The sequence below is a fragment of the Methylobacterium aquaticum genome (assembly GCF_016804325.1).
Lineage (GTDB): Bacteria > Pseudomonadota > Alphaproteobacteria > Rhizobiales > Beijerinckiaceae > Methylobacterium > Methylobacterium aquaticum_C.
Genome location: NZ_CP043627.1, coordinates 1,063,437 through 1,178,779, shown reverse-complemented (window position 1 = coordinate 1,178,779; position 115,343 = coordinate 1,063,437). Strand labels below are relative to the sequence as shown.

Sequence of the window (115,343 nt, the reverse complement as noted above, 5' to 3'; positions counted from 1 at the left end):
GTCGCGCTTGAAGCAGACGTCGCCGATCTCGACCGATTCGCCGGCGAGCTTGCGCTTGGTCGAGGTCTCGATGATCGTCGGGCAGGCCCGGCCGCCGAAGAGCAGCGAGGTCGTGTCGCTCTTCGGGTCGCAGCCGATCAGCAGCACCCGCTTGCCCTGCTGCGCCAGCGTGTAGGACAGGTTGGCGAGCGTGAAGCTCTTGCCGATGCCGCCCTTGCCGTAGATCGCGATGATCTGCGTTTCGCGGGTCGCGGTGGTCGGCACCGGGTCCGGCGGGATGGCGGCCTCGGCCCGCAGGATCGAGGCCTGGAGGGCGGCGCCGGTCAGCGAAGCGTTCATGGCTGGGCTCTCCAATCGAGGATCATCTTCAGGCAATCGGGATCGCCGAAGGCTTTGCGGTAGGCGTCAGGCGCATCCGCGGCCGGGCGGCGATGGGTGACGAGGCGGTCGAGGGACAGGGCGCCGGTGCCGGCGAGCGCCGCCACCGCGTCGAGGTCGTGCGGCTGCCACTGCGCCGCGACGCGGAGGCGCGCCTCGCGCAGGAAGGCCGGCGGGAAGGCGAAGGAGAGCGGCGCCTCGTAGAAGCCCGCCAGCACCACCTCGCCGCCGGGCTGGAGCCGGGTGATCAGGGTGTCGAGAAGGCCGGCATCGCCGCTCGCATCGATGATGCGGGCGTATCGGGTGTCGTCCTGGCTCGGGTCGATCACCGGGTAGTCTTCGCTGCCGCGGCGGGCGGGATCGCGCTCCCACACCACCGGATCGAGGCTGGATGCCCGCATCAGGCGGGCGAGGAGCCGGCCGAGCACCCCGTGCCCGACGACGAGCTGACGCCCTTCCGCGGCGCTGCCTCGAAGCGCGTGGCGTGCGGTGGCGGCGAGGGCCAGCAGGATGCCGCGTTCGCCCAGCGACTCGGGAATCGGCCGCAGCCGGTGACCCTTGGAGACGAGGAGCGAGGCCGCGCCGCCGAACAGCCCGCGGACCGGCCCGAAGCAGCGGGCGCCCGGCACGAACACCGTCTCGCCGACGCGGCGGCCGGATTCCGGGCCGGCCTCGACGACGACACCGACCGATTCGTAGCCCGGGACCAGCGGGTAGCCCATGCCGGGGAAGTCCGGCATCCGCCCCGACCAGAGCAGGCGCTCGGTGCCGGTGCTGATGCCGCTCCAGGAGACCTCCACGGTCGCGTCGGTGGGGCCGGGCGCGTCGAGAGCGAGGTCGGCGAGGCCGAGCCGTTCGGGACGGTCGAGGATCACGGCCTGCGCGTGCATGCGGTACGGCCCTCCCCTGTTCGCGAGAACTGCCGTTCTGGGCGGCAATCGTCATCTTAGATGGACGGCTATCCGCGTCAAGTTTACTTTACACTTTTACGGCGGATGGCTCCGAGGGGGCCGTGGCGACGAGCAGGCGGACCAGCATCGGGCGCCGGGTCCGGCACTCGCGCACCCGCGCGAATCCGGCCGCCGCCAGCATCCCGGTGAGTTCGGTCGCGGTTCGCGGCCGGCCGCTGCCCATGGCGAGGAGGTAAAACCCGAAATAGGCGTCGCCGACCGGCTCGGCGCCGGGGGTGCCGGCCATCGGCTCGGCGAGCAGGAGCGTCCCGCCAGGACGGAGCGCCGCGCGGGCTGCCTTCAGGAGAGCGAGGGCAGGCCCGTCGTCGTGGTCGTGGATCACGCGCACCAGCGACACCGCGTCGGCGCCGGGCAGTAGCCCGTCATGGAAGCTGCCTCCGCGGGCGGTCATGCGCCCCGCCAGCCCCTCGGCGGCAAAGCGCCGTTCGGCCCGGGCGGCGACCGGCGGCAGATCGAACAGCGTAACGTGCAGGTGGGGAGCGCTGCGCGCCGCCTCGACCGCGAAGGCGCCCTCCCCGCCGCCGACATCGAGCAGATGCGCGTGAGGATCGAGCGGATACGCCTCGAGGATGTCGCGGGCGACCAGCGCCTGCGAGGCGCCCATCAGGGCGCTGTAGGATTCGACCGAAGCCGCATCGACGCCGGCCGGGTCGTCGGACCCGGCATAGGCCCAGTAGCCCGAGAGCCGGGTCGGTGCGTGCGTGCCGCGGAGCAGCGCCACGGGATCGCGCAGGTCGTCGTAGAGCATGGCATGATGCGCGACCATCGCGGCGACGGAGGGGTTGCCGAGGAGCGCCGCGCCGAGATCGCCGAGGGCGAAGCGCCCGTCGCGCAAATGCGTCAGGAGGCCGAGAGAGGCGGCGGCGCGCAGGAGGCAGAGCGTCCGGTCGGGCGGCAGGTCGAGGCGGCGGGCGAGTTCGTCGGGGGCGAGCGGCCCGTCGGCGAGGATCCGGAACAGGTCGAGGCGCAGGCACGCCGCAAGCACCTGCGCGTAGACGAAGCCGGCGCAGAGATCGAACAGCGCCCGGGCATTGCGCCGGGCGATCGGCCGAGTGAGCGGGAACGCGGCGGCGAAACGCTGGAAGCGCGGGCTGGCGATCAGGCGGTGGCGCCAGGCGAGGAGGCGGTCGCGCCAGAGGGGTGGCGCGACCGAGGTGGCTGGAAGGGCGTGAGGTTCGGGCCTCATGACCCTCCCCCCTCTGCGGGGGAGGGTGCCCGGCGGATGCCGGGCGGGAGAGGGGCAGCGCGACGCTGATCGAGGTGGCGCTCGTCAGAACGGTTCAGTGTTATCCGGAAGCGGCGTCCCCTCTCCCGGCCCGCTCCGCGGGCCACCCTCCCCCGCAGAGGGGGGAGGGTTCGGAGGCGTAGCGCCCCGCATGGCGCGCGAGCCACCCCGGTCATCGCCTCAAGCCACCAGGCTCTGCGCCAGCCGCGCCGGCAGGAACAGCCGGGTCTGGGCCAGGATCTCCTCCCGCAACACCGCGACGCCGGGGCAATCGGGGATCACCGCCATCGCCTCGTGGGCGAGGTCGGAGAGGCGGCGAAGCGCCCCGTCCATGCCGAGCAGGGCCGCCGCGTTCGGCCGCCCGAGGGTCACGTCGCGGCCGACCGGCTTGCCGACCTCCTCCTGCCGGCAGGCGACGTCGCGCAGGTCGTCGGCGACCTGATAGGCCTCGCCGAGATATTCGCCCAGCAGCCGCCAGCCCATCGGCTCGGCCCCGGCGGCGGCGGCGCCCGTCACGGTCGCGGCGGCGAAGAGCGCGCCGGTCTTGGCCTGCTGGTAGACCGAGAGGCCGACCTGCGGCTCGGATTCCCAGGCCTGTCCCGCCACGATGCCGGTGGGCGAGCCCACCGCGCGCGCCACCAGCCCGACAAGCGCTGCGAGGCGCATGGGCCTGCGCGCCGTACCCGGGCCAGGGTCTCGAAGGCCAGCACGATCAGGGCGTCGCCGGTGAGGAGCGCCACCGGCTCGCCATAGGCGACGTGGACCGTCGGCTTCTGGCGCCGCAACGCCGCGTCGTCGAAGCACGGCAGGTCGTCATGGACCAGCGAGGCGCAGTGCAGGAGTTCGATCGCGGCCGCCGCCGCGTCCGCCGTCGCCGGATCGTCGTCGCCGCAGGCCCGCGCCACCGCGAGGCAGAGCCGCGGCCGGATGCGGTGCCCGCCCGGGAACACGGCGTAGCGGATCGCCTCCGCCAGGCGCGGCGGCGCGCCGGGTGCCTCCGCGTAGGACACGGCCACGTCGAGGGCGCGCTCGATGCGCCGGCCGTCATCCATCAGACCATTCGCGAGGCCGTCCGTGAGGAGTTCCATGGCGTCTCTCCCGCGTGTCATTTCGTTTGAACATTTCACAGTGTCAACTTAGATTGACACTGTTGCGGTGGGAGATCAACGGCGTGGCCGACGAACGGGTGGTGGTGATCGGGGCGGGAATCGGCGGGCTCGTCGCCGCGCTGAAGCTCGCCGCCGCCGGACTGCCGGTGACGCTGGTCGAGACAGCCGCGCACCCCGGCGGCAAGATGCGCCGGATCCCGGCCGGGTCGCGGGAGGTCGAGGCCGGTCCCACCGTCTTCACCATGCGCTGGGTCTTCGAGGAGATCTTTTCGGAGTGCGGCGCGGATCTCGGCGCCCGGATCGCCCTCACCCCCGCCGAGATCCTCGCCCGCCACGCCTGGAGCGGGCCTGAGCGCCTCGATCTCTTCGCCGATTCGGAGCGCTCCGCGGCGGCCATCGCCGATTTCGCGGGACCGCGCGAGGCGGAAGGCTTCCGGCGCTTCCGCGCCCGGGCAGGCGAGATCTACCGCACGCTCGAGGAACCGTTCATCCGCGGCCAGCGGCCGGGACCCGCCGACCTCGCGGTCCGGGCCGGTCCGCGGGGCTTGGGTGGGCTGATGCGGATCCAGCCCTTCACCACCCTGTGGTCGGCGCTCGGCGAATACTTTCACGATCCGCGCCTGCGCCAGCTGTTCGGCCGCTACGCCACCTATTGCGGCTCCTCGCCGTTTTCGGCGCCTGCGACCCTGATGCTGGTCGCCCATGTCGAGATGGAGGGCGTCTGGACCGTATCGGGCGGGCTGTCGCGGCTTGCTTCCGCCGTCGCGGCCCTTGCCGCGGAGCGCGGGGCGATCCTGCGCTACGGCACGAAAGCGACCGGCATCGCGGTCGAGGGAGGACGGGTGACCGGCGTCACGCTCGCGACCGGCGAACGGCTGCCGGCGACCCGGGTGGTGGCGAATCCCGACGTGGCGGCCCTCGCCGACGGGATGTTCGGATCGGGCCCTGCCCGGGCGGTCGATCCGGTGCCGGCCCGTGACCGTTCGCTCTCGGCCGTGACCTTCGCGGTGGCGGGCCGGCCGGCCGGGTTCGACCTCGTGCGCCACAACGTCTTCTTCTCGCCCGACTACGCCGCCGAGTTCGCCGACCTCCGCGCTGGCCGCCTGCCGCGCGATCCCACCGTCTATGTCTGCGCGCAGGATCGAGGCGACGACGGCATGCCGTCCGCCGCTCCGGAAGCCCTGCTCTGCCTCGTCAACGCGCCGGCCACCGGCGCCGCCTTGCGCCCTGAGGAGATCGCCCGATGCCACGACACGATGAGCCGGCGGCTCTCCGCCTGCGGCCTGACGATCAGCGAGACGGCGCGGACGGTCACCGGGCCGGCGGAGTTCGAGCGGCTGTTTCCGGCGACGGGCGGGGCGCTCTACGGCCGGGCCTCGCACGGCTGGATGGCGTCGTTCCGCCGTCCGGGGGCGCGCACGCGGCTGCCGGGCCTGTATCTCGCGGGGGCAGCGTCCATCCGGGGCCGGGCGTGCCGATGGCGGCGCAATCGGGCCGGCTGGCAGCCGCGAGCGTGTTGCAGGACCTCGCTTCGATATCCCGGTCGCGCCGGGTGGCTATGCCTGGTGGTACGTCGACGCGGTGAGCGACGACGGCGAGCACGGCCTGACCGTCATCGCGTTCCTGGGCAGTGTCTTCTCGCCCTACTACGCCTGGAGCGGGCGCGGCGACCCGATCAACCATTCCGCCGTCAACGTGGTGCTCTACGGCAAGCCCAAGGCCTGGGCGATGACCGAGCGCAGCCGGCGCCACGTGAGCCGGACCGCGACTTCGCTCGCCATCGGCCCGAGCTCGCTCGACTGGGACGGCACCACCCTGACGATCCGGGTCGACGAGGTGACGACCCCCCTGCCCGTCGGCTCTCCGGCACGATCCGGGTCCGGCCCGGCGGGTTCACGCCCGCCCCCTTCACCCTCGATTCGGACGGGCACCACCGCTGGTGGCCGCTCGCCCCCTCCTCGCGGGTCGAGGTTGCGTTCGACAGGCCCTCGCTGAACTGGAGCGGCCACGCCTATTTCGACACCAACGAGGGCGACGTGCCGCTGGAACACTCGTTCAGGAGCTGGACCTGGTCGCGTTCGACGCTCGAGCACGGCGCGGCGATCCTCTACGACGTCGAGCGGCGCGACGGCAGCCGCCAGGACCTGTCCCTGCGCTTCGACCCCGACGGCACCCCGCGCCCGATCGCGCCACCGATCCCGGCCGTGCTGCCGCGCACGCTCTGGCGCCTGCCGCGCGCCACCCGCAGCGACGACGGCCGGGCAGCCGTGCTGCGACGCTTCGAGGACGCGCCGTTCTACTCGCGCTCGCTGCTCTCGGCGCGGATCTGCGGCGAGGCGGTGCGGCCGGTCCACGAATCGCTCGATCTCGACCGGCTCACCCACCCGCTGGTGCGGTTCATGCTGCCCTTCCGCATGCCCCGCCCGCAAGAAACCAAGTAGTCCTCACTGATCCCCCCTTGGTTTGGCGGACGCCCCTGAGAGCCTGTTTGAGCAGAATTTTCCATAAATGGTTTGAGCAAGGCAGGATCGCCTTATCCTCCAGCCTCATCCTGAGGTGGGAGGATAGATATGCCATGATCCCTTTCAGCTTTGGTCAGATCGTCCCACTCAAACAGGCCTTGATGCAGCCTCAGATTGATTGAGACAGTTTAGCGATTAACCTCAGCGCTGAACCGATGGCGGTTATCCGGGCCGAGAGCACGCGCTGTCTGTCACGGAAGCTGCCAATGCCTGGCCTCGTCGCACGCTTGAGCGTGTCGGAGTTGGAGAAGCGCTTCACGGCCTGCCGTGAGGGGCGCACCGCCCGTCAAATCCAGGCGATCTGGCTCCTGGCCAAAGGCCACAGCTGGCTGACGCTGCGGCGGCCACGGCCTGCAGCGAGGGCTGGGTGCGTCGCCTCTGCGAGCGCTACAACGCCGAGGAACCCGAGGCCCTGGATGACCGGCGTCGCGATGACGGGGCCGCCCCCAGCATCCTGACCCCGGAAGTCCTCGATCGGCTGCGCCAGCACCTGGCCGAGCCACCGGCGGATACAGGCGGGTGGACGAGCGATACCGGCGTCGTCCGTTCGCACACAAACCTCCACTGGATCCCCAAAACCGCCAAGCCAATGCTTAAGGCGAACTCATCAACCGGAGACCGTGTAATCCCTTGGCCGTAACCCCTTGCGCCCTCCGGCCGGGGGACGATGGCCGGAAGGCGCGGCTCTCCGGCGGGAGGGCGCCTGCTACTCAAGGACCCGGTGCGGCTCGACGCGACGCCCACAACGCCCGGGATCCCCGACATGGTGTCTCTCCTCGCCTCTGACCCCGCCGTCTCCATCGTCGTCCCGCTCTACGGAAAGGCGGACGTGATCGGGCAGACCGTCGAGGCGGTGCTCCGGCAGACCTTCGCGGCGTTCGAGCTGATCGTCGTCGACGACGGCTCGCAGGATGGCGGCGGCGAGGTCGTCGCGGCCTTCACCGATCCCCGCATCCGCCTGATCCGCCAGGCCAATGCCGGCAGCGCCGCGGCGCGCAACCGGGGCGTCGCCGCGGCGCGCGCCGACTGGATCGCCTTCCTCGACGCCGACGACCTCTGGGCTGGGCGGCACCTCGAGAACCTCCTGGCGGCGGCCTCGAAGGGGGATGCGGTCGCGGTCTTCGCCAACCACCTGCTCGCCAGCCGCGCCGCGCCGGTGATGAAGGCCGACATCCCCGACCAGCGGGTCGACGACGTGTTCGCGTTCCTGCTCGCGACCTACCCCTACGCCGTGCATTCCAGCAGCGTGCTGGTGGCGCGCAGCGCCCTGATCCGCGCCGGGCTCTTCCCGGTCGGCGCCGTGATGGGCGAGGACACCGACACCTGGTGCCGCCTCGCCTTCGAGGGGCCGTTCCGCTACGTCGCCGAGCCGACCGCCGTCTACCGCGACGGCCACCCGACCAGCGTGCTCGCCCACCAGTCGCGCCGGCGCCCGCTGCCGCCGCCCTTCGACCGGACGCTCACCGCCCGCCTGCGCCACGGCACGGTGCCGCCCCACCTCGTCCGCTCCGCCGGCCGCTACCGCAACTTCCTGATGCTCGAATACGCCCGCCAGCTCCTCGACATCGGCGAGGCGGACGCCGCGCGCGACATCTTGCGCCGGCATTGCCGCCTCGCCGACGATCCCATGCGCTACGCCAGGCGCTTCCTGCGGACGTGGGGGTTCGGGCACCGGCTGTATGCGCTGTCGCGGCCGTGGGTGCCGACGCGATGAAGACGCTTGCTTGATGGGGCAGAGCAGGATGATCGCTCCGCTCATCCCCGTACAGGGTCATTTCGGAGCCGCGCAGCGGAGCCCGGGATCCGGAACCGCGGATGGGACAGGATCAAGCGAGGAGCGTCCCGCTTCGTTCTCCAAAACCGGAATTCATGGATTCCGGGCTCCGCTGCGCGGCCCCGGAATGACGTCGAGGGAATGGAAGGCCGCTCCGCCGACGCCGGATGCCCCCCGCCCGCCCGAAAAATTCCTGTTAGCGCAACCAACCTGTCCCAATTGACGGACAGCAACCTGTCTGCATAATCGGACAGGTGAGCGCCGGCGGACGACCGCGGGCGGCTCCGGGCAGCTTCGAAGCAAGCCGCGAGCCAAGGACGGCCCCGTGACCTCCGCCATCGAACCGCACAAGGCGCGCCGGCTCTACCTGCTGCTGCGCGATCAGATCACCAGCGGGAGGCTGCCGCCCGGCGCGCGGTTGCCGGGCGAGCCGGCGCTCGCCACCGAGCACGGCCTGGCGCGGGTCACCGTGCGGCGCGCCCTCGACCTGCTCGCCGGCGAGGGGCTGGTGCGGCGCAGGCCCGGCTCGGGCACCTTCGTGCAGGGGCCGGCCGGCCCCGGCCGGTGGTCGGCGACCTGCCGAACCTGCTCTCGGGCCTGATCGCCATGGGGCGGGCCACCGGCGTGCGGCTCCTGTCCTTCGAGTATGTCGCAGCACCCGCCGCCATCGCCGAGGCGCTGCTGCTGGAGCCCGGCGAGCGGGTGCAGCGCTCGGTGCGCGTGCGCCTGATCGACGGCCAGCCCTTCTCCTACCTCACCACCCATGTCCCCGAGCGGGTCGGCCTGTCCTATTCGGAAGCCGATCTCGCGGCGACGCCGCTCCTCGAGCTGATGGAGCGCTCCGGCGTCACCGCCGACCGGGCGACGCAGGCGATCGGTGCGACGCTCGCCGGCCCCGAAGTGGCAGCCGCCCTCGACCTCGAAGTCGGTTCGGCCCTGATCGACCTGACCCGCGTGGTGTTCGATCCCGACGGCCGCGGCGTCGAGCACCTGCACGCGCTCTACCGGCCGGACCGCTACGCCTTCCAGATGGACCTGCAGCGCACGGGTGATGCCGGCGAGCGGCGCTGGACGCCCGCGGCGACCCGCCCGGCCAAGCCCGAGACCCGTCGTTCTTACCCCAGGAGGCCCGCCCCGTGACCTCGATCCTCGTTCCGTCCCGCCGCGCCGTCCTGCGTACCGGCCTCGCCGCGACCTCCGTGATGGCGATGCCGGCGATCCTGCGGGCGCAGGGCGCGGCCGTGAAGCTCGGCATCATCCAGCCGGTGACCGGCGCGCTCGCCAACGATGGCGACCTCGGCAAGCTCGGCGCGGAGCTCGCCGTGCAGGACATCAACGCCGCCGGGGGCCTCAAGGCGCTGGGCGGCGCCAAGCTCGAGATCGTCTTCGCAGACAGCCGGTCGAGCCCGGAAGTGGCGGCGCAGGAGACCGAGCGCCTGAACGGCGAGGGCGTGGCGGCGATCGTCGGGGGCTTCGCCAGCGGGCTCTGCGCCACCGCGAGCCAGGCCGCCTCGCGCTACGACCTGCCCTACCTGATCGATGTCGGCGTCGCCGACCAGCTGACCCAGCGCGGCCTCAAGAACACGTTCCGGTTCTCGCCGAGCTTCGGCATGGTGACGAAGAGCGCGCTGGAACGCCTCGTCGCCCTCAACGACGCCGCCGGCAAGCCGGCCCGCACCGTCGTGATCGTCCACGAGGACGGGTTGTTCGGCTCCGGCCTCGCCAAGCTCCTCCAGGCCGAATTGCCGAAGCTCGGCTTCGAGATCCTGGAGACCGTGTCGCACCCGACCCCGGCCCGCGACATGGCCAACGTCGTCCTGCGCATCCGCTCGCTCCAGCCCGACCTCGTCATCCCGTCGAACTATTACGGCGAGTTCGTGCTGCTCGCCCGCACGATGCTCCAGCAGCGGGTCCGGCCAAAGGGCATCTACGCGATCCTCGGCGGCGGCGCCTCGTCCTTACGCTTCGTCAAGGAATTCCCGCAGGCGGCCGAGGGCGTGATGGATTGCAACCACTGGCCCGATCCGAAGAACCCGCTGACCGCCGAACTGCGCAAGCGCACCGAGGCCGCGGGACGAGCCTTCGCCTACAACGTGCCGATGAACTACTCCGCCGTGCGGCTGATGGCCGAGGCGATCGAGAAGGCCGGCGCGCCCGACCGGCTCAAGATCATCGAGGCGCTTTCCACCCAGAGCTTCGCCAGCGGCGTGATGCCCTACGGCCAGTCGAAGTTCGCGGGCGGCCAGAACACCTCGGCGCTGCCGCTCAACACCCAGGTCCAGGGCGGCGACGTCAAGGTGATCGCACCGCCCGCCTTCGCCGAGGCGAAGGCGAACTTCCCGTTCAAGGCGTGACGATGTACGCGCCCCAGATCCTGATCGAGGCAGCCCTCAACGGCCTGATGACGGGGGCAGTCTACGCCCTCATCGCCCTCGGGCTGACCCTGGTCTACGGGGTCCTGCACATCATCAACTTCGCGCACGGGGCGCTGCTCACCGTCGCGATGTTCGCGGTCTGGGGCGCCTTCGCGCTGGTCCACGTCGATCCCTACCTCGCGATGGTCGGGATCGTGCCGCTGATGTTCGGCCTCGGCTACGGCCTGCAGCGCTTCGTCATCGGCCCGGCGAGCCACGGCAACGACAACAACGTGCTCCTCGTGACGCTCGGCCTGTCGATCGTGCTGGAGAACGGGCTGCTCGCCCTGTTCCGCTCCGATACCCGCGCCCTCGATTCCGATGCCGCCCTCCAGGTGATCGAGCTCGGCCCGCTCCTGCTCTCGACGCCGCGGGTGATCGGCTTCGTCGCCGCCATCGCGGTGACCGGCCTGCTCTGGCTCCTCCTCAACCGTTCTGACACCGGCCGGGCGATCCGGGCGGTGGCGCGGGAGAAGCTCGGCGCCCGCCTCGTCGGCATCGAGGTCGACCACGTCTACGCCGTCACCTTCGGGATCGGCTGCGCGTGCCTCGCCGTCGCCGCCTGCCTGTTGATGCCGACCTACTACGTCAACCCGCGCTCCGGCGCCGCCTTCGTGCTCGTCGCCTTCACCATCGTGGTGCTCGGCGGCATGGGATCGATCGCCGGCGCCCTCGTCGGCGGCCTGATCATCGGGGTGGTCGAGAGCTTTTCCGGCCTGCTGCTCGGCGACAGCCTGGGTCAGATCGGCATCTTCCTGATCTTCATCCTGGTGCTGCTGGTGCGTCCGACCGGCCTGTTCGGAGCCCGCGCATGAGCGCCCGCGACCTCGCGCCCGTCCTCCTCGTCCTCGGCGTGCTCGCCGCCCTGCCCTTCCTCGGGCTGTCGGGCAGCCTCCTCAACTTCCTCGTCACCACGCTCATCATCGCGCTCGCGGGATTGGGCTGGAACGTGCTCGGCGGCTTCGGCGGCCAGTATTCCTTCGGTCACGCCGCCTTCTTCGGCACCGGGGCCTACGCCACCGCGATCCTCCAGATGAAGCTCGGCTGGAACGCCTGGTCGGCGCTCGGGGCGGGAATCGGCCTCGGGGCGCTGGTCGGCCTCGCCATCGGGTTCCTGAGTTTCCGGGCGGGCCTGCGCGGCTCCTACTTCGCCCTCGTGACGCTTGCCTTCGCGGAAGTGTTCCGCATCCTGGCCAACGCCGCCGACTTCACCGGGGGCGCCGCCGGGCTGCTCCTGCCCCTGCGGCCGGGCCTCGCCACCCTGCAATTCGCCGACCGGCGGCTCTTCGTCCTCCTGGTCGTCGCCTTCGTCGGCGTGGCGCTGCTCGCCTCGCGCTGGCTCGAGCGCTCGCGCTTCGGCGCCCACCTGATTGCGGTGCGCGAGAACGAGGAGGCGGCCCGCGCGCTCGGGGTCGATGCCCTCTCGGTGAAGCTGCGCGCCATCGCGCTCTCGGCGGCGATCACCGCGGCGGCCGGCGGCCTCTACGTGCAGTACTTCCTCTACCTCGATGCCGGGGTGGCCTACGGCACCTGGATCTCCGTCGAGGCGCTGCTGGCGCCGATCGTCGGCGGCATCGGCACCGCCTTCGGGCCGCTCGTGGGTGCGCTTGCGCTGCAAGGCCTCGGCGAACTCACCAAGCATCTGGCCGGCGGCGTTCCGGGGGTCGATCTCGTGGTGTTCGGCGCCTGCCTCATCGCCGTCATCGCCTTCGCGCCGCAGGGGCTGCTCGGCCTGCGCCGCCGCAAGCGCAAGGCGCGCGCCGTCCCGGTGGGAGCCTGATCCATGCTCGCCGTCGATTCCCTCACCAAGCGCTTCCAGGGCCTCGTCGCGGTCGACCGCGCGTCGCTCACCGTGCCGGCGGGCTCGATCACCGGGCTCATCGGGCCGAACGGCGCCGGCAAGACCACCCTGTTCGGGATGATCTCCGGCTTCCTCACCCCCAGCGAAGGCCGGGTGACGTTCGAGGGCGAGGACGTGACGATGGTGGCGCCGCACCTGCGGGCCCGCCGCGGCATCGCCCGCACCTTCCAGATCGTCCAGCCCTTCGCCGGGTTGACGGTCGCCGAGAACATCGCGGTCGGCGCCTACCTGCGCCATCCGCGCCGGGCGGATGCGGTAGCGAAGGCCCGCGAGGTCGGGACGCGGGTGGGTCTCGGCGACCAGCTCGACAAGCCGGCCGCCGACCTCACCGTCGCCGGGCGCAAGCGCCTGGAGGTGGCCCGGGCGCTGGCCACCGAGCCGCGGCTCCTCCTCCTCGACGAGGTGCTGGCGGGCCTGAACCCGTCGGAAATCCGCGACATCCTCCCCGTCGTGCGCGCCATCCGCGACGACGGCGTCACCATCCTGATGATCGAGCACATCATGCAGGCGGTGATGACCCTGTGCGAGGAGGTTTTCGTCCTCGCGCAGGGCCGGATGATCGCGTCCGGCCCGCCGCGGCAGGTCTGCGCCGACCCGCAGGTGATCGAGGCCTATCTCGGCAAGGGCGCGGCCGCCCGGATGAAGGCCGAAGATTCCGTCAAGGGCGAGGCGGTCGATGCTTAAGATCGAAGGCCTTCGCGCCGGCTACGGCGCCACCGAGGTCCTGCGCGGCCTCGACCTCACGGTGAAGCCCGGCGAGATCGTCGCGGTGCTCGGCGCCAACGGCGTCGGCAAGACGACGCTGAACAAGGTCCTGTCCGGGGTGGTCTCGGCGCGGGCCGGAAACATCCGCTTCGACGGCCGGGCCATCACCCGGGCCTCGGCCTCTGCCATCGTCGAGGCCGGGCTGATCCACGTCCCGGAAGGCCGCAAGATCTTCCCGAACCTCAGCGTGCGCGAGAACCTGGTGCTCGGCAGCTATCGCCGCGGCCGGGCGCGGCGGGGGGAGAACATCGAGCGGGTCTTCGCCACCTTCCCGCGCCTGCGCGAGCGGGCGGCCCAGGCCGCCGGCACCCTCTCAGGGGGAGAGCAGCAGATGCTCGCCATCGGCCGCGGCCTGATGGCCGAGCCGCGGCTCCTCATCCTCGACGAGCCCTCCCTCGGGCTCTCGCCGCTCCTCGTCGAGGAGATGTTCACGCTCGTCCGTACCCTCAACCAGGAAGGACTGCCGATCATGCTGGTGGAGCAGAACGTGGTGCAGTCGCTCGATCTCGCGACCCGCGCCTACATCCTGGAGAACGGCACCGTCGCGCTCTCGGGCGACGCCGCGACGCTCGCCGCCGACCCGGCCCTGCGCCGCACCTATCTGGGGCTGTAGGATGGGCATCGTCACCCCCGGCATCGCCCCGGCGACCACGCTGCTCGCCGAGCCCGCCCCCGCCTGGCTCGGGCAATGGACGAGTTTCGCGGCCGGTCTCGTCCCCGCCGATATTCCGGAGCCGGCGCTCGACCGCGCCCGCCTGGTCCTCCTCGACTCGCTCGGCGTCATCGCCGCCGGGATGCGCGAGCCGGAATGCCGGGCGCTCGCCAAGCGCCTCGCCGCCCGCCGCCCAGGTCCCGCTCCGGCGATCGGCAGCGGCCTGTCCCTCGATCCGCGCGACGCGGCCCTGGTCAACGGTGCCGCCGGTACGACGCTGGAACTCGACGAGGGCAACCAGTACGCCCGCGGCCATCCCGGCATCCACGTCGTGCCCGCGGCCCTCGCCGCCGCGCAGGAGACGCAATCCTCCGGTGCCGACCTGATCGCCGCGCTGGTCCTCGGCTACGAGATCGGCGCGCGGATCGGCATCGCCTCGAAACTACGCGTGACGATGCACCCGCACGGCACCTGGGGCACGGTCGGGGCGGCGCTCGCCGTCGCCAAGCTCCATCGTGCCGATGCCGCGATGATCGGCCGGGCGATCGGCCTCGCCTCGTCGCTGGGGTTGAGCACCAGCCGGCGCACGATGCTGGAGGGGGCGACGGTGCGCAACACCTATGCCGGCCTCTCCAACCAGCTCGGGCTCACCGCCTGGGACCTCGCCGAGAGCGGCTTTCTCCCCGAGCGCGACGGCATCGGGACGGTCTATGGCGGCATCCTCGCCGACGACTTCTCCGCCGCCGCGATGGTGGAGGATCTGGGGACCCGCTGGGAGATCGCCCGCAACTACTTCAAGCGTCACGCCGCCTGCCGCTACACCCACGGCGCCCTCGACGCCCTGGCGCAGATCCGCGCCGAGGCCGGCCCGATCGACCCGGATTCCGTGCGCTCGGTCGAGGTCGCGACCTATGTCTGGGCGGCGCAGCTCGACCATCCGGCGCCCGAGACGATGCTGGCGGCGAAGTTCTCCCTGCCCTTCGCCCTCGCGGCAGCCATCGTGCGGGGCGAGGCCGATACCGACGCCTTCCGGGACGAGGCGCGCGCCGACCGCCGCATCCTGTCGCTGGCCCGCCGGGTGATGGTGCAGGAGGACCCGACCATGACGGCGCAGCTGCCGTCCTTGCGTCCGGCCAAGGTCACGCTGACGCTGGCCGACGGCCGCAAGCTCTCGGCCAAGGCGCTCACCAACCGCGGCGACACCGAGGATCCGTATTCGGCCGACGATGTCCGGGAGAAGTTCCGGGCGCTCGCCGGGCCGGTCTGGGGGGCGGAGCGATGCGAGGACGTCATCCGCGCGGTCGCCGGGATCGAGACGGCGGAGGGGGTCGGGAAGCTGCTGGCGTTGGTGGCGTGAGCCTCCCGCCTCACTTCCCGACAGTAACCACCGACATCACACCCACCACGTCATTCCGGGGCCGCGCAGCGGAGCCCGGAATCCAGAACCACAGGTAGTCGCGAGGAGAGCGGATCGTCTCCGCTTCATTCTGCAAGATCCGCGGTTCTGGATCCCGGGCTCCGCTACGCGGCCCCGGGATGACGCGGAGATCATTCATCGATCGGGCGCCTCGACAACAAGAGAGAGCCTGCTGGCAACAAGACAGTACCGGGAAGACTTAACCTCATGTCCCTGAAGTCCCGCCTCGCCGAGGACCGCGTCCTCGTCGCTCCGGGCGTCTACGACGCCCTCACGGCCTCGCTCGCCACGGATGCGGGCTTCGAGGCCCTGTACCTCTCGGGCGCGGCCATCGCCTATACGCGGCTGGGCCGGCCCGATATCGGCCTCGTCTCGATGACCGAGGTCGCCGAGACCATCACCCTGGTGCGCGACCGGGTGGCGACGCCCCTCGTGGTCGATGCCGACAACGGCTACGGCAACGCGCTCAACGTCGAGCGCACCGTGCGGCTGTTCGAGCGCGCCGGCGCCAGCGCGATCCAGCTCGAGGACCAGAGCTACCCCAAGCGCTGCGGCCACCTCCAGGACAAGACGCTGATCGGCCAGGGCGACATGGTCGGCAAGATCAAGGCGGCGCTCGACGCCCGCGTGAGCGCCGAGACCCTGATCGTCGCCCGCACCGATGCGGTGGCGGTCGAGGGCTTCGAGCGCGCCATCGAGCGGGCCCGGGCCTATGCCGAGGCCGGAGCCGACGTTCTGTTCGTCGAGGCGCCGCGCTCGGCCAACCAGTTGGCGGAGGTCACGAAGGCGCTCGGGCACAGCCGGCCGCTTCTGGCCAACATGGTCGAGGGCGGCGACACGCCGCTGGCCTCGGCCGCCGATCTCGGGGCTTTGGGCTTTCGCCTGGTGATCTTCCCCGGCGGCATCGTCCGGGCGCTCGCCCGCACCGCCCAGGCCTATTACGGCTCGCTCGCCAAGGCCGGCACCAACACGCCGTTCGCCGACCGGATGTTCGATTTCGGCGAGCTGAACGCCTTGATCGGCACGCCCGAGATGCTGGCCCGCGGCCGCGCTTACGAGGGAGCGGGACAATGACCTCGATCGATCCCGTCACCCTGGCGGTGCTGAAGGGCCGCCTCGAGCAGATCGCCGACGAGATGGACGCGACGCTCTACCGCTCGGCCTTCAACCCGATCATCGCCGAGGCCCGCGACGCCTGCCACGGCCTCTACCACGCCACCACCGGCGACACCCTGGTCCAGGGCACCAAGGGCCTGCCGATCTTCGTCGGCGCCATGGCCTTCGCGGTGAAGGCGGTCATCGCCAAGGTCGAGCGCGAGGGGGGCTTGCAGCCCGGCGACACCTTCCTGTTCAACGATCCCTATAGCGGCGGCACCCACCTCAACGACTTCCGCCTCGTCCGCCCGGTCTTCCGGGACGGCACATTGTTCTGCTGGCTCGCCTCGGTCGGCCACTGGCTCGACATCGGCGGCAACGTGCCGGGCGGCTACAACCCGAAGGCGACCGAGAGCTTCCAGGAGGGCGTGCGCTTCCCGCCGGTGAAGCTGTTCTCGGCCGGGCGCCTGAACCAGGACATCGTCGACATCCTGGCCGCCAATACCCGCGTCCCGACCTCGAACTGGGGCGACCTCAACGGCCAGCTCAACGCCCTCGATCTCGGCGAGCGCCGCTTCACCGCGCTCCTCGACGAGTACGGCGACGCCACGGTCGATGCCGCCTTCGCGGCCTTCTCCGACCGGGCCGAGGCCCTGATGCGCGCCGCGATCCGGGCGCTGCCGGACGGCCGCTACGGCTTCTCGGACGTGCTCGACAACGACGGCATCACCGACGAGCCCCTGACCATCGCCCTCGACCTGACCATCGCGGGCGACGCGATGACGCTCGACTTCTCGCGCTCCTCGGCCCCGGCGCAGGGGCCGATCAACATCTCGCACGCCACCACGGTGGCGGCCTGCTACGTCGCCCTCAAGCACGTCTTCACCGAGGTCCCGGCCAATGCCGGCTGCCTGCGGCCGATCACCTTCACGGTGCCGGAGACGACCCTGCTGGGTGCCGGCGCACCGAAGCCGATGGCGGGCTACACCGAGACGATCCTGCGGCTGATCGGCGTGGTGCTGGGTGCGCTCGCCGAGGCCGATCCGGAGCGCGCGACCGCCGCGCCCTTCGGCACCATCAACGCGCTCTCGCTCGCCGGCCACCGGGCCGACGGCTCGCGCTGGGTGATGTTCTCGTTCTTCGGCGGGGGCCTCGGCGGCAATCCCGAGAGCGACGGTCTCAGCCACGCCAACAACCCGATCTCGACCGCGACGATCCCCCCGGTCGAGATCCTGGAGGCGGCCTATCCGGTGGTATTCACCCGATGGGGTCTGCGGCCGGACAGCGCCGGGGCCGGCGCCCATCGCGGCGGCTTGGGCGCGGTCTACGAGATCGAGACCCTGACCGATGCCGACGTGTTCCTCCTCGGCGAGCGCGGCAAGGTGGCGCCGTTCGGCGTCAAGGGCGGGCATTCCGCGGCGCTCAACCGCTTCGGCTGGCAGACGCCAGACGGCTGGGCGAGCCCGCCGATGGTCTCGAAGGTCACGGATGTCCGCATCAGGGCCGGCGAGCGGGTGCGGCTCGAGACCCCCGGCGGCGGCGGCTTCGGCCACCCGGCCGAGCGGAACCGCGACGCCCTGAAGCGCGACCTGCGCCTCGGCTACGTGACCAGAGAGGCGGCCGCCCGCGACTACGCCCTGACGACCGGAGACGACCAATGACCCCCCGCGCCATCGTCGGCGTCGATGTCGGCGGCACCTTCACCGACCTGTTCTATTACGACGAGGCCGCCGGCCGCTTCCAGACCGGCAAGGTCCCGTCGAACCGCGGCGACGAGGCGGTGGGCTTCCTCGCCGGCCTGAAAGGGTTCGGCCCGGTCGCCGGCCTCGCCTCGATCGTCCACGGGACGACGGTGGGCACCAACGCGCTGCTGGAGCGCAAGGGCGCCCGAATCGGCCTCATCACCACCCGCGGCTTTCGCGACGTGCTGGAGATGCGCCGCCGCGACCGGCGCCATACCTGGGGCCTGTGGGGCGACTTCGTCCCCGTGGTCGACCGCGATCTCAGGCTGGAAGTCGACGAGCGGACGCTCGCCGACGGCACGATCCGTGAGGCGGTGAACCCGGACCAGGTGGCGGAGGCCGCCCGCGCCCTTCTCGCCAACGGCGCCGAGGCCCTGGCGATCTGCTTCGTCAACGCCTACGCCAACCCGGAGAACGAGCGGGCGGCCATGGAAGCGGCCGCCGCCGTGTGGCCGAACGCCAATGTCGAGCGCTCGTCCGGCATCCTGCCGGAGATCCGCGAGTTCGAGCGCACCTCGACGACCGTGCTCAACGCCTATCTCCAGCCGGTGGTCGGCAGCTATCTCGGCAAGCTCGACCGGGCGCTGGAATCCGAGGGGTTCGAGGGCCGCTTCCACATCGTCCAGTCCAACGGCGGCGTGATGTCGACCGCCACCGCCCGGCGGCTTCCCGTCCGCACCGCCCTGTCGGGTCCGGCGGCCGGCGTCATCGCGGCCGCCGCCATCGCCAAGGAGGCCGGTTTCCCGAACGTGATCACGGGCGATCTCGGCGGCACCTCCTTCGACGTGTCGCTGGTGGTCGAGGGCGAGACGGCCTTGGCCGCCCAGACGACGATCGATTTCGGCCTCGTCATCCGCACGCCGATGATCGAGATCAGCACGATCGGCGCCGGCGGCGGCTCGATCGCCCATGTCGATGCCGGCGGCCTGCTCCAGGTCGGGCCGGAGAGCGCCGGCTCGCGGCCCGGCCCGGTCTGCTACGGCCAGGGCAACACCCGCCCGACGCTCACCGACGCCAACGTGGTGCTCGGCCGCATCAACGCCGAGCGGCCGATCGGCGGGGCGCTGAAGCGCCTCGACGTCGAGGCGGCCAAGGCCGCGATCCACGAGCATGTCGCAGCCCCGCTCGGCCTCGACGTGATGGCGGCGGCCGAAGCCATCGTGCGCGTCGCCGACGGCAAGATGGCCGGCGCGATCCGCCTCGTCTCGATCGAGCGCGGCCACGATCCGCAGAAGTTCGCAGCGGTGCCGTTCGGCGGCGGCGGTGCGCTCCATGTCGGCGCGCTGATCAAGGATGTGGGCCTGCGCGGCGCGCTCGTGCCGCGCTATCCGGGCGTCACCTCGGCGCTCGGCTGCGTCATCGCCGATATCCGCCACGACCATGTCCAGACCCTCAACCTGTCGCTGTCGAACCTCGACGCCGCCGCCCTCGACCGGCGGATGGTGGCGGAAGCCGACGCTGCCCGCGAGGTCGTCGAGGCCGCCGGCCTCACCGTCTCGCGGATCGACACGGTGTTCGAGCTCGACATGCACTATGTCGGCCAGACCCATACCGTCGCGGTGGCGCTGCCGGTGACGGTGAAGGACGGCACCACCGGCATCACCCCGGCGATCATCCAGCAGGCGTTCGAGGCGGCCTACCGCACCTCGTTCAGCCGCCTGCTGCCGGGGTTGGGCACCCGGATCGTCAACCTGCGCACCGCCGCGATCGGCCGGCGGCCGCATTTCGACCTCGCCGCCCTCGCGCCGGGGGCGGACGCCTCCCTGGAGACCGCCCGCACCGGCAGCCGGCCGGTCTGGTTTGCCGGCGCCTGGCACGAGGCGGCGGTCTACGCCCGGCTCGCGCTGCCGGTCGGCGCCGAGATCCCCGGCCCGGCGATCCTGGAGCAGCCCGACGCCACCACCGTGGTCGATCCCGACCTGACGGCCCGGGTCGACCGGCTCGGCAACGTGGTCGTCACCCGCACGGGAGCCCCCGCATGAGCCAAGTTCGCATGAGCCATGCCCCGATCCCGATGGAGCGCACGGCGCTGCTGATCTGCGATCTCCAGAACGACTTCCTGCACCCGGACGGCGCCTATGGCCGGGCCGGGCAGTCCGCGCCCGAGATCGCCGCGGTGCCGGCCACCGTTCGGCCGCTCGCCGAGCTGATCCGGGCGCGCGGCGGGTTCATCGTCTCGACCCACTTCACCCTGGTGCCGGGCAAGGGCGGCGAGCCGATGATCTCGCCCCACCTGCGCGAATTGCGGCCGTTCCTGAAGCGGGGCGACTTCTTGCCCGGCGACTGGGGCCACGCGCTGGTGGACGAACTCCAGCCGGCGGACCTCACGGTCGAGAAGGTCGCCTACTCGGCCTTCTACATGACCCGGCTCGAATGGGTCCTGCGCAAGGCGGGGATCGAGCGGCTGCTGGTCTCGGGCATCGTCACCAATGGCGGCGTCGCCTCGACGGTGCGCGACGCCCATGTCCGCGATTTCTCGGTGACCGTGCTGTCGGATGCCTGCGCGGCCTTCTCGCCCGCCGTGCACCGGACCGCGATCGACGCGCTGAAACCCGTCTGCCGCGTTGCCGCGGTCGCGGAGATCCTGGCAGAGATTTCGGCGGAGCTGCCCGCATGAGGGTCGAATCCGCCAAGGGAGTCGCCTTCGACATCGAGGTCCCGGTCGCGGTGATCGGGGCCGGTGCCGCCGGGCTGGTGGCGGCGCTGGCCGCGCACGAGGCCGGGGCCGAGGTGCTGGTGATCGAGCGCGATCCCGTGCCCCGCGGCTCCACCGCCCTCTCGGCCGGGCTGATCCCGGCCCCCGGCACCCGCTGGCAGCGCGAGGCCGGCCTGGAGGACAGCCCGACCTTGTTTGCCGCCGACATCATGGCGAAGGCCAAGGACGAGCCCGATCCGGCCCTCGTCGCGCGCCTCGCCGGCAGCGTCGGCCCGGCGCTCGAATGGCTCGCGGACAGCCACGGCCTGCCCTTCTCGGTCATCACCGACTTCCGCTATCCGGGCCATTCGGCGAACCGCATGCACGGCCTGCCGAGCCGGTCGGGGGAGGAACTGGTCGATCGGCTCGCACGCGCCGTCGAGGAAACGGGTATCCCGATCCTGTGCGAGGCCGTCGTCGAGACGCTGTACCGGGAGGGCGACGCGATCCGGGGCTTCAGCCTCATGCGCCCCGACGGCTCGCGCGAGCGCGTCGCCTGTGGAGCCCTGGTGCTCGCCTGCAACGGCTATGGCGGCAACAAGGCCCTGGTGGCGCAGCACGTGCCGGACCTCGCCGGCGCCCTCTATTTCGGCCACGAGGGCAACCAGGGCGACGCACTGCTCTGGGGCGAGGCCCTGGGGGCGGCGACCCGCCACCTCTCGGGCCACCAGGGCCACGGCTCGGTGGCGCATCCGCATGGCATCCTGATCACCTGGGCCACGGTCACCGAGGGCGGGTTCCAGGTGAACCTGGAGGGGCGCCGGTTCTCGAACGAGAGCAAGGGCTATTCCGAGCAGGCGGCGGAAGTGCTGCGCCAGCCCGACGGCCTCGCCGTCACGGTGTTCGACGAACGCATCGCGGCGATCGCCCGCCAGTTCGAGGATTTCCGCCGGGCCGAGGCCGCCGGGGCGATCGTCGCGGCGGACACGATCGCCGAGCTCGCGGCGCGGCTGCACCTGCCGGAGGCGGCGCTGGAGGCCACGCTCGCCGAGGTCGAGGCGCTGAAGCGCGAGGGGGGACGGGACGGGTTCGGGCGCTCCTTCGCGGGCGTGCCGGCGCTGACCGCTCCCTACCGGGCGGTCCGGGTGACCGGGGCGCTGTTCCATACGCAAGGCGGCCTCGTGGTCGATCACGACGCGCGGGTGCTGACGCAAGACGGCGCGCCGATCCCGAACCTGTTCGCGGCGGGGGGCGCCGCCTGTGGCGTTTCGGGGACGGGGCCCGGGGGGTATCTCTCGGGCAACGGGCTCTTGGCCGCCGTGGCGCTCGGGCGCATCGCGGGCCAAGCGGCGGGGGCGATGGGGGTTTGTTAGATCACAGCGCCTCACCATCTCCCGGACCTGTGCGATGAATCGCAACGACTGTTCTACCCACCGCGTCATCCTGGGGCCGCGAAGCGGAACCCGGGATCCATAGCCGCCGACGGTGCCGGACGAGACTGTCGGTGTCCCGCTTCATCCTGCCCCGTCGGCGGTTATGGATCCCGGGTTCTCGCCTGCGGCGAGCCCCAGGATGACGATGGAGGATCAAAGCACGGTCGAACGCGTCGAACAGGCTCTTGATCATGCCCTGTCACACCCCCTCCCTTCTTCGGAACTTCGTCCACTTCGCTGTGGTCATCCGGGAAAGCGGCGAGGGCTTCGTCATTCTCGACAACAACAACACGGCGGAGGACGCCCGATGACCCCGCAACCCCGCACCCTCCTCGACAAGGTCTGGGACGCCCACGTCATGGCGACCCGCCCCGACGGGCAGGCGCTCCTCGCCATCGACCGGCACCTGCTCCATGAGGGTTCGTTCCACGCCTTCGGCATGCTCGACCATGCCGGCCGGCCGATCCGGCGGCCGGAGCTGACCTTCGCGGTCGCCGACCACTACGTCCCGTCCCGCGACCGCCAGGGGCCGATCCCGGACCCCGAGATCGCCAACATGGTCTCGACGCTCGCCGCCAATGCGGGCAAGCACAACATCCGGCATTTCGGCCTCGACGACCGGGCGCAAGGGATCGTCCACGTTCTCGCGCCGGAGCAGGGCCTGACGCTGCCGGGCCTCACGGTCGTCTGCGGCGATTCCCACACCTCGACCCACGGCGCCTTCGGGGCGCTCGGCTTCGGCATCGGCGCGACGGAGGTGGCGCACGTTCTGGCGACGCAAGCGCTCTGGCAGCGCCGGCCCAAGACCCTGCGGGTCGGCATCGACGGCGTGCTCGGCCCCACGTCACCGCCAAGGACGTGATCCTGGCGATCATCGCGGTGATCGGAGCCGGCGGCGCCGTCGGGCACGTGCTCGAATATGCCGGCAGCGCGATCCGTGGCCTGTCGATGGAGGGGCGGCTCACCATCTGCAACATGTCGATCGAGGCCGGCGCCCGAGCCGGGATGATCGCCCCCGACGACACCACCTTCGCCTTTCTCGAAGGCCGGACCTACGCGCCGAAGGGCGCCCTGTTCGACCGGGCGGTCGCGGCCTGGCGAGACCTGCCGAGCGACGACGGTGCCCGGTTCGACCGCGAGGTGACGCTGGATGCGAGCACCATCGCCCCGACCGTCACCTGGGGTACCAGCCCCGAGACCGCGCTTCCCGTCACCGCCGCGGTGCCGGATCCGGGCGCGGAAGCCGATCCGACCAAGGCCGGGCAGATGCGGACGATGCTCGACTATATGGGCCTCACCCCCGGCACGCCGCTCGAATCGGTCGCGATCGACCGGGTGTTCATCGGCTCCTGCACCAATTCCCGCATCGAGGACCTGCGCGCCGCGGCCGGCGTGCTGCGCGGCCAGACGGCGCGGGTGCCCGGCCTCGTCGTGCCGGGCTCCGGCCCGGTGCGGCGCCAGGCCGAAGCGGAAGGGCTCGACCAGGTGTTTCGCGCGGCCGGCCTCGAATGGGGCGAGCCGGGCTGCTCGATGTGCGTCGGCATCAACGGCGACCTCGTGCCGGCGGGCGAGCGCTGCGCCTCGACCACCAACCGCAACTTCCCGGGCCGCCAGGGCCCGAATGCCCGCACCCACCTGATGAGCCCGGCCATGGCGGCGGCGGCCGCCGTCACCGGCCGCCTCACCGACATCCGCCGCCTCGGGAGAAGCTGACATGCAGCCCTTCACGACCCTCCAGGCCGTCGCGGTGCCCCTCGATGTCGCCAACATCGACACCGACCAGATCCTGCCCGCCCGCTTCCTGAAGAAGCCGCGCAGCGCCGGCTACGGCAACTTCCTGTTTCACGACGAGCGCCGCCGCGGCGAGGCCGCCGCCCTCGACGCCCCCCCTACGCCGGCGCCGGCATCCTGGTGACCGACCGCAACTTCGGCTGCGGCTCGTCGCGGGAGGGCGCGGTCTACGCGCTCGTCGATGGCGGCCTCCGCTGCGTGATCGCCCCGAGCTTCGGCGACATCTTCGCGTCGAACGCCGCCAAGAACGGGCTGCTCACCGTGACCCTGCCCGAGGAGGCGGTGGCGGCCCTGCGCGGGCGGCTCAAGGCGGAACCCGGCGCCACCGTCACGGTCGACCTGCCGGCCCAGACCGTAACCGACCCGGACGGCCGAGCGATTCCCTTCGAGATCGACCCGTTCAAGAAGCGCTGCCTCGTCGAGGGGCTCGACGACGTGGCGCTGACGCTCGAGCACGCCGAGGCCATCGCGGCCTACGAGGCCCGCGTGAGAGCGGAGGCGCCGTGGCGGGTGCCGGCCAATGCGGGGTGAGACGGGCGGCGGCAGCCATGCACCCACGCGATGGCTCGCCGCCCGCCTTCCCAGGTCTCCGATCAACCGCTTGTGATCTAACAAGCTCCCGCTACACTCTCCCTCCGAGCCGCGACGCCATCAATCAAACAGCGGCCGGAAGAGGGAACGTCATGCTGGAATGCGCATCCGTCGCCAGGCGGCGGCTCGTCCGCGCGTTGCTTGGCTCAACGATTCTGTTGGCCGCCAATGCCTCGCTCTCGACGGTTCAGGCCGCGGACCCGATCCGCATCGCGGTGATCGCGGAGGCGCAGGCCATCGCCGGGGCGTCGATTCCCCAGGCCGCGCAGCTCGCCGCCGACGAGATCAACGCCAAGGGCGGGATGGACGGGCGCAAGATCGAGATCATCGCTTACGACAACAAGAGCTCGGCCGCCGACTCGGTCCGCGCCTTCCAGCGCGCGGCGAGCGAGGACAAGGCCCACGCGGTCATCGCCAGCTACATCAGCGAGGTGGTGCTGGCACTCCAGCCCTGGTCGGCCCGGCTGAAGCTGCCCTTCATCACCCCCGGCGCCGCCTCGAACGAGATCCCGCTCAACGTCCACAAGGACTACGCCCGCAACAAGTACTCCTTCCACGGCTACCTGACCTCGAAGGCGCAGTCGCAGGCGGTCTGCGACGCCGCCAAGGCGATCCTGGTCGAGGGCCGGCAGATGAAAACCGCCGTGATCATGAGCGAGGATGCTGCGTGGACGAAGCCCCTGGACGAGGGCTACAAGGAGTGCCTGCCGAAGGTCGGGCTGAAGGTGCTCGACCATATCCGGTTCTCGCCGAGCACCACCGACTTCAATCCGATCTTCAGCCGCATCGAGGGCGCCAAGCCCGACGTGATCGTCACCGGCATCTCGCATGTCGGCGTGCAGCCGACGGTGCAGTGGCGCAGCCAGCAGGTGCCGATCCCGATGATCGGCATCGCCTCGCAGGCGACGAACTCGACCTTCTGGAAAGAGACGAACGGCGCCACCGAGGGCGTGCTGTTCGAGATGTTCGCCGCCCCCGGCACCACCGTCACGCCGAAGACCGCGCCGTTTGCCGAAGCCTTCAAGGCCAAGTACGGCAGCTATCCGGGATATGCCGGCTACACGGCCTATGACGAGGTCTACTACATCGCCGATGCGGTGAAGCGGGCCGGCTCGACCGATCCCGACAAGCTCGTCGACGCGCTCGAGAAGACCGACTGGGAAGGCACCCTCGGGCGCATCCAGTTCTACGGCAAGGACGACGAGTTCACCCACTCGATCAAGTACGGCCCCGGCCTCGTGTCGGGCATGATGATGCAGTGGCAGGACGGCAAGCAGCTGGCGATCTGGCCTCCGACCGTGGCCAACGGGAAGATCACGTTCCCGAGCTTCGTCAAGGCCGGGACGGCGGCGAACTAAACGCCCCCATTGATCGACCCTGATCCAGCCGACGCGGGATCCCCTCTCCCGTTTGGGAGAGGGGTAGGGGTGAGGGTGATACGGTTCTGAGTTCGGCACTCAGCCTAGAGCGGCCAGCACGACGCTCAGCGTTTCACACTGAAGCGTGTCACCCTCACCCCCAACCCCTCTCCCAAACGGGAGAGGGGAGATCTTGCGCGCGCCTCGCCCCCTCCTCTTCCCCGCGAGCCCCATGACCGCGATCCAGATCCTCATCGACGGCTTCGCCATCTCGGCGCTCTACGCGCTCGGCGCCACCGGCTTCACCCTCATCTTCGGCGTCTCGGGCGTGCTCAACCTCTCGCACGGGGCGCTGATGGTCACCGCCGCGGTGGTGGCCTGGGCGGCGTCGAGCGAGTTCGGCCTCGGCTCCTATGCCGGTGCGGCGACCGGCATCGTCGTCTGCACAGCTCTCACGCTGGCCACCTACGGCGTCGTCGTGCGTCCCATCGACAAGTCCCGGGCGATCCCGCCGGAGGAGAAGGAGATCTTCATCCTCACCGGCACGCTGCTCTGGGGCATCATGATCCAGGAGTTCATCGCCTACCTGTTCACCAGCAACGCCAAGACGGTGATGCCGATCGTCGAGGGCGTGGTGACCATCGCGGGCGTGCGCACGCCGTGGAACCAGGTCTTCACGGCGGTGGTGTGCTGGGCGACGATCGGGCTGTTGTGGCTGCTGGTGAACCGCACCCGCACCGGCAAGGTGCTGCTGGCCGCCTCGATGAATCCCCGCGGCGTCACCCTCCTCGGGTTCGAACTGTCGAAGATCTACGTCGCGATCTGGCTCATCTACGGCGTGCTCGCCGGCATCGCGGGCGTGCTGCTCGGCCAGTTCCTCGGCGTGTCGAGCTACAGCGTCGGCCCGCTCACCGCCAGCGCCTTCTCGATCGTGGTGCTGGGCGGCTTGGGCAGCGTCTCGGGCTCGCTGATCGCGGCCTACGTCGTCGGCTATCTCGAGACGCTCACCGCCTACCTCGTCTCCCCGGCCTACCGGACCATCCCCGCGCTGCTGCTGCTCGTCGCCGTGATGTATGTCCGCCCGCAGGGCCTGCTCGGGCGCCGCTGACGCCCGGCTCTCTCTTATCGGATACAGGCCCCATGCTCGCCAAGACCGTTCGCAATCCCCTGTTCTGGCTCTGCCTGATCGGCCTCGCGCTCGCCAGCGTGCTGCCGCTCTGGGTCTCGGGCTACATCCTCGGGCTCCTGACCGTCGCATACTATTTCGGCGTGTTCTCGATGGCCTGGGACCTGCTCTTCGGCTTTGCCGGCGAGGTCAATTTCGGGCCGACCTTCCTGATCGGTCTGGGCGCCTACACCGCCGGCATCCTCAACGGCCACGGCGTCGGCATCCCCTTGTGCCTTCTGGCCGGCACGGTCGCGGCGGTGATCGGCGGCCTCGTCCTGGCGCTGCCGGCGCTAAGGGTGCGGGGGCCGTATTTCGGCCTCACCACCGTCGTGGCGGTGCTGATCCTGCAAAACCTGATCGTGGTCTTCGCCGACACCACCGGCGGCGAGATCGGCCTGACGGTGCCGGACGTCATCAGCATCGACGCGGCCACCAATTACTGGATCGCGCTCGGCTTCATGGGGGTGAGCGGGCTGATCCTCTACGCCATCGCGGTCTCGCCGGTCGGGCTGATCCTCCAGGCGAGCGGGCAGGACCCGGTCGAGGCGGGCGCCTTGGGCTTCAACGTCGCCAAGCACAAGCTCGCGGCATTCTGCGTCAGCGCGGTGTTCTCCGGTCTCGCCGGTGCGCTGTTCGTCTTCTACATGGGCACCGCCTCGGTCGGCACGCTGGTCGACGTCTCGGTCGGCGTCCAGGTCATCATCGGGGCGGTGCTCGGCGGGCGGCGCACCATCGTCGGCGGCGTGCTCGGCGCGGTGTTCCTGATCGCCGCCGGCGAGATCCTGCGGCCGCTCGGCTCGCTCTCGACCTTCGTGGTCTCGGCCGCGGCGCTGGCGGTGATCCTGTTCGTGCCCTCGGGCCTCCTCGGCCTCCTCACCCGGCAAGGCCAGCGCGCCTGATGCCCCGCCCCTCCTCTGGTCTCCGACAAGGGTTGCGTTCATGAGTGCGGCCGGCCTCGCCTCCTCCCCCCTGCCCTCCGCCGAGCCCGATACCGCCCCGCCGCTCCTCGCGGTCGAGGGCCTGACCAAGCGCTATGGCGGCCTCGTCGCGGCGAAATCGATCGGCTTTACCGTGCGGGCCGGCGAGATCGTCGGGCTGATCGGGCCGAACGGCTCGGGCAAGTCCACGGTGATGAAGCTCATCATGGGGCTGGAGCGCCCGAATGCCGGCAGCATCAAGCTCGCCGGCACCGAGATCGCCGGCTGGCCGTCGCACAAGGTGGCGCGGGCCGGCATCGGCCTCGTTTTCCAGCATTCGCGGCCGCTGCACCGGCAGACCGTGCTGGAGAACATCAAGCTCGCGCTCCTGCCCGACAGTCTGATCCGGCTCTTCGCCGATCCGGGCGTCGAGACGCGCGCCCGGGCCATCGCCGAGCGGGTGGGTCTGGGGAGCGTCATGGACCGCCGCCCCGGCACCCTGCCCTTTGCGGATCTCCGCCGGATGGAGCTCGCCAAGGCGATCGCCCGCGATCCCCAGGTGGTGCTGGTCGACGAGCCCTTTGCCGGCCTCACCTCCGGCGAGGTGGCGGATTTCTCCGCCCTGATCCGCGGCTTTCGCGACGAGGGCAAGGCGGTGCTCCTCGTCGACCACAACGTGAAGAGTGTGTCGGCCCTCGTCGACCGTGTCTTCGCGATGTATCTCGGCGAGCGCGTCGCCGAGGGCACGGCCGCCGAGGTGATGCGCAACGAGACCGTGCGCCGGGTCTATCTCGGCGGCAGCATCGAGACGGCGGCGCGGCCCGAGGCCCGCTTCTCCGGTCGGCCCCTGCTCCAGGTCGAGGGGCTCGACGTGCTCTACGGCAAGGCGCAGGCCCTGCGCGGGGTGAGCCTCCACGTCCACGAGGGCGAGTTCGTCTCGGTGGTGGGCCTCAACGGCGCCGGCAAGACGACGTTGTTCAACGCCATCTCCGGCCTCGTCCCGCATGCCGGGCAGATCGGCTTCGCGGGCGAGCCGCTGGCGAGGCGCACGCCCGCGAGCATCGCGCGGAACGGCATCGTCCAGGTGCCGGAATCCCGAGAATTGTTCGGCGAGATGAGCGTGCGCGAAAACCTCGATCTCGGCGGCCAGCACCTGCCGAAGGCCGAGAGCGCGCGCCAGCTCGACTGGCTGTTCGAGCTGTTTCCGATCCTGAAAAGCCGCGGCGGCCAGATGGCCCGCACGCTCTCAGGGGGAGAGCAGCAGATGCTCACCATCGCCCGCGCCCTGATGATGAAGCCGCGCCTCCTGATCCTCGACGAGCCGACGCTCGGCCTCGCCCCGGTGATCCTCGAACAGCTCTCCAAGGCCCTGGAGCGCCTGCGCCAGACCACGCCGATCACGGTGCTGCTCGGCGAGCAGAACGTCACCTTCGCGCTGCCCCATGCCGACCGGGTCTACGTGCTGGAGCATGCCCGCATCGTCTGGGAGGGCCCGCCCGACCGCTTCGCGGCGGAGGCCGGCAGCGGCTATCTCTAGGGACCGATACTCCACGATCACCTGAAGCGCGGCAGGAGACGACAGGCTTCGAGAAACCCGGGAACCCTTGACTCGGGTTAAGGCGGCCGGAGACGAGGGGACGTAATGAGGCAGGACAGCCACCCCAGGAGAGAGCGGCATGTCCTGCTACTACTTTCACTTCCAGGTCGGCAGCCGTCTCATCCGGGACACGCGCGGCGTCGAACTCGAGGAGCCGCACGAGATCATCACCTGCTCGGCCCATATCGCCGGGCTTTTGAAGCGCCGCGCCTGCCGCGAGCCCGAGTGGAAGGAGGCGATCATCCATGTCGAGGACAAGGAACGCCGCTTCAGCCTCTTCCTGCCGATCGCCCGGTTCGCGGAGGCGATTCCGAGACTGCAGGCGTAGGGTTGATCGAAAATCTGCTTTCGGTCCGATGGACCGCTCAACGCGATCAGAAAACATCCCCCACCATCAACCTCATCCTGAGGTGTTAGTCGATCGAAGATCGACTAACCTCGAAGGAGGCCTCCAGACATCGGTGCGGCATCTGGAGCCCTCCTTCGAGGCTCCTTGCAGTCGCACCTCAGGATGAGGTCGTGGATAGGACGAGATCGTTCTACGCGCCGGCATCGAAAGACCGGCAGCGACACCTTCTACGCCGCCTTGATCTCCATGACGAATTCACCGATCTCCCGATCCAGGATGGCGGCCTGACGCGCCAGGTCCTGGGCGGCGCGCAGCACCTGGTCGGCGGTGCCGCCGGTGCGGTCGGCGCCCTGCTGTACCGCATCGATGTGGCCCGAGACGACCTGCGTGCTGTGGGCGGCGTGCTGGACGTTGCGGGCGATCTCGCCGGTGGCGGCGCTCTGGCGCTCCATCGCGCCGGCGACGCCGGTGGCGATGGCGTTCATGTCGCGGATCGTGCCGCCGATCGCCTCGATCGCCTGCACCGCCTGGACGGTCTGGGCCTGGATGCTGCCGATCTGGCCGGCGATCTCGTCGGTCGCCCTCGCCGTCCGGGTGGCGAGATCCTTGACTTCCGCCGCCACCACCGCGAAGCCGCGGCCGGCTTCGCCGGCGCGCGCCGCCTCGATCGTGGCGTTCAAGGCCAGCAGGTTGGTCCGCCCGGCGATGCTGGTGATGAGCTGGACCACGTCGCCGATCTGCTGCGCGCCGGCGGCGAGCGCCCGGATCGTCGCCTCGGTGCGCGCGGCCTCCGCGTCGGCCCGGCCGGCGATGACCGAGGAATGGGCGACCTGCCGGGTGATCTCCTCGATGCTGGCGGAGAGTTCGTCCGTGGCGTTCGCGACGCCGCCGACATTGGCGGAGGTCTGGCTTGCCGCCTCCGCGACGCCCGCCGACAAGCTGGAAGATTCGGCGGCCGAGGTCGAGAGGTTGTGCGCGGCCCCTCCATCTGGCCCGCCGCCGCGGTCAGGGACGCAATCAGCGCCGAGACCTTGCCCTCGAAGCCCCGGGTCAGGGTCTCAAGATGGCGCGCCCGCGCCATCTTGGCGTCGGTTTCCCGGCGCTGGATCGCGTCGCGGGACTCGGAATCGACCAGTCCGTCGCGAAAGAGCGCCACGGTGCGGGCCATCGCGCCGATCTCGTCGGTCCGGCCGGTATCCGGCAGGGCGATCGCCCGGGCGCCGCCGCCCAACGCCGCCATGGCGCCCGACAGGCGCTGGAGCGGCGCGGTGATCGAGCGGGCGAGCAGCAGCGAGATCACGATTCCGAGGAGCACGATGCCGGCCGCCTTGGCGAGGAACGCGGTCGTCCCCTCCTTGACGCTGCGGGCGAAGTCCTGCTCCGCCTCCACCCCGTCGCGGGCCATCACCGCCAGCAGGGATTCGGAGGCCTTCATCGACTCGTCCCGGGCGACGCGGGAGAGCTTCAGGTGCCGGCTCCACTCGGCCGACAGCTCGGAGGCCCGGTCGAGCGCCCCGCGCCAGGCGGTCAGCTTCGCCGCGAGATCGGAATTGGCCGGCAGCTTGGCCTGGCTCGCCGCCGCGAACTGGCTCGCGGCCGCGATGGTCTTGGCCTCCCCCGTCACCTTCAGCTGCACCGTCTGGTCGCGGGCGGACTGGAATGCGTCCGCGGCGGCGTTCAGCATCCGGGCCTGATCGAGATCGCCGGCCTCGTAGGCGCGGCTGCGCCGCTGCGCCAGGCCCGCGGCGATCTGCTCGCCGGCCTGGTCGATGTCCTGGCGCAGGAGGGCCGTTTCCTCCCCCTTGATCCGGGCCATGATGACGTATTCGTCGCCGTAGGTCCGCAGGGCCCTGGCGATCACGGCGCTGGTCGCGAGCTCGTCGCCCGACAATCCGACCGCGGGTCCGCGTTCGATCAGGCCGACGGATTTGTCGAGAAGGTCGCGCGCGGCCTTGAGCACCGCCGGATCGAAGCGCTGGAGCCAGCGGCTCAGTTCGAAGCGCGCCTGCAGCATCGCCATGTCGATGGAGCGGACATGCTCGGCCTTGGCGCGGTTCTGCTGGTAGTCGGCGAAGTCCGAACTCACCTGCGTCACCAGCAGGTAGCCCGACACCGCGACGCCGACGGTGGTTGCCAGCACCACGCCGAAGCCCGCGAAGATTCGTGCCTTGATCGACAGCCGCGCCAGGCGCCCGCCCTTGACCCACGTCCGCATCACGCCCGCCATTCCGCCCACGGCTCACCGTGCCGGCAAGATTGGGGCTCGTCCGCTAAAACACGATTAAGACGAGCGTTTTTTCCTGTTCGAGTCGGCTGATGCCCGGAGGAAAGCCCGAACCGGCAATGAGACGACGGGAAGGTGACGGCGCTCCCGGAGCAGGATCAAGCGCAGTTCGACCGCGGATGAAGCATCCGGCGTGGATGGCGCGACACGCCGCTCGCCGTCGCCGGGCCGGCAAAATTCCATCTCGTCGCGGCATCATGGAAAATCATCTTTGCAACCCGTCAGCCGTAGGCCGCCAGCGCCCGGGTGTGGCCGGGCTCGGCCACCGGGATGCCGGAATCGGTGTATTCGTTGAGCTTGTTGCGCAGGGTGCGGATCGAGATGCCGAGGATCTTGGCGGCGTGGGTGCGGTTGCCGAGGCAATGGTCGAGGGTGTCGAGGATCAGGTCGCGCTCGACTTCCGCCAGCGAGCGGCCGACGAAGCCCCGCGTCGCCGCCTCGGCGGCCTGGACCGCGCGGGCGACGGGGCTGGCGGCGACGGCCAGCGCGTCCCCCTCCGGCGAGCGGATCGCGTCGGCGTCGATCTCCGGGCCGCTCGCCAGCAGCACCGCCCGGTGGAGGGTGTTCTCCAGCTCGCGGACGTTGCCGGGCCAGGGGCTCTGCATGACGAGGCGGCGCGCCTCGGCCGAGAGCGGCCGGGGCGGCACGCCGTTGGCCTCGGCGTATTTGCGCGCGAAGTGGCCGGCGAGCTCGAGGATGTCCGAGGGGCGGTCGCGCAGGGGCGGCAGGCGCAGGTTCACCACGTTGAGGCGGTAGAGCAGGTCCTCGCGGAACGTCCCTTTGCGCGCCTCCTCGGCGAGGTTGCGGTTCGAGGTGGCGAGCACCCGGATGTCGACCTTCACCGGCTGGGTGCCGCCGACCCGGTCGATCACCCGCTCCTGGAGCGCCCGCAGGAGCTTGGCCTGGAGCCGGACGTCCATCTCGGAAATTTCGTCGAGGAGCAGCGTGCCGCCATTGGCCTCCTCGAACCGGCCGATGCGCCGGGCCACCGCCCCGGTGAAGGCGCCCTTCTCGTGGCCGAACAGCTCGGATTCGAGCAGCGCGTCGGGAATCGCCGCGCAGTTCACGCTGACGAAGGGCTTTTGCACCCGGTTGGAGCGGGTGTGGAGGTAGCGCGCCAGCACCTCCTTGCCGGTGCCGCTCTCGCCGGTGATCAGCACCGAGGCGTCGGAGCGCGCCACCTGCTCGGCGAGCTTGACCACCCGCTCCATCGCCGGATCGCGCCAGACGAAGGAGCGGGCATCCGCCGTCACCGCCTCCAGCACCGCCGCGATCAGCTCGGGATCGGGCGGCAGCGGGATGTATTCCTTGGCCCCCGCCTGGATCGCCGCCACCGCCGCCTTGGCGTCGGTCCCGGTGCCGCAGGCGACGACCGGCGTGCGGATGCGCTCGTCGGACAACGCCGTCACCAGGGACCGGATCGGCAGGGCCACGTCGACCATGACGAGGTCGGCGCCCTTGGCCCTGAGCGCGTTGAGCCCCTGCTCGATGCCGTCGGCCTGGGTCACGGCCGCGCCGCGGCTCATGGCGATCCGGGAGGCGGTGACGAGTTCGCCGCTGAGGCGTCCGATGATCAAGAGCCGCATGGCGGGCACTCCGTTGGGCGGGTCGGCGGGGTGGCGAGGGTGGGGTTCAGCCGTCGGCCTTGACGATCTCGGTCATCGTCACGCCGAGGCGCTCCTCCACCAGCACCACCTCGCCGCGGGCGACGAGGCGGTTGTTGACGAAGATGTCGATCGCCTCGCCGACCTTGCGGTCGAGCTCCAGCACCGTGCCGGGACCGAGGCGCAGGAGGTCGCCGATCGGCATCCGCGACGAGCCGAGCACCGCCGAGACCATCACCGGCACGTCGAAGACCTGTTCGAGGTCGGCGGCCGACTTGGCGGCCATCGGCGCATCGCGCATCGCGCCGACCGTCGCCGCGTCGAAGGCGAGGTCCGCTTCGCTGAGCTGCGGCAGGCCGAGATCGTTGTCGGAGGACATTCGCGTACCTCGTTGAGAGAAAAGGTCGGAAGGAAGCGTCAGGCGGTCGGCAGGGCGGCGGTCAGCGCCGCCTCGATGGCCGCGCGCTCGCGCACCACGCCGCCATCGGCCCATTCGATGCGGGCATCCCCGGCGCCATGCCGGGATCGCCGAGAACGATCAGGCGGCCCTCGTAGCCGCGCTCGCGGGCAAGCCGGGCGACCTGGGCCTGCGTCTCGTCGACGAGGGCGTCGTGGACCCGGATCGCCAGGTGCGGCACGCCGCGCAGGTGCTGGAGCGCGCGGCCCGCGGCCTCCGTGATCGCCGCCACCGGATGGTGGTCGAGGGCGGCCCCGGCGATCTTGCGCCCGAGCGCCACGGCGAAGTCGAGGGCCTGGGCCTCCCGCTCGGCATCGCGCTCGTCGGCGCCGGCGATCATGCCGGCGGCGGCGGCGGCGACACGGTTGAGGGCGTCGGCGAGGCGTGCCTGGACCTGCGCCTCGGCCTGGGCGCGGCCCTCCTGCAGGCCGCGGGCATAGGCCTCGGCCTCCGCCGCCTCCCGGGCGGCCTCCCGCGCCGCCGCCTCGGCCCGCGCCTGCGCCTGCGCCAGGGCGTCGGCGGCCGGAGCCTCGTCTCGCGCGGGCGCGGCGACGGGGCTGCGGAAGTCGGTATCGAACAGGAAGCGCCGGATCTGCGCCATCAGGCTGTGTCCCTCGGGGCGGGCTCGAACGTGTCGCGGGGCTGCGTCGTGCGGGCGGGCATCAATAGACCAGCTCTTCCTCGGCGCTGTTCTTGGCGATCATGATCTCGCCCTTCTCGGCCAGTTCCTTGGCGAGGTCGGTCATCTTCGACTGGGCCTCGTCGACCTCCTTGAGGCGGATCGGCCCGAGCGACTCGATGTCGTTCTGCATGTTCCTGGACGAGCGGCTCGACATGTTGGCGAAGAAGAAGTTCCGGACCGGGTCCGACGCGCCCTTGAGCGCGCGGGCCAGCACGTCGCGGTCGACGCTGCGCATCAGGGTCTGGACGCTGCCGGCATCGAGCTTCATCAGGTCGTCGAAGGTGAACATGAGCTGGCGGATCTTCTTCGCCGAGCCGCGGTTCGACTGGTCGAGGGCGGTGAGGAACCGGATCTCGGTCTGCCGGTCGAAGGCGTTGAACACGTCGGCGAGCAATTCGTGGGCGTCGCGCCGCGTGGTCTGGGCGATGGTCGAGACGAACTCGACCCGCAGGATCTCCTCGATGTGGCGCAGGGCCTCCTTCTGCACCGTCTCCATCCGGAGCATCCGGTTGAGGACGTCGATGGCGAAGTCCTCCGGCAGGATGGTCAGGACCTTGGCGGCGTAGTCCGAGCGCACCCGCGACAGGATCACCGCGACGGTCTGCGGGTATTCGTTGCGCAGGAACGAGGCCAGGATCTCGGGGTCGATCTGGGTCAGGCTGGCCCAGACCCGGCGGGTCGAGGCGCCCTTCACCTCGGCCATGATCACCGCGACCTGCTCGGGCGGGAAGATCTTGAGCAGCAGCGACTCAGTGCGCTCGAAGCTCGAGGTGATGCCGCCGCTGGCCGAGAGCCGGGACACGAAGTCGATGATCAGGGCCTCGACCGCCTCCGCCTCGAGCGAGCCGAGCTGGACCATGGCGTGCGAGACCTTCTTGACCTCGTCCTCCTCCAGCATCCGCCAGATCGGGGCGCCCTCCTCCTCGCCGAGCAGCAGCAGGAGGGCGGCGGCACGGTGGGTCCCGGGCATCTCGGCGAAGGTCAGGCCCGCGATCGTGGAGCGGGATGCCGGCATCGGGGTCACGGCCATGGCGTCGGCTTCTCTCGGGCGGAACGGAGTGCGGGAGACGTGTCTTGGTCTTGGGGGCGTTCGGCGGGCCGAAGCCTCGGCGGTCGTTAATCCGGCAGCGTCGGCGGTCGTTGATCCGGTAGCGTCAGCGGTCGTTGATCCAGGTGCGCAGCACCTCGACCGTCTCGGTCGGGTTCGACTTCACGATGTCGACGACGCGCTCGATCGTCTCGGCCTGGATCTTGCCGTTGATCTTGGCGAACTCGACGACGCGCCGGGCCTGGCTCTCGGGCAGGGCGAGTTCGGCCGGAGCGGCGCCCGCCAGCGCGCCCTCCACCGCCATCACCAGGCCGGGATGATCGGAGGCGAGGATCGAGATCGGGGCCTGCGCCGGATCCTCGGAGGCGACGACCTTCTGCACCAGCGGGCGGACCACCGTCATCAGCACCACGAGGCCGAGGAGGAAGAGCACCGACATCTCGGCGATGCGCAGCACGTCCTCCTTGGTCGGCTGGAGGAGCGAGGCCAGCAGACCCTGCTCCTGGAACTCGGGCACCGCCGGGGTGTCGGCAAAGCGCAGGTTCACCACCTCGACCTGGTCGCCCCGGGCCCGGTCGTAGCCGACCGCGGTGCGCACCAGCGCGGTGATGCGCTCCAGTTCCGGCGCCGGCCGCGGCGCGTAGGCCGGCTTGCCGTCCGGGCCCGCCGCGTAGGTGCCGTCAATCAGCACCGCCACCGACAGGCGCCGGATCCGGCCGCCCTCGTTCACCTCGGTGCGGGTGACGCGGGAGATCTCGTAGTTGGTGGTCTCCTCGTTCTTGTTCGAGGCCTCGCGCGGACCCTGGTTCTGCTGGGCCTGGTTCGCGCCGGGCAGTTCGTTGCCGACGGTGACGCCGTTCTCGCTGCTCTGCGACTGCGAGTTCTCGCTGCGGGTCTGGGTCGAGCGCACCACCCGGCTCTCGGGATCGAAGGTCTCCGACCGGCTCTCGATCCGGTTGGGGTCGAGCTCGGCCGTGACCTGGACCCGGGCCCGGCCCGACCCGACGATGCCGGCGACGATCTCCTCGACCTGGGCCCGCAGGCGCCGCTCCATGGTGGTCTGGCGCTCGTCGAGGCCGACGCCGTTCTGGGCTTCCGCCCCGCGGGCGCCGTCGGCGAGGAGCCGCCCGCGCTCGTCGACGATCGAGATGCGTTCGGGCTTCAGCCCCTCGACCGCCGAGGCGACGAGGTGGCGCACCGCCCGGACCTGGCCCGGATCGAGATCACCCGACAGCTTCACCACGATCGCGGCGCTCGGCGCCTCGCGGTCGCGGGAAAACAGCCGCTTCTCGGGCAGGACCAGGTGGACGCGGGCCGCCTGGACCCGGCCGATCGCCCGGATCGAGCGGGCGAGCTCACCTTCGAGCGCCCGCAGGTGGTTGACGTTCTGGACGAAGCTCGTCGACGAGAAGGCGTCGCCCTTGTCGAAGATCTCGTAGCCGACGCCGCCGGCGCTCGGCAGGCCCTTGGCGGCGAGATCCATGCGCAGGCGGGCGAGTTCGGCCCGGGGCGCCAGCACGGTCTGGCCGGCATCGCCCCTCGTCTCGTAGCGGATGCCCTTGGCCTCGAGGTCGCGCACGACCGCGCCGGCATCCTGCACCGACAGTTCGGTGTAGAGCACGCCCATCTCGGGCCGCGAGACCCGCAGGATGACGAAAGCGAAGAAACCGATGAGCGCGAGGGTCACCGCCCCCATCGCGGCGAGCCGCGCGGGCCCCAGCTTCGCCACCAGATCGAGGACCGGCTTCACGACCATGCACCCGCCAACCGGAGCCACCGCGGCCCCAGGGCAAAAATTGCCGAGTCGTGGTTATGACTTGGTTAACAGCGCGCAAGAAGGCGCGCGCAGACCCGGGACACCGCCGGCTTCGGGGCGAGGCGTAGGGTTCCGGGATGGGGGCATCCCCGCCGGGCAGGCAGCGGATCACGAGGGTGCCGCGGGATTTCCCCTCTCCCCGTCAGATCCCGGGCTTGCCCGGGATCTGCAAGCGACGGACGAAGTCGGGCAAGCCCGACTTCTTGTTGCGGGGAGAGGGCTGCGTCTCCGTTCAGGAGACGCAGCGAGCGGAGGCGAAGCCGAAGCGAGGGTCAAGGAGTCCCGACGAGTGAGGCTCCTCCGGGAAAACCCCCTCAACCCTCGCGCTTCGCGCTCCTTTCGTCCCCGACAAGGGGGACGAAAGCCTCTCCCCGCCCGCGGGAGAGGAGAAATCCGGCGCTTTTCCGTCTACCCGGGCACTTCTCTCGATCAGTCAGATCGACGCCCCGCCAGCATCCTCACTGACGGTAATGCTGGATCCGGGTCGTGCGCAGGCCGGCGAGCCCGTGCTGCTCGATCGAATACTGCCAGCTCAGGAATTCCTCGGTGGTCAGCGTGTAACGCTGGCACGCTTCCTCGAGGCTCAGCAGCCCGCCGCGGACGGCGGCCACCACCTCGGCCTTGCGCCGGATCACCCATCGGCGGGTATCGGTCGGCGGAAGGTCCGCGATCGTCAGCGGACTTCCGTCTGGCCCGATGACGTACTTCACCCTCGGGCGATGCGGTTCGGTCATGATACGCTCTACACTCGACTGACCTGTCGAGACCGAAGCTACGCATCCGCGCTTAAGATTGGTTGAATCATTTCCCTCGCATGTGATTCGTAATCCACAGCAATCCACCGAATCATTGGCCGCTGGTTCCACCGATCGCCTCGACGCTGCTGAGGGCCACGGTGCGGTCGCCGATGGTCAGGACCGGTTCGGCACCGGAGACGTCCACGCTGGTGATCGCCCCGGTGATCTTGGTGTCGACGGCGACGCTCGAGCCGGTGGCGTCGAGGGCCTGCACCTTCAAGGTGTATTTTCCGTCCGGGGCGAGCTGCCCGGTGGAGGCGCGCCCGTCCCAGGTGAAGCTCTGGCTGCCGGCGGGCAACGCCTTGGTCTGGGTGGCGACCACGTTGCCCTTGGCATCGGTGATGGTCATCACCGCCTTGGCGGCGGCCCGGGCCGGGTTGAGAGTCCAGGTGGCAGTGCCTTTGGCCAGCGGCGACGTGGCCCCGTCCGCCGTCACGGTCTTGCCGATCAGCCCGGAGGCCGTCGCCGCGGCGGACGCCTTGCTGGCGGTGATCAGGTTGCCGAGCTGGTCGTTGGTCTTGAGCTGCTGCTCGACCGAGGCGAACTGCACCAGCTGCTGGGTGAACTGGTTGGTGTCGAGGGGGTCGAGCGGGTTCTGGTTCTGCAGCTGCGTCGTCAGCAGGGTCAGGAACTGGTTGAAGTTCCCGGCGATCGTGCTGGCGTCGCTCTTGGGCGTGGTGCCGGTCGGGTTGGAGAGGCTGGACAGGCTGCTGATGCCGGCGGTCATCGGGACCTCGCAAGTTCGTTCGTCATCGGGGCGTCGCTAGATCCTGAGGTCGAGGCCGAGGCGCTGGCCGAGGTTGCGCAAGGGTGAGGCGGCCTGGGCCTCCTCCGCCGGGGCGGCCGCGCGGTCCTGCCCCTGCGGGCGACCGGCCTGGTCGCGCTGCGGGTTCTGGCCACCGCCGTCGCGCAGGGAGAAGGTGAGGCCGGTCGTGCCGGGATCGAGCCCGGCTTGCGTGAGCGCCTGCTGCAGGCTGGACGCGTCGCGCTGGAGCAGCGCCAGGGTCTCGGGCCGCTCCACCACGAGATGCGCCTTCACGGTGCCGTGCTGGCGGGCGATGTCGAGGCTGACGTCGATGCGGCCGAGCTCGTAGGGATCGAGGCGGATCTCGAAGCGGTTCGAGCCCGTAAGCGCCCGAATCCCGATGGTGATCGGCACCGCGCTCAAAGGCGCCTGCACCGAGACGGCCGGGCGGGTCTCGGCGGCGGCCGGCGCCGCGACCTCGCCCGCCTTCGCCTGCGGCGTGGACAAGGATGGGTCGGGCGCCGCGATGCCGTCGGGCGAGGGGACGGGTCCGCCCGGCGGCGGCTGGTCCGTGCCATCGCCCGCCTTCGCGGCCTCGGCCAGCAGGGCGGCGATGCGCGGATCGGCCGGAGTCGTCGTCTCGACCGCGGCGCCGGACCCGGTCGAGGCCGCCTTCGCGGCGGCGCCCGCACCGGCCGCGGGCGCCGTCGCGACCGGGGCGGCCGGCAAAGCCGGGATCGGCGTCGCGGCGGTGCCCGCGGCCTCACCCGTATCGCCCTCGGCCTCGGTATCGTCGCCGGGAGCGGCCTCGGTGGTCTCGTCGTCGGAGGTGGTTGCCCGGGCCGCTTCGGCCTGTGCCGCATCGGGCGCCGCCACGGCGGGCTTCGCGGCGGTCGCGGCCGACGATGTCGCGGCGGCGTGCTTCCTCACCCGGTCGTCGGCCACGGCGTCCTTCGTGGCCCGGTCCTTCGTGGCACGGTCCTTCGTCGCCTTCTCCTTGGCGGTCCTGTCCCGGTCGATCGAGTCCTGGCGGCCGGCGGCCGTCCCGGCGGCGTCCTCGGCCCGCTCCCGGCGGGATCGGGCCTCGGACGTGGCGTCGGCCCGCTTCGCGTCGGCGTGTCGCGTCTCGGTGGGCGTGGTCTCGATGCGGGACCGCGACGAATCCACCTCCCGCTTGGGCGAGCGCATGATCCGGTCGGCCTCCCGCTCGCTCACGCGGAACGGTTCGTGCGCGACGGCCTTCGCCGTCCGGGCCGGCTCGCGCCCCGCACTCCATCCCCCCTCGCCCGCTCCGCTGATCTGCATCGGCGACCTCCTGGGTCCCGGCAGAGCAAGCCGCCTGCCAGTCGGGCGCGCGTCGTAAGATATTGATTTGATGCGATAATCATAGGGGCGCCGATGGCACCGGCGGGCCGCCCGGTCGGAATCTGCCGGGAACCCGGCAAGAACTTCCCTGCGGGTCGCGCGCCCTCGCGCCCTGGCAGAATGCCGGTCGGATCGCTATAGACTCCGCCAGCGGCCGCGATCTGCTTGCCGGAGCCGCCCCGAGACACCCCTCGCACGGTCATGAACTCGCTCGATCTGCACAAGGCCCCGGAAGACACCCGCGTCGTGGTGGCGATGTCCGGGGGCGTCGATTCCTCGGTCGTCGCCGCGCTCCTGAAGCGCGAGGGCTACGACGTGGTCGGAATCACGCTGCAGCTCTACGACCACGGCGCGGCCACCCATCGCCGCGGCGCCTGCTGCGCCGGCCAGGACATCCACGATGCCCGCCGCGCCGCCGAGACCATCGGCATCCCGCATTACGTCCTCGACTACGAGGACCGGTTCCGCGAGGCGGTGATCGATCGCTTCGCCGACAGCTATCTCCAGGGCGAGACGCCGATCCCCTGCGTCGAGTGCAACCGCTCGATCAAGTTCCGCGACCTCCTCACCACCGCCCAGGACCTCGGCGCCGACGTGCTGGCGACCGGCCACTACGTCGCGAGCCGGGCGCTGCCGGGCGGCGGCCGGGCGCTCCACCGCGCCCTCGATCCGGCCCGGGACCAGAGCTACTTCCTGTACGCGACCACGAGCCGGCAGCTCGACCTCCTGCGCTTTCCGCTGGGCGAGCGGCCGAAGGACGAGACCCGCGCGCTCGCCAAGGAGTTCGGCCTGTCGGTCGCCGACAAGCCGGACAGCCAGGACATCTGCTTCGTGCCGCAGGGGCGCTACCAGGACGTGATCGCCCGGCTGCGGCCCGACGCGGTGCGGCCGGGCGAGATCGTCCATCTCGACGGGCGGCGGCTCGGCCACCATGACGGCATCATCGGCTTCACGGTCGGCCAGCGCCGCGGCCTCAACGTGGCGGCGGGCGAGCCGCTCTACGTCGTGCGCCTGGAGCCCGGCGAGGCCCGGGTCGTGGTCGGCCCGCGTGAGGCCCTCGCCACCTCGGTGATCCGGCTGGCCGATCCGAACTGGCTCGGCGATGCGCCGCTCACCGCCTCCCGCGACCTGCCCGTGGCGGTCCGCGTGCGCTCGACCCGCGAGCCGCGCCCCGCCACCCTGACCTGGAACCCGGACACGGCGTCGGCCGAGGTGACGCTGGCGACCCCCGAGGACGGGGTGTCGCCGGGCCAGGCCTGCGTCATCTACGCCGATGACGGGCTGAGGGCGCGGGTCCTGGGCGGCGGCACCATCCGGCGGGTCGAGGCGGACCGCCTGGCGGCGGCCTGATTCGACGCGGGATGATGCGGTTTTTCAAAAGATTTCCAGCGGAAATCGTAGCACACACGCGCGCATCGACGCCCGCGCGACGATCGAACTCGGAGAGAAGACGGACATGCTGAGCGAGCCGCGAGAGGCGGGGCCCACCACCGCCTTGATGCGCAAGGCCTATGCGCGCTGGGCGCCGGTCTACGACGTGGTCTACGACAAGCTCACCGAGCCGGCGGCGCGGGACGCGGTCGAGGCGGCGCTCGCCGGCGGGCGGCGGATCCTGGAGGCCGGCGTCGGCACCGGCCTGTCCCTCGGCTACTATCCGAAGGATGCCGAGGTCTACGGCGTCGACCTGTCCGAGGACATGCTGAAACGGGCCAACCGCAAGGTGGCACGGCGCGGGCTCACCCACGTCAAGGGCCTCCAGGTCATGGATGTCTGCCGCCTCGGCTACGCCGACGCGAGCTTCGACGCGGTGGTGGCGCAGTTCCTCATCACCCTGGTACCCGACCCGAAGGCGCGCTGGACGAGTTCCTGCGGGTGACGAGGCCCGGCGGCATGATCGTGCTCGCCAACCATTTCGGCCAGGACCGCGGCACCGTGGCCAAGGTCGAGGAGATCGTCGCGCCGCTCTGCGAGAAGATCGGCTGGAGCTCGGCCTTCAAGGCCGCCCGGATCGAGGCCTGGACGAGGAGCCGCGGCGTGACCTTCCTGGGCGTGCGCCCGACCTTCCCGGGCGGGTTCTTCAAGATCCTGCGCATGCAGAAGCCCGGGTGAGCGCGCCGACCCGGCCGGACGGGTCCCCGTCCGGCAAGGCCCCTCCCCCTCGGAAGCCGGCCCGGAGGCCGTGGCGGCCCCGGCCTGGCGCGGCTGGCTGCGGGTGCTGCCGCTCGTCGCCCTGGTGGCCCTGTCGCTCGGGTTGCTCATCGGCGGCATCACCCGCTGGTTCAGCCTCGACCAGCTCCTCGCCTCCCGGGCCTATGCCAAGGCCTGGGTCGCCGAGGGGTTCTGGCGCGCCTATGCCTGCGCGTATCTCGCCTATGTCGGTACCGTGATCGTGTCGCTGCCGGTCTCGGTGATTATGACGACCCTGTGCGGCTTCCTGTTCGGGCCGGTCGCCGGCGCGCTGGTGTCGATCTCGGCCGCCACCACCGGCGCCGTCGTGGTGTTCTCGATCGGCCGCACCGCGGCGGGCGAGGTGCTGCTGCGCCGCGCCGGCTCGCGGCTCGGGCGCCTCGCCGAGGGCTTTCGCCGCGACGCCTTCTCGTACGTGATGGTCCTGCGGCTGCTGCCGGTCTTCCCGTTCTGGATGACCAACCTGGCGCCCGCGATCTTCGGCGTGCGGCTGCGCACCTTCGCGCTCGCCACCCTCATCGGCATCAGCCCCGGCGCCTTCATCTACGCCTCGGCGGGTGCGGGGGTGGAGACCGTCGTGGCGGCCCACCAGGCGGCGAAGGAAGCCTGCCTCGTGGCCGGCGGCATCGCCTGCGACGCCGCCCTGTCGCTGCGGGCGATCGTCACGCCGCAGCTCGTCGCCACCCTGCTCGGCCTCGGCGCCCTGGCGCTGCTGCCGGTGGCCTGGCGGCGCTGGCGCGGCCATCCCGGCTGAATCCCGACGCGATACGATCACGCGCAATTCGTTGGTCGGCGTCTGGATTTTTCCAGGTTCGGGAATAGCTTTCCCCGTTCTCCCCACGGGACGGGGAACGAGGCCGGCGAGCGGGCGAGTGATCCGTCGGCCGGGATGCCGTAGCATCGCCGGACAAGCAAGGATGTCGATACCGTGCAGTGGGCCGATGACGCGGCGAGCCAGGGTGGCCTCCGGCGTCTCGCCGGCCGGGTCGGGCTGTCCGGTCGCCTGCTCCTGCTCACGGTGGTGTTCGTCCTCATCGCCGAGGTGCTGATCTACGTCCCCAGCGTCGCGAGCTACCGGCGCTCCTGGCTCTCCGACCGGGTCGCCGCCGCCCAGGTCGCCGCCCTGGTCCTCGACGCCGCACCCCAGCAGCGGGTCTCGGACGACCTTGCCAAGCGCCTCCTGATGGGCGTCGGCGCGCAAGCCATCGCGCTGAAGGCCGGGGGGCGCGCCGCCTCCTCAACCTCACGCCGATGCCGCCGGAGGTGGGCGAGACCGTCGACCTGCGCGATTCCGGCTGGATCGACAGCATCGGCGGCGCCTGGCGCACCCTGACGCGGACGAACCCGCTGCCGCTGCGGGTGGTCGGCCACGGCATGGACGGGGTCGATTTCGTCGAGCTGGTCCTCGATCCCGCGCCCTTGCGCCGGGCGATGATCGCCTTCTCGGGACGCATCCTCGTCGCCTCGCTGGTGATCTCCGGCATCACTGCCGGCCTCGTCTTCCTGGTGCTGCAACTTTCGATCGTGCGGCCGGTACGGCGGCTGGCCCGCAACATCGCGACCTTCGCGGAGGACCCGGAGGACCTGTCGCGGCGGATCGCCCCGTCCTGGCGCAGCGACGAGATCGGCGCCGCCGAGACGGCGCTCGCCCGGATGGAGACCATCCTGTCGGACGAGCTGCGCCAGAAGCGGCGCCTGGCCGATCTCGGCCTCTCGGTGAGCAAGATCAACCACGAACTGAGAAATCTCCTCACCACCGCCCAGCTTCTCGTCGACCGGCTGGAGCACGTCGCCGATCCGGGCGTGCAGCGCGTGGCGCCCCGCCTCGTCGCGACCCTTGGCCGGGCGATCCGCTACTGCGAGGCGACGCTGGCCTATGGCCGCGCCGCCGAGCGCCCGCCCGAGCGCAGGGTGATGCCGCTGCGGCCGATCCTGCGCGACGCCCTCGACCTCGCCGGGCTGGCGCCGGGGGCCGCCGTCACCATCGAGGACCGCACGCCGGAGGACCTGATCGTCGATGCCGATCCCGACCAGCTGTCGCGGGTGCTGGTCAACCTGGTGCGCAACGCCGTGCAGGCGATCGGGCTCGCCGGTGCCAGCGGGGGCGCGCCGTGCGTGACGATCGAGGCGGAGCGCGTGGCCGCCACCGTCACGATCCTCGTCACCGACAACGGCCCCGGCCTGCCCGAGCGGGCCCGGGCCCACCTGTTCGAGGCGTTCCAGGGCGCGGGCCGCTCCGGTGGCACGGGATTGGGCCTCGCCATCGCGGCCGAGCTGGTGCGGCTCAACGGCGGGAGCTTGAGCCTCGACGAGACCCCCGCCGGCGCGCGGTTCCGGATCACCCTGCCCGACCGGGAGGGCTGAGCGGGACGGTTGCCAACCGGGCCGGTACGGCCGCATCGTCGCGTCATGTCCCTGCGCGTCCCCCTCTCCGCCGTGCGCTCCTTCGAGGCGGCGGCGCGCCGCCGCTCCTTCAAGGATGCGGCGGCGGAGCTGAACCTGACCGCGAGCGCCGTCAGCCACGCCATCCGCAAGATGGAGGCCTCGCTCGGCGTCACCCTGTTCGAGCGCCAGGGCCAGGGCGTGGTGCCGACCGCCGCCGGCGAGGCGTTGCTGGAACATGTGAGCCGCGCCTTCGACGAATTGCATCGCGGCCTCGATCTCGTGGCGGCCCGGGGTCCGCAACTCCTGCGCCTGCACTGCGCGCCGAGCCTCGCCGCGCAATGGCTGACGCCGCGCCTCGCCCGCTTCCTCGCCGCCCATCCGGGCTTCGAGGTGCGGCTTGCCGCCGGCATGGACTATGCCCGCTTCGTCGGCGACGAGTTCGATGCCGACCTCGTCTACGGTCCGCCCCGGGGCGAGGGCCTGGTGACCGTGCCGCTCTGCACCGAGACGGTGACGCCGCTCTGCGACCCCGCGCGCGCCGCCCGCATCCGCACGCCGGACGACCTCCTCGACCAGGTGCTGATCCAGAGCGACAACAAGCAGGTACGCTGGCCGCTCTGGTTCGCCCGCAACGGATTGCCGGCGCCCCGACCCTTAGGCGTCCGCTTCGACCGCAGCTTCCTCGCCATCGCGGCCGCCGCGGACGGGCTCGGGGTGGCGCTCGAATCGACCCTGCTCGCCGAGCGCGAGATCGCCAGCGGCCGCCTCGTTGCGCCGTTGCGGGGCATCGCGCAGGACATCACCTATGTCGGCCACCACCTCGTCTACCCGGCGACCACGCGGCGGCGCGCCCCGTTGCGGGTCTTCGCCCACTGGCTGGCGCAGGAGATGAACCTGGTGCTGCCGGAGGATCTGGCGTGAGGTGCAGGAATCGACTGCCCCACTCGCGACCTCATCCTGAGGGGTCAGTCGATCGAAGATCGGCCGACCTCGAAGGAGGGGTCCAGGGATCGCCGAGACTTCCGGAGTGCTCCTTCGAGGCTCCCTGACGGCCGCACCTCAGGATGAGGTGGCGGGTGGGAGAAGGAGGGGCATGCTGGCACGCCCAACCCCCGCCAGATGAATCCCATTCACCTCCACCTGCAATTTCTGCGTTTGCCCCGCCCCCTGCCCCGGGCACTCTGCCGGCAACGAAACGAGGGAGGAACCGTCGAGGACGGGCGGCGGAGCGGGGGTGGGACCCTGCCGCCGATGTCACTCCCTCGTGCCCGAACGAGACAGGGAGGACGACATGCTGCTGACCGACAAGGTGTGCCTGATCACCGGCGCCGCATCGTTGCGGGGCATCGGCCGCGCCACCGCGAAGCTGTTTGCGAGCCACGGCGCCAAGGTGGTGATCCTCGATCTCGATGCCGGCCAGGCCGAGGAGGCCGCCCGGGCGATCGGCGAGGGCCATCTCGGCCTCGCCTGCAACGTCACCGACAAGGCCGCCTGCCAAGCCGCCGCCGACGAGGTGGTTGCCCGCTTCGGTCGCATCGACGTGCTGATCAACAATGCCGGCATCACCCAGCCGCTGAAGTTCATGGAGATCGAGCCCGGCAATTACGACGCGGTGCTCGACGTGAACCTGCGCGGTACGCTCTACATGAGCCAGGCGGTCGTGCCGCAGATGCGCCGGCAGCAATCCGGCTCGATCGTCTGCATGTCGTCGGTCTCGGCGCAGCGCGGCGGCGGCATCTTCGGCGGACCGCATTACAGCGCGGCCAAGGGCGGCGTGCTGGGCCTCGGCAAGGCCATGGCCCGCGAGCTGGGTCCCGACACGGTGCGGGTCAACAGCATCACCCCCGGCCTGATCCAGACCGACATCACCGGCGGCAAGCTGACCGACGAGCTGAAGGTCGAGATCGCCAAGGGCATCCCGCTCGGCCGCCTCGGCGTCGCCGACGACGTCGCCAATGCCTGCCTGTTCCTGGCCTCCGACCTCTCCTCCTACATCACCGGCGCCGTCATCGACGTGAACGGCGGCATGCTCATCCACTAAGCGAGGCGACCATGCCCCCGATCGAACCCGGGCAGAATAGCCCGTCGCTGGCCGAGCGCGCCTACCGCATCCGCCGCAACGCCCTGCTGATGGGCGAGGTCCAGGGCCAGGGCTACATCGCCCAGGCTCTCGGCATCGCCGACGTGCTGGCGGTGTCGTACTTCCACGCCATGCGCTACCGGCCGGACGATCCGGAATGGGAGGGGCGCGACCGCTTCCTGCTCTCGATCGGCCACTACGCCATCGCGCTCTATGCCGCGCTCCTCGAGGCCGGGATCCTGCCCGAGGACGAGCTGACGAGCTACGGCGCCGACGACAGCCGCCTGCCGATGTCCGGCATGGCGGCCTACACCCCCGGCATGGAGATCACCGGCGGCTCGCTCGGCCAGGGCCTCGGCCTCGCGGTCGGCTTCTGCTTGGGGCTCAAGCGCAAGACGTCGGACTCTTTCGTCTATTGCCTGATCTCCGACGGCGAGCTCGGCGAGGGCTCCATCTGGGAGGGCGCCTGGTCGGCGAGCCACTGGAAGCTCGACAACCTGATCGCCATCGTCGACGTCAACAACCAGCAGGCCGACGGCCCGGCCTCGCAGGTTACCGGCTTCGAGCCGGCGGCGTCGCGCTTTGAGGCGTTCGGCTGGCACGTCCAGCGGGTCGACGGCAACGACATCGACGCCCTGGTCCAGGCCTTCGATGCGGCCAAGGCCTGCGCCGAACAGAAGCCCCGCATCATCATCTGCGACACCAAGATGGCGAAGGGCATCCCGTTCCTGGAGGCGCGCGAGCGCAACCACTTCCTGCGGGTGGAGCCGCAGGAATGGCAGGACGCGATCAAGATCCTGGATGCCGGGAGGCCCGCATGAAACGCTCGAAATACACGCGCCCGGCCTGGCTCTCCGAGGCCAATACGGGTGAGCGCCTGACCACCTCGGCGATGATCGCCTCGCTCGCCGGCCCCGACCAGCGCACCGCGCCGGCCCCGTTCGGCCACGCGCTGGCCAAGCTCGCCGAGGAGCGGCCGGAGATCGTCGGGCTCACCGCCGATCTCGGCAAGTACACCGACCTGCACATCTTCGCCCAGAAGCACCCCGAGCGCTTCTACCAGATGGGCATGGCCGAGCAGCTCCTGATCAGCGCCGCCGCCGGCATGGCGCGCGAGGGCTTCCAGCCCTTCGCCACCACCTACGCGGTGTTCGCGGCGCGCCGCGCCTACGACTTCATCTGCATGGCGATCGCGGAGGAGAATCTTAACGTCAAGATCGTCTGCGCCCTGCCCGGCCTGACCACCGGCTACGGCCCGAGCCACCAGGCGACGGAAGACATCGCGATCTTCCGCGGCCTGCCCAACATGACGATCCTCGACCCCTGCGACGCGCACGAGATCGCGCAGGCCGTGCCGGCCATCGCCGATCACAAGGGGCCGGTCTACATGCGGCTCCTGCGCGGCAACGTGCCCCTGGTGCTCGACGAGTACGGCTACACGTTCGAACTCGGGAAAGCCAAGACGATCCGGGACGGCAACGACGTCCTGATCATCTCGACCGGCCTGATGACCATGCGGGCCCTCGAGGCGGCGGATGCGCTGAGGGACGACAAGATCGACGTCTCGGTGCTGCACGTGCCCACGATCAAGCCGCTCGACACGCAGACCATCCTGCGCGAGGCCGGCAAGGGCGGGCGGCTGGTGGTGGTGGCCGAGAACCACACGGTCGTCGGCGGCCTCGGCGAGGCAGTGGCGGGGCTCTTGATGCGCACCGGCACGGTGCCGAAGGCCTTCCGCCAGGTAGGCCTGCCGGACGAGTTCCTGGATGCCGGCGCCCTGCCGACCCTCCACGACCGCTACGGCATCTCGACCGGCGCCATGGTGCGGAGCATCCGCGAATGGCTGTAGGCACTGCGCATCCCGTCGCCTTCGTGGGCTTAGGCTCGATGGGCCTGCCGATGGCCCGCAACCTCGTGCGGCACGGCTTTCCCGTGCGCGGCTTCGACGTGCGGGCGGAGGGGCGCAGCGCCTTCGCGCAGTCCGGCGGCACCCCCGCCGAGACGATCGCGGCGGCGGCGGACGGCGCCGGGACGCTGGTGCTGATGGTGGTCAACGCCGACCAGGCGGAGGCCATCCTGTTCGGGGCGGGCGCTCTGGAGCATCTGGCCCCGGATGCCGTGATCGTCCTGATGGCGACCTGCCCGCCGGCTTCGGTGGCGGCTCTCGCCAAGCGCGTGACCGCGACCGGCCGGGCCTTCGTCGACGCTCCCGTCTCCGGCGGGGTCGTCGGCGCCGAGGCCGGGACGCTGACGATCATGGCGGCGGCCCCCGCCGCCGTGATCGCGCAGGCGAGGCCGCTGCTGGAGGCGATGGGCGACAAGGTGTTCCATGTCGGGCCCGAGCCCGGCCAGGGCGCCACCATGAAGGCGGTCAACCAGCTCCTCTGCGGGGTCAACCTCGCGGCGGCGGCGGAAGCCCTGTCGCTGGCGGCCAAGGTCGGCATCGACGGCGCGACGGCGCTGGAGATCGTCTCGGGCTCGTCCGCGTCGAGCTGGATGCTGCGCGACCGCGGGCCCCGGATGCTGGAGGAGACCCCGCGGGTCACCAGCGCCGTCGACATCTTCGTCAAGGACCTCGGCATCGTGCTGGAAGCCGGGCGCAGCGAGAAGGCGGCCCTGCCGCTGGCCGCCCTGGCGCATCAGCTCTTCCTCGCGGCATCGGGCCGTGGGGCGGGCGCCGAGGACGACAGCCAGGTAATCGGGTCGTACCGGGCGCTCAACGGAATGCAGTCGTTCAAGCACACGACCTGAGCGCTGCAATGTTTTTCGCAGCGCGTCGCGCGCATCCCCTCTCCCCGCGGGCGGGGAGAGGGCTTCGATGACCTTGCCGTCATCGAAGCGAGGCGGCAGCCGATGGTGAGGGGGTGCCTCCGGACGAGACTCTTCCGGAAACACCCCCTCACCCTCGCTCCGGCGATGCCTCCGCTTCTTTCGCCCCCGACAAGGGGGCGAAAGCCTCTCCCCGCCCGCGGGGAGAGGGTAACACCCGCGCTTCACTCGGAATCCTGTAGCGACAGCTGCAGACGCAACCATCACATCCAGAGGCCGGCCCAACCGGCCCAGTTCCCCCCCATCCCAGAGGAAACCCCCATGAGCCACACCGTCTCCCGTCGTACGCTGCTTGCCGGTGCCGCCGCCTTCCCCCTGGCCACGGTCTTCACCCGGCCGGTTCGCGCTGCCGAGTTCGAGTACAAGCTCGCCACCGGCCAGGACCCGACCCACCCGGTCAACATCCGCGCGCAGGAAGCGCTGAACCGCATCCGCGAGGCCTCGAACGGCCGGCTCGACATCAAGCTGTTCCCGGCCAACCAGCTCGGCTCCGACACCGACCTGCTGTCGCAGGTGCGCAACGGCAGCGTCGAGTTCTTCAACCTCTCGACCTCGATCCTCTCGACCTTCGTGCCCGCCGCCGCGCTCCCCAATACCGGCTTCGCGTTCAAGGACTACGGGGATGTCTGGAAGGCGATGGACGGCGGCCTCGGGACATATATCCGCGAGCAGATCGCCAAGACCCCGATCCAGACCGTCTCCAAGGTGTGGGACAACGGCTTCCGCCAGATCACCTCGTCGACCCGCGAGATCAAGGCGCCGGAGGACCTGAAGGGCTTCAAGATCCGCGTGCCCCCGTCGCCGATGCTGACCTCGCTGTTCAAGGCGTTCGAGGCCGGCGCAGCGCCGCTCAACTTCAACGAGCTGTACTCGGCGCTGCAGACCAAGATCTTCGAGGGCCAGGAGAACCCGCTGGCGATCATCGCCACGACCCGGCTCTACGAGGTGCAGAAGACCTGCAGCCTGACCGGCCACGTCTGGGACGGCTACTGGATCCTCGGCAACAAGAAGGCCGTCCAGCGCCTGCCCGAGGACCTGCGCGCCCTCGTGACCCGCGAGCTAGACCGCTCGGGCGACGACGAGCGCGCTGACATCGTCAAGCTCAACGACTCCCTGGTGAAGGACCTCGGATCCAAGGGAATCACCTTCATCGACGTCGACCGCCAGAAATTTCGCGATGCGCTCGGCCGCACGACCTTCTACAAGGACTGGAAGAGCAAGTACGGCGACGCGGCCTGGGAGCACCTCGAGGCCGTCTCCGGCAAACTGGCCTGAGGGAGGCTGAGAGATGCATGTCGACATCGCGACGGAGACGCCGGCCTTGCCGGCGGCCTCCGCCAACCGCGCCTGGGCGCGCACGCTCGACAACGCCCTCGGCCCGCTGATCGAGATCCCGGCCGCCCTGCTGGTGGTGGCCGAGGTGGTGGTGCTGCTCGCCGGCGTCGTCAGCCGCTACGTCTTCCACGCGCCGATCGTGTGGTCGGACGAGCTGGCCTCGATCCTGTTCCTCTGGCTCGCGATGCTGGGCTCGGTGGTGGCGTATCGCCGGGCCGAGCACATGCGGATGACGGCTTTGGTCAGCATGGCCTCGGTGAGGACCCAGGCCTTCCTGGAGGCGGTGGCGCTCGCCGCCGGCCTCGCCTTCGTGCTAATGCTGCTGCATCCGGCCTACGAATTCGCGGCGGAAGAGGTCTTCGTCCAGACGCCGGCCCTCGAGATCACCAATGCCTGGCGCGCCGCCGCCCTGCCGGTCGGCTTCGCCCTGATGCTGGTGGTCGCGGCCCTGCGCCTGATCGAATGCGCCGACTGGCGCCACGCGGTCGGGGCACTCGCCGTCACGGCCCTCGTCATCGCGGCGCTCTGGCTCGCCGAGCCGGTGCTCCGAACGCTCGGCAACTGGAACCTGCTGATCTTCTTCGTGCTGGGCGTCGGTGCCCTCGTCTTCACGGGCGTGCCGATCGCCTTCGCGTTCGGGCTCGCCACCTTCGGCTACCTGATGCTGACGACGCGGGCCCCCGCCATGGTGGTGGTCGGGCGCATGGACGAGGGGATGAGCCACCTCATCCTGCTCGCCGTGCCTCTCTTCGTGTTCCTCGGCTTGCTGATCGAGATGACCGGCATGGCAAAAGCCATGGTGGGCTTCCTGGCGAGCATGCTCGGCCACGTCCGCGGCGGCCTGCACTACGTGCTGGTCGGCGCGATGTACCTCGTCTCAGGCATCTCCGGCTCCAAGGCCGCCGATATGGCGGCGGTGGCCCCGGTGCTGTTTCCCGAGATGAAGAAGCGCGGCGCCAAGGAGGGCGACCTCGTGGCGCTGCTCGCCGCCACCGGCGCCCAGACCGAGACCATCCCGCCCTCCCTGGTGCTCATCACCATCGGGTCGGTGACCGGCGTGTCGATCACCGCGCTCTTCACCGGCGGCCTGCTGCCGGGCGTCGTGCTCGGCATCACGCTGTGCATGCTGGTCTGGTGGCGCTACCGCGGCGAGGACCTGAGCCACGTCCGGCGCGCCACCAAGGGCGAGATCCTGAAGTCGCTGGTCATCGCCTTCCCGGCCATCGCGCTCCCCTTCGTCATCCGCGCCGCGGTGGTGGAAGGTGTCGCGACCGCGACGGAAGTGTCGACCATCGGCATCGTCTACGCGATCCTCGCCGGCCTCCTGATCTACCGCCAGTTCGACTGGCGCCGGGTCTACCCGATGCTGGTCTCGACCGCCTCCCTGTCGGGGCGATCCTGCTGATCATCGGGGCGGCGACCGGCATGGCCTGGGCGCTGACCCAGTCGGGCTTCTCGCAGAGCCTCGCCGTGATGATGAAGAGCCTGCCCGGCGGCGCGCTCGGCTTCCTGGTCGTCTCGGCGGTGGCCTTCGTGATCCTCGGCTCGGTGCTGGAGGGCATCCCGGCGATCGTGCTGTTCGGGCCCTTGCTGTTCCCGATCGCCCGCCAGGTCGGCGTGCACGAGGTCCACTACGCGATGGTGGTGATCCTGGCGATGGGCGTCGGCCTGTTCGCGCCGCCGTTCGGGGTCGGGTACTATGCGGCCTGCGCGATCAGCCGGATCCACCCGGATGCCGGGATCAAGCCGATCATCGGCTACATGACGGCCCTGCTGGTCGGCCTCGTGGTGGTGATCCTGGTGCCGTGGATCTCGATCGGTTTCCTGGGGTGATGCGATAGGGGTGTTCGCCGCCACCGTGGCGAACACCCCTGACAACGGGCCGCCACCATGCCCGGACAGCCCTACGGCCAGCCGCCTCACCTCTCGAACAGCGATCCCTGCAAGGCGTCCGCCTCGGGCGCCTTCTTCGCGTCGGTCCCGCTCTCCTTGCGCCGGGCCGCCCGGCGCGGGGCCGGTCGCGCCGGAGACGGCGGGGTCTCGGGCGGAGCCGCGCCATCGATCGTGGCGGCGACGCGCCCGTCGGCGAACTCGACCGTCACCTGCCCGGCCACCCGCGCCGCCTCCGCCGCGCCGACCGGTCGGCCGGAGCCGTCGAGCACCAGCGCGTAGCCGCGGGCCAGCACCGCGCGGTAGTTGAGGCTGGAGAACAGGGCGGTCGCCCGCGACAGGCGGCCCGCCAGCCGTTCGAGCCCCTGGGCCGGCGCCCGGTCGAGCCGGCGCGACACCCCGTTCAGCCGCTCGCCCTGCACCGCCAGCACCCGCTCCAGGGCGTGGCGCGGGCGATGGTCGATCGCCGCCAGGCGCTCGCGGGCGCGGGCGAGGCGCAAGGAGGGCGGGTTGCGGGCGAGCCCCTGGAGCGCCCGGTTGAGACGGTTTTGCGCGTCGCGGGCATTGGCAGCGAGGGCCGGCGCCAGGCGGGCTTCCGCCAGGTCGAGGCGCTGGCGCTTCTGGGCCAGCAAAGCCTCCGGGCCCGGCAGAGCGCGGGTCAGTCCCCGCAACTCGCCCCGGCGCTGGTCGACGAGGCGGATCAGCGCGCCGGCATGGCGCCGGCTCAGCGAATCGAGATCGGCCAGCAATTCGTGCAGCACCGGCACCGCCATCTCGGCGGCGCCGGTCGGGGTCGGGGCGCGCCGGTCGGCGGCGTGGTCGATCAGCGTGACGTCGGTCTCGTGCCCGACGGCGGAGATCAGCGGGATCGTGCTCGCCGCGGCTGCGCGGACCACGATCTCCTCGTTGAAGCACCAGAGGTCCTCGATCGAGCCGCCGCCGCGGGCGACGATCAGCACGTCCGGCCGCGGGATCGCGCCGCCGGGCTCCAGCGCGTTGAAGCCGTGGATCGCCGCCGCGATCTCTTCCGCCGCGCCCTCCCCCTGGACCCGCACCGGCCAGACCAGGACGGGGCGCGGGAACCGGTCGGCCAGCCGATGCAGGATGTCGCGGATCACCGCGCCGGTCGGCGAGGTGACGACGCCGACGACCGTCGGCAGGTACGGCACCGGCCGCTTGCGGGCGGCGTCGAACAGCCCTTCCGCGGCGAGGAGGCGCCGGCGCTCCTCCAGGAGCGCCATCCAGGCGCCGGCCCCGGCGGGCTCCAGCGAATCGACCACGATCTGGTAGGCGGACTTGCCCGGATAGGTGGTGATCCGCCCGGTGACCACGACCTCCAGGCCCTCCTTGGGCTTGTGGCGCAGCCGCAGCATCGTGCCCTTCCAGATCACGGCGTCGATCTTGGCGCCGCCATCCTTGAGGCTGAAATAGGCGTGGCCGGAGCCGTGCGGGCCGCGATAGCCCGAGATCTCGCCCTTGAGGCGCACATGCCCGAACGCATCCTCGAGGGTGCGCTTGAGGGCGGTCGCCAGTTCGGTGACCGACCATTCGGGCACGTTGGCGATCGGGGCGGAGAAGGCGGAAGCGGACATCGGGCGCGAAGCTACCGGCTTCAGCACAGCCGCGGAAGGCCGCCCTGCCGCTTGAGCGGGCGCGTGACCCCCGCGCATCAGTCCGGTTGCCGCCAGGAGTCGCCTTCCCTAAACGACCTGCCTTCCCTAAACGTCGCGCGAGATGTCAAGATTCCTGTCGGGACCGGCGATGCGCGACCAGCAAACCCTCACCCTCCTGCTGATCGGCTCCGGCGGGCGCGAGCACGCGCTCGCCTGGAAGCTGGCCCAGAGCCCGCTCTGCCGGCGCCTGCTGATCGCGCCGGGCAATCCCGGCACCGCGGCGCATGGCACCAACTTGCGCCTCGACGTGACCGACCACGACGCGGTGATCGCCGCCTGCCGGCAGGAGGGGGTGGATTTCGTGGTGGTCGGCCCCGAGGCGCCCCTGGTGGCGGGGCTGGTCGATGCGCTCACCGAGGCCGGCATCCGCGCCTTCGGGCCGAACGCCGCGGCGGCCCAGCTCGAAGGCTCGAAGGCCTTCACCAAGGAATTGTGCCGGGAGTTCGCGATCCCGACCGCCGGTTTCGCGCGATTCCGCACCGTCGAGCCGGCGCTGGCTCATCTGCGCGCCGGCCGCATCCCGGTCGTGGTCAAGGCCGATGGGTTGGCCGCCGGCAAGGGTGTGGTGGTGGCCGAGACCTTAGGCGAGGCCGAGGCCGCGGTCGAGACCATGCTGGGTGGCGGGATGGGCGCCGCCGGGGCCGAGGTGGTGATCGAGGAATGCATGGTCGGCGAGGAGGCGAGCCTGTTCGCGCTGTGCGACGGCACCCGCGCCGTGCTCCTCGGTACCGCCCAGGACCACAAGCGCGTCCATGACGGCGACAAGGGCCCGAATACCGGCGGCATGGGCGCCTATTCCCCCGCCCCGGTGCTGACGCCCGAACTCGAAGCCGAGGTGATGGAGCGGATCATCCGACCCACCCTCGACGGGATGCGGGCGCGGGGCACGCCGTTCTCGGGCATCCTCTATGCCGGGCTGATGCTGACGGCCGACGGCCCGATGCTGATCGAATACAACACCCGTTTCGGCGATCCCGAATGCGAGGTGCTGATGCCGCGCCTCGCCTCGGACCTGCTGCCGCTGCTCGCCGCCGCGGCCGGGGCGACCTGTCGGGCATCGAGCCCGAGTGGCGCGACGAGGTGGCGCTGACCGTCATCATGGCCGCGCCCGGCTATCCCGGCACCGTCGCCAAGGGCTCGGAGATCCGCGGCCTGTCCGAGGCGGAAGCCGCCGGCGCCCTGGTGTTCCAGGCCGGCACCAGGCGCGACGGCGAGCGGCTGGTCGCCGATGGCGGCCGTGTGCTGGCGGTGACGGCGCTCGGCCGCGACGTGCGGGAGGCGCAAGCCAAGGCTTACGCCGCCGTCGAGCGGATCGACTGGCCGGAGGGTTTCTGCCGCCGCGACATCGGCTGGCGCGCCGTGGCGCGGGAGACCTGAGCCGGGCTCCTGCGTTAGGCTCGTTACGTCCGCGCGGTGGCGCGGGCCAACGACCTGTGGGGAGCGCCCGATGCCCGCCGACCTGTTTCCCGGCTTCACATCGCACTGGATCGAGACACCGGACGGGCGCTTCTTCGCCCGGGCCGGCGGCGCGGAGGACGCCCCGCCGCTGGTGCTGCTGCACGGCTTTCCCCAGACCCATGCCTGCTGGCACAGGATCGCGCCTTCGCTCGCCCGTACCCACCGGGTGATCTGCCTCGACCTCAAGGGCTACGGCTGGTCGGCGGCGCCCAAGGGCGACCCCGCGCACGAGGCCTATTCCAAGCGCCAGATGGGCCGGGAGGTGGTCACCGTGATGGAGCGGCTGGGCCATGTCCGCTTCGGGCTGATCGGCCACGACCGCGGCGCCCGGGTCGGCTACCGCCTCGCCCTCGACGAGCCCGGCCGGATCGAGCGGCTCGCCCTCCTCGACATCCTCCCGACGGTCTCGCAGTGGCAGAAGATGGACCGGGAGCCCGGCGCCTACCCGCACTGGCGCTTCCTGGCGCAGGAGCCGCCGATCCCCGAGCAGGAGATCGGCAAGGCGCCGATCCCCTATTACGAGGACCTGCTGCGGCTCTGGACCGCGTCGGGCACCCTCGACGCCTTCGCCCCCGGCGCCCTCGACCTCTACCGCCAGAGCTGGAACGTGCCCGAGCGCATCCACGCGAGTTGCGAGGATTACCGCGCCGGGGCCGGCCCCGACCGGGCCGCCGACGAGGCCGACCTCGCGGAAGGGCGCCGCCTCGCCGGCCCGGTCCTGGTGCTGGTCGCCGACCGCTTCGTCGGCCGCGACGGGCTCGACCCGGTGCGCCGGGCCTGGACCGGCACCTTCGCGCCGGAGGACACTACCTTCGAGAGCGTCCCGTCCGGCCACTTCCTCGCCGAGGAGAATCCGCAGGCGACGCTGACCGTGCTGGAGCGGTTCCTGGCCACCTGACCGGAGCCCCGCGCCGCGCGGGGGACCGCTCCCCGTCCCGCACCGTAGCGGGCGCGCCGCCCCTGCGGCACAACCCGGGCGGGCGCGCGTCGCCCGGGGGAAACATCCGTGGGTCTGATCTACGCGCTCGGCGCCTTCCTGAGCTGGGGCCTCGTGGTCCCGGTGCATTTCCGTCTGCTCGACGGGGTGCCGGCCTGGGGCATCCTCGCCCATCGCATCGTCTGGTCGGGCGTGTTCATCGCGCTGCTGCTCACCGCCCTGCGGCTGACGCGCCGGGGGCCGATCGTCTCGTTCCGGCGCCGGCACGCCTTCCTGCTGCTCTCGGCCCTCGTCATCGCGGCCAACTGGTCGCTCTACCTGTGGGCGGTGCAGAACGGGCGGATGCTGGATGCGAGCCTCGGCTACTTCATCAATCCGCTGGTCAACGTCGCCCTCGGCGCCCTGGTGCTGCGCGAGCGCTTGCGCCCGCTCCAGCTCGCCGCCGTGGCGCTCGCCGCCATCGGGGTCGTGTCGGCGGTGGTGGCGGCCGGCACCCTGCCGTGGATCGCGCTGACGCTCGCCGTCAGCTTCGCGATCTACGGCCTGATCCGCAAGCTGGTGCCGATCGACCCCATCCTGGGCTGGGCGCCGAGACCTTCGCCCTCGTGCCGGCGGCGCTCGCCTATCTCGCCATCGCGCCGACGCCGCCCGGCCAGGGTGCCGGGCAATGGCTGCTCCTGATGCTCACCGGCGTCACCACCGCGGTGCCGCTGATGTGGTTCGCCGCCGCCGCCGCCCGGCTCAAGCTCTCGACGATCGGCCTGATGCAGTACATCGCCCCGTCCTGCCTGCTGGGCCTGAGCGTGCTCGTCTACGGAGAATCCCTGCCGCCCTCCCGGGCCCTCGTCTTCGGGCTGATCTGGGCCGGGCTGGCGCTCTACGCGATCGACGCCGCGCGCCCGCGCCGCGCGGTCGCACCCGAGGATACGCCAGCCTGACGCAAGCCCCACCGGTCAAGCTTCCCCCGTCCAACCATAATCGCCGGGCTTTCTCGGCTCACGCGACGAATCGGCGGGGGCCGCGATGATCCTGGACGACGTGAAGACGAGGGACGAGGACGGGCCGCACCCGATCTGGCTGGTGGTCGGTCCGTGGGCGGTGTTCGCCGTGGCGGTGGGGGGATTCCTGGCGCGGTGGTGGCCGTAACGGCCGGTCCCCATCGGTCCGTCGAGCCCACGACTGGCGAGGCTCGACCCGCGGCGCCATCGCGTTCGCCGGCCGTCACCGTCCGGCGCGACGCCCACCCCGCCGGGGTTGGCAGCCTACGTCACTTCGTGGATGATCGGCGCGACCCCGCGTGACGAAAGGGCTTCGTCCCGACGATCGGGTCCTGTCCGGCACGCGTTGCCGACGAAATGTCTCGCGGCCGACATCCACGAAAAGGGACCGTGAGTGGTTCATCCGACCGAGAATACCGGCCAGCCGCTCTGCTATGCCTTCAACAGGGGCGGCATCAACAATCAGAAGATCGCCCTCCTCGGACTCTTCCTCAAGGCCATGGCGGCAGAGGATCGCCGGATCGTCCTGCCGGACATCGTGATCTTCGATCAGATAACCTTCATCCACAAGCGCGTGCCGATCTCCGCGGCGTTCGACGTGGGCCGCTTGCGGGACTTCGCCGAGGCGGTCGGCGTCACGATCCTCGACCGGGCGCCGGAGGGCGACGAAGGCGGCTGGGAGTTCTTCCATCACGCCGAGAGCCACATCGCCCGCACGGCCGCGGCCGGGGCGCTCGATGGCGACAGCGTCCTGGTCCGGTTCTTCCGCGCGCTGGTGCCGGTGTGCCGGACCGCGCCCGACACGTCGCGCTTGCGGGACATCGTCTTCGATCGCCTCGGCATCGCCCACGTGGTCCAGATGCGCATCGAGCGGGACTGGCACCATCATGTCCAGACCCGCGTCGACCCGGAGGTCGGCCACAACGAGGACAACCGGCACTCGGCCGAGAGCATAGCCCGCAAGCTTCGCGCGACCCATCCCGGCGGCGCCTCGAAGCTCTACATCGTGTGCGACGAGGCGGCGCTCGTCGAGGGGAAGGACGAGATCCGCCGATCCCTGCGCGAGACCTACGACATCGAGGCGTTCTGGAAATCCGACCTGCTGGAGATTTTCCAGTCCGGCGACGCGACCCTCCTCGAACGCTCGCTGGTGGATTTCGAGATCGCCCTGGCGGCGGAGGTCTTCGTCGGCACGTCGCGCTCGACCTTTTCCGGGATGGCCGCGCTGGAGCGCTTCGCCCAGACCGGACATCGGGGAAACCACAGCATCTACAACGCCCTCGGCCCGAAGCTCGCGCGTCGGCACGACACGGGGGCGTTCCGCTCGGCCCGCCTGGCGACGGCGGAGGATCCTCACGATCCGTCCTGCGGCTACGAGCTCGGGCGGATCCTGGAGACCGCCGGCGACCTGCGGGCGGCGCGGGACCGGTATCTGGCGCGGGGTGAATTCGGTGGGCCCGACCGGGAGGAGGTCTATCTCGCCCTCACCCGTGCGGCGTGCCTGAAGGCCGCTCTCGGCGAGGCGCCGGACGCTGTGCTGGCGGCGTTCGAGCGGGCGGCCGGCGTGGTCCCGTCACGGGCGGAGGCCCTGCATGCCGGCGCCCAGCATGCCCGCGGTCACGGGAGATACGAGGAGGCCTTCGCCCTCGCGTCGCGGGGGCTCGGCCTGCCTCCGCCCGCCTCCGGCCGGGCCGTCGAGGCCTGGATCTACGACTGGGCGTTGATCGACGAATACGCCGTCGCCGCGTCCTGGACCGGTCGTCCGCTCGAGAGCCTGCGGGCCTGCATCCAGCTCCTGATGGAGGCGCAGATCCCCGAGGAGCATCGCGACCGGATCGTGTCCAACGCCAAGTTCTCCATCGACCGCATCGCCGGGCGATGACGCCGCCCCGCCGATCGCGCGCCGCCCGCGCCATTCGGCCGGATTGCCGAATCCGGTTCCGCTGCCCAAGGTGAGGACCCAAGGTGAGGGTCCATGCGGCGCTACGTTCCCATCGTCCTCGCGGCCCTTCTCGCCCTCGTGGCGACGGCGCTCCTCGCCTACCAGTGGCTCGGGCAGCCGACGACCCTGCGCGTCGCCGTCGGGCCGTCGGGCAGCGAGGATGCGCGCCTCGTCGGGGCGGTGTCGCAGTCGCTCGCCCGCGGCCACGAGGAGGTGCGCCTGCGCCCCGTGGCGACGAGCGGCGTCGCCGACAGCGCCGAGGCGGCCGAGCGCGGAAAGGCCGACCTCGCTGTCGTGCGCTCCGACGTCGGCATCCCGGCGCGCACCCAGACCGTGGCGATCCTGCATCGGGACGCGGTGCTGCTGCTGGCGACCGATCCGAGCCTGGCCGCCGTGCCGGACCTGCGGGGGAAGCGGATCGGGCTCGTGCGCTACCCGGCCGGCAACGCCCGGCTGCTCGCCCACATCCTCGAACACTACGAGGTGCCGGCCGATGCGGTGACGACGATCCCCCTCGGCGACGGCCAGGAGGCCGGCCAGGCTTTGCGCGAGGGGCGGGTCGATGCCGTGATGGTGGTGAGCCCGCTCACCGGCCGCACCGCCGGCGAGGTGGTGGCGGGCATCACCAAGGGAAACGGGATTTCTGCCGGCAGCACCCCGACCTTCATCCCGATCGGCGAGGCGGCGGTGCTGGCCCGGCGCTGGCCGGCACTGGAGAGCGTCGAGGTTGCCCGCGGCACCTTCGGCGGCACGCCGCCGCGCCCGGCCGAGACCGTCACCACGATCGGGGTCAGCCACCGGCTGGTGGCCCAGGCCTCGCTGGCCGATTCGGTGGTGTCGGAGCTGACGCGGCTGCTCTTCGTCAACCGGCCCGGCCTCGCGGTCGAGGTGCCCCTCGCCAACCAGATCGAGGCGCCCGACACCTCGAAGAGTGCGTCCCTGCCGGTGCATCCCGGCGCCCAGGCCTATTACGAGGGCGAGGTCGAGAGCTTCTTCGAGCGCTACGGCGACTGGTTCTATCTGCTGGTGATGTGCGTCTCGATCCTGGGCTCGGCCGCCGCCACCCTGGTGTCGCGGGCGGCCAACCGGTCGCGGGCCCGGGACATGGCGCTGCTGCGCCAGCTGCTCGCCATCGTGCGGGCGAGCCGCGACGTCGAGGACGAGCTGGAGCTGAACGACCTCGAGCGGCAGGCCGACGAGATCCTGGCCGCGGCGCTCGCCCGGGCCGGGACGGGCGCCATCGACAATGCCGGGGTGGCGGCCTTCACCCTCGGCCTCGACCAGGCGAGGCGGGCGATCGCGGAGCGCCGCGCCATCCTGGTGGAGCGGCAGGCGCATTCCGTCGAGCCCCCTGCCTTCGATCGCGGGCCGGATCCCCTGTCGGCCGCGGCGGAGTGACCCATCTGGAAGCGCCCGCCTCCCCGACAAGGGGCCATGCCGGGCCCTCTTGCGAAAAAGCCCGCTTCCTTATATTGCGACGCAACAGTTTTCCCCCGGCTCGATGCGTCCGGCTGCCATTCTGGCGGCCCGCGGCGTGCCGGGCTTTGTTTGCTTCGGATATCCCATGAAGCTGCGCAATATCGCCATCATCGCCCACGTCGACCACGGCAAGACGACCCTGGTCGACAAGCTGCTCCAGCAATCCGGCTCGTTCCGCGAGAACCAGCGGGTCGAGGAGCGCGCGATGGACTCGAACGACCTCGAGAAGGAGCGCGGCATCACCATCCTGGCCAAGGCCACCTCGGTGGTCTGGAAGGATACCCGGATCAACATCGTCGACACCCCCGGCCACGCCGATTTCGGCGGCGAGGTCGAGCGCATCCTGTCGATGGTCGACGGCGTGATCGTGCTCGTCGACGCCGCCGAAGGCCCGATGCCGCAGACCAAGTTCGTGGTCTCGAAGGCGCTCAAGATCGGCCTGCGCCCGATCGTGGCCGTCAACAAGGTCGACCGTCCGGATGCCCGCATCACCGAGGTGGTGAACGAGGTGTTCGACCTGTTCGCGGCGCTCGACGCCACCGACGACCAGCTCGACTTCCCGATCCTGTACGGGTCGGGCCGCAACGGCTGGATGGCGACCTCGCCCGAGGGCTCGCAGGATGACGGCCTCGCGCCGCTCTTCGACCTGGTGCTGGAGCACGTCCCCCGGCCAAGACCGAGGACGGCCCGTTCCGGATGCTCGGCACCCTGCTCGAGGCCAACCCGTTCCTCGGCCGCATCATCACCGGTCGCATCGCCGCCGGCACCGTGAAGCCGAACCAGGCGATCAAGGTCCTCGACCGCGAGGGCAAGGTGGTGGAGACCGGCCGCGTCTCGAAGATCCTGGCCTTCCGCGGCCTGGAGCGCCAGCCGATCGAGATGGGCGAGGCGGGCGACATCGTGTCGATCGCGGGCCTCGTGAAGGGCACCGTCGCCGACACCTTCTGCGACCCCCAGGTCGAGACCCCGATCCAGGCCCAGCCGATCGACCCGCCGACCGTGACGATGTCGTTCATCGTGAACGACAGCCCGCTCGCCGGCACCGAGGGCGACAAGGTCACGAGCCGCATGATCCGCGACCGCCTGTTCAAGGAGGCCGAGGGCAACGTCACGCTCAAGATCGAGGAAGCCGCCGACAAGGACTCGTTCTACGTGTCGGGCCGCGGTGAGCTTCAGCTCGCGATCCTGATCGAGACGATGCGCCGCGAGGGCTTCGAGATCGCCGTGTCGCGTCCCCGCGTCGTCTTCGAGAAGGACGAGGCCGGCGAGATCATGGAGCCGATCGAGGAGGTCGTGATCGACGTCGACGAGGAGTATTCCGGCGTCGTCGTGCAGAAGATGTCGGAGCGCAAGGCCGACATGATCGAGATGCGCCCGTCGGGCGGCAACCGCCTGCGCCTGGTGTTCCACGCTCCGACCCGCGGCCTGATCGGCTACCAGGGCGAGCTGATGACCGACACCCGCGGCACCGCGATCATGAACCGGCTGTTCAAGGCCTACGAGCCCTACAAGGGCGAGATCGCCGGCCGCCGCAACGGCGTGCTGATGTCCAACGACCAGGGCGAGGCCGTCGCCTACGCCCTGTGGAACCTCGAGGATCGCGGCCCGATGATGATCGAGCCGGGCTGGAAGGTCTACCAGGGCATGATCATCGGCGAGCACAACCGCGAGAACGACCTCGAGGTGAACGTGCTCAAGGGCAAGAAGCTCACCAACATCCGCACCACCTCGAAGGACGAGGCGGTCCGCCTGACCCCGCCGATCCGCATGACCCTCGAGCGCTCGCTCGCCTGGATCCAGGACGACGAGCTGGTCGAGGTGACCCCGAAGTCGATCCGCCTGCGCAAGGCCGTCCTCGACCCGAACGACCGCAAGCGCGCGGAGCGGGCCAAGGAAGCCCTGAGCGCCTGATCGGCTGCGTGACAATCTAACGGTTCGATCCCTCGCCCTTCCCGGGGCGGGGGATTTTCTTTTTTCTGACGGTGGTCTCGCTGAGTCGACAGACGGGATGGCGCGGGAGCCCCCCTCCCCCTTGTGGGGAGGGGTAAGGGGTGGGGGTGGTGCAGGAGGCACCGCTGCGCTCCATCCGGCACCACCCCCACCCCTAACCCCTCCCCACAAGGGGGAGGGGAAATGCGCGCCATCCTCGTCACGGACATTTCTTTTCAAGTCCGGGGGGGGGGCGGTGGGCAGCCGGCCAAGCTTGAGTGGATTCGCGATCCGCTCTCCCGTATCTCAACGGCGAGCGTGCCGGCAGGAGGCGGTGTGGAACACGAGATCTACCGCTGGCTCGGGATTCCGGCCTCGATCCAGTCGGACGTGCTGGCGCCGATCGGCCTCGCCATCGCGGTCGTCGTCACGGTGCATGCGCTGATGCGCAAGCGCGAGGTCAGCGCGGCCATCGGCTGGATCGGGCTCGCCTGGCTCTCGCCGATGCTGGGCAGCCTGCTCTACGTCATGTTCGGCATCAACCGGGTCAGCCGGCGCGCCCGGCGCCTGCCGGTGCTGCCCGGCCCCCGGCCCGGCGCCCCCGCCCCGCCGGTGGCCGAGGTGCCCGACGACTTCCAGCCCCTGAAGCGGGCGGTGCAGCGGATCAGCGGCCTGCCGCTGGTGGCCGGCAACCGCATCCGGCGTTACCGCCACGGCGACGAGGCCTATCCGGCGATGCTGGCGGCGATCGACGAGGCGACCACCAGCGTCGCCCTGTCGAGCTACATCATGCGCGACGACGACAGCGGCCGGGCCTTCGCGGAAGCCCTCTACGCCGCGAAGGAACGCGGCGTCGCGGTCTGCGTGGTGATCGACGGCATCGGCAGCGGCTACTTCTTCCCGGCGATGTACCGGCGCCTGCGGCGCCTGAGCATCCCGGCCGGCCTGTTCATGCATTCGGCGCTGCCCTGGCGGATGCCGTTCCTGAACCTGCGCACCCACAAGAAGCTGCTCTTGATCGACGGCCGGGTCGGCTTCGTCGGCGGGGTCAACATCGCCGACGAGAACGTCATGGCGAAGAACCCGCCCGAGCCGGTGCGCGACAGCCATTTCCGCATCGACGGGCCGGTGGTGGGACAGCTCGCGCAGGCCTTCTGGCGCGACTGGGCCTTCGTGAAGGGCGAGGACCTGGAGGGGCCGGCCTGGTTCCCGCAGATCCCGCCGGCCGGGCCGTCGCTGGCCCGGGTCGTCACCTCGGGGCCGGATGCCGACATCGAGAAGATCGAGTTCGTGGTGCTGGAGGTGGTGGCCACCGCGCGGCACTCGGTGCGTCTCGCGACCCCCTATTTCCTGCCGAGCGAGACGCTGCTGACGGCGCTGGGACTTGCGGCGATGCGGGGCGTCACCGTCGACGTCATCATCCCGCAGGCGAGCAACCACCGGGTGGTCGACTGGGCGACGCGGGCCCATGTCGGGCCGCTCTTGGAGGCCGGCGTGCGGATCTGGCTCGACCGGCCGCCCTTCGACCATTCGAAGCTGATGGTGGTGGACGAGGCCTGGTGCTTCGTCGGCAGCGCCAACTGGGACAGCCGCAGCTTCCGGCTGAACTTCGAGCTCAACGTCGAGGTCTACGACACCGATTTCGCGGCCGACCTCGACGGGCTGATGCGGGCCAAGATGGAGCAGCGCCTGACCGCGGACGACCTCAACTCTCGCGGGATGGCCGTGCGACTGCGCGACGCCGCCGTGCGATTGCTGCTGCCATATCTTTGAGCGGCGCCCGCTTGCGAAAATCCTCGGCCCGGTCGCGAAACGCCTCGATCCGGTCGCGGAGGGGCTGACGCTTCCCCTGCGGGTTGCCGGGCTCGAGATGGACCACGATCGGCCGGTGGTCGGAGGCGCCCCGCGGCAGCACCGCCTGGCCGCGGCAGGTCAGCCCCCGCACCAGACAGCGGTCGAGGCGCAGGGGCACGAGATCGACCATGGCGTGGGTCGGGTGGCGCGGCCCGACATCGTGGAAGCCCGGCAGCAGGGCCGGCCCGACGATGTTGTAGTCGCCGAGCACCGCGGCGCGGACCGGCAGGTGCTGGGCGATGCGGCGCAGCTGGCGCCGGTTGAGCACCTGCCCGTGCGACAGGTGGACGTTGGCGACCCCGAAGGTGCCGAGATCGAGGATCTGGCAGACCCGGTCGATCAGGGCGCCGGAGGGCAGGACCACCACCTCGGGCGGGCGCGGCCAGGGCGTCGGGCTCCACATCGCCAGGCCGTGGATGCGCCGCGGCAACGGCGCCCAGGCGTAATGCCCGCCGACCGGGCCTGAAGCTCGGTGATGTCGACGGTCGCCTCCTGCATCAGCAGCAGGTCCGGCTTCTCCTGCGCAATCAGCGCCTCGAGGGCGTCGACGGTCGCGCCGGTCCGCCGCAGCAGGTTCCAGCTGATGATCTTGCGCGGCCCGGGCCGGTGCGGCGCGTGGCCGGGCACGGCCGGGGTCTCGGCGGGCAGGAGGCGTTGGGGGGGCAGCATGATACCGCGTGGGAAGCGCTCGAATTGAGCCGGCACGATGGCGGGAGACGCGTCGGCCGGGCGCGAAGCGGCATACGCCGATTTGCCGATTCGGGGAACGGCGCCTCAGGCGCCCGGGGGGATCAGGCCCGGCAGGGCTGTCACGAGCGCGCGGAACTGGTCGCCGCGATCCTCGAAGCTGCGGAACTGGTCGTAGGAGGCGCAGGCCGGCGAGAGCAGCACCACGGGCTCGCCCGATCCGTCCCGCTCCGCCGTCGCGGCGGCTTGCGCGACCGCGGCAGCCAGCGTGCCGCAGCGGCTGAACGGCACCTGCCCGTCGAGGGTCGCGGCGAAATCCTCGGTCGCGGCGCCGATCAGGTAGGCATGGGCGACGCGGGGGAAGTAGGGCGCGAGGCTCGCGATGCCGCCCTCCTTCGCCTTGCCGCCGAGGATCCAGTGGACCCGCTGGAAGGCCGAGAGCGCCTTCTCGGTCGAATCGGCGTTGGTGGCCTTCGAATCGTTGATGAACAGGACGGAGCCGCGCCGGCCGACCTCCTCCATCCGGTGCGGCAGGCCCGGGAAGGTCGCGAGCGCTGCCGCGAAGGCATCGGGCGTGATGCCCAGCCCGCTCGCCACCGCGTAGGCGATGGCGGCGTTCTGCCAGTTATGGGCGCCGCGCAGGGACCCGATGCCGGAGAGGTCCGCCACGGGCTCCGCCGGATCCCGTCGCCCGTCGATGACGACGCCGTTCCGGGCCAGAATCCCCGGCCCCTCCCCCGCCTCGCCGACATGGACGCGCGTCAGCGGCCCGGTCCGGCGCCCGGCGATCGCCCGGCAGAAATCGTCGTCGACGCCGACGATCGCGTGGGCGGCTCCCGTCACCAGCCGCTCCTTGATGGCGGCGTAACGGGCCATGTCGCCGTGGCGGTCGAGATGGTCGGGCGTGAGGTTGAGCAGAACCCCGATCGTCGGCGCCAGCGACGGCGTCAGGTCGATCTGGAACGAGGACAGCTCGATCACGTGGACCCGGTCCGGCGACGGCGGCGCCAGCGACAGGATCGCGGTGCCGATATTGCCGCCCATCTGCACGTCGCGGCCGCAGGCCGCCAGGACATGGGCGATCAGCGCCGTGGTCGTCGACTTGCCGTTGGTGCCGGTGATGGCGACGAAGGGCGCATCCGGGCTCGTCGCGGCCCGCTCGCGGCAGAACAGCTCGATGTCGCCGATCACCGGCACGCCGGCCGCCTGGGCGAGTTCCACCGTCCAGTGCGGCGCCGGATGGGTGAGCGGCACGCCGGGGGCGAGCACCAGGGCCGCGACGGCGGTCCACTCGGCCTGACGCAGGTCGCTGGTCTCGATGCCCTGGTCGCGGGCCGCCTCCATCCGCGCCGGGTTGTCGTCGCAGGCGATGACGCGGGCGCCGCCGGCCTTGAGGCTGAGCGCGGTGGCCAGCCCCGAGCCGCCGAGCCCGAACAGGGCCACGGTCTGGCCGGCGAAGGTGGTGGAGGGTGTCATGCGTCGCTTCGAGCCTTCGCGCCGGGGCGGCGCCGGGCCGGGGCTCGGCGCGTGTCTTCAGGCGGTTAGTGAGGCGCGAAGAACGGCTTCGTCAAGCTCTGCCGGAGGATGAGGCGGGATCGGCCTCGTGCGGCGATGCGAGGCCTCGGGCGCCCGCCCGGTTCCCTCGACGGGAACCGACGCCCTCCGCATCATTCCGGAACCCGGGACCGCGGGATGCCCGGACGTGATCGCAACGCCTCTCGCACGGTCCGGCACGACCTGATCGTCCGGGCTGCGCCGCTCGGCCCTGGGACGACTTGGCGGGTTCCCGGGTCGGTCGACCAACTCGAACGGGCTCCCGGAGAACGGTCGAGGGTTGGGAGAGGCCGGCCCCGAGCCGTCCCGTCGCCGGCCGCGAGACGGCCGGTGCGTCGTGTGCCGAGGTGCCTGCTCGGTCGCAGGCTCTCGCCGCAGATCCGGCGACCACCGTTGCCGGATCGTTCAGCGCCCGCTCCCCGCCGCCTCCTGCGCAGGCCCCGCCCGCGTCGCCACCAGGGCGCCTGCCACGATGAGAGCGCAGGCCAGCGCCAGCGACCAGGTCGCCGGGGCGTAGCCGGCGGCGACGAGGATGAGGGTGGAGAGCACCGGGGCGGCGTAGGAGCCGACCCCGAGGAGGCGGATGTCGCCGCGCTTCACGCCGATGTCCCAGAGGTAGAACGCCGCCCCGACCGGGCCGAGGCCGAGGGCCGCCACCGCCGCCCATTGCGCCGGGCCCTGCGGCCAGACCGTGGTCTCGAAGGCGAGGTGGCAGATCAGGCTCAGGGCCGCCGTGGCGAGGCAGAAACCCGCCACCGCATCGGTCGGCACCGCCCCGACCCGGCGCGACAGCACCGAGTAGCCCGACCACAGGAAGGCGCAGGCGAGCGCCGCCGCATAGCCCGGCAGCGCCGCCGACTCGAAGCTGAGCGAGCCGCGCCCGAGGAACAGCGTGACCACCCCGGCGAGGCCGATGAGCGCACCGGCGAGATGGGCGGCGCGCAGGCCTCCCTCGCCCGGCAGCAGGGCGGAGAACAGCACGATCAGCAGCGGCCAGAGATAGCTGATCAGCCCGGCCTCGGCCGGCGGTGCGAGGCGCAGGGCCGCGAAGTAGAGGGCGTGGTAGCCGAACAGGCCGGCGATCCCGAGCGCCCAGACCGGGAGCGGCTGGCGCAGGGCGGCGAGGCCGGAGGGCCGCACGATCCAGCTGGCGCAGCCCAGGAGCCCGCCGACCAGGAAGGTCATGGCCGCGAGTTGGAACGGCGGCACCGCGCCGGAGGCCGCGGTGAACAGGGCGAGCAGCGACCAGAGCAGGATGGCGCCGGAGCCGATCAGGGTGGCGGTGCGGGTCGTCATGGTGCGAATCGTTCGGAAGGTGCCGTTACGGCACGGGTCTACCATGGCGGTCCTGCCGGCGCGGCGGGAAATCGGATAGGACGGGGGCCGTCCGCCAGAGGAGCGCGCCCGTGATCGAACTCGCCCCCGGCCTGATCCACCATCCGGGCTATCTCGACGCCGCGGCGCAACGCGCGCTCGCGGCCGACCTCGCGGCGATCTTGCGCGAGGCGCCGCCCTTCATCCCGACGATGCCGCGCACGGGCAAGCCGTTCTCGGTGCGGATGTCGAATTGCGGCCCCCTCGGCTGGGTCTCCGACCGCGCCGGCTACCGCTACCAGGCGGAGCATCCGGAGACCGGCCGGCCCTGGCCCTCGATGCCGGCGGCGGTGACCCGCGCCTGGGTCGAGCTCGCCGGCTGCCCGGCCGAGCCGGAGGCCTGCCTCGTCAACCTCTACGCCCCGGGCACCCGGATGGGGCTGCACCAGGACCGGGACGAGGCCGAGTTCTCCGCCCCCGTGCTCTCCCTGTCGCTCGGGGCCACCGCGCTCTTCCGCTACGGCGGGCTCCGGCGCTCCGACCCGACCCGCTCGGTGCGGCTTTCCTCCGGCGATGCCCTGGTGATCGGCGGGCCCTCGCGCCTGATCTTCCACGGCGTCGACCGTCTCGTCCCCGCCGCTCCCGCCGACCTGCTGGCCCCGGAAGCCGGGCCGGTCCTGCCCGAGGCCGTGGCACCGGGCGGGCGCCTCAACCTGACCTTGCGGCGCGTCACGGCGATCGGCCGCGCTTGACAGAGCGGCGCGCACGGCCGACGCATCCGGCGATGGTCCTGCCGCCCGATCCCGGGCGGCGTCGCTTACGAGCCGAGACGAGTCTGATGTCGACGAGTCCCCTGTCGCTGCGCATGCTGGCGCTCCTCTCCTGCCTTGCCGGCCTCCCGGCCGGGGCGTGGGCCGCCGATCCGGTCTATCCGCCGGGCTCGCGCTTCGGCTTCGAGCCGGCCAAGGAGATGGTGGTGTCGCGCCGCTTCACCGGCTTCGAGCGGCAGAGCGGCGGCGCCACGGTCTCGGTGGTCGAGCTGCCGGCCCAGGCCTACAAGGACCTCACCACCAACTTCACCGACGAGAACCTGAAGAGCCAGGGCCTGGTGGTGAAGTCGCGCGAGACCCTGAAGCTCGCCGACGGACGCGAGGGCCTGCTGGTCTCCGGCGAGCAGCCGATCGAGCAGCCCGCCGGCGCACCGGCCCTGCACAAATGGGTCTTCCTGGTCTCGGACCCGACGGTCACCGGCATCATCATCGGCCAGACCCTGCCGGCGGCCGAATCCGACGACGCGATGCGCGCGATGCTGACCAGCGTGCGGGTGCGCCCGGCGCTCACCCTCGACCAGCAGGTCGCGGCCCTGCCCTTCCGGGTCGTCGAGACCGCGGGCTTCCGTCCGGTGCGGGTGCTCGGCGGCAATTCGGTGCTCTATACCGACGGGCCCAAGGACCAGATGCTGAACCTGGAGCAGCCGATCCTGGTGCTCGCCGAGGCGGTGCAGCCGGCCCCCTCCGCCGAGCAGCGCGACGCCTTCGCGAAGGCGGCGCTCTACTCGAACCAGACCATGAAGGACTTCGCGATCGAGCGCTCGCAGAGCTTCCGCCAGAACGGCGCCGACTGGCACGAGATCGTGGCCCGGGCCGTCGACGTGCCGTCGGGCACGCCGGTGGTGGTGTCCCAGACCATCCGCTTCCAGCCCGACGGCTATTTCCGCGCCGTCGGCGTGGCGCGCGCCCAGGACCGCGAGGCGATGCTGCCGCGCTTCCGCAAGGTGGTGGACGCGATCGCGTTCTGAGCGCCTGTTCGATCGGCGGCACTTGCCGATCTGGCACCGACCTTGCAGCCTCACCGCGTCATCCTGGGGCCGCGCAGCGGAACCCGGGATCCATCACCGCTGACGATGCAGGATGAAGCGTGGCGCCGCCCACCTTGTCCGGACATCTCAGCGGTCAAGGATCCCGGGTTCTCGCTTCGCGAGCCCCAGGATGACGTTGGAGGGTTCGAGGTCCGTCCTCCCGATCGAGCAGATCAAGTCCCTCCACGGCCTCATTCCGAGGCCGTGGAGAGGATGCCGTCAGAGCCGCGCCCGGGAATCGTGCCGGGCCAGACGCTCAAGCAAAAAGTCCACCTCCGCCTTCGCCGCCGCCGAGAGGCCGCCGCCGGGCTTGCGCTGGGCGTCCGAGGCGAGGATGCCGCGGCGCATCAGCACGTATTTGCGCACCGCCAGCCCGAGGCCCGGCTGCTGCTCGTAGCGCAGGAGCGGCAGGTGGGCGTCGAAGACGTCATGCGCCCGCTCGCGCTCGCCGGCCGCGCTCAGGCGAACCACATCGACCAGCATCTCCGGGAAGGCGTAGCCGGTATTGGCGCCGTCGGCGCCGCGCTCGCACTCGAAGTCGAGGAACAGGCCGCCATTGCCGCACAGGATCGAGAGCGGCCGCAGCGAGCCGTCGCGCTGGAAGGCCCGTAAGCCTGAGATCTTCTCCAGCCCCGGCCAGTCCTCGTGCTTGAGCATCACGCAGTTCGGGTTGTCGGTGACGATGCGGCGGATCACGCCGGGCGTCATCACCACGCTCAAGGTCAGCGGATAGTCCTGGATCACGAACGGCACGTCCGGCCCGATCACCTCGGCGGCCTGGGCGTAGTAGCCGACGATCTGGTCGTCGGTGCGCAACGACGGCGGCGGCGCGATCATCACGGCGGCGGCGCCGGCCTCCATCACCGCGCGGGTCAGCGAGCCCATGGCGGCGAAGCCCGGGGCCGAGACGCCGATCACGACCGGGAGCTTGGTGCGCCGGATCACCCGCGAGGCGACCGCGATGGCCTCCGCGCCGTCGAGCTTGGGCGCCTCGCCCATGATGCCGAGCACGGTGAGGCCGGTCGCGCCGATCTCGCCGTAGAAATCGGTCATCCGGTCGATCGAGGCCTCGTCGATGCGGCCGTCCGGGTGGAACGGGGTCGGGGCGATGGGGAAGACGCCCTTCGCGTCGGGAGTGAGCCGCATGTCGTTTCCTCTCGTGTTCGCCGGACGATAGGTCGTGGTCGCGGCCCCGCGCAACCGCCGCGCCCGCCTTCACCCTGCACGAATCATGCAAGGCCGGGCGCCCGGAATCGCGCTTGCCGCCGGGCGCCGAGCGGTGCTTCAAGGACGGCTTGGTCGTGACCGGCCGCGCCGCCGGCTCCGCGAGAGGAAGACCCGCCATGTCCCGCATCGTCTACGTCAATGGTCGCTTCGTCCCCTTCGAGGAGGCGACGATCCCGATCATGGACCGCGGGTTCCTGTTCGCCGACGGGATCTACGAGGTGAGCGCGGTGCTAGATGGCAAGCTCGTCGACAACGAGGCCCATCTCGCCCGCCTCGACCGTTCGCTCTCGGAGATCGGCATCCGCAACCCCCACACCATCGCCGAGTGGACGAAGCTCGAGGAGGAGCTGGTCACCCGCAACGCCCTGCGCGAAGGCCTCGTCTACATGGAGGTCACCCGCGGCGTGGCCGAGCGCGACTTCGCCTTCCCGCCCGAGGGCACGCCGCCGACCGTGGTGATGTTCACGCAGGCCAAGAACGTGTCGGCGAACCCCCTCGCCGAGCGCGGCGCCAAGGTCATCTCGGTCGAGGACCTGCGCTGGAAGCGCCGGGACATCAAGTCGGTGGCTTTGCTCGCCCAGGTGCTGGCCAAGCAGCAGGCGGCGGCGGCGGGCGTCGCCGAGGCCTGGATGCACGAGGACGGCCTCGTCACCGAGGGCGGTTCGTCCACCGCCTTCATCATCACCGAAGACGGCCGCATCGTCACCCGCCCGCTCTCGACGGCGCTCCTTCCCGGCATCACCCGCCGGGCGGTGATGCGGCTTGCCGAGGAGAACGGCCTGACGGTCGAGGAGCGCGCCTTCTCGATCGAGGAGGCGCTCCAGGCCTCGGAGGCGTTCTTCACCTCGGCGTCGGCCTTCGTGATGCCGGTGGTCGAGATCGACGGCCAACGCGTCGGCGGCGGCCAGCCCGGCCCGATGACGCGGAAGTTGCGCGACCTGTACCTCGACATGGCGAAGGCGGGCTGAGCATCCATCCGGCCGGCTGCGGATCCCTGAAGCGGTCGTTGGATCGGGGATCGAGCCGATCTCGGAATGCCCGGGATAGACCTGGGCATCTCCATATTCGGCCATCCGCGTGAGAGCGGATCGCGGTCACGTCGGTATCGTTCGCCGATACCTTCCGCTTGACGGTGCGTATCGTTGTGCGATACCAATCGCCGATAAGGGGCCGCACCGTGATCCGCAGCTTTGCCAATGATCGGACCCGAGACGTGTTCGAGGGGCGGCAGCCGAAAGGTATCCCGCGCACATTCTCAAGACGGCACGGCGCAAGCTCAACTATCTCGATGCCGCGACCTCCCTCGATGCGCTGAAGGTTCCGCCAGGCAACAAGCTGCATCCATTGCTCGACGAGCGCGCCGGGCAGCACGCCATCTGGATCAACGACCAGTTCCGCTTGTGCTTTCGCTGGACCGAGACTGGCCCGGACGATGTAGAGAACGTGGACTATCACTGATTACCACTGTTGGGGCTGCGCCCCGCTCCTCTGGAGACAAGGTGGCATGAGCACCGAGTACGAAACCGATACCATCCTTCCGCCGATGCACCCCGGCGAGGTGCTGCGGGAGGAGTTCATGGTTCCGCTGAACCTGACGGCGTATGCGATCGCGAAGGCGTGCCGCGTGCCGCGCACCCGGATCGAGCGCATCGCCCGTGAGGAGATCGGCATCACCGCCGATACGGCCCTGCGGCTCGGGCGCTACTTCGGCATGGACCCGCAGGTATGGGTGAATCTTCAGAGCCGCTTCGATCTTCTGACGGCCCGCAACGCGATCGGTGCGGACATCGATGACATCCGCCCGCTGGAACGAGAGGCGGCGTGAGGCGCTACCGCTGGGAGCCGAAGGGCGGCAGCGAATCAATCGAGAGTCCGGTTGCAAAGCCAAGCGGAGCCGGAACCCTCGGGTGCCGGCCCGGTTTCCCTCGGGAGACTCCATCCTCAGGAGAAACCCGATGACCAAGCTGATGCGCGGCGGGCTGGCGGTGCTGGCGATCGTCGCCGGCGCGACGGCCGCCCTCGCCCAGTCGCCCGAGGTGCCGCTGAAGGGGCGCGACCGCGACCCGAACCTGCCGCCCCTGAACCAGACCATCCCCGAGAAGGTGCGTCCGGGCGACGCGACCTCGAATGCCGACAAGTCGGACACCACCGGCTCAACCCTGAGCGACAAGCTCCAGCGCTCGGACGGCGTCATCAAGCCGCCGGCCACCGGCACCCCGGACATGGCGGTGACGCCGCCGGACCCGACCCCGAACTCGACCCCGGTGATCAAGCCCGGGGAGCTGCCCGGACGTGGCCCGAATACCGAGGCCAAATAACAAGGTCCGAGGTGGTCATCCCGGCCGTCGCTTGATTTCCCGGCCGGGATCGCCGAAGAGCGCACACGCGTGACACCATCCGCACACGATCAGCCCCGCGCCTTCCACGCGCCGGGCTTTTCGCGCGGCGGGCAGGGACGGGTATTTGTGATATGGCGAACGTCGTCGTCGTGGGCGCCCAGTGGGGCGACGAGGGCAAGGGCAAGATCGTCGACTGGCTCTCCGAGCAGGCCGATGTCGTGGTGCGCTTCCAGGGCGGGCACAATGCCGGCCACACCCTCGTCATCGACGGCGTGACCTACAAGCTGTCGCTGCTGCCGTCGGGCGTGGTGCGGGGCGGCACGCTGTCGGTCATCGGCAACGGCGTGGTGGTCGATCCCTGGCACCTCGTCGAGGAGATCGCCAAGATCGGCCAGCAGGGCGTGGCGATCACGCCCGAGAACCTGCGCATCGCCGACAACGCGACGCTGATCCTGCCGCTGCACCGCGAGCTCGACCACTTCCGCGAGACCTCGAACGCGGTCCTGAAGATCGGCACCACCAAGCGCGGCATCGGCCCGGCCTACGAGGACAAGGTCGGCCGCCGGGCGATCCGCGTCGTCGACCTCGCCGATGCCGAGATGCTCGACGCCAAGATCTCGCGGCTGCTCGCCCACCACAACGCCCTTCGCCGGGGCCTGGGCATCGACGAGATCGACGGCGCGGCGCTGAAGGCCGAGCTCCTGGCCATCGCGCCCAAGATCCTGCCCTTCGCCGACACCGTGTGGTCGCTCCTCGACGATGCCCGCCGCTCCGGCAAGCGCATCCTGTTCGAGGGCGCGCAAGGCGCCCTCCTCGACGTCGACCACGGCACCTACCCCTACGTGACCTCGTCCAACATCGTGGCGGCGCAGGCCGCGACGGGATCGGGCCTCGGCCCGGGGGCGATCGGCTACGTGCTCGGCATCGTCAAGGCCTACACCACCCGGGTCGGCGAGGGCCCGTTCCCGACCGAGCTCACCGATGCGATCGGCGAGCGGATCGGCGAGCGCGGCCGCGAGTTCGGCGTCGTGACGGGCCGCAAGCGCCGCTGCGGCTGGTTCGACGCCGCCCTGGTGCGCCAGACCGTGCGGACCTCGGGATCAACGGCATCGCGCTCACCAAGCTCGACATCCTCGACGGCTTCGAGACGATCCAGATCTGCACCGGCTACCGCCTCGACGGCCGGGAGATCGACCACCTGCCGGCGAGCCAGGCCGACCAGGCCCGGGTCGAGCCGATCTACGAGGCCTTCGAGGGCTGGAGCGAGACCACCGCGGGCGGCCGCTCCTGGGCCGACCTGCCGGCCCAGGCGATCAAGTACGTGCGCCGGATCGAGGAGCTGATCGGCGCCCCGGTCGCGCTGCTCTCGACCTCGCCGGAGCGGGACGACACCATCCTGGTCCACAACCCCTTCGAGGATTGAGGGGAATCCCGCGCGATGTCAGGCGGGCGAAGCTTGACGCCCGCCGCCCGGCACGACAAGGCATGCGGCGACCATGGCCGATTACTATCCCCTGCTCGCCCGCGCCCTCGATGCGCTGCCCGACCGTTCGCCCGACCTGCGGCATACGGTCTATGAGCGCGCCCGCGCAGCGCTGATCGGCCAGCTCCGCTCCCTCGATCCGCCCCTGTCGGAGGCCGACATCGAGGCGGAAAGGGTCTCCCTCGACCGGGCGATCGCCCGGCTCGAGATCGAGCATGGCGGCGTCCCCGAGCCGGAGCCCGCCCTGTCGGGGCCCACCGTCTCGGAGGCGGCGACGCCGGAGCAGGCGGCCCCGGAACCGCCGCCTCCCGCGTCCCCCGGCCGCCGGAAGTACCGGCGCGTCCGGACGCATCCCTTGCTGCGCCCTTTGCCGAACCTCTGCCCGAGCCGGCGGCGACGCACCATGCGGACGCCCTGCCCGAGGCCGGCCCGCCGGTCGAGCTGAAGCTGCCGCCGATACGGCCGCGCCAGCCGGAGCCGGCGGAGGAGCCGGCGAACCCGGAGGCGGGCCTCGCCGCCCCCCAACGGCCGCGCCTCGACGTGGTGGCGCCCAAGCGCGACCGGTCGCGGCTGGTACGCAACGGCATCGTGGCGGCGGTCCTGGCGGCGGTCGTCGGCGCCATCGCGGTCACCGCCTGGTCCCTGCGCGACAACCCCGCCGCCCTGCCGACGGGTTTTGCCGAGAACGGCCCCAACCGCCCGGCCGAGCCGCAGGATTCGAAATTCGCCGACCGGGTCGGCGGCGAGCGCGCGGCCCCGGCGCCCGCCCCCGCGGCGGCGCCTGCCCCCGCTGCCCCGCAAGGCAGTGCCCCGCGCCCCTCGCCGACGCCGGACATCGCGGTGGCGCAGCGCGGCACGCTCTACGAGGAGAATGGCGGCCAGGGCGCCGCCCCGAAGGCCTACCAGGCCCGGGTGGTCTGGCGCCTCGACGCCGTCAATGCCGGCCAGGGCCAGCCGCTCCAGACCGTCGTGCGCGGCACGGTCGACGTGCCCGATGCGGGCCTGAGCCTCGCGATGGTGCTCCGCCGCAACACCGACGCGACCCTGCCGGCCTCGCACATCCTCGAACTGACCTTCACCTCGACCGACCCGAACCGGACGGTGCGCGATGTCGGCCTGATCCAGTTCAAGGACGACGAGGCCGGCCGCGGCTCCCCGGTTTCCGGCCTGCCGGTGCCGGTGCGCGACAACCTCTTCCTGATCGGCCTGTCCAACCTCAAGGCCGACATCGATCGCAACACCGACCTCTTGCTCAAGCGCAACTGGATCGACCTGCCGATCCGCTACGCCAACGGCAACCGCGCCATCCTGACCTTCGAGAAGGGCAATGCCGGCGAGAAGGTGCTGCGGGAGGCGTTCGAGCAGTGGCAGCCGTGAGGCTGCGCCCGAGATCGACTTCCGGCTCGGCCGCGTCCGTTTCGATGGGGCGGGGTCCGTCGCTTCACTTCAAGGTCAGCACGCCGTCCTGGTGAGACGACGCGCTGCCTCGAGGCGGCACGACAGACGCCGCGACCTGACCGGGGCCTTCGTGCCGATGCGCGGAATTTAGGCCGGCATCGGCAGGCGGGGTCGGATCACCGGCGGGACGGAATCGCTTCGGCCCGCTTCTCCGGCGCCTTGTCGTCGTCGACGGCGAACACCCAGACGGTGCCGCCCTGCGGCACGTCTTTCTCCCAGCCGTGCTCGTCGGCCATGATGCCCTGGACCAGGGCGGAATCGACGCCCCAGCCGGAGACCACGGCGATGTACTGCTTGCCGTCGATCGCGTAGCTGATCGGCGGTGCGATGATCCCCGAATTGGTCTTGAAGCTCCACAACTCCTTGCCGGACTTCGCGTCGTAGGCGCGGAACATCCGGTCGCTGGTGCCGCCGGCGAAAATCAGGTCCGTCGCGGTAGACAGGATCGAGCCCCACATCCACGACTTCGCGTAGGTATCGCGCCACACCTCCTTGTTGGTGTTGACATCGATCGCCTGGATGCCGCCGATATATTTCACGTCCTTGTCGATCAGCAGCTTGATGTCGGTGATGTCGACACCGGCCGACCACTGCCCCGGAACCCGCTCCTGGACCTTGCCCTCATAGGTCATGCAATGATTGTCGTTGAACGGGACGTAGAGCATCCCGGTCTTGGGGTTGAAGGACTCGTAGGGCCAATCCTTGCCGCCCCACACGCTCGGGCAATAGGTGCCCGCCCGGCCGGTGCCGGGGACGCCAGCTTGGTTGTAGGTCGGCCGGCCGGTCTTCGGATCGACGCTCGAAAAGACCGTGTTCTTCACGAAGGGCCGGGCGTCGAGGAAGCTGATCTGCCCGCCCTCGGTGCGGCCGAGCCGGTAGAGGTAGCCGTTGCGCTGGGCGCTGATCATCGCCGGCATCTTCTTGCCGTCACGATCGAGCTCGATGAGGGTCGGCGCGTTCATCGCGGCCCAGTCCCACGAATCGTTCCAGTGGTACTGGAAGTGGCTCTTGATCGTGCCGTCCGCCGGGTTCAGCGCGACGACCGAAGCGACGTAGAGGTTGTCTCCGGGCCGCTGGTCGCCGAGCCAGGGCGAGCCGTTACCGACGCCCCAGTAGAGCACGCCGTTCTTGGCGTCGTAGTTGCCCGGCATCCACATCGTGCCGCCGCCGATCTTCCAGGCATCCTTCCAGCGGCCCTCCTTCGGCCAAGTCTCGGAGCCCGGCTGGCCCGGGGCCGGCACGGCCCAGAAGGTCCAGTCCTCCTTGCCGGTCTCAGCATCGAACGCTTTCAGGAAGCCGCGCACGCCGAACTCGCCCCCGGACGGGCCGATCATGATCTTGCCGTTCACCGCGACCGGGGCCGAGGTGATGTAGGCCCCTTGCGTCCAGTCGCAGACCTCCGCCTCCCACGCCACCTTGCCGGTCCTGGCGTCGAGGGCGACGAGCCGGCAATCGAGGCCGGCGACGTAGACCTTGTCACCCCACAGGGCGACGCCACGATTGGTGTAGTGGAAGGCGCTGAATCCTTCGGGAAAGTCGCGCTTGTAGCGCCAGACCGACTCGCCGGTCTTCGCATCCATGGCGATGACCTGGTTGTACGGCGTGGCGACGTACATGACACCGTTGTTGACTATCGGCGGTGCCTCGTGGCCGGAGGTCACGCCGGTCGAGTAGCTCCAGACCGGCCGGAGCGACTTGACGTTGCCGGCATTGACCTGCTCGAGCGGGGTGTAGCTCCAGCCGGCGTAGTTGCCCTTGGCCATCAGCCAGTTCTCGGGCTCCGGGTTGGAGAGCCGTTGCTGCGTGACCGGCGAATATGTCTTCAAGGGCTCTGCCATCGCCAGTGTAGGCATCAGGACGGACCCGAGCAGGGCCGCGGACACGGTCTTCATCATGGCGTCTTCCTCCCGTCTTGCACGACTTCGCCGTGCTTCTTGATTCGTGGGGTGCTTATTGCTGCGACGGCGCCGCGCCGAGAGTGCCGACGAAGGGACCTGCAACCGTCACCACGCCGTCGGTGACGGCGATCGGAAGCGCGGCGAGGCGGCGCGTAGCCGGACCGGTCAGGACGGTGCCGTTATCGGCCAGATCGAAGCGCGACCCATGGCAGGTGCAGACGACCGACCGCCCGTCCTCGTTGAGAAGAGTGATAGGGCACCCGTTATGAGTGCAGATCGCTGAATAAGCGACGATACCCTCGGCGGCCCGCGGCGCCGTGGCTGCGGCGAGATGGGACGGCTCGGTACGGATCAGCAGGATCTGGTTGACCCGTGAGCCGCTGCGAACCGTCTCGGTCACCGGATCGACGGGGTAGACCAACCTCGGAGGCTCGCCGACCTTGAGATCGGCCGCCATGACCTTCTTGTCTTTGTACTCGCCGCTGAGATAGGCGAAGGTGTCGCCGAGCTGCGGACGCATGCTCCGGGGATTCGCAGGCTTGGCGTCCGCCCCCCGGGGATTCGACTCTCCTGCGGCCAGCGCCGCGTCGTGAGGCGCGAGAAGCAGCGCAAGCCCGGCCGTGAGGAGGCTGCGGCGCGGCAACTCGGCGGCGACGCACCGGCACGGAGACGGTTCCTGCGTTTTCTCCTGATCCATGTTCTCTTTCTCTCTGCCGATGGGACTGGCCGTGGGGACGAGTGGAAAGTCAGGCATTCGGGCGCCCGGCGCCGTTCCGGGACTCCGCCGGAGCCCGGCCGCCCTTAGGGCTCCGCGTCGCGAGGCAGGGCCGCACGCGACCACCCTGCACGGTCCCAAGTGGAGACCGGACGGCGCAATGCAGCATGATCGTCCGAGCGAATTGTGCGATGCACAGGCACGCAGCGACGCCAAGTCGTCGCCGTACTTCTCCCCCCTGTTTGCGCCGATCGATGGTCACTCTCGGACCAATTTTCGATCAGCGTCGTCATGCGGCCGTCAGCATCGATGATTTTCGTCCTGAGACAACTGGAAATATCGCGATGACGGAGATGTTATCATAATAATTATAATATAATAATTTTATAAATCCTGCACGACATCGGCTCGATTTTCATTGCGCTTGAGGCTTTCGCCGGCCACGCTCATGCTCGCGCGGACAGCGCCGTCGGGAGAGGCCCTCGCTTCTCCTCAGCCTGCGACCCGCCTCTCACGGCACCGGTTCCCCCGAACGCGAGCGGGCCGAACGACATGCCGCCCCCAAATCATCCGGGACCCCGACCATGAAGCTTCGAATCGCGTCGTACGGCCTCGCCTTCATGCTCCCCGCCACGGCCCATGCGGTCGATTGGCAGCGGCACGACCTGCTCGGCGAAGCCGGCCGGCCCCTCGAAGTCTCGACCGCCGACGGCTCAGGCGAGACGCTGGCGGTCGGAGAAACCCCGGCCTTCTTCCAGCGCGTCACGGCCGACGGTACGGATTGCGAGGCCAAGGACGGCAAGACGGGCCGCATCCGGGTGGTCTGCACCGCGCCGCAGAGCCGGTCGGTCAGCGTCTATATCGGAAAGATCGTTGGTGCCGGGCAGTTCCTGATCCAGCAAATCGCGATCGATACCCGCATGCTCCCGGCGCCCGAACGGGTCGCGCATGTCAGGGACCGCGTGAGGTAAAACAGGACGTCGCCGTCCCGTGCATGGCCGCCGGCATCGAATCGACTGTCCGCGTACGGTCGCGCTGATTAAGCTGGAGCCCAGCACCACATACGCTTGCGCCCGCGCATGCGCCGCACCGCGCGGGCATCCCATCCGAAGGCCGCCCTCCGTTGACCCTCGCCCCATGACCGGCGCCATCCTCCTGGCCCTCCTGCCAGTCGTCCTCCTCACCGCCCTCGGCTTCACACTCCGTCGCCGCCGCTTCCTCGCCGAGAGCTTCTGGCCGCAGGCCGAGCGGCTGGGCTATTTCGTGCTGTTGCCGAGCCTCTTCTTCCACAGCCTCGCCACCGCGCATGTCGAGGCGGTGCCGGTCGGCGCGCTCGCCCTGACGCTGATCCTCTCGACCGTGATCGTGGCCGGTCTCGTGATCGCCCTGCGGCCGCTGATGCGGGTCGATGGCCCGGCCTTCACCTCGGTGTTCCAGGGCAGCGTGCGCTTCAACAACTATGTCGGCGTCACCCTCGCCGCGGGGCTGTTCGGCGCGCAAGGGATCGCGCTCGCGGCGATCTGCAACGCGGCGATCGTGCCGACGGTCAACATCCTGTGCGTACTGGTCTTCGCCCGCCACGGCGCGGCGCGGCTGACGCCGCGGGGGATCGCCAGGCAACTCGCCACCAATCCGCTGATCGTCTCGTCGCTGGGCGGGATGGCATTCCAGCTCCTCGGCTGGGGCATCCCGCCGGGCCTGGAGCCGGCGATGCGCACCCTCGGCGCGGCCTCCCTGCCGATCGGCCTCCTCTGCGTCGGGGCCGCGCTCGACTTCTCGGGCGCGCGGACCTGGCTCGGGCCGGTGGCTTCGGCCTCGGCGATGAAGTTCCTGGCGATGCCGGGGGCGACCGTGCTGATGGCGATGGCCCTCGGGCTGCACGGGCCGGCGCTCGCCACGGCCCTGCTGTTCCAGGTCCTGCCCACCGCCTCCTCGGCCTACCTCCTGGCGCGCCAGCTCGGCGGCGACGCACCGCTGATGGCGGGCATCACCGCGGTGCAGACCGTGCTGGCGCTGGCGGCGATGCCCCTGGTGCTGATCGGCCTGACGGCCCTCGGGGTCGTGCCGGGCTTTTAGGCCGGCACCCCCGTCCGCGGTGCCTCGCGGGTGGCGAGGTTGCGCTTGACCGCATCCTGCACCTTCTCGAAGGCCCGCACCTCGATCTGCCGCACCCGCTCGCGGGAGACGCCGAACTCGCTGGAGAGATCCTCCAGGGTGATCGGGTCGTCGGCCAGCCGCCTCGCCTCGAAGATCCGGCGCTCGCGCGGGTTGAGCACGCCGAGCGCGTCCTTGAGGGCGGCGAGGCGGTTCTGCCCTTCCTGCTCGCGGGCGAGCACGGTCTCCTGGGTCGGGCTGTCGTCGACGAGCCAGTCCTGCCACTCGCCCTCGCCCTCCTCGCGCAAGGGAGCGTTGAGCGACGCATCGCCGCCGAGGCGACGGTTCATGTCGATCACGTCCTGCTCGGGCACGCCGAGGCGGGTGGCGATCTGCTTGACCTGGTCGGGGCGCAGGTCGCCCTCGTCGAGGGCGGAGATGCGGCCCTTGGCCTTGCGCAGGTTGAAGAACAGCTTCTTCTGGTTCGCGGTCGTGCCCATCTTCACGAGCGACCACGAGCGCAGGATGTATTCTTGAATCGCCGCCTTGATCCACCACATCGCATAAGTGGCGAGGCGGAAGCCCTTGTCGGGGTCGAAGCGCTTGACGGCCTGCATCAGGCCGACATTGCCTTCCGACACCACCTCGCCGATCGGCAGGCCGTAGCCGCGATAGCCCATGGCGATCTTGGCCACGAGCCGCAGGTGGGAGGTCACGAGCCTGTGGGCGGCGTCGCGATCGCCATGTTCACGCCAGCTCTTGGCGAGCATGTACTCCTCCGTCGGCTCCAGCATCGGAAACCGGCGGATCTCGTCCAGGTAGCGCGACAGGCCCCCTTCGTTGGCGAGCACGGGAAGTGCAGCAGCCATTCCAACCTCCTGAATGCTCCCCGCGGTGACATGGGCGAGCGCGAACGACCTCCCGTTGGCCGGTCGTTCGATCTGCGATCCTAGCAGGGAGCGATCCGGCCCGGTAGCGACGGGTGTCGCCACCAACGCGTGAGGCGGCGTTTTGTGCTGCCGTGGCGGTTCGCCGCGTGCGGTGCCGCACTGCCCCGGGGTGAGCCGGCCCCGGCCGCCTCGTCAATGAGACGTCCGGGGCAGGTATTCTCATCCCGATGGGGCCCGCTCACGGCGTCAGGGCCGCGATCAGCCGGGCCATGTCGGGCGGCGGCGGGCTCTCGAACCGGAGGGCGTCGCCGGTGCGGGGATGGCGGAAGCCGAGAAGCGCCGCATGCAGGGCCTGGCGGCCGAGGTCGTCGAGGGCCTGGCGCGCCTCGGGGTCCAGGCGGTTGGCCTTGGTGCGGAAGGCCGCGCCGTAGGCCGCGTCCCCGAGCAGGGGGTGGCCGCGATGCGAGAGATGCACGCGGATCTGGTGGGTCCGCCCGGTCTCGAGCCGGCAGCGCACCAGGCCGACCGGCTCCTGCGTCCCCAGCTTGGCCTCGGTGCGGTAATGCGTGATCGCGTGGCGGCCGCGCCCCTCCCGCACCACGACGATCTTCTCCCGGTTGCGCTCCGAGCGGGCGAGCGCGGCATCGATCGTGCCGGTGGCGGGGTCGGGATAGCCCCAGACCAGCGCCAGATAGGCCCGCTCCAGGGGCCCGGTGCGGCCGTGATCGGCGAATTGCGCGGACAGGTCCTGGTGGGCGAGATCGGTCTTGGCCACCACCATCAGGCCGGTCGTGTCCTTGTCGAGGCGGTGGACGATGCCCGGCCGCGCGACCCCGCCGATGCCCGACAGGCTCGCCCCGCAATGGGCGAGCAGCGCGTTGACCAGCGTGCCGCTGTCGTTGCCCGCCCCCGGATGCACCACCAGCCCGCCGGCTTGTCGATCACGATCAGGTCGTCGTCCTCGTAGACGACGGCGAGGTCGCGGGCCTCCGGCTCCGGCTCGGCCGGGCGCGGCGGCGGCACCGTCACGGCGACGCGCCGGCCGGGCGCGACCTTGACCGACGGATCATCGATGGCGGCGTCCTCCAGGGTCACCTGCCCCTCGCGGATCAGCGCCTGCAACCGGCTGCGCGACAGATCCGGCCACAGCCGCGCCAACGCCCGGTCCAGCCGCTCGCTCCCCTCGCCCGGCGGGATCACGCCCTCCCGCAGCTCCGCCTCGCTCACACCGTCTCTCCTGCCGCCACGTCTCGATCGCCTCGTGCGAAAACCGAGCCGGGATACGATTTCGGGCTTGTGCCCGTCCAGGCCCGTGGCTATACAGCCGCCATCCCGCCCGGCAAGCTCCCATCGTCTAGCGGTCTAGGACGTCGCCCTCTCACGGCGAAAACAGGGGTTCGAGTCCCCTTGGGAGCGCCAGGGCCGGAAATTCATTACCGGCGTCATCGTAAGACATCACGGCTTTCGCCGCTTCACCGTAACGATCGGTCGCGATCGTCGCGTCGATGTTGCGTGGCGCGCCGTGCGGCGCCTTACGCCGCCGCCTCCAGCCCGCTGAGGAAGCCGAGGAACGCCGCCGCGGGCAGCGGCCGGCTCACGTGGTAGCCCTGCACCTGCCCGCAGCGTTCGGCCGCCACGAAGGCGTATTGCTCGGCGGTCTCGACCCCCTCCACCGTCGTCGCCATGCCGAGGCCCGCACCCATGGTGATGATCGCCCGCACGATCGCCGCGCTCTCCGCATCGTCCGGGAGCAGGCTGACGAAGGACCGGTCGATCTTGATCTTGGAGAAGGGGAAGCGCCGGAGATAGCTGAGCGACGAGTAGCCGGTGCCGAAATCGTCCATCGCGAGGCCGACGCCGATCCCCCGGAGCTTGGTCAGCATCGCCAGCGTGCGCTCCTCGCCGTCCAGAAGGACGCCCTCGGTGATCTCGAGTTCGAGGCGGCCGGCCTCCAGGCCCGTGGCCCGCAGGGTGTCGGCGACGGCCTGCGGCAGCCCGTCGTCGCGGAACTGCACCGGGGACAGGTTGACGGCGACCTTGATGTCCGACGGCCACGATGCGGCCTGAAGGCAGGCCGTATGCAGCACCCAGGCGCCGAGCGGCGCGATCAGGCCGGTTTCCTCGGCCAGCGGAATGAAATCGGCCGGGGACACCAGCCCCTGTTCCGGGTGACGCCAGCGGACCAGTGCCTCGGCCGCCGTCACAGCGCCGGTGCGGACGTCGACGAGGGGCTGGAAGTGCAGCTCGAACTCGCCCGCTCCCAGGGCCCGGCGAAGGTCGGCCTCCATCCGGCTGCGGGCTTGCATCCGCTCGGCCATGGCCGGCTCGAACACCCGGAAGGTTCCCTTGCCTTCCTCCTTGGCCTTGTAGAGGGCGAGATCGGCGTGGCGCAGCAGCTCCTCGGGCTCGACCGTGCCGGCGAAGGCCAGGGCGACGCCGACGCTGACCCCGACATGGACGAGCTGACCGTCGAGCAGGAAGGCCCGGTCGATCGCCTCGACGATGCGGGCGGCGACAGCCCGGGGATGCCCCGCCTCCGCGACCCCGAGCAGGAGGATGGCGAATTCGTCCCCGCCGAAGCGCGCCACGACGTCCGACTCGCCGACGACGGATCGCAGGCGGGCGGCGACCTTGGCCAGGAGGACGTCCCCCATCCCGTGCCCGAGGGTGTCGTTGACGAACTTGAACCGGTCGAGGTCGAGCATCAGCACGGCGAGGCCGGCCTGCGGCTCGCGCAGGGCGGCGGCGTGGTGCGCGAGCAGGTCGGCGAACCGCGCCCGGTTGGCGAGGCCCGTCACGGCGTCGGTGAAGGCGAGCGTGCGCAGCCGGGCCTCGGAACGCAGGCGCTCGCGCTGGTCGCGGAAGGCGACGACGGTCTGGCGCTTGTGGCCGATCGCGATGTCCTTGCGCAGGATACGCACGGGCACGCCCTGGCCGGCCGCGTCGACGAGCTCGGCGTCGCGCTCCTCCTGCTCCGGCAGGTCGGCGAGCAAGAGGCCCGGCAGGAGCCGGGCGAGGGGACAACCGGTCAGCTCCGCCTGGGACAGGCCCGACAGGAGCTCGAGACTCCGATTGGCGGTGGTGATCGCGCCGTCCTCGCAGACAGCGAGCCCTTCGAGGGCGAGGCTCGCCAGCTCCCGCAGGCGCTCCCGGTCCCGGCGGATCTGCGCCCGGGCGGCGAGGGTCATGCGCAGGCCGAGAACGGCGAGCATCAGGAGCCCGACCGAGACGGTCGCGATGATGGGGGCGATGGTCGCGGGGGCGATCGCGGTGTCGGGCAGCGGAACAAGCGGGTCGTAGGTCAGGCGGAGCGCCGCCATCCCGCCGAGATGCAGGACGGCGATCGCGCCGAGCAGCAGCGGGGCGGCGAAGCGGCGCAAGCCGCGGTTGCGCTCGCCGGCGGCGACCATCCCGAGACCCGCCAGGACGAGGCTCGCCGGGATGGAGGCCGCTACGAGGCCCGCATCCCACGCGACGTGCCCGGTCACGTGGTAGGAGGCCTGGCCGACATAGTGCAGGGCGGTGACGCCGAGACCCAGGATCACGCCGGCGGCGAAGCGGCGGAGGCGCCGGCGCTGGCCGAGGGCGAGCGCGACGCCCGCGCCGATGCCCCCGATGACGAGCAGGAGGGAGAGCGCGGTCAGGACCGGCTCGAAGCCGGCCTCCATGCCGGGCTCGAAGGCCAGGAGAGCGATCATGTGCGTCGCCCAGGCGGTGCAGCCGGAGGCGACGATGCTGGCGAGCGCCCAGTGACGCCGCGCAGGCCCCTCCGACCGGGCGGCATGCGAGGCGATCGCCGAGGCCGCGTAGACGCCGATCGCACAGACGAATGCGGCGAGGACCAGGATTTTTCCGTCATGCTCCTGCATGACGCATGTCAGGATTGCCTGCATTCGCGACCTCTCCGTTCCCGAGAGAGGCCGAAGATCTTACTATCGGCCGAAGATGGATGCGCCATCCCCACCGGAAATCAAAGGGAGATATCTTTTTTCCCCGACCATTGATCTCCATCAAGGCCGGTCCCCGGGCGCCCTCCCGACACGATGGCCGCGCCGGATGGGACCGAGCGTGCCCGGCGCGGGCCCGAGCCGACACGGCTCCCCGCCCGATGCGGCCCTCAATGCCCGTGCTCGTGCCCGTGATCCGGCAGCGTCAGCCCGAAATGGCTCACCAGATCCTGCACCTGCGCCGGGGTCAGATGGCGCGGGTTGAGGTTGCGCAGCAGCAGGTAGAGCTTGGCGGTCTCCTCCAGCTCCTCGGTGGCGAAGACCGCGGCTTCCAGGGTGTCGCCGGCGACCACGGGCCCGTGATTGGCGAGCAGCACCGAGGAATACTGCCCGGCCAGGCTCCGGATCGCATCCGCCACCGCCGGATCGCCGGGGCGGAAATACGGCACCAGCGCCACCGCGCCGGCCCGCATCAGGCTGTAGGGGGTGAGCGGCGGCAGCACCGCGCGGGGGTCGATCTCGGGCAGCATCGAGACCGCGACGGCGTGGGTGGAATGGAGATGCACGATCGCCCGCGCCGAGGCCCGGCTGTCGTAGAGCGCGCCGTGGAGCGGGATCTCCTTGGTCGGCTTGTCGCCCGACAGGAGCCGCCCGTCACGGTCGAGGCGCGAGATCCGCGCGGGGTCGAGGAAGCCCAGCGACGCGTTGGTCGGCGTCACCAGCCAGCCGCCGTCGTCGAGGCGCAGCGAGATGTTGCCGGACGAGCCCGGCGTCAGGCCGCGCTCGAACAGCGAGCGCCCGAAGCGGCAGATCGCCTCGCGCAAGGAGGATTCGCTCGATCCCGACACATCCGTCACGCGGTCGCTCCCTCGATCAGTTCGAAGCCCAGATCCACCACCGTCGACGGCCCGCCCGCGCAGAGGAGCCGGGCCGCCGTGGCGCCGGCCTCGACCCGCGGGGTGCGGATGGTGGCGAGCGGCTGGGGCATCAGCCGGCCGACATCGAGGCCGTTATAGCCGAACAGGGCCAGCCGCTCCGGCACCGCGAGGCCGTGGGCGAGGCAGTGGAAATAGCCGCCGAGCGCCATGTCGTCGTTCGAGAAATAGGCCGCGTCGAGATCCGGCACCCGGGCGAGCAGGGTCTCGAGCCCGTGCCGGCCGGCCTCGACCGAGGACGGGCTCGCCACCCGCTCCTCGCCGGCAAGCGCGAGCCCGGTTTCGCCCAAGGCCTCGCGGAAGCCCGCGTAGCGCTTGGCGGCGCGTTTGTCCCGGGTGAGGTCGTGGCCGATATAGCCGATGCGGCGGTAGCCGCGGCCCGCGAGGTGGCGGGCGCTCGCCGCGCCGGCGGCGCGGTTGGAATAGCCGACCACGATGTCGAGGCCCGGCCCGTCGGTGTCGAGGAGCTCGGCCACCCGCACGCCGCTGGCGACGAGCCGGCGCCGCGTGCCCGGATTGTGCTCGAGCCCGGTGACGATCAGCCCGGCCGGGCGCCAGCTCAGGAGCGAGCCGACCACCGCCTCCTCCCGGTCCTGGTCGTAATCGGTGACGGCGATGACCGACTGGAACCCCTCCTGGTCGAGGGCCGCGGTCGCGCCGCGCAGGAGATCCGGAAAGACGATATTGGTGAGCGACGGGATCACGATGCCGATCAGCCGCGAGCCGGTGGAGGCGAGCGTCCCGGCGATGCGGTTCGGCACGTAGCCGAGGCGCGCCACCGCCTCCTCGACCCGGGCCCGGGTCTTCTCCGAGAACGAGCCGTGGCTGCGCAGGACCCGCGACACCGTGCTCTCGCCGACCCGCGCCTCGCGGGCGACGTCCGCCAGGGTGATCGGGCGCCGGGCGCCGTCCTGCAGACCCTCGTCCTCGGCCGCGAAGACCTCGTTGCCCCCCTCGTCCATCCGCCCTCCCATCCCCCACCCGGCACCTTGTCACGGAGGCTCGGGAGCGCCACGATGTCATGGTTCCCCGGCCGGCTCAATCGGTCCTTGAATCGGATTGGCAGCGCTGCCAATTCAATGTTAGAGCGGGGATCGCGGCGCGGCGTCAGACCGCGTGACAGTGGGGCCGGTGCCGGCCCGCAGGGAGGACACGCATGACCGACACACCCGCCCGCGTCGCGGTGATCGGCCTCGGCTCGATGGGCTACGGCATGGCGCAGGCCCTGCGCCGGGCCGGCCTCGACGTCGCCGGCAGCGACGTCATGCCCGACAACGTGGCGCGCTTCGTCGCCGAGGGCGGACGGGGCGCCGCGAGCCCGGCGGCGGCCGTGGCCGAGGCGGGAATCGTGGTCTGCGTCGTCGTCAACGCGGCCCAGACCGAGACAGTGCTGTTCGGCCCGGACGGGGTCGCCGCGGCGATGCCCGAGGGATCCGTCTTCGTCTCCTGCGCCACCATGGACCCGGAGATCGCCCGCCGCCTCGCCAGCCAGCTCGAGGCCACCGGCCGCCACTATCTCGACGCGCCGATCAGCGGCGGCGCCCAGCGCGCCGCCCAGGGTGAACTGACGATCCTGGCCTCGGGCAGCGCCGCCGCCTTCTCCCGGGCGAAACCGGCCCTCGACGCCATGGCGGCCAAGCTCTACGAGCTCGGCGATGCCGCCGGCCAGGGCGCGGCCTTCAAGATGATCAACCAGCTCCTCGCCGGCGTCCACATCGCCGCGGCGAGCGAGGCGATGGCCTTCGCCGCCCGCCAGGGCCTCGATCTGCGCAAGGTCTACGAGGTCATCACGGCATCCGCCGGCAATTCCTGGATGTTCGAGAACCGGATGCCGCACGTGCTCGACGGCGATTATTCGCCGCGCAGCGCGGTCGACATCTTCGTCAAGGATCTGGGCATCGTGCAGGACATGGCGCGGACCCAGAAATTCCCGGTGCCGGTGGCGGCGGCCGCCCTCCAGATGTTCCTGATGGCCTCCGGCGCCGGCATGGGCCGCGACGACGACGCCTCGGTGGCGCGGATCTACGCCCAGGTGACTGGAACGGCGCTGCCGGACGGGACGGGATCGGCGTCCTAATTGTCACCCGACTGAATTGAAATCCTCCGGGTCATCCCGAGGCTCGCCGACGTCGAGAACCCGGGATCCATCACCGCCGAGGCGTCTTGAAAGAGCGGACAGCGCTCCGCTTCATCCTGCATCGTCGGCGGTCATGGATCCCGGGTTCCGCGACGCGGCCCCGGGATGACACGGAGGGTGAGGCCATGCGAGCGCCCGGTCGGCCACCCCGGATCGTCGATCAGGCTCAAGCCCGCCAGGGCATCGGCGCAGGGACGCCGCTCAAGGGAGAACCTTCATGCCGCGCTTTGCCGCGAACCTGACCCTGATGTTCACCGAAGTCCCGTTCCTCGATCGCTTCGCGCAGGCCGCGGAGGCCGGGTTCGAGGCGGTCGAGTTCCTGTTCCCCTACGACCACCCGCCCGAGGCGATCGGCGAGCGCCTGAAGACCCACGGCCTGACCCAGGCCCTGTTCAACCTGCCCCCGGGCGACTGGGCGGCGGGCGAGCGCGGCCTCGCCGCCCTCCCCGACCGGTTCGAGGAACTGAAGGCCGGCGTCGAGACGGCGTTGACTTACGCCCGCGCGACGGGGGTGAAGCGCCTGCACCTGATGGCCGGCATGGCCGACCGGAGCGACCGCCAGGCGCAGGCATCCTATCGCCGCGCCGTCGCCTGGACGGCGGAGCGCTTGGGGAAGGAAGACCTCGACCTCGTCCTCGAGCCGATCAACGCCCGCAACATGCCGGGCTACTTCCTCAACGATTTCGGTTACGCCGCCGACCTGATCCGCGACTTGGGCCTGCCGAACCTGAAGCTGCAGTTCGATCTCTACCATTGCCAGATCCTGCACGGCGACGTGACGATGCGCCTGCGTGCCCTGATGCCGATGATCGGCCACGTCCAGACCGCGAGCGTGCCCGAGCGGCACGAGCCGGGCAGCGGCGAGATGAACGACGCCTTCCTGTTCGCCGAGCTCGACCGGCTCGGCTATGACGGCTTCATCGGCTGCGAGTACAACCCGCGGGCGGGCACCCGCGAGGGCTTGGGCTGGTTCGACGCCTACAAGGGAGCACGGGCATGACCCTGGCACTGGGTTGCATCGCCGACGACTATACCGGCGCCTCCGACCTCGCCAACACCCTGACCAAGGCGGGCCTGCGCACGGTCCAGACCATCGGGGTGCCGGCGGACGACCTCGCCCTGCCCGAGGTCGATGCCGTGGTGGTCTCGCTCAAGAGCCGGTCGATCCCCGCCGACGAGGCGGTGGCGCGCTCGCGCGAGGCCGCCGCGTGGCTGAACGCCCGGGGCGCCGGCCATCTGATGTTCAAGGTCTGCTCGACCTTCGATTCGACCGATGCCGGCAATATCGGCCCGGTCACCGACGCGCTGCGGACGGATGCCGGCGAGGCGATCGCGCTGGTCACCCCGGCCTTCCCGGAGACGGCGCGCACGGTCTATCTCGGCCATCTCTTCGTCGGCGCGGTGCCGCTGGCCGAGAGCCCGCTCAAGGACCATCCCCTCAACCCGATGCGGGATTCGAACCTCGTGCGGGTGCTGGCGCGCCAGAGCCGGGCGGGGGTCGGGCTGGTCGACCTCGCGGCGGTGGCGCAGGGCGCCGACGCGGTGATCGCCCGCCTCGACGCACTGGCGAAGGAGGGCAAGGGTGCGGCCATCGCCGATGCCGTGCTCGACCGCGACCTCGCGGTTCTGGGCGCCGCGGCGCTGACCCGGAAGGTCTCGACCGGCGCCTCGGGCCTCGGCCTCGGGCTGGCCCGCGCCCTCGTGGCGGCGGGTCGCGTGGCCTCCGCCGCTGCGGAGGCCGATCTCGGCGGCCCGATCGGCGGCCCGGCGGCCTGCCTCGCCGGCAGCTGCTCGCAGGCGACGCTCGGGCAGATCGCCCGGGCCGAGGCGGCGATGCCGGTGCGCCGCCTCGATCCCGCGCGCCTGCTGTCCGGCGAGGACGAGGCCGGCGCCGCGCTCGCCTGGGCGCTGGAGCGGATCGGCGCCGGTCCGGTGCTGATCGCCAGCAGCGCCGGTCCGGAGGACGTGGCGGCGGTCCAGGCCCAGCATGGCCGCGACGCGGCCGGCCACGCCATCGAGGCCGCGATGGCACGGATCGCCGAGGGTCTGGTGGCCCACGGCGTGCGCCGCCTGGTGGTGGCGGGCGGCGAGACCTCCGGCGCCGTGGTCGACCGCCTCGGCCTGCCGGCCTTCCGCGTCGGCCCCGAGATCGCCGCCGGCGTCCCGGTCCTGCGCACCACAGACCGGGACATGTGGCTGGCGCTCAAGTCGGGCAATTTCGGCGGGCCTGACTTCTTCGCCGACGCATTGCGGCTGATGCCGTAGATGTCGGATCGACCCGGCCGGGCTCGTGCCGGTCGGGTCGCCCGTCGCGGCGTCCGCCTACGCCACTCGTTTTATTGAAATGGTTGGTGGGCCCGGTAGGACTCGAACCTACAACCAGACCGTTATGAGCGGTCGGCTCTAACCATTGAGCTACAGGCCCTCGGCTTTTGTCTGCAACAACGTGACGCCTATACTCTGCTTGGGCAAGAGGTCCGGCGATGGAAATGGCGACAGAAACCTCGCTCGTCGTAACCGGGCTCGGCGTTTCCGGCAAGCCCCTTCAGCGCCCGGTCGAGGTCGCATGTCCCGCATCGCGACGGAACGGCGTTGCCTTGGGCTCAACCTTGCATCGCGCGATCCTTTGGCCCTAAAGGCAACGACCGATAGACTGGCCGAGCGATCGATGTCCGAAACGAGAGCCGTGGGCCGCCGAGCGATGCGCCTGCAATTCTCGACCGACGTGGCGACACGGGCCGGTCAGTGCGGCTTCGAGGCGTATCACGATCTCTATGCGACGGCGGCCGATGCGGTGAGGCTGGACGAGTCCTTCGCGGTCGCGGTCACCGCCGAGCGCCTCGGCGGCATGATCCTGTTCGACCGACAGATGCGGGGCATCGCGCATGTGCGCCCGCATCGGCGGGTTCAGCGCAACGGCTTCGACCATTTCACGGCACAGATCGTCCTCGACGGAAACCTGGCGGTCGGTACGCCGGAAGGCAGCCGGATCGCCGGGCCGGGCGAATGTGCCCTCATCGACATGAGCCGGCCCATGGAGACGCGGGCAAGCCGGGCCCGCGTCATGACGCTGTCTGCCCCCGCGACGTGATCGAGGCGGCCGTGCCCGAGCCTGGGCGGCTGCACGGCGTGGTCCTGCCGCAGGACCGCGCATGCCTGCTCACCGGGTTCCTGCGCGCGGTGCTCGACGAGATGCCTCGCTACGGCGTGGGCGAGCGCCAGCGCCTGGAGCGTGTGACCGCGGAACTCCTCGCCTTGGCCCTGGCGGGCCACGCCCCACCATCGGCGCAGGCGGTGCGGATGGCCGGCGCGGCGGCCTGCCGCCGCCGGGCACGCCTCTACATCGACGCGCATCCGGGAACGACGCCGGACGACCTGGCGCGGGCCATTGGCGTGTCGCGCTCAGCGCTCTACCGGGCCTTCGAGCCGAGCGGCGGCGTCGCCCGCGTGATCCGCTCCCGCCGGCTCGCTCGCTTGCGGGCCCTGCTGGCGGAGCCGGACCGGGTCGGTCGGATCGCCGATCTCTCCCGGGCCTGCGGCTTCTCGAGCGAATCCGATTGCGGCCGCGCCTTCAAGGCGGCCTACGGCCTGTCGCTGAGCGACTACCGCCGCCTCGGAGGGGCCGTGGACAGTCCTGTTCCCGCCTCGCCGCAAGGCCTCGCCGACTGGTGGAACGATCTGCGCTGATCGCAGGCTTCGGGTGGCGTCGGCGAGCCCGAGGCCTCGGATGTCTGGGCGCGGTGTCGAAAATTCGAGATGACCCACGGGATCGCTTCACGGCCCCGTCGATCCCGGGCATGCCCGAGATCGACTCGATGCGGCGGCGTCTCGGGCCCGCTGCATCTTTGACTCTCGGCCTTACAGGTAGCTCGTCAGCGTCAGCTTCGAGAGCATCGAGGTCGCCTGGTAGCTCGCCTGCAACTGCGTCTGCAGGGTGAGGAGCTTGGCCGCCGCCTCCTCGGTCGTGACCGATTCGACGCCGTCGACCGTCTTCTGCAGCACCGCCTTGGTGGCGGTGTTCTGGCTCTTCTGGGTGGCGATCTGGGCCGAGGCGAGGCTCAGCTCAGAGCCGATGCCCTCGACCGAGGGCTGTCCGTCGCCGGGCTTGAACAGGGTCTGGAGTCGGCCGGAATAGGCGTCGAAGCGGCGGCCGTCGGCGTCGGTGTCGTCGAAGGACGTGGTGGCGAGGACGGCCAGCCCGCTCAGCGTCTTGCGGAACGGCGCCTCGTTGGCCTGGACGCCGATCGCCACGGACTGGTCGCGGGAGACCGGCACGGTCGCGGTCCCGCGCGGGTCGGCGGAGGTGTCGTCGCCCTTGTACCAGATCAGGGTGCGCCCGCTCGGATCGGCGACGTAGGCGGTGGCGTTGCCGGCCGTGTCCGTCGCGACCCGGCGCGGGCTCAGGCCCGGCGAGGAGGAGCCGGCGAAGAAGTCGCCCGCCGCCCGTGTGGCGGAACTCGCGGCGAGGTCGGTCCTGGCGGAGGCGTCGAGCGCCGTCGCCAGCGCCGCCTGGAGGTTCTTGGCGGTGTCGGCCGGGCTCGCGCCGATCGCGAAGGTGCCGGCGGCCTTGTCGTCCGCGGCGGCCTTCAGGGTCAGGGTCCGGCTGGTGCCGTCGCGAAGACCGAGCGTGATCTGCACGCTGTCGCCGGCCTTGAGACCCGCCCCCACCGTCACGGTCGCGGAGGCCGGATTGCCCCCCGACAGAGCCGCCGTCGCGCCGGGCGGGCTCGCGCTCTGCACGCCGGTGACGGTCCTGCCGGCGAGCGCCGCGGTGAGGTTCTGGGCGCTCGCCGCCGCGTCGGCGCCGATCGCGAAGGTGCCCTCCCCGCCGCTCCCCGCCGCCCGGGCGGTGAGGTCGACGAAGGCCTCGCTGCCGTCCGCGTTGCGCACGCTCACCCGCACGATGTCGCCGTCCTTCGGCTGGGAGGCGAAGGACAGGGTGGCGCTCGCAGGCGCCCCGGGCTGGAGCGCGACCGAGAGGCCGGCCGGGTTCGAGCTGACGGCGCCGGCGATGGTGAAGCCGAAATTCGTCCGCACGCCGAGGGATTGGCTCTCCGACAGGCTCACGCTCGCGCCCGAGCCCGAGAGGTCGAGCCGCCCGGTCTTCGGCGAACCGGTGCCGAGATCGGCGGCCTGGCGCTCGGCGATGACCTGGCGCACGCCGTCGAGGCCGGCGGCGGGGTCGCCGTCGAGGATCCGGGCGGCGCTCTCCACCGGGGCCCGGTCGGTGACCCGGCCGCCCATGATGTACTGGCCGCCGGTGCTCTGGTTGAGGGCGTCGAGGGTGCCGCCGAGCTGGCCCGCCGCGATCTGCTGCATCGTCGAGCGGGCGGTGGTGCCGGTGCCGGTCCGGGCGCTGACGAGGCTGCTCCAGGTATTCGAGCCCAGGGTCGCGATCTGCTGCACGCTCGCCGAGGCGAGCGAGACCCGGGTCGCGCCGGTGCCCGCCGCCGCGATGTAGCTGTCGAGCGCGCTGATCTGGGCATGCGCCGCCAGGCTTTGGGTCCGGCCGGTGCCCAAGCCCCCATAGGTGTCGGCGGTGCGCCCGCTGCCGATCTGGTTCGAGATCGTGCCGAGCGACGCCTTCATGGCGACGAGGCGCTGGGTGTTGAGGTCGGCGGCGGCGGTGCCGGCCGCGAAGGGGGCGATCGTCATCGCGGGCGTCCTCTCAAGGCATTCTCGACGAAGTGGATAAGGGTTCGTCGCAGAAAATGCGGCAAACCAACAACTTAGATCGGTGTCCGATCGCCTTGCGATCCGGCACCGATCTAGATGCGGAGGAGAGTGTCGAGCATGTCGCGGGCCGCCGTCAGCACCCGCGCATTGGCGCCGTACGCGGTCTGGAGCTGGATCAGCCGGGACATCTCCTCGTCCACGCTGACGCCGGATTCCTTGCCGAAGCGGCTCTGGGCCGAGGACAGGGCGATCTGCTGCCCCTCGTCGAGCTGCTGCGCCTCGGCGCTGGCCGCGCCCCGTGCATCGACGACCGACTGGGCGAAGCCGGTGACGGTGGTGAAGCGCGGCGCGCTGACGCCGCCGATGCCGCTCGCTGCCGAGAAGGTCAGGGTGCGGTTGGTCAGCGCATTGGTGAGGGTTTGCGGCCGTGCCGTGTCGCCCGAGGCGGTGGTGGCGGCGTAGTTCACCAGGGTGGAGGAATCGGCCGCGACCGCCGGGTTGAACGCGAGGCGCTGGGCGTAGCCCGTCAGATGCGAGCCGCCCTCGAACGAGCCGGTGAACACGCCGCCGGTCCCGCCATCGACGAACAGGGCGAGCTGGCCGCTGCCGGTCCTGGTATCCGCGGCGCTCTTCGGCACGGTGACGGAGGCGCCGGCGCCGGTGAGCGCGAGGGCGGCCGGATCCGACAGGATCCGCACCGAACCGGCGGCACCGCCGGGCGTCGCCGACACGGTGAAGCCGGTGCCGAGCACGGCGCCGATCCGCTGAGCGAGCGTCGAATCCCCGCCCGAGATGTCGACCGGCACCACCAGGGCGGTCGGGTCGTCGGTCAGCTTGGGATCGATCGGATCGGGCGCCGCGCCGTTCGTCGGCATCAGGATCAGGTTGCGCCCCACTCCTCCTGCGTTGCGCACGCCGATCGTCACGGCGTTGCCGGCCTGGAGCCCGGTGAGGTCGATGTCGAAGCCGGTGAGCCCGTTGGCGGATGCCGCCGTGCCGGTCGCCGGGCGGTCACTCAAGGCCCGCGACAGGCCGGAGGCGAGGTCGTCGAGCTGGCGCTGCGCCTGGACCAGGGTGTCGTCGCGCAACGAGACCGCGGCGGCGATCGAGCCGGAGCGGATCGCCCCCGTCGCGACGAGGTCGATCTTCGCGCCGGCCGGCGTCGTCGCCGTCACGGTGCCGACGCCGCGGGTGGCCGGATCGGCCGAATATTGCGCCTCGGGGCTCAAGGTCCCGCGGCCGTCGAAGGCGAGGCTCGCCGCCGCACCGTGATCGACCAGCGTCGCGCCCGAGGCGGTGAGCAGGGTGACCGAGCCGTCGGGCTGGTCGCTCACCTGCACGTCGAGATACTGCGAGAGCGTGTTGATCGCCTGGTCGCGGCGGTCGAGGAGGTCGGCGGTGCCGGCATCGCTCTTCGGGGCCCCGGCGATCTTGCCGTTCAGCTCCGCGATCTGCGTGAGAAGCGTGCTCGCCGAGGCGACGTCGCCGCCGAGCTGCGATTCGAGGCCGCTGCGCAGGTCCTGCACGCCGCGCGCGATGCCCGAGATCGTGGTGGCGACGGTCCGGGCCGCGCTCACCGCGGTCGCCCGCGAGGCGGCGGAGGTCGGATCGGTCGTCAGCGCCTGGAGCGACTGGGTAAAATTGTTCATCACCCCGTCGAGGGCGCTGCCGCTGCCCGGGGTGCCGTAGAGCGCGTCGAGCTGGCCCTGCACCTTGGCCGACAGCCCGGTATAGGCCGCGCCCGCGGTCTCGAGGCGCAGCTGCTTCAGCGACACCGCGTCGAGGGTCCGGCTGATCGTCCCCGTGGCGACGCCGGAATTGCCGAGCGTCGACACCGAGGTCAGGGTGCGCTTGACGTAGCCGGCGGTGCCGGCATTGGCGACGTTCTGCGACACGAGGCCGATCGCCGCCTGCGTCACCTGCAGTCCGGCGGTCGAGGTGTTGAGGGCGTTGAGCGACATCGGTCGGATCCCGGGTGAGGGAGAGAGCCGGGCCGCGCCGCCGCGCCCCTTTTGGGACCGCGGCACGTGCCGGCATCTCGCGGGTGGACCGGAAGCGATCGGGCCGCCTTTTGCAGCCGACCGGGTCCGGGGGCGTTGGAACGCGAGGCTCCACCGCGATGGCGGAGCACGCATCGGCACGCCGACGCGCGATCCGCTCGTAGAGTCGCTTCGTTGCAGCCTTTTGCTGCGACGCCGGCGAGCACTTCGTCAGTATTCCGCCTTTTGCAGTATCTGATAAAGTGGATAACGAACCGTTACCAACCTAGCGAATGACGTTGATGAGATCCGACATCATCTGCTGGGCGGTCGACATCACCCGGGTGTTGGCCGAATAGGCCTGCTGGGTGACGATGAGCTTCGAGAACTCGCCGGCGGTATCGGTATTCGATTGCTCGACATTGCCGCCGACGATCGTGGTGCCGGAGAGACCGACCAGCGGCTCGCCGGATTCCGCCGTCTGGGCGTAGTTGCCGCCCGAGACCGCCTTGAGTGAATTGGGGGCGTTGAACCGCGCCACGCCGACCTGCGCCAGGGCCACGCTGTTGCCGTTGGAATAGGTGCCGGTGAGCTTGCCGTCGCTCGTCACCGCGAGGGAGTTGAGCGTGCCGGCGGCGTAGCCGTTCTGCTGCAGGGTGGTAGTGGTGACCTGGCCGCCGGCCGAGCCGTACTGGGTCAGGCCGCCGGTGCCGAGATTCAGCGCCACTGCCCCGAGATTGGTGCCGTTCACCGTGACGTTGGGGATGCTGAGGCTGGTGCCGGTCGGCGCGGTAAGCTGGCCGCTGCCGTTGAAGGTGAAGGCGGTGCCGGCATTCTGCCAGGTCGCCGGTGTGGTGCCGGTGGCGGTCTGGTTGGCGTAGTACAGGTTCCAGGTATCGCCGGTGCCGGCCGTCGCGTCGGCATTCGCGACCTTGGCCCAGCGCATCTGCAGGCTGACCGGGCTGCCGGTGCCGGAATAGGCCGTGAGTTCGCCGCCGGCGATGCTGGAACCGAGGAAGGCGGCCGAATCGGCGGCGGCCACTTTCGGAGCCGTCGCGGCGGTCCCTGAGAGCACCCGGGGATCGCCGCCCGGCAGCGTGCCGAGGAGCGCGTTGCCCGAGGTGGTGGTCGGGGTGCTCGGCAGGTTCGCCGCGTAGGCGATGCCCGTCGTGGGCTTGGCCGGCAGCGTGGTACCGGCAATCTTGATCGGCCCGGTGCCGGTCGCGGCGCCGCTCACCGGGTCGAGGCTCTGGCCCGTCAGGTAGGCGCCGGCGCCGTTGACGAGATAGCCGCTGCGGTCGACCGAGAAGTCGCCGCGGCGGGTATAGAGGTCGGAGCCCGAGAAGGTCGGCGTGCCGCCGGGCGTCCCGCCGGCGGTCCGCACGGTGAAGAAGCCGTCGCCGCTGAGCGCCATGTTGGTCGGGATGCCGGTCGCCGCCACCCCGCCCTGCAGGCTGTTGGTCAGCTGCGAGAAGGCCGCGACCCCGCCGGCGCTCTGCTGCTTGGCCGGCTGCTCGACCAGCATGTCGGCGAAGTCGGTGTCGATCCGCTTGTAGCCGACGGTCTGCGAGTTCGCGATATTCCCCGAAATGTTGCCCAAGCTGAAGGCCTGGGCCTGGAGACCCGAGACCGAAGTCTGCAACGCGCCGAAAAGGTCCATCTTTTCCACATCCCGTCCGGATCACTCGGCGGGACGATCCGCAAGCCGTGTGCCACAGCCCAAGCCATTGATTTCATTGGAGGGCCGACCATCGCGCGGCAAAACCCGCCGGGTGCCGCCCGGTCCTTCCGGCAAAAACTGCCGTCGGATCGACAGGACCGTGTTTACGCGGCGTTGAAGCTCTTGGCCTTAGCTGCCCTCCTGGACCGCGGTGGAACCAGGGATATGCGCCCGAGCAAGCGAAGCAGCCTCATTCACCTGATCTACTTCTCGCGCGCGCAGCTGTCCGCCGAGCCGAAGGAACGCGCTCGCCAAGTCAACGACATCGCCCGCCACGCGCAGAAGAAGAACGAGTTCTCGGTCATCACCAGCCTCCTGATCGTCGATCAGGGCTACTTCATCCAGATCCTCGAAGGGGAACGGATGTCGGTGCAGGACACGTTCCAGCGGATCAGCGGGGATATCCGCCATCGCGACGTCCACATCGTCGAGTGGCGCGAGATCGCCAAGCGCGAGTTCGTGACGTCGTTCGCGTATGTCCTGCGCACCGCAGCCAACGACGCCCTGTTCCAGAAGGCCAACCTGGCGCCGATGCTCCAGCGCGGGACCCCGAAGGCGAGCACGATCCACGCCCTCGCCCAGGCCCTCCAGGCCGACACCATGGCCAAGCAGGGCATCGACCACCTCTTCGTCTAGAAGGCGCCGACGCGGCGCCGCCCGGACCGTCCCCGTCGCAGGTTTCCATCGCGGGACCGTCGGCCCCGCTTGCGAAACCTGCTTAAGGGCTCGTCGGAACCCTCCCGCCGAGCCCTCTCAAACCTAACCCCGTTGGCTGGATCCGATGAGCGAAGCACCCCCGATCCTGATCGTCGACGACCAGGTCAAACTCGTCCGCCTGATTACCGAGCTGATGAACCGCCTCGGCTTCCCGGAGGTCGAAGGCGTGACCGACGGGCCGCAGGCACTCGAGGCGCTGCGCAGCAAGCGCTACGGCCTGGTGATCTCCGATCTCGACATGGAGCCGATGGACGGGATCCAGCTCCTGCGCGAGATCCGCTCCGACGACATGCTGATGAACATGCCGTTCATCCTCACCGAGACGTCGTTCAGCTTCGAGGACATCAACGTCGCGCACCTCGCCGGCGCCGACGCCTTCATCCTGAAGCCCTTCGACCTGTCGCTGCTGAAGACGAAGCTGAAGCAGGTGCTCAACGGCCGGCCACGCAAGCGCGAGACGCCGGTCAGCCCGATCTCGAGCCTCAACGTCGACTTCCCGATGCTCGGCAAGCTCTGAAGCCCCCGGCGCCGCCCCATCCCTGGGGCGGGCACCGGCCGGCCGGTCACGTCCGGCGCTTCTGGTAATCCTTGACGTCGGTGAAGCGGATCGCGGGCGCCCGCTCCTCCTCGTACTTGAGCGAGAATCCGGTGGTCGCCATGAAGACCGGCGCCCCGTCGAGATCGCTCGCCATGGAGGAACCGTGCGAGCCGACGAACTTGTCGAGCTCGGCCTGGTCCTCCGACTCGATCCAGCGGCAGATGGTGAAGCGGGTCGGCTCATAGTCGATCGGCAGGCCGTACTCGGCCTGGAGCCGCTCCTTCAGCACGTCGAGCTGCAGCGCACCCACCACGCCAACGATCGCGCTCGAGCCGTCCTGCGGCAGGAAGAGCTGCACCACCCCCTCCTCCGCCATCTGCTGCAGCGCCTCGCGCAGCTTCTTGGCCTTCATCGCGTCGGTGAGCTTGATCCGGCGCAGGAGCTCGGGGGCGAAGCTCGGCACGCCGCGGAAGACCAGCTCCTCGCCCTCGGTCAGGGTGTCGCCGATGCGCAAGGTGCCGTGGTTGGGGATGCCGACCACGTCGCCGGCATAGGCCTCGTCGGCGATGGCCCGGTCCTGGGCGAAGAAGAATTGCGGCGCAGAGAGAGAGATCGGCTTGCCGGTCCGCACGAGCTTCGCCTTCATGCCGCGGCTGAGCTTGCCGGAACAGACCCGCATGAAGGCGATGCGGTCCCGGTGGTTCGGGTCCATGTTCGCCTGGATCTTGAACACGAAGCCGGTCATCTTCGGCTCGGTCGGCGCGACCGCGCGGGTGTCGGCATCCTGGCCCCGGGGCGGCGGTGCTACGTCGGCGAGCCCGTCGATCAGGTCACGCACGCCGAAATTGCGCAAAGCCGAGCCGAAGAAGACCGGGGTCAGGTGACCCTCGCGGAAGGCGTCGAGGTCGAACGGCTTGCAGCCGCCCTCCGCCAGTTCCGCCTCCTCGCGCCAGGTCGCGGCGTCGCCGGCCTCCGGCAGCAGGGTGTCGAAGAGCGGGTCGTCGAGGCCCGACACCGGCACCGTGCCGGCATCGTCCGCGGCGTCGAGCCGACGCACCCGGCGGCGCAGGAGGTCGTAGGTGCCGGCAAAGCTCCGGCCGCGCCCGATCGGCCAGGTCACCGGCGCGACGTCGAGGGCGAGCGTCTTCTCGATCTCGTCGAGGAGGTCGAAGGGGTCGCGGGATTCGCGGTCGAGCTTGTTGACGAAGGTGACGATCGGGATGTCGCGCAGGCGGCAGACCTCGAACAGCTTGCGGGTGCGCGCCTCGATGCCCTTCGCCGCGTCGATCACCATCACGGCGGAATCGACCGCGGTCAGCGTCCGGTAGGTGTCCTCCGAGAAGTCCTCGTGGCCCGGCGTGTCGAGCAGGTTGAAGACGCAGTCGCCGTACTCGAAGGTCATCACCGAGGTGACGACCGAGATGCCGCGCTCCTTCTCGATGCCCATCCAGTCCGAGCGGGTCGAGACGCGGTTGCGCTTGGCCTTGACCTCGCCGGCGAGCTGGATCGCGCCGCCGAACAGGAGCAGCTTCTCGGTCAGCGTGGTCTTGCCGGCATCCGGGTGCGAGATGATCGCGAAGGTGCGGCGCCGGGCGACCGGATCGGCGGGGGCGCGCGGGGCGTCTGTCTGCATCAGCATGGGAGGTGTCTAGCCCGGACCCGGGTTTCTGTCTCGGGTCCGTCGGGGGCCCGGCATCGGCGAGGAAGGATATTCCCCAAAGGGGATGCGCGGGCACTCTCGTCGCCCGCGCCGCCTCTCTACCCCAAGCCGGCGCCCGAGGGCCAGAGGCCCTGCCCTGTCAGCCGCGGCCGATGAACGGCATCTTGGTGGCCATGACGGTCATGAACTGCACGTTGGCGTCCAGCGGCAGGCTCGCCATGTAGACCACCGCGTCGGCGACGTGCTTGGCGTCCATGGTCGGCTCCGGCCGCGTCGAGCCGTCGGGCTGGGGCACGCCGGCCTGCATCCGCACGGTCATGTCGGTGGCGGCGTTGCCGATATCGACCTGGCCGCAGGCGATGTCGTGGGCGCGCCCGTCCAGCGAGGTCGAGCGGGTGAGCCCGGTGATGGCGTGCTTGGTGGCGGTGTAGGGCGCCGAGAACGGCCGCGGCACGTGGGCCGAGATCGAGCCGTTGTTGATGATGCGCCCGCCGCGGGGCTGCTGCGTCTTCATCAGCCGGAACGCGCCTTGGGTGCACAGGAAGGCGCCCGTGAGGTTGGTGTCGACCACCGCCTTCCAGGTCGCGACGGGCAATTCGTCGAGCTCGACCGGCGGCGCGCCGATGCCGGCATTGTTGAATAGCACGTCGAGGCGCCCGAAGGTCTCCTCGACCCGGCGAAAGAGTTCGATCACCGAGGCCTCGTCGCCGATATCGGTCGGCTGCGCCAGCGCCCGCCGGCCCTTGGCCTCGATCTCGGCGGCCACCGCCTGCAGCGGCTCCGGCCGGCGCCCCGACAGCACCACGTCGTAGCCGGCATCGGCGAGCCCGAGCGCCACCGCGCGCCCCACCCCCGAGCCGGCCCCGGTCACCAGCGCGACCTTCTGCGTGCTCATCTCGCCTCTCCTCCCCTTCGTCGTTGATGATTGCGGCGCTTCGCACCGTTCGCAGGGCCCGGCATACACGAGCCCGAAAGCCCCTCCAACCGCCGCCCGCGCACCAAACGGCAACGCCCCCGGTTGCCAGCACCGCCCTACCCGGCTATGGAAGCGCCAGCCGCGCGTTGGGGCGTCGCCAAGCGGTAAGGCAGCGGTTTTTGGTACCGCCATTCCCAGGTTCGAATCCTGGCGCCCCAGCCATTTCCCATTTGTCAGCAGATACTTGCTGTGCAGGCATCGGCTGATGGGACGTGAGTTGCCGGCGCATGGCGGCCGGCCCCCTGTCAGCTCCGAGCGCCGGCTTGCCGCTTTTGCGGTTCTCAAGGAAGCGGCAAAAACTCGGCACGAGTTCCGCGACGCTTGCCGGCCCTCTCCGACCTCGATTGCGGGCAGGCGCATCGGCCCGAGCGACCACCCAGTCCCTGTCCTCGTTGGCGCCCGCGAATGATTCCGGGATTTCGCTCGCCTCTCCCCCGGCGCACCGCCTGCCGACCCTGCCTGGGTTCCTCCGAGACGCTGACAAGCGGACGTCACACCGGCAGTCGCGGCGCCTGAAGGATGGCATCGCTCGCGCCATGGAATAGACGTCCGTCAGAATTTTTAAAAAATATTAGTTTTTTGATTCGAAATATCTGTCGATACGATCGAGCGACGTCACGTCCCTCGCGATCGGTGACCGTATTGACCATTCGGCAAGGAATTCGGGCATGCGCATGCCGAGTGTGTCCCTCCGTCTCAGCCTGTTCGTCATCGTCGGATTCCTGGGCCTGGCGCTCATCGCCGATTTGGCGGCGCGGGTCGGAAGCGCCTGGGAGGTCGTGACCGACTCGGCTGTCGCCAAGCGGGATGCCGTCGTCGACAAGGCTGTCCTCAGCGCGCTCCAGGCGCTGCGCTTCGAGCGCACCAACAGCCTCGCGACCCTGCGGGTGGAGGCGGCCGGGATGCCGGCGGCCCGCGAGAAGCTCGCCCGGATGCGGTCGGACCTCGATGCGGCGATGCGGGATATCGATCGGGAGGCCGCCGGGTTCGGGGATACCGGGCTCGTCGAGATCGCGACGGCGGTGCGATCCGATTACGGGGCGATCGTCACCTTGCGGTCGACGCTCGACGACGCGTTCGCCAAGATGGCGGGCCGGGACGCTACGCTGGCGGATCGCTGGGCCAAGCAGGCCGACCGGACGCTGGCGACGCTCTCGAGTCTCTCGGCCCTCCTCGGAGACCGGATCAAGCAGATCGCGCCGGACACGCAAGCTCTGGTGAACATCAAGAACGCGGCGTGGCAAACCCGGTCCGCCATCGGATCGGCTTATGCCATCCTGACGCAAGCCGTCGCCCAGCGCAGGCCGCTGACGGCGACCGAGGCGGAGACCGTCGCGGCGGACCTGGGCAAGGCCGACGCCCATTGGGCCTCGGTGCAAGCCGGCACCCACCGGTCGGGGGTCACGGAGGCGATCCGTCAGAGCATCGTCACCGCGCAGGCGAGCCTGTTCTCGCCCGAGAATGCCAGGTTCAGGCAGTCGATCCGCGACGGCTTGGTCAGCGGACAGCTGCCCGTGTCGCTGATGGAGTTCCAGGCCGACAACGGCACCCGCCAACGCACGGTCCTGTCCGTCGCCACGATAGCGATGGATCAGGTGGTGGCAGCGACCGAGGGCGCGGTCGCGAAGGCGCGGCGGGAGATGGCGACGATGTCCGCCGTCATCGCCGTCGCGCTGATCGTCTCCCTCGGTGGCCTGGCCGTCACGCAGTTCCGTGTGACGCGGCCGCTCACCGCCTTGCAGGACGCGATGGTCAGGCTCAGCCGCGGAGACCTCGATGCGCCCGTGCCGGGGCGGGGCCGGCGCGACGAGATCGGCGCGATGGCGGCCGCGGTCCAGGGGTTCAAGGACGGCCTGGTCCACATGAGGACGCTCGAGACCGAGACGGCGCTCGCCCGCGCCTCGGCGGAGGAGCAGCGCCGGGCCGGGATGCGCCAGTTGGCGGACGCCTTCGAGCGCACGGTCGGCGGCATCGTCGGGCAGGTCTCGGCCTCGGCGACCGAACTCGAGGCCACCGCCCGGACCATGACGGCGACCGCGACGCAGACCGCCACGCAGTCGACCGCCGTGGCCGCCGCCGCCGAGCAGGCCTCCTCGAATGTCGGCACCGTGGCGGCGGCGGCCGGGGAGCTGGGCGCCTCGGTGGTCGACATCGGGCGCCGGGTCGACGGCTCGGCCCGCCTCGCCCAGGCCGCGGTCGCCGGGACCGTCCGGACCGCGCATCAGGTCCGGGCGCTGACCGAGGCGACGGCACGGATCGGCGACGTGGTCGGGTTGATCTCCTCGATCGCCGCCCAGACCAATCTGCTGGCGCTCAACGCCACCATCGAGGCCGCCCGCGCCGGGGCGGCGGGCCGGGGCTTTGCCGTGGTCGCCGCGGAAGTGAAGGAACTCGCCGGCCAGACGGCACGCGCCACCGAGGAGATCACCGGGCAGATCGCGGCGATCCAGGATACCAGCGGCCAGGCGGCGGTCGCGATCGGCGGGATTACCGCGCAGATCGAGCAGATCAGCGAGGTCGCGACCTCGATCGCGGCGGCGGTGGAGGAGCAGGGTGCGGCAATGCAGGCCATCGTCCGCAACGTCTCCCAGGCCGCATCCGGCACCGGCGAGGTGACCGGCACCATCGCCGGGGTGGCGGAGGCGGCGGAGGAGACCGGTGCTGCGGCGAGCCAGGTTCTGGGGGCGGCGAGCGAGCTGTCGCGCCAGTCCGAACACCTCTCGGCCGAGGTGGCCCGCTTCCTCGACGGCGTGCGGGCGGCCTGATCGTCCCGGGCGACGGGGCGGGCCCGCTGCGGCTTTCCGCCGGCGCCGGCTTTCTAGATCGAAAGACGCGCTCGACAAGCGCTGCCAATCTCGCTTCTATCCGGCACCCCGATCCCTGCCCGCCGAAGGTCGGGACGGCAAGAAACGGTCCCCGGAGGAATCCAGATGCGCTCATCCCTGACCGCGCTCGCGGCCGCGCTCGCCTGCGCAACCGCCTTCGCGGCCCCGGCCCTGGCGGCCGACCCGATCAAGATCGGGGTGACCGGCCCCTATACGGGCGGCTCGTCCTCAATGGGCGTGTCGATGCGCGACGGCGTGCGGCTCGCCGCCGAAGAGATCAACAAGAATGGCGGCGTGCTCGGGCGCCAGCTCCAGCTCGTGGAGCGCGACGACGAGGGCAAGAACGAGGTCGGCGCCCAGGTCGCCCAGGAGCTGGTGAACAAGGAGAAGGTGGTCGCCACCCTCGGCTTCATCAACACCGGCGTGGCTCTGGCCGCCCAGCGCTTCTACCAGGAAGCCGAGATCCCGGTGATCAACAACGTCGCCACCGGCACGATCATCACCAACCAGTTCAATCCGCCGGATTACGACAACAACTACGTCTTCCGCACCTCGGCCTACGACGTGCTGCAGGCCGGCATGATGGCCGACGAGGCGATCGCCCAGGGCTACAAGAAGATCGCGATCCTGGCCGATTCGACCAATTACGGCCAGCTCGGCCGCGAGGACCTCGAGAAGTATCTCAAGGCCAAGGGCGTAAAGCCTGTCGCGGTGGAGAAGTTCAACATCAAGGACGTCGACATGACGGCCCAGCTGTTGAAGTCGCAGGCCGCCGGCGCGGACGTGATCCTGGCCTACGGCATCGGCCCGGAACTGGCGCAGATCGCCAACGGCATGGCCAAGCTCGGCTGGAAGGTGCCGATGATCACCTCGTGGCCGGCCTCGATGCAGAGCTTCATCGATATCGCCGGCACCAACGGCAACGGCGTGATCATGCCCCAGACATTCATCGAGGATAAGACGCTGCCGAAGCGCAAGTCCTTCCTCGACGGGTACTACGCCACCTTCAAGGTCAACAAGATCCCGACCCCGGTGGCGGGCGCGCAGGGCTACGATTCGGTGTACCTGCTGGCGGCCGCGATCAAGCAGGCCGGCTCCACCAGCGGCCCGAAGGTGCGCGCCGCCCTCGAGGACCTGAACAGCAAGGTCGAGGGCGTGGTCACGACCTACGACAAGCCGTTCACCCCTAAGGACCACAACGCCATCAGCCGCAACATGGTGGTGTTCGGCAAGGTGCAGGACGGCAAGATCGTCTACGCCAAGGACGAGGACGCCAAGAATGCCGGCGTCGTCCGCGTCAAGGAGAAAGCCTCGAACTGAGGCTGTAACCGGGCCCTGACGGGGCGGAGGTCCGCCTCCGCCCTCCGGGGCCTGCCCGTCGAGACGAGCCCTCCCCGAGCTTTTTCCCCATGCAGATCTTCCTTCAGCTCGTGGCGAGCGGCGTCGCCGTCGGCATGATCTACGCCGCGATCGCGTTCGGCTACCAGCTCACCTTCGCGACCTCGAAGACCCTGAATTTCGGCCAGGGCGAGGCGCTGATGCTCGGCGCCCTGTTCGGCCTGACGCTGGTGCCGTTCACCGGCTACTGGCTGATGCTGCCGCTGGTCCTCGTCTTCGGCTTCGCGCTCGGCGCGGTGGTCGAGCGCCTCGGCGTGCGCCCCGCCGTGAAGATCAAGTCCGAGTACGGGTGGATCATGGCCACCATCGCGCTCGGCATCATCTTCAAGAACGTCGCCGAGAACATCTGGGGCCGCGACGACCTCAAGTTCCCCTCGCCGCTGCCGGAAGAGGCCATCACCTTCGGCGGCGTCCGGGTGCTGCCGATGGAATTGATGATCGTCGCCGGCGCGCTGCTGATGATGCTCGCGGTCGAGCTGTTCAACCGCCGCTCGATCTGGGGCAAGGCGGTGGTGGCGACCTCGAACGACATCGACGCCGCCGGGCTCATGGGCATCAACACCCAGAAGGTCATCACCCTGTCCTATTCGATCAGCGCCATGACGGCGGCGTTCGCCGGCGTGCTCGTCGCCCCGGTCACCCTCACGGGGGCCACGATGGGCTCGGTGCTGGCGCTCAAGGCCTTCGCGGTGGCGATCATCGGCGGCCTCGAATCCGGCCTCGGCGTGATCGTCGGCGGGCTGATCCTCGGCGTCGCCGAGACGCTCACCGGCTTCTACATCTCGACCGGCTACAAGGACGTGCCGGGCCTGATCCTGCTGCTCGCCGTGCTCGCGGTGCGCCCGGTCGGCCTGTTCGGCAAGGCCGTGATCAAGAAGGTCTGATTTTTCCCGCTCAGCCCCGCTCCCGGATCGCGGGAGCGGTCCGCAATTGCCCCCCGTCCATCCAGGGTCTTTCACCATCATGGCGCAGCCCGCCTCCGCGCCGGCCCTTGCCCGGCAAACCGCCCCGCCGGTGCCTCAAGCCGGGCTCGGCCGCTTCGTCGGCCTCCTCGGGGCCGTGTGCCTCGTGGTGTTCCTCGCGGCGTTCCCGCACGTCGTCACCAGCCAGTACTATATCCACCTGCTGGTGGTGATCGCGATCTACGCGATCCTGATCCTCGGCCTCGACATCGTGGTCGGCTATACCGGCCAGGTCTCGCTGGGACATGCCGGCCTGTTCGGCATCGGCGCCTACGCGGCGGCCGTGCTGTTCCTCAAGTTCAAGCTCGGGCTGTGGGTCGGGCTCGTCGCCGGCATCGGCGTCACGGCCGCCTTCGGCCTGCTGCTGGCGATCCCGGCCTTGCGGGTCAGCGGGCCGTACCTCGCCATGGTGACGCTGGCCTTCGGCACCATCATCCAGATCTTCATCAACGAGATGACGGACCTGACCAACGGGCCCCTCGGCATCACCCTGCCGCCGGCCCGGGTCCTCGACTTCTCGCTGATCGGCATGCAGGCGCCCTGGGGAGCCGCCGGCCGCAAGCTCGAATTCTACTACCTCGTCTGCGCCTGCCTGCTCGCCACCATCGTGGTGGTCAACCGGGTGGTCCGGTCGCCCTTCGGCCGCGCCTTCGAGGCCCTGCGCGATTCGCCGATCGCCTGCGACTGCATGGGCGTCAGCGTCTACCGCTACAAGGTCTACGCCTTCGTGATCTCGGCCGCGCTCGCGGGTCTGGCCGGCGCGCTCTTCGCCTGGTCGGAGCGCTACGTCGCGCCGAATTCCTACGGCTTCGAGCTGACGGTGCTGTTCCTGCTCGCCGTCACCATGGGCGGGCGCAAGTCGCGGGCAGGCCCCCTGATCGGCGCCGCGATCATCGTGATGATGCCGAACATCCTGGCCGATATCAGCCTGGTGCGGATCATGGCCGGCATCATCGCCGCGCTCGCCGTGGTCGTTGTCGGCCTCGCCTTCCTGCGCCGCAAGGACAACCGGATGAGCCTGCTCATCCCGGGCGCGCTCTGCCTCGCCTTCTTCCCGGCGACGCTGGCGATGGAATCGGTCACCGACTTCCGCCTCACCGTCTTCGGCCTGATGATCCTGTTCGTGGTCTATTACCTGCCGGACGGCATCGTCGGCTTCCTGCGGGAGAAGCTGCCCTTCCTGCGCCCGTCCCATACGGGAGCGACCCAGGAGCTCGCGGCCTCCGGCGATGCGCTGATCCGCCAGGGCGGCCGCTCCGGTGCCGACCCGCTGCTCAAGGTCGAGCGCGCGGTGATGCAGTTCGGCGGCCTCAAGGCCCTCAACGAGGTCGATCTCGCGGTGCGGCCGGGCACGATCCACGGCCTGATCGGGCCGAACGGCTCGGGCAAGAGCACGATGATGAACGTGCTCACCGGCATCTACAAGCCGACCGCCGGCGGCGTCTCGCTCGCCACCGGCACGGATGCCGCAAGACGCCTCGACGGCCGTACGCCCTCCGAGATCGCGCTGTCGGGCGTCGCCCGCACCTTCCAGAACGTCCAGCTCTTCCGCGAGATGACGGCGCTCGAGAACGTGCTGGTCGGCCTGCACCACAGCTTCCAGGGAACCCTGTTCGACGCGATCCTCGGCACGCCGCGCCGCCGGCGCGAGGAGCGCGAGGCCCGCGCCCGCGCCATGGCGATCCTGGACTTCGTCGGCCTCGGCTCGCTCGCCCAGGTCGAGGCGCGCAACCTTCCTTACGGCAAGCAGCGCCTCCTCGAGATCGGCCGGGCGCTCGCGCTCGACCCCGTCCTGCTCCTCCTCGACGAGCCGGCGGCGGGCCTCACCGCCCCGGACATCGCCGAACTGACCGCCATCATCCGCAAGATCCGCGACGCCGGCATCACGGTGATCCTGATCGAGCACCACATGGACGTGGTGATGGGCCTGTGCGACCGCGTCAGCGTGCTCGATTTCGGCCACAAGATCGCCGAGGGCGGCGCCCGCGAGGTCCAGTCCGACCCCAAGGTCATCGAAGCCTATCTCGGCAGCCCGGTTGCCGACGCCGCGGAGTAGAGAGATGCTCGATGTCAGCGGCCTGTCGGCCGGCTACGGCCAGATCGAGGTCCTTCACGGCCTCACCTTCACGGTCCCGAAGGGCCAGGTCGTCACCCTGATCGGCTCCAACGGGGCCGGCAAGACCACGACGATGCGGGCCTTGTCGGGCATGATCAAGCCGCGCGCCGGCTCGATCAAGCTCAACGGCCGCGAGATCGGCGGCCTGGAGAGCCACGACGTCGCCCGCACCGGGCTCGCCCACTCGCCCGAGGGGCGGCGGGTCTTCCCGACCCTCTCGGTCGAGGACAACCTGACGCTCGGCGCCTTCCCGCGCCTGACCGGATCGCGGCCGAAGGGCGACGTCAACGCCGACCGGGAGCGGGCCTACACCCTGTTCCCGCGGCTGCGCGAGCGCCGCACCCAGCTCGCCGGCACGCTCTCCGGCGGCGAGCAGCAGATGCTCGCCATGGGCCGGGCGCTGATGCTGCGCCCGGACATCCTGCTCCTCGACGAGCCCTCGATGGGCCTCGCGCCGAAGCTGGTGGAGGAGGTGTTCCGCATCATCCGCCGGCTGAAAGAAGAGCAGGTGACGATGCTGCTGGTCGAGCAGTTCGCCATGGCGGCGCTGGGCGTGGCCGACCACGCCTACGTGCTCGAGAACGGCCGCATCCGCTTCCAGGGCCCGGCGGCGCAGCTGCGCAACGATCCGCAGGTGCGGGCGGCGTATCTCGGCGGCGGCCACTGAACGGAGACCCACGCGCTCGGGGGTGGCGTTCAGTCCGCCTCCGCGAGTGGTGAGCCGCCTGACGCTTCCCGGATCGGAAAAGCCGGCGAGTCGACGGACCAGCCGTCAGCCCGCCGGTTTCTCCCATTCCATCGTCACGAACCACGGCACCCGCCGGTAGCGGGCGGCCTTGGCCGGGTCGCCGCCCAGCGGCGCCGGCTCGTCGAATTGGCGTAGCATCAGCCCCTCCCCGAGCAGCAGGCTCATGTAGAGCGAGAGCGGCCGGTGCCAGTTGCGGACGCGGATGCCGTGCCACGCGGCCCATTCCCCCCGCTCCTCCAGGTAGTCGTCGATCCGGTACCGCTGGCCCCCGTCCTCGTCCCGGCTCCAGCCGCCAGCGGTGGCAAAGCCGTTGAGGTTGGCGATCAGGAGCGTCCCGCCGGGCGCCAGCACCCGGGCCATCTCGGGGATCGCCGCGCGCACGTCCGGGATGTCGATCAGCGTCAGGTAGCTGACGACGAGGTCGAAGGCGCCGTCCGCGAAGGGCAGCGCCTCGGCGCGGCCGGGGAGATACGCGCCCTCCGGGTCGCGGGCCCGAGCCTGGCGCAGCAGGGCATCGGTCGGATCGATCCCGACCGGGGCGATCCCGAGATCCCGCATCCGGCGGCAGAAACGGCCCTCGCCGCAGCCGACGTCGAGGGCACGGCGATACCCCCTTCCCCGCAGCCGGGCCAGCATCGGCGCATCGAGCACGTGGCGGCGGCCGAAATCGCCCGCCTCCCCCATGTCGGCGATCCAGGCGGACGCCGAGTCCTCCCAGCCGTTGCTCATCGCGGCCTCGCTGATTCCCATTCGGTCAAGCCTGCCATCTCGGAGGGGCACCTGTCACGCCCGCGTGACCTCGGGACGGAGTTGGATTATCGATAATCCATGACAACAGCCAAAGACGAACCGATTGCCCTGCGGATCAGCCGGGCGCTCGCCGAGCGCATCATCTCCGGCGCCCTGGCGGCGGGCGCCCGGCTGCGGCAGGACGCCGTGGCGGAGGAGTTCGATGCCAGCCACGTGCCGGTGCGGGAGGCGTTTCGCCGTCTCGAGGCGCAGGGGCTGGTGGTGAGCGAGCCGCGGCGGGGCGTGCGGGTCGCGGGGTTCAGCCCGGAAGAGGTGCGCGAGGTCGCCGAGATGCGCGCCGCCCTCGAGGTACTGGCCCTGCGCCATGCCGCGCCGCACCTCACCCCGGCGATCCTCGACCGGGCCGAGGACGCGACCCGGGCCGGCGACCGGGCCGCCGGCGACATCCAGGCCTGGGAGGAGGCCAACCGGAGCTTCCACCGCCTCATCCTGGGGCCCTGCGGCATGCCGCGCCTGCTGCGGACGATCGACGACCTCCAGGCCGCCAGTGCCCGCTTCCTGTTCGCCGGATGGCGCGCGGAATGGGAGGCGCCGACCGATCGCGACCACCGGGCGATCCTCGTCGCCCTCCGGGGAGGCGACATCGACGCCGCCGCCGCCATCCTCGCCCGGCACGTCCAGTGGGTCGGGCATCGACCGGCCCCCGGCCCCAGCCGTCGCAGCGCCTGACCATCAAATTATCTATTATCGACCGAGCATATTGCCTTGAAGCGGCGATCGTGGCTCATTCTGCCTGCCATATCGGCAAAATTATCTATAAATGAGTGGAGAGCCTGATGACCACCCTCGTCATCGGGGCTGCGCCCCTGCGCGCGGCCCGGACCCTGGCGATCGTCCTGTCGGGCGTGCTGCTGATCACGCTCGCGGCCAAGGTCCGGATCCCGTTCTGGCCGGTGCCGATGACGCTGCACACCCTCGCGGTCATGGCCCTCGCGCTCGCCGCCGGCCCGCGCCTCGCGGTCGCCAGCATGCTGGGCTACCTCGCGGTGGGCGCCGCCGGCCTGCCGGTCTTCTCCGGCACCCCGGAGCGCGGCATCGGCCTCGCCTACATGGCGGGACCGACCGGCGGCTACCTCGCGGGCTATCTCGTCGCCGCCGGGCTGGTCGGCATCCTCGCCGCCGGGCGCGGGCTCCTCGGCCGGGTCGCCGCGATGCTCGCCGGCCTTGCGGTGATCGATGCCCTCGGCCTCGCCTGGCTCGCCCTGTTCGTGCCCGCGGATCGCCTCGTCGCCCTCGGCCTCGCGCCGTTCCTCCTCGGCGACCTCGTCAAGATCGGCCTCGTCGCCGCCGGATCCTGCGCCCTGCCGGGCCTGCGCCGGGTCTTCGCCCGATGAGCCCGGATCACCAGGACGGAACCGTCCGGCACGACTGGAGCGTGGCGGAGATCGAGGCCCTGCACGATCTGCCCCTTCTGGAACTGGTCGGGCGCGCCAACGCCGTCCACCGCCGCCACCACGATCCGAACCGGATCCGCAAGGCGAGCCTGCTGTCGGTGAAGACCGGCGGCTGCCCCGAGGATTGCGCCTATTGCCCGCAATCGGCGCATCACCGCGGGGTCGACCTCGCCCGCGACCGGCTGATGGATCCAAACCTCGTGCTGGCCCAGGCCGCCCGGGCCAAGGCGGCGGGGGCGGAGCGCTTCTGCATGGGCGCGGCCTGGCGCCAGGTGCGCGACGGGGCGGAGTTCGACGCGGTGGTGGCGATGGTCGAGGGCGTGCGCGCGCTCGGGATGGAGGCCTGCGTGACGCTCGGCATGCTGAAGGCCCACCAGGCCGCCCGCCTTGCCGCGGCCGGGCTGACGGCCTACAACCACAACCTCGATACCGGCCCGGATTTCTACGGGCGGATCGTGACCACGCGCCGCTACGAGGACCGGCTCGACACCCTGGCGACGGTGCGGGAGGCCGGCATCGGCCTGTGCTGCGGCGGCATCGTCGGCATGGGCGAGGCGGTGGCGGACCGGGCCGACATGCTCCGGGTGCTGGCGGGACTGACGCCGCATCCCGAGAGCGTGCCGATCAACGCCCTGGTGCCGGTCGAAGGGACGCCGCTCGCCGACCGGCCCCGCCCCGATCCTCTCGATCTCGTCCGCATGGTGGCGACGGCGCGCCTCGTCCTGCCGGGTTCGATCGTCCGCCTATCGGCCGGCCGCGCGCAGCTCGGGCGAGAGGCGCAGATCCTGTGCTTCCTCGCGGGGGCGAACTCGGTGTTTTCCGGCGACACCCTGCTGACGACCCCGAATGCCGAGCAGGACGACGATGCGGCCCTCTTCGCCGCCCTCGCGCCCCGGACACGCATGGAGGCCCGCACCGCTCCGTCATGACGGCGGAGGGGCACGGGTCCCGGCAGGGCCGGTGCTCGCGGCATGATGAAACGACGTTCCGTGAGGCAAACCTGCGCTCGGCACGACGAAGACCACCGCCATACCGGGATCACGAAAGACCGACCTGCAGCTTAATCCGTCTTTTCGAGAATAAGATTCTTCGCAAGACCTGCTTGTCCGCGGAGCATACGGCATCGTACGCTGGACGGGACACCAAATCGGGAGGAATCGATGAGCGTCTCCGCCCATTTCGTTCGACCGATCTACCCCCACGCCGTGATCGTCTCGTTGGCCGGCTACCTCGCCGCGGCGGTGACGTGCGCCGACCGGCGCGCCGCCGGGCGCTGACGGGTCGGAGCCTGTTCGAACGGGCTTCCCGAACTTTAATCCTCGATGTCGTCCCGGGTTCTCGACGTCGTCGAGCCCCGGGACGACATCGAGGGTTTCGCGTCTGGCGAACAGCCGCTCGGGCTGCCGGGCTCGCGTCAGGCCGCGAGGCGCGGCCGGTCCCGGCGATAGCTGTCGATCAGGCCCGCGGGGATCGTGTCCGGCACGGTCTCGCTCACCGTGTCGGTCGCGGCCTCGCTCACCAGGGCGCGGGCGAGCACCCGGGCCTCGTCGCGGGCCGCCTCGGCGTCGAAGCGGTTGAGCAGGGCGACGATGGCGTGGGCGTCGGCGAAGGGCAGCCGCTCGCAGGCGGTGACCGCGCGCTCGATCATCCGCCGCGACAGGCCGGCGGCGCCGCTCTCGGAGAAGCCGCTCGCCTCCTCGTGCCAGGCCGACATCGCCGCCGTGAAGGCGGGCTCCAGGGCCGGCGGCAG

The 115,343-nt window shown here is 70.7% G+C and carries 87 protein-coding genes, 3 tRNA genes and 15 pseudogenes (2 of these 105 cut by a window edge); 71 read left to right on the top strand and 34 right to left on the bottom strand.

Features of this window, described 5'->3' with window-relative positions:
• From F1D61_RS05170 to F1D61_RS05155, 4 genes and pseudogenes are all read right to left on the bottom strand, one after another.
• Positions 1-339: the beginning of a chlorophyllide a reductase iron protein subunit X gene (locus F1D61_RS05170; protein WP_203156788.1), read on the bottom strand. Its footprint begins 660 nt before the window's first position; only the first 339 of its 999 coding nucleotides appear in the window; the start codon lies at positions 337-339; the stop codon falls past the left edge of the window.
• Positions 336-1,268, bottom strand: a complete 933-nt coding sequence (bchC, locus tag F1D61_RS05165) for a chlorophyll synthesis pathway protein BchC (protein WP_203156787.1) — start codon at positions 1,266-1,268, stop codon at positions 336-338. Before bchC ends, F1D61_RS05170 begins: the two co-directional genes overlap by 4 nt.
• A gap of 88 nt (positions 1,269-1,356) precedes the next feature.
• Positions 1,357-2,535: a methyltransferase gene (locus F1D61_RS05160; RefSeq protein ID WP_203156786.1), complete on the bottom strand. Its 1,179-nt coding sequence runs from the start codon at positions 2,533-2,535 to the stop codon at positions 1,357-1,359.
• 219 nt (positions 2,536-2,754) lie between these two features.
• Positions 2,755-3,626 (bottom strand): annotated as a pseudogene (locus F1D61_RS05155) (polyprenyl synthetase family protein).
• A 119-nt stretch (positions 3,627-3,745) separates the two neighbouring features.
• Between F1D61_RS05155 and crtD the strand changes: the two are divergent.
• The 25 genes and pseudogenes from crtD to F1D61_RS05040 all read left to right on the top strand — a co-directional run bounded on the left by crtD (position 3,746) and on the right by F1D61_RS05040 (position 29,743).
• Positions 3,746-5,268 (top strand): annotated as a pseudogene (crtD, locus tag F1D61_RS05150) (1-hydroxycarotenoid 3,4-desaturase CrtD).
• Positions 5,220-6,124, top strand: a pseudogene (locus tag F1D61_RS05145) (carotenoid 1,2-hydratase). The pseudogenes crtD and F1D61_RS05145 overlap by 49 nt, the downstream one beginning before the upstream one ends.
• A gap of 382 nt (positions 6,125-6,506) precedes the next feature.
• Complete coding sequence (locus F1D61_RS35255) at positions 6,507-6,845, top strand: helix-turn-helix domain-containing protein (RefSeq protein ID WP_432443289.1); 339 nt, start codon at positions 6,507-6,509, stop codon at positions 6,843-6,845.
• A gap of 123 nt (positions 6,846-6,968) precedes the next feature.
• On the top strand, positions 6,969-7,919 hold the full coding sequence (locus F1D61_RS05135; protein ID WP_203156784.1) for a glycosyltransferase family 2 protein: 951 nt from the start codon (positions 6,969-6,971) through the stop codon (positions 7,917-7,919).
• Positions 7,920-8,304: 385 nt separating this feature from the next.
• Positions 8,305-8,580, top strand: coding sequence for a GntR family transcriptional regulator (locus F1D61_RS33875; protein WP_246775720.1), 276 nt, complete (start codon positions 8,305-8,307; stop codon positions 8,578-8,580).
• On the top strand, positions 8,544-9,119 hold the full coding sequence (locus F1D61_RS05130; RefSeq protein WP_246775719.1) for a GntR family transcriptional regulator: 576 nt from the start codon (positions 8,544-8,546) through the stop codon (positions 9,117-9,119). The genes F1D61_RS33875 and F1D61_RS05130 overlap by 37 nt, the downstream gene beginning before the upstream one ends.
• Entirely contained in the window at positions 9,116-10,333 is a 1,218-nt protein-coding gene (locus F1D61_RS05125; protein ID WP_432443208.1) for an ABC transporter substrate-binding protein, read from the top strand. Before F1D61_RS05130 ends, F1D61_RS05125 begins: the two co-directional genes overlap by 4 nt.
• Positions 10,334-10,335: 2 nt before the next feature.
• Positions 10,336-11,208 (top strand): branched-chain amino acid ABC transporter permease, encoded by an 873-nt coding sequence (locus tag F1D61_RS05120; RefSeq protein ID WP_203156783.1) that lies wholly within the window; start codon positions 10,336-10,338, stop codon positions 11,206-11,208.
• Complete coding sequence (locus F1D61_RS05115; RefSeq protein ID WP_203156782.1) at positions 11,205-12,173, top strand: branched-chain amino acid ABC transporter permease; 969 nt, start codon at positions 11,205-11,207, stop codon at positions 12,171-12,173. Before F1D61_RS05120 ends, F1D61_RS05115 begins: the two co-directional genes overlap by 4 nt.
• A 3-nt stretch (positions 12,174-12,176) precedes the next feature.
• A complete protein-coding gene (locus F1D61_RS05110) occupies positions 12,177-12,938 on the top strand; it encodes an ABC transporter ATP-binding protein (RefSeq protein WP_203156781.1) in 762 nt (253 codons plus the stop codon).
• The gene (locus F1D61_RS05105; RefSeq protein ID WP_203156780.1) at positions 12,931-13,632 is read left to right on the top strand and encodes an ABC transporter ATP-binding protein; all 702 of its coding nucleotides are present in this window, start codon (positions 12,931-12,933) and stop codon (positions 13,630-13,632) included. Before F1D61_RS05110 ends, F1D61_RS05105 begins: the two co-directional genes overlap by 8 nt.
• Position 13,633: 1 nt before the next feature.
• Positions 13,634-15,028, top strand: coding sequence for an MmgE/PrpD family protein (locus F1D61_RS05100; protein WP_203156779.1), 1,395 nt, complete (start codon positions 13,634-13,636; stop codon positions 15,026-15,028).
• Between the two features lie 267 nt (positions 15,029-15,295).
• On the top strand, positions 15,296-16,162 hold the full coding sequence (locus F1D61_RS05095) for an isocitrate lyase/PEP mutase family protein (protein WP_203156778.1): 867 nt from the start codon (positions 15,296-15,298) through the stop codon (positions 16,160-16,162).
• Positions 16,159-17,844: a hydantoinase B/oxoprolinase family protein gene (locus F1D61_RS05090; protein ID WP_203156777.1), complete on the top strand. Its 1,686-nt coding sequence runs from the start codon at positions 16,159-16,161 to the stop codon at positions 17,842-17,844. The genes F1D61_RS05095 and F1D61_RS05090 overlap by 4 nt, the downstream gene beginning before the upstream one ends.
• Positions 17,841-19,907 carry a hydantoinase/oxoprolinase family protein gene (locus tag F1D61_RS05085; RefSeq protein ID WP_203156776.1) on the top strand — a complete coding sequence of 689 codons (2,067 nt, stop codon included), beginning with the start codon at positions 17,841-17,843 and terminating at the stop codon, positions 19,905-19,907. Before F1D61_RS05090 ends, F1D61_RS05085 begins: the two co-directional genes overlap by 4 nt.
• Positions 19,908-19,918: 11 nt before the next feature.
• Entirely contained in the window at positions 19,919-20,542 is a 624-nt protein-coding gene (locus tag F1D61_RS05080; protein WP_203158929.1) for a cysteine hydrolase family protein, read from the top strand.
• On the top strand, positions 20,539-21,933 hold the full coding sequence (locus F1D61_RS05075) for an FAD-dependent oxidoreductase (RefSeq protein WP_203156775.1): 1,395 nt from the start codon (positions 20,539-20,541) through the stop codon (positions 21,931-21,933). The genes F1D61_RS05080 and F1D61_RS05075 overlap by 4 nt, the downstream gene beginning before the upstream one ends.
• A 367-nt stretch (positions 21,934-22,300) precedes the next feature.
• Positions 22,301-23,706, top strand: a pseudogene (gene leuC / locus F1D61_RS05070) (3-isopropylmalate dehydratase large subunit).
• Between the two features lies 1 nt (position 23,707).
• A complete protein-coding gene (locus F1D61_RS33870) occupies positions 23,708-23,908 on the top strand; it encodes a hypothetical protein (protein ID WP_246775718.1) in 201 nt (66 codons plus the stop codon).
• Positions 23,905-24,315, top strand: a complete 411-nt coding sequence (gene leuD / locus F1D61_RS05065; RefSeq protein ID WP_246775717.1) for a 3-isopropylmalate dehydratase small subunit — start codon at positions 23,905-23,907, stop codon at positions 24,313-24,315. Before F1D61_RS33870 ends, leuD begins: the two co-directional genes overlap by 4 nt.
• 152 nt (positions 24,316-24,467) lie before the next feature.
• Complete coding sequence (locus F1D61_RS05060) at positions 24,468-25,733, top strand: ABC transporter substrate-binding protein (protein WP_203156774.1); 1,266 nt, start codon at positions 24,468-24,470, stop codon at positions 25,731-25,733.
• Positions 25,734-25,965: 232 nt separating this feature from the next.
• Entirely contained in the window at positions 25,966-26,841 is an 876-nt protein-coding gene (locus tag F1D61_RS05055) for a branched-chain amino acid ABC transporter permease (protein WP_203156773.1), read from the top strand.
• Positions 26,842-26,873: 32 nt separating this feature from the next.
• Positions 26,874-27,800 carry a branched-chain amino acid ABC transporter permease gene (locus F1D61_RS05050; RefSeq protein WP_203156772.1) on the top strand — a complete coding sequence of 309 codons (927 nt, stop codon included), beginning with the start codon at positions 26,874-26,876 and terminating at the stop codon, positions 27,798-27,800.
• Between the two features lie 40 nt (positions 27,801-27,840).
• Positions 27,841-29,355, top strand: a complete 1,515-nt coding sequence (locus F1D61_RS05045; RefSeq protein WP_203156771.1) for an ATP-binding cassette domain-containing protein — start codon at positions 27,841-27,843, stop codon at positions 29,353-29,355.
• A 139-nt stretch (positions 29,356-29,494) separates the two neighbouring features.
• Positions 29,495-29,743 carry a DUF6894 family protein gene (locus tag F1D61_RS05040; RefSeq protein WP_203156770.1) on the top strand — a complete coding sequence of 83 codons (249 nt, stop codon included), beginning with the start codon at positions 29,495-29,497 and terminating at the stop codon, positions 29,741-29,743.
• A gap of 248 nt (positions 29,744-29,991) precedes the next feature.
• Here F1D61_RS05040 and F1D61_RS05035 read toward each other — a convergent pair whose 3' ends face one another.
• The 10 genes and pseudogenes from F1D61_RS05035 to F1D61_RS04990 form a co-directional block, all read right to left on the bottom strand.
• On the bottom strand, positions 29,992-30,531 hold the full coding sequence (locus tag F1D61_RS05035; protein WP_281437047.1) for a methyl-accepting chemotaxis protein: 540 nt from the start codon (positions 30,529-30,531) through the stop codon (positions 29,992-29,994).
• Positions 30,441-31,979 carry a HAMP domain-containing protein gene (locus tag F1D61_RS05030; RefSeq protein WP_203156769.1) on the bottom strand — a complete coding sequence of 513 codons (1,539 nt, stop codon included), beginning with the start codon at positions 31,977-31,979 and terminating at the stop codon, positions 30,441-30,443. Before F1D61_RS05030 ends, F1D61_RS05035 begins: the two co-directional genes overlap by 91 nt.
• A gap of 290 nt (positions 31,980-32,269) precedes the next feature.
• Positions 32,270-33,634, bottom strand: coding sequence for a sigma-54-dependent transcriptional regulator FlbD (gene flbD / locus F1D61_RS05025; RefSeq protein WP_203156768.1), 1,365 nt, complete (start codon positions 33,632-33,634; stop codon positions 32,270-32,272).
• A gap of 46 nt (positions 33,635-33,680) precedes the next feature.
• Positions 33,681-34,031: a flagellar motor switch protein FliN gene (gene fliN, locus F1D61_RS05020; protein WP_203156767.1), complete on the bottom strand. Its 351-nt coding sequence runs from the start codon at positions 34,029-34,031 to the stop codon at positions 33,681-33,683.
• 38 nt (positions 34,032-34,069) lie between these two features.
• Positions 34,070-34,710, bottom strand: a pseudogene (locus tag F1D61_RS05015) (FliH/SctL family protein).
• Positions 34,711-34,771: 61 nt separating this feature from the next.
• A complete protein-coding gene (locus F1D61_RS05010) occupies positions 34,772-35,821 on the bottom strand; it encodes a flagellar motor switch protein FliG (RefSeq protein ID WP_203156766.1) in 1,050 nt (349 codons plus the stop codon).
• 124 nt (positions 35,822-35,945) lie between these two features.
• Positions 35,946-37,589, bottom strand: coding sequence for a flagellar basal-body MS-ring/collar protein FliF (gene fliF / locus F1D61_RS05005; RefSeq protein ID WP_203156765.1), 1,644 nt, complete (start codon positions 37,587-37,589; stop codon positions 35,946-35,948).
• Positions 37,590-38,113: 524 nt separating this feature from the next.
• Positions 38,114-38,389 (bottom strand): DUF1153 domain-containing protein, encoded by a 276-nt coding sequence (locus tag F1D61_RS05000; protein WP_048443591.1) that lies wholly within the window; start codon positions 38,387-38,389, stop codon positions 38,114-38,116.
• A gap of 112 nt (positions 38,390-38,501) precedes the next feature.
• Positions 38,502-39,179, bottom strand: a complete 678-nt coding sequence (locus F1D61_RS04995) for a flagellar hook assembly protein FlgD (protein WP_203156764.1) — start codon at positions 39,177-39,179, stop codon at positions 38,502-38,504.
• 36 nt (positions 39,180-39,215) lie between these two features.
• Entirely contained in the window at positions 39,216-40,502 is a 1,287-nt protein-coding gene (locus F1D61_RS04990; protein ID WP_203156763.1) for a flagellar hook-length control protein FliK, read from the bottom strand.
• A 261-nt stretch (positions 40,503-40,763) separates the two neighbouring features.
• On the opposite strand from F1D61_RS04990, the gene mnmA reads away from it, so the two are divergent.
• The 11 genes and pseudogenes from mnmA (at position 40,764) to F1D61_RS04935 (ending at position 53,211) form a co-directional block, all read left to right on the top strand.
• A complete protein-coding gene (gene mnmA, locus F1D61_RS04985; protein ID WP_203156762.1) occupies positions 40,764-41,912 on the top strand; it encodes a tRNA 2-thiouridine(34) synthase MnmA in 1,149 nt (382 codons plus the stop codon).
• A gap of 106 nt (positions 41,913-42,018) precedes the next feature.
• A pseudogene (locus F1D61_RS04980) lies at positions 42,019-42,671 on the top strand (class I SAM-dependent methyltransferase).
• Positions 42,672-42,741: 70 nt separating this feature from the next.
• Entirely contained in the window at positions 42,742-43,503 is a 762-nt protein-coding gene (locus tag F1D61_RS04975) for a TVP38/TMEM64 family protein (RefSeq protein WP_203156761.1), read from the top strand.
• Positions 43,504-43,677: 174 nt separating this feature from the next.
• Positions 43,678-45,113 (top strand): annotated as a pseudogene (locus tag F1D61_RS04970) (ATP-binding protein).
• Between the two features lie 45 nt (positions 45,114-45,158).
• The gene (locus F1D61_RS04965) at positions 45,159-46,055 is read left to right on the top strand and encodes a LysR substrate-binding domain-containing protein (protein ID WP_203156760.1); all 897 of its coding nucleotides are present in this window, start codon (positions 45,159-45,161) and stop codon (positions 46,053-46,055) included.
• 370 nt (positions 46,056-46,425) lie between these two features.
• Positions 46,426-47,175, top strand: a complete 750-nt coding sequence (locus F1D61_RS04960) for an SDR family NAD(P)-dependent oxidoreductase (protein ID WP_203156759.1) — start codon at positions 46,426-46,428, stop codon at positions 47,173-47,175.
• Positions 47,176-47,186: 11 nt separating this feature from the next.
• A complete protein-coding gene (locus F1D61_RS04955) occupies positions 47,187-48,035 on the top strand; it encodes a transketolase (RefSeq protein WP_203156758.1) in 849 nt (282 codons plus the stop codon).
• The gene (locus F1D61_RS04950; RefSeq protein WP_203156757.1) at positions 48,032-49,063 is read left to right on the top strand and encodes a transketolase family protein; all 1,032 of its coding nucleotides are present in this window, start codon (positions 48,032-48,034) and stop codon (positions 49,061-49,063) included. Before F1D61_RS04955 ends, F1D61_RS04950 begins: the two co-directional genes overlap by 4 nt.
• On the top strand, positions 49,054-49,965 hold the full coding sequence (locus F1D61_RS04945) for an NAD(P)-dependent oxidoreductase (RefSeq protein WP_203156756.1): 912 nt from the start codon (positions 49,054-49,056) through the stop codon (positions 49,963-49,965). The genes F1D61_RS04950 and F1D61_RS04945 overlap by 10 nt, the downstream gene beginning before the upstream one ends.
• 339 nt (positions 49,966-50,304) lie before the next feature.
• The gene (locus F1D61_RS04940) at positions 50,305-51,318 is read left to right on the top strand and encodes a TRAP transporter substrate-binding protein (RefSeq protein ID WP_203156755.1); all 1,014 of its coding nucleotides are present in this window, start codon (positions 50,305-50,307) and stop codon (positions 51,316-51,318) included.
• Positions 51,319-51,331: 13 nt separating this feature from the next.
• Positions 51,332-53,211 (top strand): annotated as a pseudogene (locus F1D61_RS04935) (TRAP transporter large permease subunit).
• A gap of 86 nt (positions 53,212-53,297) precedes the next feature.
• On the opposite strand, the gene xseA reads toward F1D61_RS04935, so the two are convergent.
• Complete coding sequence (gene xseA / locus F1D61_RS04930; protein WP_432443207.1) at positions 53,298-54,938, bottom strand: exodeoxyribonuclease VII large subunit; 1,641 nt, start codon at positions 54,936-54,938, stop codon at positions 53,298-53,300.
• Between the two features lie 91 nt (positions 54,939-55,029).
• On the opposite strand from xseA, the pseudogene purD reads away from it, so the two are divergent.
• The 8 genes and pseudogenes from purD (at position 55,030) to F1D61_RS04895 (ending at position 65,457) form a co-directional block, all read left to right on the top strand.
• A pseudogene (gene purD / locus F1D61_RS04925) lies at positions 55,030-56,318 on the top strand (phosphoribosylamine--glycine ligase).
• Between the two features lie 70 nt (positions 56,319-56,388).
• Complete coding sequence (locus F1D61_RS04920; protein WP_203156753.1) at positions 56,389-57,297, top strand: alpha/beta fold hydrolase; 909 nt, start codon at positions 56,389-56,391, stop codon at positions 57,295-57,297.
• Positions 57,298-57,405: 108 nt separating this feature from the next.
• Positions 57,406-58,274 (top strand): annotated as a pseudogene (gene rarD, locus F1D61_RS04915) (EamA family transporter RarD).
• A gap of 85 nt (positions 58,275-58,359) precedes the next feature.
• Entirely contained in the window at positions 58,360-58,482 is a 123-nt protein-coding gene (locus F1D61_RS34780; RefSeq protein ID WP_281437038.1) for a hypothetical protein, read from the top strand.
• 246 nt (positions 58,483-58,728) lie between these two features.
• Entirely contained in the window at positions 58,729-60,216 is a 1,488-nt protein-coding gene (locus F1D61_RS04910) for an O-fucosyltransferase family protein (RefSeq protein WP_203156752.1), read from the top strand.
• Between the two features lie 93 nt (positions 60,217-60,309).
• Positions 60,310-61,674: a TAXI family TRAP transporter solute-binding subunit gene (locus F1D61_RS04905; RefSeq protein WP_203156751.1), complete on the top strand. Its 1,365-nt coding sequence runs from the start codon at positions 60,310-60,312 to the stop codon at positions 61,672-61,674.
• Positions 61,675-61,840: 166 nt separating this feature from the next.
• Positions 61,841-63,666: pseudogene (gene typA / locus F1D61_RS04900) on the top strand (translational GTPase TypA).
• Between the two features lie 354 nt (positions 63,667-64,020).
• Positions 64,021-65,457 (top strand): phospholipase D-like domain-containing protein, encoded by a 1,437-nt coding sequence (locus tag F1D61_RS04895; protein ID WP_203156750.1) that lies wholly within the window; start codon positions 64,021-64,023, stop codon positions 65,455-65,457.
• On the opposite strand, the pseudogene F1D61_RS04890 reads toward F1D61_RS04895, so the two are convergent.
• The 3 genes and pseudogenes from F1D61_RS04890 to yddG all read right to left on the bottom strand — a co-directional run bounded on the left by F1D61_RS04890 (position 65,390) and on the right by yddG (position 69,075).
• Positions 65,390-66,207, bottom strand: a pseudogene (locus tag F1D61_RS04890) (endonuclease/exonuclease/phosphatase family protein). The gene F1D61_RS04895 and the pseudogene F1D61_RS04890 overlap by 68 nt on opposite strands.
• A gap of 105 nt (positions 66,208-66,312) precedes the next feature.
• The gene (gene murD / locus F1D61_RS04885; RefSeq protein WP_203156749.1) at positions 66,313-67,701 is read right to left on the bottom strand and encodes a UDP-N-acetylmuramoyl-L-alanine--D-glutamate ligase; all 1,389 of its coding nucleotides are present in this window, start codon (positions 67,699-67,701) and stop codon (positions 66,313-66,315) included.
• 483 nt (positions 67,702-68,184) lie between these two features.
• Positions 68,185-69,075 (bottom strand): aromatic amino acid exporter YddG, encoded by an 891-nt coding sequence (gene yddG / locus F1D61_RS04880; RefSeq protein WP_203156748.1) that lies wholly within the window; start codon positions 69,073-69,075, stop codon positions 68,185-68,187.
• A 110-nt stretch (positions 69,076-69,185) separates the two neighbouring features.
• Here yddG and F1D61_RS04875 point away from each other — a divergent pair, with 110 nt between their 5' ends.
• A complete protein-coding gene (locus F1D61_RS04875) occupies positions 69,186-69,845 on the top strand; it encodes an alpha-ketoglutarate-dependent dioxygenase AlkB (protein WP_203156747.1) in 660 nt (219 codons plus the stop codon).
• An 86-nt stretch (positions 69,846-69,931) separates the two neighbouring features.
• Entirely contained in the window at positions 69,932-70,891 is a 960-nt protein-coding gene (locus F1D61_RS04870; protein WP_203156746.1) for a hypothetical protein, read from the top strand.
• A gap of 279 nt (positions 70,892-71,170) precedes the next feature.
• Here the strand turns inward: F1D61_RS04870 and F1D61_RS04865 are convergent, their stop codons facing one another.
• Positions 71,171-72,097: a dihydrodipicolinate synthase family protein gene (locus F1D61_RS04865; RefSeq protein WP_203156745.1), complete on the bottom strand. Its 927-nt coding sequence runs from the start codon at positions 72,095-72,097 to the stop codon at positions 71,171-71,173.
• A 197-nt stretch (positions 72,098-72,294) separates the two neighbouring features.
• Between F1D61_RS04865 and F1D61_RS04860 the strand changes: the two genes are divergently transcribed.
• From F1D61_RS04860 to F1D61_RS04835, 6 genes and pseudogenes are all read left to right on the top strand, one after another.
• Positions 72,295-73,146, top strand: coding sequence for a D-amino-acid transaminase (locus F1D61_RS04860; RefSeq protein ID WP_203156744.1), 852 nt, complete (start codon positions 72,295-72,297; stop codon positions 73,144-73,146).
• A gap of 283 nt (positions 73,147-73,429) precedes the next feature.
• Positions 73,430-73,636: a type II toxin-antitoxin system RelE/ParE family toxin gene (locus F1D61_RS04855; protein ID WP_348649459.1), complete on the top strand. Its 207-nt coding sequence runs from the start codon at positions 73,430-73,432 to the stop codon at positions 73,634-73,636.
• Positions 73,637-73,682: 46 nt separating this feature from the next.
• The gene (locus tag F1D61_RS04850; protein WP_203156743.1) at positions 73,683-74,003 is read left to right on the top strand and encodes a HigA family addiction module antitoxin; all 321 of its coding nucleotides are present in this window, start codon (positions 73,683-73,685) and stop codon (positions 74,001-74,003) included.
• Positions 74,004-74,133: 130 nt separating this feature from the next.
• Entirely contained in the window at positions 74,134-74,496 is a 363-nt protein-coding gene (locus F1D61_RS04845) for a hypothetical protein (RefSeq protein WP_203156742.1), read from the top strand.
• Positions 74,497-74,648: 152 nt separating this feature from the next.
• Positions 74,649-75,940: pseudogene (locus F1D61_RS04840) on the top strand (adenylosuccinate synthase).
• Positions 75,941-76,013: 73 nt separating this feature from the next.
• Positions 76,014-77,377: pseudogene (locus F1D61_RS04835) on the top strand (histidine kinase).
• A gap of 197 nt (positions 77,378-77,574) precedes the next feature.
• Here F1D61_RS04835 and F1D61_RS04830 read toward each other — a convergent pair.
• On the bottom strand, positions 77,575-79,353 hold the full coding sequence (locus tag F1D61_RS04830) for a PQQ-dependent dehydrogenase, methanol/ethanol family (protein WP_203156741.1): 1,779 nt from the start codon (positions 79,351-79,353) through the stop codon (positions 77,575-77,577).
• Between the two features lie 55 nt (positions 79,354-79,408).
• Positions 79,409-80,053 (bottom strand): ubiquinol-cytochrome c reductase iron-sulfur subunit, encoded by a 645-nt coding sequence (locus F1D61_RS04825; protein WP_203156740.1) that lies wholly within the window; start codon positions 80,051-80,053, stop codon positions 79,409-79,411.
• Between the two features lie 638 nt (positions 80,054-80,691).
• On the opposite strand from F1D61_RS04825, the gene F1D61_RS04820 reads away from it, so the two are divergent.
• Both F1D61_RS04820 and F1D61_RS04815 read left to right on the top strand, forming a co-directional pair.
• Positions 80,692-81,042, top strand: a complete 351-nt coding sequence (locus tag F1D61_RS04820) for a hypothetical protein (protein WP_203156739.1) — start codon at positions 80,692-80,694, stop codon at positions 81,040-81,042.
• A gap of 166 nt (positions 81,043-81,208) precedes the next feature.
• The gene (locus tag F1D61_RS04815) at positions 81,209-82,147 is read left to right on the top strand and encodes an AEC family transporter (protein WP_203156738.1); all 939 of its coding nucleotides are present in this window, start codon (positions 81,209-81,211) and stop codon (positions 82,145-82,147) included.
• On the opposite strand, the gene rpoH is transcribed toward F1D61_RS04815, so the two are convergent.
• Both rpoH and F1D61_RS04805 read right to left on the bottom strand, forming a co-directional pair.
• Positions 82,144-83,034, bottom strand: a complete 891-nt coding sequence (gene rpoH, locus F1D61_RS04810) for an RNA polymerase sigma factor RpoH (RefSeq protein ID WP_203156737.1) — start codon at positions 83,032-83,034, stop codon at positions 82,144-82,146. The genes F1D61_RS04815 and rpoH overlap by 4 nt on opposite strands.
• A gap of 259 nt (positions 83,035-83,293) precedes the next feature.
• Positions 83,294-84,282: pseudogene (locus tag F1D61_RS04805) on the bottom strand (RluA family pseudouridine synthase).
• A gap of 116 nt (positions 84,283-84,398) precedes the next feature.
• On the opposite strand from F1D61_RS04805, the gene F1D61_RS04800 reads away from it, so the two are divergent.
• Positions 84,399-84,474: transfer RNA gene (locus tag F1D61_RS04800), tRNA-Glu, on the top strand.
• A 113-nt stretch (positions 84,475-84,587) separates the two neighbouring features.
• On the opposite strand, the gene F1D61_RS04795 is transcribed toward F1D61_RS04800, so the two are convergent.
• From F1D61_RS04795 to F1D61_RS04785, 3 genes are all read right to left on the bottom strand, one after another.
• Positions 84,588-86,948, bottom strand: a complete 2,361-nt coding sequence (locus F1D61_RS04795; RefSeq protein ID WP_203156736.1) for a bifunctional diguanylate cyclase/phosphodiesterase — start codon at positions 86,946-86,948, stop codon at positions 84,588-84,590.
• A gap of 224 nt (positions 86,949-87,172) precedes the next feature.
• Entirely contained in the window at positions 87,173-87,850 is a 678-nt protein-coding gene (locus F1D61_RS04790; RefSeq protein WP_203158928.1) for an aldolase, read from the bottom strand.
• 5 nt (positions 87,851-87,855) lie between these two features.
• The gene (locus F1D61_RS04785) at positions 87,856-88,899 is read right to left on the bottom strand and encodes a LacI family DNA-binding transcriptional regulator (protein ID WP_203156735.1); all 1,044 of its coding nucleotides are present in this window, start codon (positions 88,897-88,899) and stop codon (positions 87,856-87,858) included.
• A gap of 194 nt (positions 88,900-89,093) precedes the next feature.
• Between F1D61_RS04785 and ltnD the strand changes: the two genes are divergently transcribed.
• The 3 genes from ltnD (at position 89,094) to otnK (ending at position 92,339) form a co-directional block, all read left to right on the top strand.
• Complete coding sequence (gene ltnD, locus F1D61_RS04780) at positions 89,094-90,014, top strand: L-threonate dehydrogenase (RefSeq protein ID WP_203156734.1); 921 nt, start codon at positions 89,094-89,096, stop codon at positions 90,012-90,014.
• A gap of 277 nt (positions 90,015-90,291) precedes the next feature.
• Positions 90,292-91,074, top strand: a complete 783-nt coding sequence (gene otnI / locus F1D61_RS04775) for a 2-oxo-tetronate isomerase (protein ID WP_203156733.1) — start codon at positions 90,292-90,294, stop codon at positions 91,072-91,074.
• On the top strand, positions 91,071-92,339 hold the full coding sequence (gene otnK / locus F1D61_RS04770) for a 3-oxo-tetronate kinase (RefSeq protein WP_203156732.1): 1,269 nt from the start codon (positions 91,071-91,073) through the stop codon (positions 92,337-92,339). The genes otnI and otnK overlap by 4 nt, the downstream gene beginning before the upstream one ends.
• An 84-nt stretch (positions 92,340-92,423) precedes the next feature.
• Here otnK and F1D61_RS04765 read toward each other — a convergent pair.
• Positions 92,424-92,499: transfer RNA gene (locus F1D61_RS04765), tRNA-Ile, on the bottom strand.
• A 141-nt stretch (positions 92,500-92,640) separates the two neighbouring features.
• On the opposite strand from F1D61_RS04765, the gene F1D61_RS04760 reads away from it, so the two are divergent.
• The gene (locus F1D61_RS04760; protein ID WP_203156731.1) at positions 92,641-93,165 is read left to right on the top strand and encodes a hypothetical protein; all 525 of its coding nucleotides are present in this window, start codon (positions 92,641-92,643) and stop codon (positions 93,163-93,165) included.
• Between the two features lie 11 nt (positions 93,166-93,176).
• Positions 93,177-93,761, top strand: a complete 585-nt coding sequence (locus F1D61_RS04755) for a helix-turn-helix domain-containing protein (protein WP_203156730.1) — start codon at positions 93,177-93,179, stop codon at positions 93,759-93,761.
• A 171-nt stretch (positions 93,762-93,932) separates the two neighbouring features.
• Here the strand turns inward: F1D61_RS04755 and F1D61_RS04750 are convergent, their stop codons facing one another.
• From F1D61_RS04750 to F1D61_RS04740, 3 genes are all read right to left on the bottom strand, one after another.
• Positions 93,933-95,729, bottom strand: coding sequence for a hypothetical protein (locus tag F1D61_RS04750; protein ID WP_203156729.1), 1,797 nt, complete (start codon positions 95,727-95,729; stop codon positions 93,933-93,935).
• A 113-nt stretch (positions 95,730-95,842) separates the two neighbouring features.
• The gene (gene flgK / locus F1D61_RS04745) at positions 95,843-97,711 is read right to left on the bottom strand and encodes a flagellar hook-associated protein FlgK (protein ID WP_203156728.1); all 1,869 of its coding nucleotides are present in this window, start codon (positions 97,709-97,711) and stop codon (positions 95,843-95,845) included.
• A gap of 304 nt (positions 97,712-98,015) precedes the next feature.
• Entirely contained in the window at positions 98,016-99,389 is a 1,374-nt protein-coding gene (locus tag F1D61_RS04740; RefSeq protein ID WP_203156727.1) for a flagellar hook protein FlgE, read from the bottom strand.
• Positions 99,390-99,614: 225 nt separating this feature from the next.
• Between F1D61_RS04740 and F1D61_RS04735 the strand changes: the two genes are divergently transcribed.
• Positions 99,615-100,085: a BLUF domain-containing protein gene (locus F1D61_RS04735; RefSeq protein ID WP_203156726.1), complete on the top strand. Its 471-nt coding sequence runs from the start codon at positions 99,615-99,617 to the stop codon at positions 100,083-100,085.
• A 145-nt stretch (positions 100,086-100,230) separates the two neighbouring features.
• A complete protein-coding gene (locus F1D61_RS04730; RefSeq protein ID WP_203156725.1) occupies positions 100,231-100,683 on the top strand; it encodes a response regulator in 453 nt (150 codons plus the stop codon).
• A gap of 46 nt (positions 100,684-100,729) precedes the next feature.
• Here the strand turns inward: F1D61_RS04730 and F1D61_RS04725 are convergent, their stop codons facing one another.
• Both F1D61_RS04725 and F1D61_RS04720 read right to left on the bottom strand, forming a co-directional pair.
• Positions 100,730-102,343, bottom strand: coding sequence for a peptide chain release factor 3 (locus F1D61_RS04725; RefSeq protein WP_203156724.1), 1,614 nt, complete (start codon positions 102,341-102,343; stop codon positions 100,730-100,732).
• Between the two features lie 160 nt (positions 102,344-102,503).
• The gene (locus tag F1D61_RS04720; protein ID WP_203156723.1) at positions 102,504-103,259 is read right to left on the bottom strand and encodes an SDR family oxidoreductase; all 756 of its coding nucleotides are present in this window, start codon (positions 103,257-103,259) and stop codon (positions 102,504-102,506) included.
• Between the two features lie 168 nt (positions 103,260-103,427).
• Here F1D61_RS04720 and F1D61_RS04715 point away from each other — a divergent pair.
• The 6 genes from F1D61_RS04715 to F1D61_RS04690 all read left to right on the top strand — a co-directional run bounded on the left by F1D61_RS04715 (position 103,428) and on the right by F1D61_RS04690 (position 111,308).
• Positions 103,428-103,502: transfer RNA gene (locus tag F1D61_RS04715), tRNA-Gln, on the top strand.
• Positions 103,503-104,008: 506 nt separating this feature from the next.
• Complete coding sequence (locus F1D61_RS04710; RefSeq protein ID WP_246775716.1) at positions 104,009-106,105, top strand: methyl-accepting chemotaxis protein; 2,097 nt, start codon at positions 104,009-104,011, stop codon at positions 106,103-106,105.
• A 165-nt stretch (positions 106,106-106,270) separates the two neighbouring features.
• Positions 106,271-107,485: an ABC transporter substrate-binding protein gene (locus tag F1D61_RS04705; protein WP_203156722.1), complete on the top strand. Its 1,215-nt coding sequence runs from the start codon at positions 106,271-106,273 to the stop codon at positions 107,483-107,485.
• A gap of 89 nt (positions 107,486-107,574) precedes the next feature.
• Positions 107,575-108,447 carry a branched-chain amino acid ABC transporter permease gene (locus F1D61_RS04700; RefSeq protein ID WP_203156721.1) on the top strand — a complete coding sequence of 291 codons (873 nt, stop codon included), beginning with the start codon at positions 107,575-107,577 and terminating at the stop codon, positions 108,445-108,447.
• A gap of 79 nt (positions 108,448-108,526) precedes the next feature.
• Positions 108,527-110,581 (top strand): branched-chain amino acid ABC transporter ATP-binding protein/permease, encoded by a 2,055-nt coding sequence (locus tag F1D61_RS04695; protein ID WP_203156720.1) that lies wholly within the window; start codon positions 108,527-108,529, stop codon positions 110,579-110,581.
• 4 nt (positions 110,582-110,585) lie between these two features.
• Positions 110,586-111,308: an ABC transporter ATP-binding protein gene (locus tag F1D61_RS04690; RefSeq protein ID WP_203156719.1), complete on the top strand. Its 723-nt coding sequence runs from the start codon at positions 110,586-110,588 to the stop codon at positions 111,306-111,308.
• A 105-nt stretch (positions 111,309-111,413) separates the two neighbouring features.
• On the opposite strand, the gene F1D61_RS04685 is transcribed toward F1D61_RS04690, so the two are convergent.
• Positions 111,414-112,118, bottom strand: a complete 705-nt coding sequence (locus F1D61_RS04685; RefSeq protein ID WP_203156718.1) for a class I SAM-dependent methyltransferase — start codon at positions 112,116-112,118, stop codon at positions 111,414-111,416.
• A gap of 99 nt (positions 112,119-112,217) precedes the next feature.
• Here F1D61_RS04685 and F1D61_RS04680 point away from each other — a divergent pair, with 99 nt between their 5' ends.
• The 3 genes from F1D61_RS04680 (at position 112,218) to bioB (ending at position 114,522) form a co-directional block, all read left to right on the top strand.
• On the top strand, positions 112,218-112,868 hold the full coding sequence (locus tag F1D61_RS04680) for a GntR family transcriptional regulator (RefSeq protein WP_203156717.1): 651 nt from the start codon (positions 112,218-112,220) through the stop codon (positions 112,866-112,868).
• Between the two features lie 107 nt (positions 112,869-112,975).
• Positions 112,976-113,533, top strand: coding sequence for a biotin transporter BioY (locus tag F1D61_RS04675; protein ID WP_203156716.1), 558 nt, complete (start codon positions 112,976-112,978; stop codon positions 113,531-113,533).
• A complete protein-coding gene (gene bioB / locus F1D61_RS04670; RefSeq protein WP_203156715.1) occupies positions 113,530-114,522 on the top strand; it encodes a biotin synthase BioB in 993 nt (330 codons plus the stop codon). The genes F1D61_RS04675 and bioB overlap by 4 nt, the downstream gene beginning before the upstream one ends.
• 485 nt (positions 114,523-115,007) lie before the next feature.
• On the opposite strand, the gene F1D61_RS04665 is transcribed toward bioB, so the two are convergent.
• Positions 115,008-115,343, bottom strand: the 3' portion of a protein-coding gene (locus F1D61_RS04665; RefSeq protein ID WP_203156714.1) for a DUF2336 domain-containing protein. 897 nt of this gene lie beyond the right edge of the window; only the last 336 of its 1,233 coding nucleotides appear in the window; the start codon falls outside the window, past its right edge; the stop codon is at positions 115,008-115,010.

Excerpts from the sequence above, each read along its gene's own strand:
- bchC (WP_203156787.1), bottom strand. The coding sequence starts at position 1,268 with ATGCACGCGCAGGCCGTGATCCTCGACCGTCCCGAACGGCTCGGCCTC.
- F1D61_RS05160 (WP_203156786.1), bottom strand. The coding sequence starts at position 2,535 with ATGAGGCCCGAACCTCACGCCCTTCCAGCCACCTCGGTCGCGCCACCC.
- F1D61_RS05135 (WP_203156784.1), top strand. The coding sequence starts at position 6,969 with ATGGTGTCTCTCCTCGCCTCTGACCCCGCCGTCTCCATCGTCGTCCCG.
- F1D61_RS05120 (WP_203156783.1), top strand. The coding sequence starts at position 10,336 with ATGTACGCGCCCCAGATCCTGATCGAGGCAGCCCTCAACGGCCTGATG.
- F1D61_RS05115 (WP_203156782.1), top strand. The coding sequence starts at position 11,205 with ATGAGCGCCCGCGACCTCGCGCCCGTCCTCCTCGTCCTCGGCGTGCTC.
- F1D61_RS05110 (WP_203156781.1), top strand. The coding sequence starts at position 12,177 with ATGCTCGCCGTCGATTCCCTCACCAAGCGCTTCCAGGGCCTCGTCGCG.
- F1D61_RS05105 (WP_203156780.1), top strand. The coding sequence starts at position 12,931 with ATGCTTAAGATCGAAGGCCTTCGCGCCGGCTACGGCGCCACCGAGGTC.
- F1D61_RS05100 (WP_203156779.1), top strand. The coding sequence starts at position 13,634 with ATGGGCATCGTCACCCCCGGCATCGCCCCGGCGACCACGCTGCTCGCC.
- F1D61_RS05095 (WP_203156778.1), top strand. The coding sequence starts at position 15,296 with ATGTCCCTGAAGTCCCGCCTCGCCGAGGACCGCGTCCTCGTCGCTCCG.
- F1D61_RS05090 (WP_203156777.1), top strand. The coding sequence starts at position 16,159 with ATGACCTCGATCGATCCCGTCACCCTGGCGGTGCTGAAGGGCCGCCTC.
- F1D61_RS05085 (WP_203156776.1), top strand. The coding sequence starts at position 17,841 with ATGACCCCCCGCGCCATCGTCGGCGTCGATGTCGGCGGCACCTTCACC.
- F1D61_RS05080 (WP_203158929.1), top strand. The coding sequence starts at position 19,919 with ATGAGCCATGCCCCGATCCCGATGGAGCGCACGGCGCTGCTGATCTGC.
- F1D61_RS05075 (WP_203156775.1), top strand. The coding sequence starts at position 20,539 with ATGAGGGTCGAATCCGCCAAGGGAGTCGCCTTCGACATCGAGGTCCCG.
- F1D61_RS33870 (WP_246775718.1), top strand. The coding sequence starts at position 23,708 with ATGCAGCCCTTCACGACCCTCCAGGCCGTCGCGGTGCCCCTCGATGTC.
- F1D61_RS05060 (WP_203156774.1), top strand. The coding sequence starts at position 24,468 with ATGCTGGAATGCGCATCCGTCGCCAGGCGGCGGCTCGTCCGCGCGTTG.
- F1D61_RS05055 (WP_203156773.1), top strand. The coding sequence starts at position 25,966 with ATGACCGCGATCCAGATCCTCATCGACGGCTTCGCCATCTCGGCGCTC.
- F1D61_RS05050 (WP_203156772.1), top strand. The coding sequence starts at position 26,874 with ATGCTCGCCAAGACCGTTCGCAATCCCCTGTTCTGGCTCTGCCTGATC.
- F1D61_RS05045 (WP_203156771.1), top strand. The coding sequence starts at position 27,841 with ATGAGTGCGGCCGGCCTCGCCTCCTCCCCCCTGCCCTCCGCCGAGCCC.
- F1D61_RS05040 (WP_203156770.1), top strand. The coding sequence starts at position 29,495 with ATGTCCTGCTACTACTTTCACTTCCAGGTCGGCAGCCGTCTCATCCGG.
- F1D61_RS05030 (WP_203156769.1), bottom strand. The coding sequence starts at position 31,979 with ATGCGGACGTGGGTCAAGGGCGGGCGCCTGGCGCGGCTGTCGATCAAG.
- flbD (WP_203156768.1), bottom strand. The coding sequence starts at position 33,634 with ATGCGGCTCTTGATCATCGGACGCCTCAGCGGCGAACTCGTCACCGCC.
- fliN (WP_203156767.1), bottom strand. The coding sequence starts at position 34,031 with ATGTCCTCCGACAACGATCTCGGCCTGCCGCAGCTCAGCGAAGCGGAC.
- F1D61_RS05010 (WP_203156766.1), bottom strand. The coding sequence starts at position 35,821 with ATGGCCGTGACCCCGATGCCGGCATCCCGCTCCACGATCGCGGGCCTG.
- F1D61_RS05000 (WP_048443591.1), bottom strand. The coding sequence starts at position 38,389 with ATGACCGAACCGCATCGCCCGAGGGTGAAGTACGTCATCGGGCCAGAC.
- F1D61_RS04995 (WP_203156764.1), bottom strand. The coding sequence starts at position 39,179 with ATGACCGCCGGCATCAGCAGCCTGTCCAGCCTCTCCAACCCGACCGGC.
- F1D61_RS04990 (WP_203156763.1), bottom strand. The coding sequence starts at position 40,502 with ATGCAGATCAGCGGAGCGGGCGAGGGGGGATGGAGTGCGGGGCGCGAG.
- mnmA (WP_203156762.1), top strand. The coding sequence starts at position 40,764 with ATGAACTCGCTCGATCTGCACAAGGCCCCGGAAGACACCCGCGTCGTG.
- F1D61_RS04965 (WP_203156760.1), top strand. The coding sequence starts at position 45,159 with ATGTCCCTGCGCGTCCCCCTCTCCGCCGTGCGCTCCTTCGAGGCGGCG.
- F1D61_RS04960 (WP_203156759.1), top strand. The coding sequence starts at position 46,426 with ATGCTGCTGACCGACAAGGTGTGCCTGATCACCGGCGCCGCATCGTTG.
- F1D61_RS04955 (WP_203156758.1), top strand. The coding sequence starts at position 47,187 with ATGCCCCCGATCGAACCCGGGCAGAATAGCCCGTCGCTGGCCGAGCGC.
- F1D61_RS04950 (WP_203156757.1), top strand. The coding sequence starts at position 48,032 with ATGAAACGCTCGAAATACACGCGCCCGGCCTGGCTCTCCGAGGCCAAT.
- F1D61_RS04945 (WP_203156756.1), top strand. The coding sequence starts at position 49,054 with ATGGCTGTAGGCACTGCGCATCCCGTCGCCTTCGTGGGCTTAGGCTCG.
- F1D61_RS04940 (WP_203156755.1), top strand. The coding sequence starts at position 50,305 with ATGAGCCACACCGTCTCCCGTCGTACGCTGCTTGCCGGTGCCGCCGCC.
- xseA (WP_432443207.1), bottom strand. The coding sequence starts at position 54,938 with ATGCGCGGGGGTCACGCGCCCGCTCAAGCGGCAGGGCGGCCTTCCGCG.
- F1D61_RS04920 (WP_203156753.1), top strand. The coding sequence starts at position 56,389 with ATGCCCGCCGACCTGTTTCCCGGCTTCACATCGCACTGGATCGAGACA.
- F1D61_RS34780 (WP_281437038.1), top strand. The coding sequence starts at position 58,360 with ATGATCCTGGACGACGTGAAGACGAGGGACGAGGACGGGCCGCACCCG.
- F1D61_RS04905 (WP_203156751.1), top strand. The coding sequence starts at position 60,310 with ATGCGGCGCTACGTTCCCATCGTCCTCGCGGCCCTTCTCGCCCTCGTG.
- murD (WP_203156749.1), bottom strand. The coding sequence starts at position 67,701 with ATGACACCCTCCACCACCTTCGCCGGCCAGACCGTGGCCCTGTTCGGG.
- yddG (WP_203156748.1), bottom strand. The coding sequence starts at position 69,075 with ATGACGACCCGCACCGCCACCCTGATCGGCTCCGGCGCCATCCTGCTC.
- F1D61_RS04870 (WP_203156746.1), top strand. The coding sequence starts at position 69,932 with ATGTCGACGAGTCCCCTGTCGCTGCGCATGCTGGCGCTCCTCTCCTGC.
- F1D61_RS04865 (WP_203156745.1), bottom strand. The coding sequence starts at position 72,097 with ATGCGGCTCACTCCCGACGCGAAGGGCGTCTTCCCCATCGCCCCGACC.
- F1D61_RS04860 (WP_203156744.1), top strand. The coding sequence starts at position 72,295 with ATGTCCCGCATCGTCTACGTCAATGGTCGCTTCGTCCCCTTCGAGGAG.
- F1D61_RS04850 (WP_203156743.1), top strand. The coding sequence starts at position 73,683 with ATGAGCACCGAGTACGAAACCGATACCATCCTTCCGCCGATGCACCCC.
- F1D61_RS04845 (WP_203156742.1), top strand. The coding sequence starts at position 74,134 with ATGACCAAGCTGATGCGCGGCGGGCTGGCGGTGCTGGCGATCGTCGCC.
- F1D61_RS04830 (WP_203156741.1), bottom strand. The coding sequence starts at position 79,353 with ATGATGAAGACCGTGTCCGCGGCCCTGCTCGGGTCCGTCCTGATGCCT.
- F1D61_RS04825 (WP_203156740.1), bottom strand. The coding sequence starts at position 80,053 with ATGGATCAGGAGAAAACGCAGGAACCGTCTCCGTGCCGGTGCGTCGCC.
- F1D61_RS04820 (WP_203156739.1), top strand. The coding sequence starts at position 80,692 with ATGCTCCCCGCCACGGCCCATGCGGTCGATTGGCAGCGGCACGACCTG.
- F1D61_RS04815 (WP_203156738.1), top strand. The coding sequence starts at position 81,209 with ATGACCGGCGCCATCCTCCTGGCCCTCCTGCCAGTCGTCCTCCTCACC.
- rpoH (WP_203156737.1), bottom strand. The coding sequence starts at position 83,034 with ATGGCTGCTGCACTTCCCGTGCTCGCCAACGAAGGGGGCCTGTCGCGC.
- F1D61_RS04795 (WP_203156736.1), bottom strand. The coding sequence starts at position 86,948 with ATGCAGGCAATCCTGACATGCGTCATGCAGGAGCATGACGGAAAAATC.
- F1D61_RS04785 (WP_203156735.1), bottom strand. The coding sequence starts at position 88,899 with ATGGACGAGGGGGGCAACGAGGTCTTCGCGGCCGAGGACGAGGGTCTG.
- ltnD (WP_203156734.1), top strand. The coding sequence starts at position 89,094 with ATGACCGACACACCCGCCCGCGTCGCGGTGATCGGCCTCGGCTCGATG.
- otnI (WP_203156733.1), top strand. The coding sequence starts at position 90,292 with ATGCCGCGCTTTGCCGCGAACCTGACCCTGATGTTCACCGAAGTCCCG.
- otnK (WP_203156732.1), top strand. The coding sequence starts at position 91,071 with ATGACCCTGGCACTGGGTTGCATCGCCGACGACTATACCGGCGCCTCC.
- F1D61_RS04760 (WP_203156731.1), top strand. The coding sequence starts at position 92,641 with ATGTCCCGCATCGCGACGGAACGGCGTTGCCTTGGGCTCAACCTTGCA.
- F1D61_RS04750 (WP_203156729.1), bottom strand. The coding sequence starts at position 95,729 with ATGACGATCGCCCCCTTCGCGGCCGGCACCGCCGCCGCCGACCTCAAC.
- flgK (WP_203156728.1), bottom strand. The coding sequence starts at position 97,711 with ATGTCGCTCAACGCCCTCAACACCTCGACCGCCGGACTGCAGGTGACG.
- F1D61_RS04740 (WP_203156727.1), bottom strand. The coding sequence starts at position 99,389 with ATGGACCTTTTCGGCGCGTTGCAGACTTCGGTCTCGGGTCTCCAGGCC.
- F1D61_RS04735 (WP_203156726.1), top strand. The coding sequence starts at position 99,615 with ATGCGCCCGAGCAAGCGAAGCAGCCTCATTCACCTGATCTACTTCTCG.
- F1D61_RS04730 (WP_203156725.1), top strand. The coding sequence starts at position 100,231 with ATGAGCGAAGCACCCCCGATCCTGATCGTCGACGACCAGGTCAAACTC.
- F1D61_RS04725 (WP_203156724.1), bottom strand. The coding sequence starts at position 102,343 with ATGCTGATGCAGACAGACGCCCCGCGCGCCCCCGCCGATCCGGTCGCC.
- F1D61_RS04720 (WP_203156723.1), bottom strand. The coding sequence starts at position 103,259 with ATGAGCACGCAGAAGGTCGCGCTGGTGACCGGGGCCGGCTCGGGGGTG.
- F1D61_RS04710 (WP_246775716.1), top strand. The coding sequence starts at position 104,009 with ATGCGCATGCCGAGTGTGTCCCTCCGTCTCAGCCTGTTCGTCATCGTC.
- F1D61_RS04705 (WP_203156722.1), top strand. The coding sequence starts at position 106,271 with ATGCGCTCATCCCTGACCGCGCTCGCGGCCGCGCTCGCCTGCGCAACC.
- F1D61_RS04700 (WP_203156721.1), top strand. The coding sequence starts at position 107,575 with ATGCAGATCTTCCTTCAGCTCGTGGCGAGCGGCGTCGCCGTCGGCATG.
- F1D61_RS04695 (WP_203156720.1), top strand. The coding sequence starts at position 108,527 with ATGGCGCAGCCCGCCTCCGCGCCGGCCCTTGCCCGGCAAACCGCCCCG.
- F1D61_RS04690 (WP_203156719.1), top strand. The coding sequence starts at position 110,586 with ATGCTCGATGTCAGCGGCCTGTCGGCCGGCTACGGCCAGATCGAGGTC.
- F1D61_RS04685 (WP_203156718.1), bottom strand. The coding sequence starts at position 112,118 with ATGAGCAACGGCTGGGAGGACTCGGCGTCCGCCTGGATCGCCGACATG.
- F1D61_RS04680 (WP_203156717.1), top strand. The coding sequence starts at position 112,218 with ATGACAACAGCCAAAGACGAACCGATTGCCCTGCGGATCAGCCGGGCG.
- F1D61_RS04675 (WP_203156716.1), top strand. The coding sequence starts at position 112,976 with ATGACCACCCTCGTCATCGGGGCTGCGCCCCTGCGCGCGGCCCGGACC.
- bioB (WP_203156715.1), top strand. The coding sequence starts at position 113,530 with ATGAGCCCGGATCACCAGGACGGAACCGTCCGGCACGACTGGAGCGTG.